The organism is Allobosea sp. RCC_152_1, assembly GCF_041360765.1.
Taxonomy (GTDB): Bacteria; Pseudomonadota; Alphaproteobacteria; order Rhizobiales; family Beijerinckiaceae; genus Allobosea; species Allobosea spartocytisi.
This window is the reverse complement of sequence record NZ_JBFUPU010000001.1, coordinates 790,464-902,890: the sequence shown is the minus strand read 5'-3', so window position 1 is coordinate 902,890 and position 112,427 is coordinate 790,464. Positions and strand designations below refer to the sequence as shown.

General features: G+C 67.0%; 107 protein-coding genes, 2 tRNA genes and 1 pseudogene (2 of these 110 cut by a window edge). 41 read left to right on the top strand and 69 right to left on the bottom strand.

All coding sequences use genetic code 11. From position 1 onward, the window contains the following. A protein-coding gene (ade, locus tag AB6806_RS04170) for an adenine deaminase (protein WP_370954156.1) crosses the window boundary here: on the top strand, positions 1-1,186 show its 3' portion. Its footprint begins 515 nt before the window's first position; 1,186 of the gene's 1,701 nt are visible here — the last part of the coding sequence; its start codon lies off the left edge, out of view; the stop codon is at positions 1,184-1,186. A gap of 115 nt (positions 1,187-1,301) precedes the next feature. Here ade and AB6806_RS04165 read toward each other — a convergent pair whose 3' ends face one another. Further along, on the bottom strand, positions 1,302-1,886 hold the full coding sequence (locus AB6806_RS04165) for a GNAT family N-acetyltransferase (protein WP_051988490.1): 585 nt from the start codon (positions 1,884-1,886) through the stop codon (positions 1,302-1,304). Between the two features lie 181 nt (positions 1,887-2,067). On the opposite strand from AB6806_RS04165, the gene ruvX reads away from it, so the two are divergent. Further along, positions 2,068-2,565: a Holliday junction resolvase RuvX gene (gene ruvX / locus AB6806_RS04160; RefSeq protein ID WP_038368799.1), complete on the top strand. Its 498-nt coding sequence runs from the start codon at positions 2,068-2,070 to the stop codon at positions 2,563-2,565. Positions 2,566-2,694: 129 nt separating this feature from the next. Here the strand turns inward: ruvX and AB6806_RS04155 are convergent, their stop codons facing one another. Both AB6806_RS04155 and AB6806_RS04150 read right to left on the bottom strand, forming a co-directional pair. Further along, on the bottom strand, positions 2,695-3,075 hold the full coding sequence (locus AB6806_RS04155; protein ID WP_142020755.1) for a hypothetical protein: 381 nt from the start codon (positions 3,073-3,075) through the stop codon (positions 2,695-2,697). Between the two features lie 159 nt (positions 3,076-3,234). Further along, a complete protein-coding gene (locus tag AB6806_RS04150) occupies positions 3,235-3,630 on the bottom strand; it encodes a hypothetical protein (RefSeq protein ID WP_133565593.1) in 396 nt (131 codons plus the stop codon). A 192-nt stretch (positions 3,631-3,822) separates the two neighbouring features. Between AB6806_RS04150 and AB6806_RS04145 the strand changes: the two genes are divergently transcribed. Both AB6806_RS04145 and AB6806_RS04140 read left to right on the top strand, forming a co-directional pair. Further along, on the top strand, positions 3,823-4,785 hold the full coding sequence (locus tag AB6806_RS04145) for an AEC family transporter (protein ID WP_211200529.1): 963 nt from the start codon (positions 3,823-3,825) through the stop codon (positions 4,783-4,785). A 203-nt stretch (positions 4,786-4,988) separates the two neighbouring features. Next, on the top strand, positions 4,989-5,225 hold the full coding sequence (locus AB6806_RS04140) for a hypothetical protein (protein ID WP_112761926.1): 237 nt from the start codon (positions 4,989-4,991) through the stop codon (positions 5,223-5,225). 33 nt (positions 5,226-5,258) lie between these two features. On the opposite strand, the gene dprA is transcribed toward AB6806_RS04140, so the two are convergent. The 5 genes from dprA to AB6806_RS04115 all read right to left on the bottom strand — a co-directional run bounded on the left by dprA (position 5,259) and on the right by AB6806_RS04115 (position 9,826). Beyond that, on the bottom strand, positions 5,259-6,479 hold the full coding sequence (gene dprA / locus AB6806_RS04135) for a DNA-processing protein DprA (RefSeq protein WP_370954155.1): 1,221 nt from the start codon (positions 6,477-6,479) through the stop codon (positions 5,259-5,261). A gap of 5 nt (positions 6,480-6,484) precedes the next feature. Continuing rightward, positions 6,485-7,108, bottom strand: a complete 624-nt coding sequence (plsY, locus tag AB6806_RS04130) for a glycerol-3-phosphate 1-O-acyltransferase PlsY (protein ID WP_370954154.1) — start codon at positions 7,106-7,108, stop codon at positions 6,485-6,487. A gap of 216 nt (positions 7,109-7,324) precedes the next feature. Next, positions 7,325-8,641 carry a dihydroorotase gene (pyrC, locus tag AB6806_RS04125; protein WP_038368140.1) on the bottom strand — a complete coding sequence of 439 codons (1,317 nt, stop codon included), beginning with the start codon at positions 8,639-8,641 and terminating at the stop codon, positions 7,325-7,327. Next, positions 8,634-8,876, bottom strand: coding sequence for a hypothetical protein (locus AB6806_RS04120; RefSeq protein WP_038368143.1), 243 nt, complete (start codon positions 8,874-8,876; stop codon positions 8,634-8,636). Before AB6806_RS04120 ends, pyrC begins: the two co-directional genes overlap by 8 nt. A 5-nt stretch (positions 8,877-8,881) precedes the next feature. Then, on the bottom strand, positions 8,882-9,826 hold the full coding sequence (locus tag AB6806_RS04115) for an aspartate carbamoyltransferase catalytic subunit (RefSeq protein ID WP_038368145.1): 945 nt from the start codon (positions 9,824-9,826) through the stop codon (positions 8,882-8,884). A 155-nt stretch (positions 9,827-9,981) separates the two neighbouring features. On the opposite strand from AB6806_RS04115, the gene AB6806_RS04110 reads away from it, so the two are divergent. After that, on the top strand, positions 9,982-11,118 hold the full coding sequence (locus tag AB6806_RS04110; RefSeq protein ID WP_370954153.1) for a serine hydrolase domain-containing protein: 1,137 nt from the start codon (positions 9,982-9,984) through the stop codon (positions 11,116-11,118). Positions 11,119-11,125: 7 nt separating this feature from the next. Here AB6806_RS04110 and panB read toward each other — a convergent pair whose 3' ends face one another. Next, positions 11,126-11,947 carry a 3-methyl-2-oxobutanoate hydroxymethyltransferase gene (panB, locus tag AB6806_RS04105; protein WP_370954152.1) on the bottom strand — a complete coding sequence of 274 codons (822 nt, stop codon included), beginning with the start codon at positions 11,945-11,947 and terminating at the stop codon, positions 11,126-11,128. A gap of 209 nt (positions 11,948-12,156) precedes the next feature. Between panB and topA the strand changes: the two genes are divergently transcribed. Both topA and AB6806_RS04095 read left to right on the top strand, forming a co-directional pair. Then, on the top strand, positions 12,157-14,820 hold the full coding sequence (gene topA, locus AB6806_RS04100; RefSeq protein ID WP_370954151.1) for a type I DNA topoisomerase: 2,664 nt from the start codon (positions 12,157-12,159) through the stop codon (positions 14,818-14,820). Between the two features lie 32 nt (positions 14,821-14,852). Further along, on the top strand, positions 14,853-15,083 hold the full coding sequence (locus AB6806_RS04095; RefSeq protein WP_038368152.1) for a hypothetical protein: 231 nt from the start codon (positions 14,853-14,855) through the stop codon (positions 15,081-15,083). A gap of 78 nt (positions 15,084-15,161) precedes the next feature. On the opposite strand, the gene AB6806_RS04090 is transcribed toward AB6806_RS04095, so the two are convergent. Beyond that, on the bottom strand, positions 15,162-16,352 hold the full coding sequence (locus AB6806_RS04090; RefSeq protein WP_142020750.1) for a tlde1 domain-containing protein: 1,191 nt from the start codon (positions 16,350-16,352) through the stop codon (positions 15,162-15,164). Between the two features lie 443 nt (positions 16,353-16,795). Between AB6806_RS04090 and AB6806_RS04085 the strand changes: the two genes are divergently transcribed. Further along, positions 16,796-18,052: an MFS transporter gene (locus AB6806_RS04085; RefSeq protein WP_185747828.1), complete on the top strand. Its 1,257-nt coding sequence runs from the start codon at positions 16,796-16,798 to the stop codon at positions 18,050-18,052. Between the two features lie 167 nt (positions 18,053-18,219). Here the strand turns inward: AB6806_RS04085 and AB6806_RS04080 are convergent, their stop codons facing one another. Then, positions 18,220-20,544, bottom strand: coding sequence for a bifunctional salicylyl-CoA 5-hydroxylase/oxidoreductase (locus tag AB6806_RS04080; RefSeq protein ID WP_142020748.1), 2,325 nt, complete (start codon positions 20,542-20,544; stop codon positions 18,220-18,222). 382 nt (positions 20,545-20,926) lie between these two features. Here AB6806_RS04080 and AB6806_RS04075 point away from each other — a divergent pair, with 382 nt between their 5' ends. The 7 genes from AB6806_RS04075 to AB6806_RS04045 all read left to right on the top strand — a co-directional run bounded on the left by AB6806_RS04075 (position 20,927) and on the right by AB6806_RS04045 (position 27,147). Next, positions 20,927-21,682: an SDR family NAD(P)-dependent oxidoreductase gene (locus tag AB6806_RS04075; RefSeq protein WP_142020747.1), complete on the top strand. Its 756-nt coding sequence runs from the start codon at positions 20,927-20,929 to the stop codon at positions 21,680-21,682. Between the two features lies 1 nt (position 21,683). Next, entirely contained in the window at positions 21,684-22,220 is a 537-nt protein-coding gene (locus AB6806_RS04070) for a MarR family winged helix-turn-helix transcriptional regulator (RefSeq protein ID WP_370954150.1), read from the top strand. After that, positions 22,220-23,056 (top strand): enoyl-CoA hydratase family protein, encoded by an 837-nt coding sequence (locus tag AB6806_RS04065; RefSeq protein ID WP_370954149.1) that lies wholly within the window; start codon positions 22,220-22,222, stop codon positions 23,054-23,056. Before AB6806_RS04070 ends, AB6806_RS04065 begins: the two co-directional genes overlap by 1 nt. Position 23,057: 1 nt before the next feature. Beyond that, positions 23,058-24,302, top strand: a complete 1,245-nt coding sequence (locus tag AB6806_RS04060; RefSeq protein WP_142020745.1) for an acyl-CoA dehydrogenase family protein — start codon at positions 23,058-23,060, stop codon at positions 24,300-24,302. Continuing rightward, a complete protein-coding gene (locus AB6806_RS04055; protein WP_370954148.1) occupies positions 24,268-25,908 on the top strand; it encodes a benzoate-CoA ligase family protein in 1,641 nt (546 codons plus the stop codon). The genes AB6806_RS04060 and AB6806_RS04055 overlap by 35 nt, the downstream gene beginning before the upstream one ends. Positions 25,909-25,955: 47 nt before the next feature. Next, the gene (locus AB6806_RS04050) at positions 25,956-26,363 is read left to right on the top strand and encodes a RidA family protein (RefSeq protein WP_142020743.1); all 408 of its coding nucleotides are present in this window, start codon (positions 25,956-25,958) and stop codon (positions 26,361-26,363) included. 139 nt (positions 26,364-26,502) lie between these two features. Beyond that, positions 26,503-27,147 (top strand): EF-hand domain-containing protein, encoded by a 645-nt coding sequence (locus AB6806_RS04045; protein ID WP_142020742.1) that lies wholly within the window; start codon positions 26,503-26,505, stop codon positions 27,145-27,147. Between the two features lie 82 nt (positions 27,148-27,229). Here the strand turns inward: AB6806_RS04045 and AB6806_RS04040 are convergent, their stop codons facing one another. From AB6806_RS04040 to AB6806_RS04010, 7 genes are all read right to left on the bottom strand, one after another. Then, positions 27,230-28,879 (bottom strand): GTP-binding protein, encoded by a 1,650-nt coding sequence (locus AB6806_RS04040; protein WP_142020741.1) that lies wholly within the window; start codon positions 28,877-28,879, stop codon positions 27,230-27,232. Beyond that, entirely contained in the window at positions 28,879-29,781 is a 903-nt protein-coding gene (cysD, locus tag AB6806_RS04035; protein ID WP_112761913.1) for a sulfate adenylyltransferase subunit CysD, read from the bottom strand. The genes AB6806_RS04040 and cysD overlap by 1 nt, the downstream gene beginning before the upstream one ends. Beyond that, on the bottom strand, positions 29,778-30,587 hold the full coding sequence (locus AB6806_RS04030; RefSeq protein ID WP_142021052.1) for a phosphoadenylyl-sulfate reductase: 810 nt from the start codon (positions 30,585-30,587) through the stop codon (positions 29,778-29,780). The genes cysD and AB6806_RS04030 overlap by 4 nt, the downstream gene beginning before the upstream one ends. Before the next feature lie 312 nt (positions 30,588-30,899). Continuing rightward, positions 30,900-34,316: an error-prone DNA polymerase gene (locus tag AB6806_RS04025; protein ID WP_142020740.1), complete on the bottom strand. Its 3,417-nt coding sequence runs from the start codon at positions 34,314-34,316 to the stop codon at positions 30,900-30,902. After that, entirely contained in the window at positions 34,313-35,857 is a 1,545-nt protein-coding gene (locus AB6806_RS04020; protein ID WP_370954147.1) for a Y-family DNA polymerase, read from the bottom strand. The genes AB6806_RS04025 and AB6806_RS04020 overlap by 4 nt, the downstream gene beginning before the upstream one ends. Beyond that, positions 35,763-36,644, bottom strand: a complete 882-nt coding sequence (locus AB6806_RS04015; protein WP_210245584.1) for an ImuA family protein — start codon at positions 36,642-36,644, stop codon at positions 35,763-35,765. Before AB6806_RS04015 ends, AB6806_RS04020 begins: the two co-directional genes overlap by 95 nt. A 269-nt stretch (positions 36,645-36,913) precedes the next feature. Further along, positions 36,914-38,656, bottom strand: a complete 1,743-nt coding sequence (locus AB6806_RS04010) for an ABC transporter ATP-binding protein (RefSeq protein ID WP_038368177.1) — start codon at positions 38,654-38,656, stop codon at positions 36,914-36,916. 163 nt (positions 38,657-38,819) lie between these two features. Between AB6806_RS04010 and AB6806_RS04005 the strand changes: the two genes are divergently transcribed. The 4 genes and pseudogenes from AB6806_RS04005 to AB6806_RS03990 all read left to right on the top strand — a co-directional run bounded on the left by AB6806_RS04005 (position 38,820) and on the right by AB6806_RS03990 (position 42,656). Then, a complete protein-coding gene (locus AB6806_RS04005; RefSeq protein ID WP_370954146.1) occupies positions 38,820-40,274 on the top strand; it encodes a phospholipase D-like domain-containing protein in 1,455 nt (484 codons plus the stop codon). 87 nt (positions 40,275-40,361) lie between these two features. Continuing rightward, a pseudogene (locus tag AB6806_RS04000) lies at positions 40,362-41,156 on the top strand (endonuclease/exonuclease/phosphatase family protein); the annotation flags it as partial. A 348-nt stretch (positions 41,157-41,504) separates the two neighbouring features. Beyond that, positions 41,505-42,113, top strand: coding sequence for a chromate transporter (locus AB6806_RS03995; protein ID WP_370954145.1), 609 nt, complete (start codon positions 41,505-41,507; stop codon positions 42,111-42,113). Between the two features lie 6 nt (positions 42,114-42,119). After that, entirely contained in the window at positions 42,120-42,656 is a 537-nt protein-coding gene (locus AB6806_RS03990) for a chromate transporter (RefSeq protein ID WP_191123472.1), read from the top strand. 16 nt (positions 42,657-42,672) lie between these two features. Here the strand turns inward: AB6806_RS03990 and AB6806_RS03985 are convergent. Together AB6806_RS03985 and recJ are read right to left on the bottom strand one after the other, a co-directional pair. Next, positions 42,673-42,747: transfer RNA gene (locus tag AB6806_RS03985), tRNA-Glu, on the bottom strand. Between the two features lie 130 nt (positions 42,748-42,877). After that, positions 42,878-44,674, bottom strand: a complete 1,797-nt coding sequence (gene recJ / locus AB6806_RS03980) for a single-stranded-DNA-specific exonuclease RecJ (RefSeq protein ID WP_370954144.1) — start codon at positions 44,672-44,674, stop codon at positions 42,878-42,880. A gap of 134 nt (positions 44,675-44,808) precedes the next feature. Between recJ and AB6806_RS03975 the strand changes: the two genes are divergently transcribed. Then, the gene (locus AB6806_RS03975; RefSeq protein WP_370954143.1) at positions 44,809-46,464 is read left to right on the top strand and encodes an FAD-binding dehydrogenase; all 1,656 of its coding nucleotides are present in this window, start codon (positions 44,809-44,811) and stop codon (positions 46,462-46,464) included. A gap of 166 nt (positions 46,465-46,630) precedes the next feature. Here the strand turns inward: AB6806_RS03975 and glpX are convergent, their stop codons facing one another. The 6 genes from glpX to AB6806_RS03945 form a co-directional block, all read right to left on the bottom strand. Beyond that, positions 46,631-47,629 carry a class II fructose-bisphosphatase gene (glpX, locus tag AB6806_RS03970; protein WP_038368195.1) on the bottom strand — a complete coding sequence of 333 codons (999 nt, stop codon included), beginning with the start codon at positions 47,627-47,629 and terminating at the stop codon, positions 46,631-46,633. Positions 47,630-47,676: 47 nt separating this feature from the next. After that, the gene (locus AB6806_RS03965) at positions 47,677-49,023 is read right to left on the bottom strand and encodes a homoserine dehydrogenase (RefSeq protein WP_038368198.1); all 1,347 of its coding nucleotides are present in this window, start codon (positions 49,021-49,023) and stop codon (positions 47,677-47,679) included. 78 nt (positions 49,024-49,101) lie between these two features. Then, positions 49,102-49,911, bottom strand: a complete 810-nt coding sequence (locus tag AB6806_RS03960; RefSeq protein ID WP_370954142.1) for a class I SAM-dependent methyltransferase — start codon at positions 49,909-49,911, stop codon at positions 49,102-49,104. Between the two features lie 139 nt (positions 49,912-50,050). Further along, positions 50,051-50,485: a hypothetical protein gene (locus AB6806_RS03955; protein WP_038368203.1), complete on the bottom strand. Its 435-nt coding sequence runs from the start codon at positions 50,483-50,485 to the stop codon at positions 50,051-50,053. Between the two features lie 220 nt (positions 50,486-50,705). Further along, positions 50,706-51,926, bottom strand: coding sequence for an LL-diaminopimelate aminotransferase (locus AB6806_RS03950; RefSeq protein ID WP_112761900.1), 1,221 nt, complete (start codon positions 51,924-51,926; stop codon positions 50,706-50,708). A gap of 286 nt (positions 51,927-52,212) precedes the next feature. Beyond that, entirely contained in the window at positions 52,213-52,668 is a 456-nt protein-coding gene (locus tag AB6806_RS03945) for a hypothetical protein (protein ID WP_112761899.1), read from the bottom strand. Between the two features lie 112 nt (positions 52,669-52,780). Here AB6806_RS03945 and phaC point away from each other — a divergent pair, with 112 nt between their 5' ends. Beyond that, on the top strand, positions 52,781-54,604 hold the full coding sequence (phaC, locus tag AB6806_RS03940; protein ID WP_038368208.1) for a class I poly(R)-hydroxyalkanoic acid synthase: 1,824 nt from the start codon (positions 52,781-52,783) through the stop codon (positions 54,602-54,604). A gap of 596 nt (positions 54,605-55,200) precedes the next feature. On the opposite strand, the gene AB6806_RS03935 is transcribed toward phaC, so the two are convergent. Both AB6806_RS03935 and AB6806_RS03930 read right to left on the bottom strand, forming a co-directional pair. Then, positions 55,201-55,629: a hypothetical protein gene (locus AB6806_RS03935; protein ID WP_370954141.1), complete on the bottom strand. Its 429-nt coding sequence runs from the start codon at positions 55,627-55,629 to the stop codon at positions 55,201-55,203. Positions 55,630-55,787: 158 nt separating this feature from the next. Continuing rightward, a complete protein-coding gene (locus AB6806_RS03930; RefSeq protein WP_370954140.1) occupies positions 55,788-56,060 on the bottom strand; it encodes a hypothetical protein in 273 nt (90 codons plus the stop codon). Positions 56,061-56,232: 172 nt separating this feature from the next. Between AB6806_RS03930 and AB6806_RS03925 the strand changes: the two genes are divergently transcribed. Further along, positions 56,233-56,670, top strand: coding sequence for a hypothetical protein (locus AB6806_RS03925; protein WP_370954139.1), 438 nt, complete (start codon positions 56,233-56,235; stop codon positions 56,668-56,670). A gap of 149 nt (positions 56,671-56,819) precedes the next feature. On the opposite strand, the gene AB6806_RS03920 is transcribed toward AB6806_RS03925, so the two are convergent. After that, the gene (locus tag AB6806_RS03920) at positions 56,820-58,142 is read right to left on the bottom strand and encodes an OmpP1/FadL family transporter (RefSeq protein ID WP_162719956.1); all 1,323 of its coding nucleotides are present in this window, start codon (positions 58,140-58,142) and stop codon (positions 56,820-56,822) included. A 425-nt stretch (positions 58,143-58,567) separates the two neighbouring features. Here AB6806_RS03920 and AB6806_RS03915 point away from each other — a divergent pair, with 425 nt between their 5' ends. Then, positions 58,568-59,416, top strand: a complete 849-nt coding sequence (locus AB6806_RS03915; protein WP_113254678.1) for a fumarylacetoacetate hydrolase family protein — start codon at positions 58,568-58,570, stop codon at positions 59,414-59,416. Positions 59,417-59,507: 91 nt separating this feature from the next. Here the strand turns inward: AB6806_RS03915 and argC are convergent, their stop codons facing one another. From argC to AB6806_RS03900, 3 genes are all read right to left on the bottom strand, one after another. Further along, positions 59,508-60,443 (bottom strand): N-acetyl-gamma-glutamyl-phosphate reductase, encoded by a 936-nt coding sequence (gene argC / locus AB6806_RS03910; RefSeq protein ID WP_370954138.1) that lies wholly within the window; start codon positions 60,441-60,443, stop codon positions 59,508-59,510. A 258-nt stretch (positions 60,444-60,701) separates the two neighbouring features. Next, the gene (locus AB6806_RS03905) at positions 60,702-61,253 is read right to left on the bottom strand and encodes a hypothetical protein (protein WP_370954137.1); all 552 of its coding nucleotides are present in this window, start codon (positions 61,251-61,253) and stop codon (positions 60,702-60,704) included. Further along, complete coding sequence (locus tag AB6806_RS03900) at positions 61,254-61,532, bottom strand: hypothetical protein (protein ID WP_038368222.1); 279 nt, start codon at positions 61,530-61,532, stop codon at positions 61,254-61,256. Positions 61,533-61,866: 334 nt separating this feature from the next. Between AB6806_RS03900 and AB6806_RS03895 the strand changes: the two genes are divergently transcribed. Then, on the top strand, positions 61,867-62,136 hold the full coding sequence (locus tag AB6806_RS03895; RefSeq protein ID WP_142020728.1) for a hypothetical protein: 270 nt from the start codon (positions 61,867-61,869) through the stop codon (positions 62,134-62,136). 166 nt (positions 62,137-62,302) lie between these two features. Here the strand turns inward: AB6806_RS03895 and AB6806_RS03890 are convergent, their stop codons facing one another. The 5 genes from AB6806_RS03890 to AB6806_RS03870 form a co-directional block, all read right to left on the bottom strand. After that, positions 62,303-63,055, bottom strand: coding sequence for an SDR family oxidoreductase (locus tag AB6806_RS03890; protein ID WP_113254687.1), 753 nt, complete (start codon positions 63,053-63,055; stop codon positions 62,303-62,305). 255 nt (positions 63,056-63,310) lie between these two features. Continuing rightward, entirely contained in the window at positions 63,311-64,564 is a 1,254-nt protein-coding gene (locus AB6806_RS03885; protein ID WP_142020727.1) for a hypothetical protein, read from the bottom strand. 492 nt (positions 64,565-65,056) lie between these two features. Continuing rightward, positions 65,057-65,536, bottom strand: a complete 480-nt coding sequence (gene rpsI, locus AB6806_RS03880; RefSeq protein WP_038368228.1) for a 30S ribosomal protein S9 — start codon at positions 65,534-65,536, stop codon at positions 65,057-65,059. A 2-nt stretch (positions 65,537-65,538) separates the two neighbouring features. Then, positions 65,539-66,000: a 50S ribosomal protein L13 gene (gene rplM, locus AB6806_RS03875; RefSeq protein WP_038368231.1), complete on the bottom strand. Its 462-nt coding sequence runs from the start codon at positions 65,998-66,000 to the stop codon at positions 65,539-65,541. Positions 66,001-66,294: 294 nt separating this feature from the next. Next, the gene (locus AB6806_RS03870; protein ID WP_081925676.1) at positions 66,295-66,711 is read right to left on the bottom strand and encodes a PaaI family thioesterase; all 417 of its coding nucleotides are present in this window, start codon (positions 66,709-66,711) and stop codon (positions 66,295-66,297) included. Positions 66,712-66,813: 102 nt separating this feature from the next. On the opposite strand from AB6806_RS03870, the gene AB6806_RS03865 reads away from it, so the two are divergent. Further along, entirely contained in the window at positions 66,814-67,629 is an 816-nt protein-coding gene (locus tag AB6806_RS03865) for an enoyl-CoA hydratase (RefSeq protein WP_370954136.1), read from the top strand. 89 nt (positions 67,630-67,718) lie between these two features. Here the strand turns inward: AB6806_RS03865 and AB6806_RS03860 are convergent, their stop codons facing one another. Beyond that, positions 67,719-68,147, bottom strand: coding sequence for a hypothetical protein (locus tag AB6806_RS03860; RefSeq protein WP_038368238.1), 429 nt, complete (start codon positions 68,145-68,147; stop codon positions 67,719-67,721). Positions 68,148-68,298: 151 nt separating this feature from the next. On the opposite strand from AB6806_RS03860, the gene AB6806_RS03855 reads away from it, so the two are divergent. Then, entirely contained in the window at positions 68,299-68,829 is a 531-nt protein-coding gene (locus AB6806_RS03855; protein ID WP_370954135.1) for a CoA-binding protein, read from the top strand. A gap of 15 nt (positions 68,830-68,844) precedes the next feature. On the opposite strand, the gene AB6806_RS03850 is transcribed toward AB6806_RS03855, so the two are convergent. Then, complete coding sequence (locus tag AB6806_RS03850; protein ID WP_370954134.1) at positions 68,845-69,624, bottom strand: hypothetical protein; 780 nt, start codon at positions 69,622-69,624, stop codon at positions 68,845-68,847. Between the two features lie 70 nt (positions 69,625-69,694). Here AB6806_RS03850 and AB6806_RS03845 point away from each other — a divergent pair, with 70 nt between their 5' ends. Both AB6806_RS03845 and AB6806_RS03840 read left to right on the top strand, forming a co-directional pair. Further along, entirely contained in the window at positions 69,695-70,918 is a 1,224-nt protein-coding gene (locus AB6806_RS03845) for an FAD-dependent oxidoreductase (RefSeq protein WP_370954133.1), read from the top strand. 72 nt (positions 70,919-70,990) lie between these two features. After that, positions 70,991-72,268 (top strand): O-acetylhomoserine aminocarboxypropyltransferase, encoded by a 1,278-nt coding sequence (locus AB6806_RS03840; protein ID WP_142020724.1) that lies wholly within the window; start codon positions 70,991-70,993, stop codon positions 72,266-72,268. Positions 72,269-72,357: 89 nt separating this feature from the next. Here AB6806_RS03840 and AB6806_RS03835 read toward each other — a convergent pair whose 3' ends face one another. Then, positions 72,358-73,395: a COX15/CtaA family protein gene (locus AB6806_RS03835; RefSeq protein WP_142021050.1), complete on the bottom strand. Its 1,038-nt coding sequence runs from the start codon at positions 73,393-73,395 to the stop codon at positions 72,358-72,360. A gap of 235 nt (positions 73,396-73,630) precedes the next feature. On the opposite strand from AB6806_RS03835, the gene AB6806_RS03830 reads away from it, so the two are divergent. Continuing rightward, positions 73,631-73,840, top strand: a complete 210-nt coding sequence (locus AB6806_RS03830) for a DUF2842 domain-containing protein (protein ID WP_038368252.1) — start codon at positions 73,631-73,633, stop codon at positions 73,838-73,840. Positions 73,841-73,854: 14 nt separating this feature from the next. On the opposite strand, the gene AB6806_RS03825 is transcribed toward AB6806_RS03830, so the two are convergent. Then, a complete protein-coding gene (locus AB6806_RS03825) occupies positions 73,855-74,907 on the bottom strand; it encodes a polysaccharide deacetylase family protein (protein ID WP_142020723.1) in 1,053 nt (350 codons plus the stop codon). 129 nt (positions 74,908-75,036) lie between these two features. On the opposite strand from AB6806_RS03825, the gene AB6806_RS03820 reads away from it, so the two are divergent. Beyond that, complete coding sequence (locus AB6806_RS03820; protein ID WP_185747826.1) at positions 75,037-76,233, top strand: GNAT family N-acetyltransferase; 1,197 nt, start codon at positions 75,037-75,039, stop codon at positions 76,231-76,233. Between the two features lie 150 nt (positions 76,234-76,383). Here the strand turns inward: AB6806_RS03820 and AB6806_RS03815 are convergent, their stop codons facing one another. Further along, a complete protein-coding gene (locus tag AB6806_RS03815; RefSeq protein ID WP_370954132.1) occupies positions 76,384-77,361 on the bottom strand; it encodes an alpha/beta fold hydrolase in 978 nt (325 codons plus the stop codon). Positions 77,362-77,535: 174 nt separating this feature from the next. On the opposite strand from AB6806_RS03815, the gene AB6806_RS03810 reads away from it, so the two are divergent. Next, positions 77,536-77,958, top strand: a complete 423-nt coding sequence (locus AB6806_RS03810) for an RrF2 family transcriptional regulator (RefSeq protein WP_142020720.1) — start codon at positions 77,536-77,538, stop codon at positions 77,956-77,958. Positions 77,959-78,005: 47 nt separating this feature from the next. Here the strand turns inward: AB6806_RS03810 and AB6806_RS03805 are convergent, their stop codons facing one another. Both AB6806_RS03805 and AB6806_RS03800 read right to left on the bottom strand, forming a co-directional pair. Then, positions 78,006-80,171 (bottom strand): GumC family protein, encoded by a 2,166-nt coding sequence (locus AB6806_RS03805; RefSeq protein ID WP_142020719.1) that lies wholly within the window; start codon positions 80,169-80,171, stop codon positions 78,006-78,008. A 212-nt stretch (positions 80,172-80,383) separates the two neighbouring features. After that, the gene (locus AB6806_RS03800; RefSeq protein WP_142020718.1) at positions 80,384-80,866 is read right to left on the bottom strand and encodes a DUF3617 domain-containing protein; all 483 of its coding nucleotides are present in this window, start codon (positions 80,864-80,866) and stop codon (positions 80,384-80,386) included. Between the two features lie 203 nt (positions 80,867-81,069). Between AB6806_RS03800 and AB6806_RS03795 the strand changes: the two genes are divergently transcribed. Next, entirely contained in the window at positions 81,070-81,630 is a 561-nt protein-coding gene (locus AB6806_RS03795; RefSeq protein WP_038368262.1) for a polysaccharide biosynthesis/export family protein, read from the top strand. Between the two features lie 20 nt (positions 81,631-81,650). After that, positions 81,651-82,841 carry a glycosyltransferase gene (locus tag AB6806_RS03790; protein ID WP_142020717.1) on the top strand — a complete coding sequence of 397 codons (1,191 nt, stop codon included), beginning with the start codon at positions 81,651-81,653 and terminating at the stop codon, positions 82,839-82,841. Between the two features lie 111 nt (positions 82,842-82,952). On the opposite strand, the gene mdtI is transcribed toward AB6806_RS03790, so the two are convergent. After that, positions 82,953-83,288, bottom strand: coding sequence for a multidrug/spermidine efflux SMR transporter subunit MdtI (mdtI, locus tag AB6806_RS03785; protein WP_370954131.1), 336 nt, complete (start codon positions 83,286-83,288; stop codon positions 82,953-82,955). Next, positions 83,285-83,656, bottom strand: coding sequence for a DMT family transporter (locus tag AB6806_RS03780; RefSeq protein ID WP_142020716.1), 372 nt, complete (start codon positions 83,654-83,656; stop codon positions 83,285-83,287). The genes mdtI and AB6806_RS03780 overlap by 4 nt, the downstream gene beginning before the upstream one ends. Positions 83,657-84,296: 640 nt before the next feature. Here AB6806_RS03780 and AB6806_RS03775 point away from each other — a divergent pair. Both AB6806_RS03775 and AB6806_RS03770 read left to right on the top strand, forming a co-directional pair. Then, positions 84,297-85,850, top strand: a complete 1,554-nt coding sequence (locus AB6806_RS03775; protein ID WP_185747825.1) for an undecaprenyl-phosphate glucose phosphotransferase — start codon at positions 84,297-84,299, stop codon at positions 85,848-85,850. Then, complete coding sequence (locus AB6806_RS03770; RefSeq protein ID WP_370954130.1) at positions 85,847-87,106, top strand: O-antigen ligase family protein; 1,260 nt, start codon at positions 85,847-85,849, stop codon at positions 87,104-87,106. The genes AB6806_RS03775 and AB6806_RS03770 overlap by 4 nt, the downstream gene beginning before the upstream one ends. Here AB6806_RS03770 and AB6806_RS03765 read toward each other — a convergent pair. After that, the gene (locus tag AB6806_RS03765) at positions 87,076-87,900 is read right to left on the bottom strand and encodes a class I SAM-dependent methyltransferase (RefSeq protein WP_051988503.1); all 825 of its coding nucleotides are present in this window, start codon (positions 87,898-87,900) and stop codon (positions 87,076-87,078) included. The genes AB6806_RS03770 and AB6806_RS03765 overlap by 31 nt on opposite strands. Before the next feature lie 180 nt (positions 87,901-88,080). Beyond that, a tRNA-Pro gene (locus AB6806_RS03760) sits at positions 88,081-88,158 on the bottom strand. 171 nt (positions 88,159-88,329) lie between these two features. On the opposite strand from AB6806_RS03760, the gene AB6806_RS03755 reads away from it, so the two are divergent. Then, positions 88,330-88,926 carry a hypothetical protein gene (locus tag AB6806_RS03755; RefSeq protein ID WP_370954129.1) on the top strand — a complete coding sequence of 199 codons (597 nt, stop codon included), beginning with the start codon at positions 88,330-88,332 and terminating at the stop codon, positions 88,924-88,926. A 28-nt stretch (positions 88,927-88,954) separates the two neighbouring features. On the opposite strand, the gene AB6806_RS03750 is transcribed toward AB6806_RS03755, so the two are convergent. Next, on the bottom strand, positions 88,955-89,578 hold the full coding sequence (locus AB6806_RS03750; RefSeq protein WP_370954128.1) for an alpha/beta hydrolase: 624 nt from the start codon (positions 89,576-89,578) through the stop codon (positions 88,955-88,957). A gap of 77 nt (positions 89,579-89,655) precedes the next feature. Further along, complete coding sequence (locus tag AB6806_RS03745) at positions 89,656-90,588, bottom strand: ring-cleaving dioxygenase (protein ID WP_112762335.1); 933 nt, start codon at positions 90,586-90,588, stop codon at positions 89,656-89,658. Positions 90,589-90,821: 233 nt separating this feature from the next. On the opposite strand from AB6806_RS03745, the gene AB6806_RS03740 reads away from it, so the two are divergent. The 3 genes from AB6806_RS03740 to AB6806_RS03730 all read left to right on the top strand — a co-directional run bounded on the left by AB6806_RS03740 (position 90,822) and on the right by AB6806_RS03730 (position 92,557). After that, on the top strand, positions 90,822-91,247 hold the full coding sequence (locus AB6806_RS03740; RefSeq protein WP_038368269.1) for a DoxX family protein: 426 nt from the start codon (positions 90,822-90,824) through the stop codon (positions 91,245-91,247). A 93-nt stretch (positions 91,248-91,340) separates the two neighbouring features. Beyond that, positions 91,341-92,318 (top strand): LysR family transcriptional regulator, encoded by a 978-nt coding sequence (locus AB6806_RS03735; protein WP_370954127.1) that lies wholly within the window; start codon positions 91,341-91,343, stop codon positions 92,316-92,318. 50 nt (positions 92,319-92,368) lie between these two features. Next, positions 92,369-92,557: a hypothetical protein gene (locus tag AB6806_RS03730; RefSeq protein ID WP_248311278.1), complete on the top strand. Its 189-nt coding sequence runs from the start codon at positions 92,369-92,371 to the stop codon at positions 92,555-92,557. 131 nt (positions 92,558-92,688) lie between these two features. Here AB6806_RS03730 and sugE read toward each other — a convergent pair whose 3' ends face one another. The 7 genes from sugE to AB6806_RS03695 all read right to left on the bottom strand — a co-directional run bounded on the left by sugE (position 92,689) and on the right by AB6806_RS03695 (position 97,526). Beyond that, on the bottom strand, positions 92,689-93,006 hold the full coding sequence (gene sugE / locus AB6806_RS03725) for a quaternary ammonium compound efflux SMR transporter SugE (protein WP_112761875.1): 318 nt from the start codon (positions 93,004-93,006) through the stop codon (positions 92,689-92,691). Positions 93,007-93,182: 176 nt separating this feature from the next. Further along, positions 93,183-93,713, bottom strand: a complete 531-nt coding sequence (locus AB6806_RS03720; RefSeq protein WP_370954307.1) for a MerR family transcriptional regulator — start codon at positions 93,711-93,713, stop codon at positions 93,183-93,185. 2 nt (positions 93,714-93,715) lie between these two features. Continuing rightward, the gene (locus AB6806_RS03715) at positions 93,716-94,030 is read right to left on the bottom strand and encodes an integration host factor subunit alpha (RefSeq protein ID WP_038368274.1); all 315 of its coding nucleotides are present in this window, start codon (positions 94,028-94,030) and stop codon (positions 93,716-93,718) included. 190 nt (positions 94,031-94,220) lie between these two features. Further along, entirely contained in the window at positions 94,221-95,198 is a 978-nt protein-coding gene (locus AB6806_RS03710) for a beta-ketoacyl-ACP synthase III (protein WP_038368276.1), read from the bottom strand. Positions 95,199-95,210: 12 nt separating this feature from the next. Beyond that, positions 95,211-96,269 (bottom strand): phosphate acyltransferase PlsX, encoded by a 1,059-nt coding sequence (gene plsX, locus AB6806_RS03705; protein ID WP_038368278.1) that lies wholly within the window; start codon positions 96,267-96,269, stop codon positions 95,211-95,213. Positions 96,270-96,433: 164 nt separating this feature from the next. Further along, entirely contained in the window at positions 96,434-96,994 is a 561-nt protein-coding gene (locus AB6806_RS03700; RefSeq protein WP_133565632.1) for a YceD family protein, read from the bottom strand. Beyond that, positions 96,984-97,526, bottom strand: a complete 543-nt coding sequence (locus tag AB6806_RS03695) for a ubiquinol-cytochrome C chaperone family protein (protein WP_370954126.1) — start codon at positions 97,524-97,526, stop codon at positions 96,984-96,986. The genes AB6806_RS03700 and AB6806_RS03695 overlap by 11 nt, the downstream gene beginning before the upstream one ends. A 149-nt stretch (positions 97,527-97,675) precedes the next feature. Between AB6806_RS03695 and AB6806_RS03690 the strand changes: the two genes are divergently transcribed. Then, on the top strand, positions 97,676-98,170 hold the full coding sequence (locus AB6806_RS03690) for an outer membrane protein assembly factor BamE (RefSeq protein ID WP_081925652.1): 495 nt from the start codon (positions 97,676-97,678) through the stop codon (positions 98,168-98,170). Positions 98,171-98,258: 88 nt separating this feature from the next. Here AB6806_RS03690 and AB6806_RS03685 read toward each other — a convergent pair whose 3' ends face one another. From AB6806_RS03685 to glyA, 11 genes are all read right to left on the bottom strand, one after another. Then, the gene (locus AB6806_RS03685; RefSeq protein WP_370954125.1) at positions 98,259-99,185 is read right to left on the bottom strand and encodes a DMT family transporter; all 927 of its coding nucleotides are present in this window, start codon (positions 99,183-99,185) and stop codon (positions 98,259-98,261) included. A 197-nt stretch (positions 99,186-99,382) separates the two neighbouring features. Continuing rightward, positions 99,383-101,539, bottom strand: coding sequence for a sodium-translocating pyrophosphatase (locus tag AB6806_RS03680; RefSeq protein WP_112761871.1), 2,157 nt, complete (start codon positions 101,537-101,539; stop codon positions 99,383-99,385). A gap of 212 nt (positions 101,540-101,751) precedes the next feature. Next, complete coding sequence (gene allE / locus AB6806_RS03675) at positions 101,752-102,552, bottom strand: (S)-ureidoglycine aminohydrolase (protein ID WP_142020708.1); 801 nt, start codon at positions 102,550-102,552, stop codon at positions 101,752-101,754. A gap of 33 nt (positions 102,553-102,585) precedes the next feature. Beyond that, positions 102,586-103,791: an MFS transporter gene (locus AB6806_RS03670; protein ID WP_038368294.1), complete on the bottom strand. Its 1,206-nt coding sequence runs from the start codon at positions 103,789-103,791 to the stop codon at positions 102,586-102,588. 36 nt (positions 103,792-103,827) lie between these two features. Continuing rightward, positions 103,828-104,823 (bottom strand): thiamine-phosphate kinase, encoded by a 996-nt coding sequence (gene thiL, locus AB6806_RS03665; protein WP_142020707.1) that lies wholly within the window; start codon positions 104,821-104,823, stop codon positions 103,828-103,830. Positions 104,824-104,983: 160 nt separating this feature from the next. Then, positions 104,984-105,451, bottom strand: a complete 468-nt coding sequence (gene nusB / locus AB6806_RS03660; protein ID WP_112761867.1) for a transcription antitermination factor NusB — start codon at positions 105,449-105,451, stop codon at positions 104,984-104,986. Continuing rightward, positions 105,448-105,972: a 6,7-dimethyl-8-ribityllumazine synthase gene (gene ribH, locus AB6806_RS03655; RefSeq protein ID WP_038368300.1), complete on the bottom strand. Its 525-nt coding sequence runs from the start codon at positions 105,970-105,972 to the stop codon at positions 105,448-105,450. Before ribH ends, nusB begins: the two co-directional genes overlap by 4 nt. Before the next feature lie 186 nt (positions 105,973-106,158). After that, on the bottom strand, positions 106,159-106,806 hold the full coding sequence (locus AB6806_RS03650; RefSeq protein WP_112761866.1) for a riboflavin synthase: 648 nt from the start codon (positions 106,804-106,806) through the stop codon (positions 106,159-106,161). Continuing rightward, entirely contained in the window at positions 106,806-107,936 is a 1,131-nt protein-coding gene (gene ribD / locus AB6806_RS03645; RefSeq protein WP_133565640.1) for a bifunctional diaminohydroxyphosphoribosylaminopyrimidine deaminase/5-amino-6-(5-phosphoribosylamino)uracil reductase RibD, read from the bottom strand. The genes AB6806_RS03650 and ribD overlap by 1 nt, the downstream gene beginning before the upstream one ends. After that, the gene (gene nrdR, locus AB6806_RS03640) at positions 107,929-108,423 is read right to left on the bottom strand and encodes a transcriptional regulator NrdR (protein ID WP_038368308.1); all 495 of its coding nucleotides are present in this window, start codon (positions 108,421-108,423) and stop codon (positions 107,929-107,931) included. The genes ribD and nrdR overlap by 8 nt, the downstream gene beginning before the upstream one ends. A gap of 42 nt (positions 108,424-108,465) precedes the next feature. Next, positions 108,466-109,764: a serine hydroxymethyltransferase gene (gene glyA, locus AB6806_RS03635; protein WP_038368309.1), complete on the bottom strand. Its 1,299-nt coding sequence runs from the start codon at positions 109,762-109,764 to the stop codon at positions 108,466-108,468. Between the two features lie 278 nt (positions 109,765-110,042). Here glyA and AB6806_RS03630 point away from each other — a divergent pair, with 278 nt between their 5' ends. Next, a complete protein-coding gene (locus AB6806_RS03630) occupies positions 110,043-111,377 on the top strand; it encodes a hemolysin family protein (protein ID WP_038368843.1) in 1,335 nt (444 codons plus the stop codon). Between the two features lie 148 nt (positions 111,378-111,525). Here the strand turns inward: AB6806_RS03630 and AB6806_RS03625 are convergent, their stop codons facing one another. Further along, on the bottom strand, positions 111,526-112,427 hold the 3' portion of the coding sequence (locus AB6806_RS03625; RefSeq protein ID WP_142020706.1) for a L,D-transpeptidase family protein. 343 nt of this gene lie beyond the right edge of the window; only the last 902 of its 1,245 coding nucleotides appear in the window; its start codon lies beyond the right edge, outside the window — the gene reads right to left on this strand; its stop codon occupies positions 111,526-111,528.

Here is a 112,427-nt window from a genome sequence, read left to right as displayed (position 1 = left end):
CATGAACTTTCCGGGCGTGATCCACCGCGATCCCGGCTGCCTCGCCAAGCTCGAGGCCTTCTCGGACCGCCATATCGACGGCCATGCGCCGCTGGTGCGGGGCATGGACCTCAACGCCTATCTCGCCGCCGGCATCCGCACCGACCACGAGACGACCACCGCCGACGAAGCGCGCGAAAAACTCAGCAAAGGCATGGCGATCCTGATCCGCGAGGGCTCGGTCTCGAAGGATCTGCATGCGCTGATCCCGCTGATCTCGCGCGATGCCTCGCCCTTCCTTGCCTTCTGCACCGATGATCGCAACCCGCTCGATATCGGCGAGGAAGGCCATCTCGACTACATGATCCGCACCGCCATCGCGAACGGCGCGGATATGCTGGCGACCTACCGCATCGCCTCGCTCTCGGCGGCGCGGAATTTCGGCCTGTTCGACCGCGGCTTCATCGGGCCGGGCAAGCGCGCCGACATCGTGCTGGTCGAGGATCTCGCCACCTGTTCGGTGCGCCATGTCTTCACCGGAGGACGATTGGTCGAAGCCGGGCTGTTCGAGGGCCGGACTGAGGTTCCGGCGGTCGGACATGGCAGCGTGAAGAGCCGCAGGCTCACGCCGGCCGATTTCCGAGCACAGGCCCGCGAGGGCGAGACGCCGGTGATCGGCGTCGTGCCCGGCCGGATCATCACCGAGCGGCTGGCGATGTCCCTGCCCGCGCGCGATGGCGAGGCCCTGCCCGATCTCGCGCAGGATGCGGTCAAGGTCACGGTGATCGAGCGCCATGGCAGGAGCGGCGGCATCGCCACGGGCTTCGTCCATGGCTTCGGCATGAAGCGCGGCGCCATCGCCTCCTCGGTCGGCCATGACAGCCACAATCTCTGCGTGGTCGGCGTCGATGACGTCGCGATGGCGGCGGCGGCCAACCGGCTGATCGAGACCGGCGGCGGCTTCGCGGTGGCCGATGGCGACAAGATCGTGGCGGAGCTGGCGCTGCCGGTCGCCGGGCTGATGAGCGAAGCGCCTTTCGAAGCGGTGCGGCACGATCTTGAAACGCTGCGCGCGGCGGCGAAGGCGCTCGGCGTCGTGCTGGCGGAACCCTTCCTGCAGGTCGCCTTCCTGACCCTGCCGGTGATCCCGCATCTCAAGATCACCGACAAGGGACTGGTCGATGTCGACCGGTTCGCGCTCGTCTGAGGGACATCTCGCGCGATCTCGGCGCATTCGAGCGGGCCGATTCTTCAATAAGCGGAATCGTTTCCGATCACGGCTTCATCCAACGATTCACCTGCTGGCCCTCTGGCGAGGCTGATCACCGAGCGGTGCTGAGCTGGAAACGCAGATGCGGGTCGGGGCTATAGAGCGGCGCGGTGAAGGCTTCGACCAGCCGCCCGCCGTTCTTCTCGATGATGCGCCGCGAGGCGTGGTTGGACTCGTCGCAGGTGATGACGACCTCCGGCAAGCCGGCCTGATGCGCCACCTGCAGCATGGCGCCGAGCGCGGCGGTGGCGTAGCCGTGGCCGGCGAAGGCCGGAAGGATGGCGTAGCCGATATGTCCGAGCACATGCTCGGGCAGGGCCAGCATCGGGCGGCCTTCTGCATCCGCCTGCCAGCGCAGATTGATCGAGCCGACGAAGGGACGCCCGGGTCTGTCCTGCGCGAAGATCCAGCGCGTCGGCCCCGGCAGGCGCTCGACCTCGCGGCCATCCGGCAGGCGGATAAGGCCCGGTCCACCGCGGAGTTCGGCGAGGAAGGCGTCGGGATCGGCAGCGATGGCGGCGAGCTGTTCCGGCGCGACGTCGCGTGTCGTATTCGGCGACCAGCCGCCGCGCAGCGCCGCCTCATAGGGCGCGAGCAGGGCTCTGTCGGGAACTTGCAACGAGATCAGAGCCGGCACGCGCAGTGTATCCTTCCATGGCGGCGATCCCGCCTTCGTGCATCGAGGATAGAGCGCTCGGTCGCCATGCGCGACGGCTCCGGCACGATCTGGCGCGACGGTGGCCATTCCCGGGATGCAAGGCGCGCTCTTCGCGCAGCAATCGCTCGTAAGCGCGGGCCCCGCGTGCTACCGCGCTGGGATGACCAGTGCCATCGTTCCGCTCGAAAGCCTTCTCGATCTGCCGGATCACGCGCGGCTGCTCGGGCTCGACCTCGGCACCAAGACGATCGGGCTCGCGCTGTCGGATGTGGAGCGCAGCATCGCGACGCCGCTCGAAACCATCCAGCGCGTCAAGTTCGGGCTCGACGCTGCCGCGCTGCTCAAGATCGCGGGCAAATATCAGGTCGCCGGGCTGGTGATCGGCCTGCCGCTCAACATGGATGGCAGCGAGGGGCCGCGCGTACAGTCGACCCGCGCCTTCGTGCGCAATCTCGCGCCGCTGACCGAATTGCCGATCGTGTTCTGGGACGAGCGCATGTCGACGCTTGCGGTCACGCGCACCCTGCTCGACGCCGACGCCTCACGGGCCAAGCGCGCGGCCGTGGTCGACAAGATGGCGGCCGCCTACATCCTTCAGGGCGCGCTCGACCGGCTCGCGCGACTGGCCGACGACGCATTCGGGCCGGAAACGGCGTGAGCCCGGCGCCACGCCGGCCCCCCGATCAGATCGAAGCCTGTCCGCCGTCCCGACATGGCGAAGACCGGAACGGAAGGGTTTTCCGTCCCGGCCCGGGTCGTGATTGATGTCGGAGTGCCGGCGAGGCTGTCAGAAGCCGCGCTTGATGGCCCGCTTCTGCGCTTCGCGCTGGTTTCGGATCGCGCGCTTCTGCTGCTCGATCGACATGCCGTAATAGGGATTGCCGCGCCGGCCGTAAGCGCGTCCACCGCCATAGGCCGGCCCGCTACGATACCCCGGGCCGCCGCGATAGCTGGGCGCGCCGTTGTCGATCGGACCGCCGGCGGCCGGTGGCCGCTGATAATTGTAGTTATAGTTGCCGCCCCGGGAATACGGGTTGGCCTGATAGCTCCCGCCACGGCCGTAGTCATTGCCGTAGGGCATGTCCTGCGCGAGCGAGGCGGCCGGCGCCAGCCCGAGGGCGAGCACCCCAACCATCAGCGCTCGTTTGACCGACACGTAGCGTTTCAACCCAATCATCCGACATTCCCCCAATTCAGGCCCACCGCGAGCCGGAGCGGCTCACGGTGGCGTTTCTCCGTCCGGCCGAAGCGGCGACCGAATCTCGATCTTGTTATCTTATCGGAGCAAGGAGCGAGTTCCGCCCTTCGCTCCGATCATCATCCGCGATCAGCGATGATCGCGGAAGTCGTAGGGCGCATAGTAGCCGTAGGGCGCGTAGTAGCGCGGCGCCACATAGACCGGCGGCGGCGGCGCGTAGACCGGTGCGGCATAATAGCCGCCATCGTAATACGGGTCATAGGAGCGAGCGCTCGCCGCGGCAGCCGCCGCTCCGAGGATGCCCAGGCCGACGCCGGCCGCAATGGCCGAGCCCCGCGAAGGCCCACGCCAGCCGCCGCGATAGTAACCGCGATAGCGATACTGGCTGTATTCGGCCTGCGCCTTGTCGAGCCTGGCCGGATCGAAGGAACGGCGCTCCTGCGCCATCGCCGGCACCGCAACGCTACCCACCGCGACGCTGGCCGCGGTCAGAGCGACAATCCATTTCTTCCTCAAAGACATCATGACGATATCTCCTTTCCCGGGACAGCGCCCGAACCTTGCGGATATCTTGCGCCGCCACTCTTGAATGAGACCTGAACCAATCACGGCGGCAATGCGGCGGAGACAAAGGCGACCGAATGGCAACGCGCTTGCTCCCGATCCGCCTGCCATGGGAGGGACAGGCCGGTCTTCCATCCGACTCCACAACCGGTGATGGAAGCCTTTGTTCCCTCCGGCCATTTCCACGAGTTCCCGCCCGTCATGCTCGACAGCCTGATCGCCGTCTTCCTCGTCATCGCGACGGGCTGGTTCCTCAAGGTTCGCGAGATCGTCTCGCCGGCACATTGGATCGGCGTCGAGCGGCTGACCTATCAGGTGCTCTTCCCGGCCGTCGTCATCTACACGCTGGCGATGGCCAATCTCGGCGACCTGCCCGTGCTGGCCATGGGCTTTAGCCTCGTCCTCGCCATTCTCAGCGTCGCGGCCCTGTTGCTGCTGGCGCGCCCGCTGCTCGCGCGGGCCGGCATCGACGGGCCGGCCTTCACCTCGATCTTCCAGGGCTCGGTGCGCTGGAACACCTTCGTCGCGCTCGCCCTCGCCTCCGGGTTGCAGGGCCGCACCGGCGCGACGCTGATGGCGATCGCGGTGGCGTCGATGATTCCGCTGCTCAACGTGATCTGCGTGCTGGTGCTGGCGCGCTTCGCCAATGGCAAGCCGATGAGCGCCAGCGCGACCATCCGCTCGATCCTGTACAACCCCTTCATCTGGTCGTCCGCGGTGGGGCTCACCCTCAACCAGGTGCAATGGGCCATGCCCACGGCCTTCATCGGCTATCTCGACGTGCTCGGCCGCGCCTCGCTCGGGATCGGGCTGCTCGTGGTCGGGGCCGGGCTCGACCTGAAGCGGCTGGCCCGACCGAACCTGGCGCATGGCGTCGCGGTTCTGCTCAAGCTCGTCGCGATGCCGCTGGCGGCATGGCTCTTTGCCGGGCTTTTCGGCGTGACGGGCCCCGCCCTGACGATGACGATCATCGCGGGCGCCGTGCCCACGGCGACGGCTGCTTATTTCCTGGCCCGGGACCTCGGCGGAGACGCGCCGCTCATGGCCGAGATCACCACCTTGCAGACTCTGCTCGCGCTCGCCACGATACCGGTGGCAGTCCTTCTTCTGGGATAGAATCCGCCGATTTTGGAGGAAAAGCGCCCAATCACACCGGCTCTCTTCCTCTTGCCTCGAAGGCTGGCGCCTTATGCGAGCACAGGGCGGAACAATATCCTAAAACTTGTATTTAATTACATATACACTCTATGATTGCATCACTGGAGTTGAGCCGGCGACAGTGAACGACTGGCCTCCAACCATGAGGGAGTCTGCCCGCGATGAATCCGGTCGATAAGGTCCGGTCCGCGTATAGCGATGCCGAACAGGAAGCCGAGTTGCCGGAACGGCCGCTTTCGCCGTTCGAGGCCGCGAGTTTCATCGAAGGGATGACGGCGGAGCTGCGCCGGATGGCCCGGAACGCCAAGCTCGACACCCTGTCCTATTTCCTCGAAATGGCGCGGATCGAGGCCTCGGCGCAGATCGAGCAGATCGCAGAGCGGAAGCTCGACGCCTGATCCGAGCTGGTCCTGTAGCGAAGCGGGAAGCCCTCAGGCGCCCGCGCGCGACAGGCCGCCTCCAGGATGCCGCAGCACGGCTCCGGTCAATTCCAGTTCGATCAGCGCGCGCCCGACATCCCGCGCCGGATAGCCGCTCGCACGCACCAGATCGTCCAGAGCGACCGGCGTCGGGCTCAGCAGCCCGAGCAGGTTCGAGCCGATATCGTCCGCCTCACCCGTCCCGGCCGGCGGCGCGGGCGCAAAGCCATCGCGGTCGCTTCCGGCCGCCTCGGTGACCGGCGGCTTCGTCACATCCGGCAGGTCGAGCTCGTCCCAGAGCGGTTCGCCCGCGCTCGCCACAGGCTCCTCCCGCATGGCCTGATGCTGGTGGAACAGGTCGTCCCGCCGCCCCACCATGGGGCGCAGCGCCTCGACGACATGCGCGGCCTCCGCGCAGAGCGTGGCGCCCTCGCGGATGAGATGGTTGCCGCCCTCGGCCCGCGGGTCGAGCGGCGAGCCCGGCACGGCGAAGACCTGCCTGCCCTGCTCGTTGGCGAAGCGCGCGGTGATGAGCGAGCCGGAGCGGCGCGCCGCCTCGACGACGACGGTGCCGAGCGCGAGCCCCGAGACGATGCGGTTGCGGCGCGGAAAATCGCGGCCGCGCGGCTCGTAGCCGAGCGGCATCTCGCTGACGATGGCGCCCTCGGCTGCGATACGCTCGGCAAGCCCCCCATTCTCAGGCGGGTAGATCCGGTCGAGGCCGCCGGCCAGGACAGCGACGGTTCCGGTCGCGAGGCTCGCCTGATGGGCGGCGGTGTCGATGCCGCGTGCGAGGCCGGAGACGATGGCGAAGCCCGCCTCCCCGATCTCGCGCGCCAGCCGGCGGGTGAAGGTCAATCCCGCAGCCGAGGCGTTGCGCGAGCCGACCAGCGCCACCGCCGGCAGTTTCGGGAATTCTCCGCGGATCGCGACGAGCGGCGGCGCGGAATCGATCGCTCGCAGGGGCAGCGGATAGTCGGCCTCGCCCAGTGCGACGAAGCGGCCGCCGAGACGGCGCAACCCATCCATCTCGCGCTCGGCTTCGGCCTCCGGAAAGATGCGGATGTTGCGGCCGGCCTGCCGCGCGAGGTCGGGCAATGCCTCCAGCGCAGGGCCGGCACCGCCGAAGCGGTTCGTGAGAGAACGAAAGCTGCGCGGCCCGATACCGTCGCTGCGGATCAGCCTCAACCAATCGAGGCGCTGGCGATCGGAGAGGACGATGCCAGCAGCCATGCCATTCAGCCCTTCTGGCCGATCTTGCCTTCGCTGCCGGCCAACAGCCGGGCGATGTTGGTCCGGTGCATGACCCAGAGCAGGAGGGTAAGGGCGGCCATCACCGCCGCCGCCTGATGCATCCCGGCGGCGAACCAGAGCAGCAGCGGCGTCAGCACGCTCGCCGTCAGCGCCGCGAGCGAGGAATAGCGCGAGAGCCAGGCCACGCCGAGCCAGATCGCGGCGAAGGCGAGCGCGATCCAGCCATTGAGGCCGATCAGCACGCCGAGATAGGTCGCGACACCCTTGCCGCCCTTGAAACCGATCCAGACCGGGAAGAGATGGCCGAGAAAAGCGCCGACCGCGGCGGCCAGCGCCGCCTGCGGCCCGCCGAGCCAGTGCCAGGCGACGAGGACGGCCACCGTGCCCTTGAGCATGTCACCGACAAGCGTCGCCGCCGCGAGCTTCTTGTTGCCGGTGCGCAGCACATTGGTCGCGCCGATATTCCCCGAACCGATGCTGCGCAGATCCGGCCCGCCGGCGAGCTTCGTCAGGATGATGCCGAAGGGGATGGAGCCGAAGAGATAGCCGATAACGAGGGCAATCAGCGTGGCGGAGCCGGAAAGGCCCCAGGTCAACGTCTCAGCCATGCAGTCCCCTCGCCCCCTTGGCGAGCGTCACAATAGGATTTGTCGGTGGGAATAGAAAGCGCCCGCCCCCCATAAACGCGCTGTCATCCCAGACAAGCCGCTTTGGCGGCGCAGATCCGGGATCCATGCCGGAGCGCTTTCCGCGGAGGTTCAGGCATGGGTCCCGGGTCTGCGCTTCGCTTGCCCGGGATGACCCATACCTTCCATTTAGAAAACTCAGCCCGGCCCGAGCTCGTAAACAGCCCGCCCGCCGACGAAGGTCGTCTGCACGATGCCCTGAAGCCGCGCCTCGTCGAAGGGCGAGTTCTTGGCGCGGGATTTCAGCTTGCGCTTGTCGACGACGAAGGGCGCATCGGGGTCGAGCAGGATGAGATCGGCCGGGGCGCCTGCAGCGAGCCTGCCGCCGCCAAGCCCGAGCAGCCCGGCGGGGCGCGTCGAGAGGGCGGCCAGCAGCGCGGACAGGCCGATCTGCTCCGACTGCACCATGCGCAGCGCGGCCGCCAGCATGGTCTCGATGCCGAGCGCGCCGTCGGCCGCCTCGGCGAAGGGCTGGCGCTTGGTCTCGACATCCTGCGGATCGTGGTCGGAGACGATGACGTCGATCACGCCCTCGGCCAGCGCCGCGACCATGGCGAGACGCTCGTCCTCGGACCGCAGCGGCGGCGAGACCTTGCAGAAGGTGCGGTAGTCGCCGACATCGTTCTCGTTGAGGGTGAGGTTGTTGATCGAGACGCCGCAGGTGACGCGCACGCCGTCCTGCTTCGCCCGGCGCACCAACTCGGCCGATTCCGCGCAGGAGATCATCGCGGCGTGGTAGCGGGCGCCGGTGGCGCGGGCGAGGCGCAGATCGCGTTCCAACATCACCGTCTCGGCCTCGGCCGGAATGCCCGGCAGGCCCTTGCGGCTGGCGAACTCGCCCTCGTTCATCACGCCGGAACCGCGCAGCTCGGGATCCTCGACATGGTTCATGATCAGCGCGTCGAAATTGCCGGCATAGATCATGGCGCGGCGCATGACCTGCGGATTGCGCAGCGCCCGGGCGCCGTCGCAGAAAGCGACCGCGCCGGCTTCGAGCAGCAGGCCGAATTCGGTGATCTCCCGGCCCTCGAGCCCCTTGGTCAGGGCGGCGCAGGGCAGCACGTTGACGATCGCCTTGTCGCGGGCGCGGCGCTTCAGGAAGTCGATGATGGCGGGGTCGTCGATCGGCGGATCGGTGTCCGGCCGGCAGACGACGGTGGTGACGCCGCCGGCAGCCGCCGCATGCGAGCCGGAGCCGAGCGTCTCGCGGAACTCCGCGCCGGGCTCACCGAGGAAGGCGCGCAGATCGACGAGGCCGGGCGTCAGCACCAGTCCCTTCGCATCGATGCGGCGGACGCTCTCGCCCGTCGCCGGCGCCGCGCCCCATTCCACGGCCGCGATGGCGCCATCGCGCAGCAGGACCGAACCCGCTCCTTCGCGACCCGTGGCCGGATCGACCAGCCGGGCGTTGACGATCGCGATGTCCTGCGCTGCGATGTCCTGCGTTTCAGCCATGATCCGTTCCATTGCGGCCGTCAGCATCCGGCCGGCGCGTAAAGACGAAGCTCCAGAAGGCGACGAGCCCCCAGAACAGCAGACAGAGCCCTGCACCGGCCAGGACGATGAACCAGGTCCAGCCGGCGTGCGGATCGGCCCAGAGATAGCCGGCCGCGACCACGAGATAGAGCCCGACGAAGACGAACCGCACCCGGCGCATCGTTCGAAGCAGCCAGGCGAGAGCTCCGTCCATCGGCCTCAGACATTCGGCAGGTGCTGTGCGAGCGCGTCGAGCACCGCCATGCGGACGGCGACGCCCATCTCGACCTGCTCCCGGATCAGCGACTGGGCACCGTCGGCCACCTCCGAGGAGATCTCGACGCCGCGGTTCATCGGGCCGGGATGCATCACCAGCGCATCGGGCGCGGCACGTTCCAGTTTCTCGCGGTCGAGCCCGTAATAGCGGAAATACTCCTTCGGGGACGGCACGAAGGCGCCATGCATGCGTTCGAGCTGGAGGCGCAACATCATCACGATGTCAGCGCCTTCGAGCCCCTTGTTCATGTCGGTGAAGAGTTCGACGCCCATGCGCTCGATACCCGGCGGCAGCAGCGTCGTCGGCGCGATCAGCCGGACTTTTGCGCCCAGCGCATTCAGCAGGATGATGTTGGAGCGGGCGACGCGCGAATGCAGGATGTCGCCGCAGATCGCCACCGTCAGCCCCTGGATGCGGCCCTTGTTGCGGCGGATGGTCAGGGCGTCGAGCAGGGCCTGGGTCGGGTGTTCATGGGCGCCGTCGCCGGCGTTGACCACCGAGCAGCCCACCTTGCGGGCGAGCAGGTTGACCGCGCCGGCGGCATGGTGGCGCACGACGATGATGTCGGGCCGCATGGCGTTGAGCGTCGCGGCGGTGTCGATCAGCGTCTCGCCCTTCTTCACCGAGGAGGAGGCGACCGACATGTTCATGACGTCGGCGCCGAGCCGCTTGCCGGCGAGCTCGAAGGAGGCCTGCGTGCGGGTCGAAGGCTCGAAGAACAGGTTGATCTGGGTGCGGCCGCGCAAGGTCGCCGCCTTCTTCTCGACCTGCCGCGACAGCGCGACATAGTCCTCGGCCCGGTCCAACAGGCCCTCGATGTCGAGATGGGACAACCCCTCGATGCCGAGCAGGTGGCGGTGCGGATAGAGCGGGGCTGGCGATGTCATTTGAAGCAGGCTGTTTAGGCGCGACTCGCCCGAGGTGCAAGCCGCTCCGAACAGGAAAGACCGCTATGCCGCGCGCAGCGGTGGAGCTTGCCTGTGATTGGCGCTAGGTCAGAAGCCGATCTGTCCGCTGCCTGCGTTTGCCGAAGGAATTCGCCTTGTCCGCTTCTACGACCGCTCATGTTCCGGCGCCTCACGGAGCCGATTGGCAGACCATCGCCCCGGCCGAGGCCGGCTTCGATGCCGGACGGCTCGGCGAGGCCGTCACTTTCGCGCAAGGCCATGAGAGCCCCTGGCCGCGCAGCCTCTATTATCCGGACGGCTCCTATGTCGGGAATGTCGAATGGAACGAGACCGGCCCCTGGACCGAGATCGTCGGCCCGGTGCGCGAGCGCGGCGGCCCGGCCGGGCTGATTCTGAAAGGCGGACGCATCGTCGCCGAATGGGGCGACACCGGCCGCACCGACATGACCTTCTCGATTGCGAAAAGCTATCTTTCGGTGCTCGCCGGCGTCGCCTTCGACGACGGGCTGATCCGCGATGTCGAGGAACCTGTCGGCAAGAGCGTGGATGATCCCGCTTTCGCCGGGCCGCATAACGGCCAGATCACCTGGCGGCACCTGCTGCAGCAATCGAGCGAATGGCAAGGCGAGATCTTCGGGAAATCCGATCAGGTCGATCACAACCGTCAGATCGGCCCCGGCGCCGACAAAAGCCGCAAGGGTCAGCGCCGCGAGCTCAGGGATCCCGGCTCCTTCTACGAATATAACGATGTCCGCGTGAACGTCCTTGCCTATGCCCTTCTCCAGCTTTTCCGCCGGCCGCTGCCGGAGGTGCTGCGCGAACGGATCATGGACCCGGTCGGCGCCTCGCCGGACTGGCGATGGGAGGGCTACAGCTCGTCCTTCGTCGAGATCGATGGCCGGCGCATCCAGTCCGTGCCGGGCGGCGGGCATTGGGGCGGCGGGCTCTTCATCGGCGCCCGCGACCATGCCCGCTTCGGCCTGCTGATCGGCCGCAAGGGCGAGTGGAACGGCCGGCAGCTCGTTTCCCGCAGCTGGATCGAACGCTCGCTGACGCCCTCCCCCACGCTCGGCAATTACGGCTATCTGTGGTGGCTGGCGCGCGGCCCGGCGGCGCGGCCGGGCGTTCCCCAGACCGCGTTCTCGGCGCTGGGCGCCGGCAGCAACGTGATCTGGGTCGAGCCGGAGCGCGACATCGTCGCAGTGCTGCGCTGGATCGAGGGCGCCTCGACCGAGGGCTTCATCGACCGGCTGCTGGCGGCGCAGGCCTGAGCGCGCCTCAGCCTTCCTTCACGGCATAAACCTGCTCGGGTCCGGGAAAGCGTCGGGCTCGAACCTCGGCGGCGTAATCCGCCACGGCCTTGTCGACCCCCTCGGCGAGATTGCCGAAGAGCTTGACGAATTTCGGCACGCGCCCGGTCAGGCCGAGCATGTCGTCGAGCACGAGCACCTGCCCGTCGCAGGCGGCGGAGGCGCCGATGCCGATGGTCGGGATCGCGATCCTGGCGGTGATCTCCGCCGCGAGCGGCTCGGCCACCGCCTCCAGCACCACGGCGAAGGCGCCTGCCGCCGTCACCGCCTCGGCATCGGCGATGATCGCCGGCCATTCGGCCCGGTTACGCCCCTGCGCCTTGAAGCCGCCGAGCACATTGACCGCCTGCGGCGTCAAGCCGACATGGGCCATCACCGGAATGCCGCGCTCGACGAGGAAGGCGATGGTCCTGGCCATGCGCTGCCCGCCTTCGAGCTTCACCGCCCCGCAGCCGGTCTCCTGCATGATGCGGGCGGCGTTGCGGAAGGCTTGCTCCGGGCTCTCCTCATAGCTGCCGAAGGGCATGTCGACGACGATCAGCGCGCGACGGGAGCCGCGCATAACCGCCTGCCCGTGCAGGATCATCATCTCCAGCGTCACCGGCACGGTGCTATCGAGGCCGTGCACGACCATGCCCAGCGAGTCACCGACGAGCAGGAAATCGCAATGGCGGTCGGCCAGCGCCGCCATCGGCGCGGTATAGGCCGTCAGCGAGACGATCGGCTCAGCCGCCTTGCGGCTGCGGATGTCCAGCGCCGTCATGCGCTTGATCTGTGCTTGCGACGACACGCTCTTCTCCCCATGTGACGGGTGCTACCCCGTGGAAGGCCCTAAACGCTCTCCCCCATCCCGGAAAGCGCAATCGGCGTTTGACACGGCTCGCCCGCTGAACCACTTTCGCGCGCAATTCCGAACCGCACAGGTCTTGCGGGTCGCGGACCCGTCCGTTACGGCCGGTTCCGCGCTCTGATCAGGGCTGTCATCGAGACACGAAAACCATGAAGCTCCTCGTCGTCGAGTCGCCGGCCAAGGCCAAGACGATCAACAAATATCTCGGCTCCGACTACGAGGTCATCGCCTCGTTCGGGCATATTCGCGACCTGCCGGCCAAGGACGGCTCGGTCGAGCCCGACAATGATTTCGCGATGAAGTGGGAGATCGAGGGGCGCGGCGCCAAGCAGGTCGCCGAGATCGCGCGCGCCGTGAAGGGCGCCGAGAAGCTGATCCTCGCCACCGACCCGGATCGCGAGGGCGAGGCGATCTCCTGGCATGTGCTGGAGGCCCTGAACCAGAAGCGCGTGCTCAAGGGCATCCCCGTCGAGCGCGTCACCTTCAACGCCGTCACCAAGGACGCCGTGCAGAAGGCGCTGGCCAATCCCCGCGCGATCGACCAGGCGCTGGTCGATGCCTATCTGGCCCGGCGCGCACTCGACTATCTCGTCGGCTTCACCCTTTCGCCGGTGCTGTGGCGCAAGCTGCCGGGCGCCCGTTCGGCAGGGCGCGTACAGTCGGTGGCTTTGCGCCTGGTCTGCGACCGCGAGCGCGAGATCGAAGCGTTCCGGGCCCGCGAATACTGGTCGCTCGTCGCGACGCTCGCGACCGAATCCGGTCAGACCTTTGAGGCCCGTCTCGTCGGCGCCGACGGCAAGAAGATCGCAAGGCTCGACATCGGCAATGCCGAGGAGGCAAAGGCCTTCAAGGAGGCCCTGGAAACCGCGCTCTTCACCGTGACCGAGGTCGAGGCCAAGCCGGTCAAGCGCCACCCCTACCCGCCCTTCCAGACCTCGACGCTGCAGCAGGAAGCCTCGCGCAAGCTGGGTCTCGCCCCGGCCCGGACCATGCAGCTCGCCCAGCGCCTCTATGAGGGCGTCGATATCGGCGGCGAGACGGTCGGCCTCATCACCTATATGCGAACCGACGGCGTCGACATGGACGGCTCGGCCATTACCGCCGCGCGCAGCGTCATCGGCAAGGAATTCGGCGACAGATACGTGCCGAACGTGCCGCGCAAATACACGGTCAAGGCCAAGAACGCGCAGGAAGCTCACGAGGCCATCCGCCCGACCGATCTCGGCCGGCTGCCGGCGCAGGTCATGCGTCATCTCGAGCCGGAACAGGCGAAGCTCTACGAGCTGATCTGGAAGCGCACCATCGCGAGCCAGATGGAATCGGCCGAGATGGAACGCACCACGGTCGATATCGCGGCCAAGGTCGGCGCCCGCAATCTGGAGCTGCGCGCCTCCGGCCAGGTCGTGCTCTTCGACGGCTTCCTGACGCTCTACCAGGAAAGCCGCGACGACGAGGAAGACGAGGACTCCAAGAAGCTGCCGGCGATGAAGGCGGCCGACAGGCTGGAGAAGCGCGCCATCGCCGCCGACCAGCATTTCACCGAGCCGCCGCCGCGCTTCTCGGAAGCGAGCCTGGTCAAGCGCATGGAAGAGCTCGGCATCGGCCGGCCCTCGACCTATGCCGCGACGCTCTCGACCCTGCGCGACCGCGAATATGTCCGCATCGAGAAGAAGCGCCTCGTGCCCGAGGACAAGGGCATGCTGGTCACGTCGTTCCTGGAGAGCTTCTTCAAGCGCTATGTCGAGTTCGACTTCACAGCGAACCTGGAAGAGAAGCTCGACCGCGTCTCCAACGCCGAGATCGACTGGAAGGCGCTGCTGCGCGAGTTCTGGGAGGAATTCACCGCCTCCATCGGCGAGACCAAGGATCTGCGCGTCGGCGACGTACTGGAGGCGCTGAACGGCGTCCTCGGCGACTATATCTTCCCGCAGAAGGCCGACGGTTCCGACCCGCGGATCTGCCCGACCTGCGGCAACGGCCAGCTTTCGCTCAAGCTCGGCAAGTTCGGCGCCTTCGTCGGCTGCTCGAACTATCCGGAATGCCGCTATACGCGGCCCCTCTCCGTGCCCGCCGCCGATGGCGAGGCCTCGGCCGAGGGCGGCCAGGGCGCGCCCGGCGTGCGCATCCTCGGCACCGATCCGGTGACGAGCCTCGAGGTCACGATGCGCGACGGCCGCTTCGGCCCCTATATCCAGCTCGGCGAGGGCGAGAAGCCGAAGCGCTCCAGCCTGCCCAAGGGCATGAGCCCGGCCAGCGTAACGCTGGATAAGGCACTCGCCCTGCTCTCCCTGCCGCGCGAAGTGGCGCGGCACCCCGAAAGCGGCGAGCCGATCCTCGTCGGCATCGGTCGCTACGGGCCTTACGTGCAGCACGGCAAGACCTACGCCAATATCGACAAGGGCGACGATGTGCTCGAACTCGGCGCCAACCGCGCCATCGACCTGATCGTCGCCAAGGAGAGCGGCGGTGGGCGCGGCGGTCGGGCATCGACACCGGGACGGGCGCTCGGCGATCATCCCGCCGGCGGCGCGCTGGAAGTGAAGGCCGGCAAATACGGCCCCTATGTCGCCTGGGGCAAGATCTTCGCGACACTGCCCAAGACGATGACCGCGGAGAGCATCACGCTGGAGCAGGCCATCGAGCTGGCGAACGCCAAGGCCGAGGCGAAGGGCGGCGCCAAGGGCAAGGCGAAGGCCGCGGGTGCTGCGGCAAAGGCCAAGGCACCGGCGAAAAAGCCCGCCGCGAAGAAGGCGCCAGCCAAGAAGGCTGCAGCCGCGAAGGCTCCCGCCAAGGCCAAGACGGCAAGCGGCTGAGGCCGCTCGCTTTCGCGAGAGACAGCGCGGTCATGCGTCTGGCGAGCTGGTTATTTGCAGGTCTCGGGGCACTCGTCTGCTCCGTGACCTTCGCGGGCTGGGTCTGGCTCAACGCCTACGCCTGCGGAGGCTGCAAGAACTTCCGCCTGCGCTGGGAGGATACCGAGGCGCTCAGCCTGTTCATCCCGCCCTTCTTCCTGGGCTGCGTTCTGATGGTCACAGGCGCCGTGCTGTGGATCGGGAACCGTTCGCAACGGCGCTAGAGCTTGCTGGCTTTACCCGGACCACGGGTCGTTCCGGGCTCATGCTTGTGACATGCCCCTAATGACGGCGTGCTTCCGTCACAGGCTCGCGACCACCACGATCCGTCTCACCTCGCCGCGCAGGAAGGCCTGCAGGAAGCGCTCATAGTCCTTGAACGAGATGCAGCCGTTCGAGTCACCGCGCGGCCCGAGCAGATAGGTGTGGGCGAGGAGACCGGCGCGGCCGTGGATCGCGCCCGAGCCGCCGACCGGATTGAGCCGGATGGCGCGCACGCCATGGAACAGCGCCTCGCGCTCGGTCAGCGTGTAGGTGTGCGGCGGGGTGACGCCCTTCATGCGGACATGGGCGTAGCTGGGATCGTCCATCATCTCGCCCAGGCCGGAATGGGCCTCGAGCCGCTCGCCATTGGGCATGTAGACCATCTTGGCGCTGATATCGTAGATCGCGGTGCCGGCCTCGGCGGTGCGCGGCGGCGTGCCGGCCGAGGGGCTGAGGCGCGCGACGCGACCGCGGTCGACGACGTCATCCTGCGGCGCGGCATAGGCCAGCGCCGTACCCGCCGGCTGCTGCTTCTGCACGCCGAAGAGCTTCTCGAAGAAATTGCGGTTGTCCTCAGGCGTCGGCGCGGGCGTGGCGGCAGCGACCCGGCTGCGGCGGCCCGATGTCACCGGCTGCTGCGCCAGGCGCCGCGGCTGGGCCTCGGCAGGCGGCGGCACCAGCTCGGCCGGACGCGGCACGGGGAACGGAGCGGCAGCGAGGCCGGCGATCTCCTGCGAGGCCGTCTCGGGCGGAACGGACGCGATCAGCTCCGAGGGACGCGACGCCGGCAGCGGCGCCTTTTCGGCCAGGCTCACGGGCGCCTGCGACGGCAGCGGCAGAACCGAACCCGAATCCGGCAGATCGAGCGCTTCCGGCACCGCGGCCAGGCGCATCGCGGAGCCGACCGGCCGGCTCTGCGCGAGCGAGGTCGGGGTCGTGCCGGCGAAATGCGGATCGAGCAGGCCGCCATAGGCCCGCTCGGTGGTCGTGCCGGCGAGGCGCTCCGGCGCAGGTGGCCTGATCACCTGGGAGATGGCGGCTTTCTTGTCGTTGGCGGCAACATCGACGCTGGGATCGTGCGGCGCGACATGATCGAGCAAGCGGAAGCCCGTCATCGCTCCGAGGCAGAGCGCGGCCGCCCAGAACAGGGTCCGGCCGATGGAGCGACGACGCCGCCGAAGACGCAGATGGGGCGCCCCGCTCCGCCGCGCATGTCTGCCATAGCTCATTGCCCGCACTCTCGATACGCCAACGCCACGCCCGGCCTCGACAGGCGCGCATGCTCGTTCCGCCACACCCCGAGGCAACGGGATGCGCGGCGCGTGACGATGCGCCCGGCCATGCTGGGAGAACCCAAACTACGTTCTTCTCCGATAAAGCGCCGTGTTGGTTAATCGTCGGTGAAGCCGACCGCGCTTTTTTTAGGCGGTGGGTGGTGAAGCGGCGCGACGTGTCGCGGGCCCCGAAGGCCACGCAAAGGCGGCACCATCAAGGCGCGGGTTGCAAGGCGCAGGGCGGTCATTCGCAAAGAGAGGGTTTTTCTGGCTCACCCGCCGCGATTAGTTCATCTTTCCGGGCGAAGGGACCCGGTCCTCTCCCCAGCCTGGCCGAATCGCACATGTCGCAAGGACCGCAGCCCGCAGAGACGGCCACGCAGGAGGCAGCGCCTCCCGTGACGCCGCCAGCCGAGGCGAGAACGAGTTCGGTCGCGGCGCTCGGCGCCATCGTGAGCGGCGCGCTCATCCTGCAGATCGCCGCGACGATCGTGAACACGGTCATCCCGCTCAAGATGGCGCTCGCCCAGAAGGCGCCGCTGCTGATCGGCCTGGTCGGCTCGGCCTATTCGGTCGGCTTCCTCGCCGGCTGCTTCATCATTCCCGCCTTCATCCGGCGCGTAGGGCATATCCGCGCCTTTGCCGTCTTCGCGGCGTTGCAGGCAATGCTGACGCTGAGCTTCGGGCAGACGCCGATCGACATCTGGGGCCTGTCGCGGCTGGGCATGGGCTTCGCCGGCGCGGGCCACGCCATCTGCATCGAGAGCTGGATCAGCGGCCAGGCGAAGGCCGGCCAGCGCGGGCGCATCTTCGGCCTGTATCAGATCATCAACCGGCTTGCCCTGATCGGCTCGCAGATCGGCGTCGGCTATGTCGCGATGCAGTCGAGCGAGATCTTCCTGTTCGCTAGCGCTGCGTTCTCGCTGGCGCTGATCCCGGTCGGCATGACGAAAGCCAGGGGCCCGGAATCGGGCGCCGTGATCTCGGTCAGGCTGAACACGATCTGGCAGTATGCCCCGGCCGCCGTCATCGGCTGCCTCTATGTCGGGCTGATGGGCGGGGCGCTCTCCAATGTCGCGCCGGCCTATGGCATCCTGATCGGCCTCGACCAGAAATGGGCGATCCTGCTGACCGCGGGCATCCAGATCGGCGCGCTGGTGCTGCAATGGCCGCTCGGCCTGCTGGCGGACCGGGTCGAGAGCCGCAAGATCATGCTGAGCGCCACCGCCTCGGTGGTGCTCTGCACGTTGGCGCTGGGCGTCGTGCTCTGGTTCGCCCTGCCCCATAGCCGGTTCTGGCTGTTCGGGCTGTTCGCGCTGATCGGCGCCGGCAGCATGCCGATCTATACCGTCGCCGTCGCCCATGCCTATTTCCGGCTCGGCCGCGAGCGGGCGCTCGGCCTCTCGGCGCAGCTCCTCTTCCTCTGGGCGACGGGCTCGGCCATCGGCCCGCTGGTCTCGACCGCCTTCATGCAGGTCATAGGGCCGCAGGGGATGCTGATCTATCTCGGCCTGCTCTCGGCCGCGACCGGCGTCTATCTCGCCTTCCGCCTGCGGCGTAACCCGCCCTCGGCCAATCCTTTCGGGGAACGCCCGACGACCGCGCCGACCATCCCCGACGTCTCGCCTTCGGGGCGTTCGCAGGGCGGCAAGTAGGACAGCGTTCCAGCTTGCGCCGACACGCGAGTCATCCCGGTCGCAGCGAAGCGAAGAGCCGGGATCCGTGCCTGAACTTCAAACGGAAGCGCTCCGGCATGGATCCCGGGTCAAACCCGGGATGCCGGCGCGTTTTCCGCTCGAGATCAGCAAGCTCTAAACCAGGCCTACGCTTGGGCGGCGTGGCGCGTCGGCTTGGCCTTGAGCTTCATCTCTTCCAGGTCCTGACGCTCGCGCGGGGTGTTGCGCATGAGCTGGTCCTTGCCGGGCGCATATTGCACCGGCTGCTCTGTATCGACGCCGTACCAGGCGGCCGCGCGGAGCACGAAGGACGGATCGGCCAGATGCGGCCGCCCGAGCGCGACCAGATCGGCCCGGCCGGCGGCGACGATCGTGTTGACCTGATCGGCGCTTGTGATGTTGCCGACGCACATGGTCGCGATCTGCGCCTCGTTGCGGATGCGGTCCGAGAAAGGCGTCTGGAACATGCGGCCGTAGATGGGGCGCGATTCCCGCGTGGTCTGGCCGGTCGAGACGTCGACGAGATCGCAGCCCTCGGCGGCGAAAGCCTCGGCGATCGCCACGGAATCCGCCGCCGAGAGCCCGCCTTCGGCCCAGTCCGTCGCGGAGACGCGCACCGACATCGGCTTCTCGCGCGGCCAGGCCTCGCGCAGCACCCGGAAGACCTCCAGCGGATAGCGCAGGCGGTTCTCGACCGAGCCGCCATAGTCGTCGGTGCGCCTGTTGGTCAGCGGCGAGAGGAAGCTCGCCAGCAGATAGCCATGGGCGCAGTGCAGCTCCAGCATGTCGAAACCGGCGCGCATCCCCCGTTCGGCGGCCGCGACGAATTCCGCCTTGACCCGGTCCATGTCGGCGCGGGTCATCTCGCGCGGCACCTGGCTTTCCGGATAATAGGGCAGAGGCGAGGCCGAGATGATCGGCCAGGCGCCTTCCGGCAGAGGCCGGTCCATGCCCTCCCACATCAGCTTGGTCGCCCCCTTCCGCCCGGCATGGCCGAGCTGGAGGCAGATCTTCGCGGCCGAGTGGCCGTGCACGAAATCGACGATCCGCTTCCAGGCGGCTTCCTGCTCGTCGTTCCACAGGCCGGTGCAGCCGGGCGTAATCCGGGCATCGGGCGCGATGCAGGTCATCTCGGTGAAGATGAGGCCAGGGCCGCCGATGGCGCGCGAGCCGTAATGCATCAGGTGCCAATCGCCCGGCAGGCCGTCCTCGGCGGAGTACTGGCACATCGGCGAGAGCGTCATGCGGTTCTCGACCTGCATCTCGCGCAGCTTGAAGGGCTGGAAGGCCGGCGGGACCGGCGAGCCGTCCTTGCGGCGCTTGGCGAGGTCTCCGAGCCCATCCGCGACGAGATTGTCGACGGCTGCGACCATCTCCGGCGCACGCAGGGCGAGGTTGTCGTAGGTGATCGCCTTGGAGCGGGTCATCAGGCCGAAGGCAAAGCGCAGCGGCTCGAAATCCCAGAAGCGCTTCAGTTCCTCGAACCAGACCAGCGAGACATCCGCCGCGTGCTGGGTCTTCTCGACCTCCTCGCGGCGCTGCGTCTCGAACAGTTTGAGGCCGGCGGCGACATCGAGTTTCGCCTGCCCCATCGCCTTGTGCAGGGCAATGGCATCCTCCATCGCGAGCTTGGTGCCGGAGCCGATCGAGAAATGCGCCGTCGCCTTGGCGTCGCCGATCAGCACGACATTCTCGCTCACCCAATTCCGGCAGCGGATCATCGGGAAATTGCGCCAGAGCGAGCGGTTGGTGATGAGCTTGTGGCCTTCGAGCTCCTCGGCGAAGACGCCTTCGAGGAAGGTGGCCGACTGCGCCTCGTCGAGTTTGCCGAGCCCGGCCTTCTCGAAGGTCTCGGGGTCGGTTTCCAGCACCCAGGTCGAGCGCCCGGCCTCGTACTGGTAGCAATGGGCGATGAAGAGCCCGTGCTCCGTCTGCTTGAAGAAGAAGGTGAAGGCGTCGAAGGGACGGGTCGAGCCCATCCAGGTGAAGTGGTTCGGGCGCAGGTCGGTTTCCGGCTGGAAGCGATCGCGCCAGTTCTCGCGGATGCGGCTGTTGATGCCGTCGGCAGCGACGACAAGGTCGTAATCGCGCTTCAGCGCCTCGATATCGGCAATCTCGTCGCCGAAATGCAGCCCGACGCCGAGAGCGCGCGCCCTCGCCTGCACCAGCATCAGCAGCGAGCGACGCGAGCAGCCGCAGAAGCCGTTGCCGGGAACGCGGTGGACCGTGTCCTTGAAGTGGATCTCGATGTCGTCCCAATAGGCGAAATTGTCGCGGATCGCGGCATAGCTCTCGGCATCCGCCGCCTTGAACGTGTCGAGCGTCTGATCGGAGAACACGACGCCGAAGCCGAAGGTGTCGTCCGCCTGGTTGCGCTCGAAGACATCGACCGCAATCTCCGGCCAGTCACGCTTCATCAGCAGCGCGAAATAGAGCCCTGCCGGCCCGCCGCCCACGACCGCAATGCGCATCGACGCCTCCTCCAGAGCACCAGCCGATCCGGCTGATGATATTATTTTAAGCCTAAAATATTTTTGAGCTCAAGAGACTTTTGCCACCTTCAAATCGGACACTCAACAACGGAGCCGAAACCCCATCGAACCCCCGCAGCCCCCATCCTGAGGAGTCGCGCAGCGGCGTCTCGAAAGACGGTCGAGAGACCTGCAGGTGCCTCCGGAAGCACCCTTCGAGACGCCATTACCGACGGGGCAGTTCCTCAGGATGAGGGCTTCAGGCCCTGCAGACCAGCCCCGACGCCCCCAGAACGGCGCCGGCGTGTTCGCCGGCCCCCGACGAGCCGCTTGCAAATTGATTGAGACTTAAAATATGTTCTGCGGAGGAGGTCGAGCGATCATGACTCTGCGGGAACGGCACGCGCTGGTGACGGGAGGCGGACGCGGCATCGGCCGGGCCATCGCCGCGGCACTGACGCAGGCCGGAGCGCGGGTCAGCATCCTCGGGCGCGATGAAACCTCTCTGCGCGACGCCGTGGCTGCGGGAGTCGCCGCCGATTTCGCTCCTTGCGACGTGCGCGACGAGAGTGCCGTCTCATCCGCGCTCGATCATCTCTCCGGCGGACATGGCTTCGACATCGCCATCGCCAATGCCGGCGCGGTCGAGACCGGCCCGTTCATGCGCAGCGACAGCGAACGTTTCCGCCGGATGGTCGAGATCAACCTGATCGGCACCGTCAATCTGTTCCACGCCGTGCTGCCGGCGATGCTGGAACAGCGCCGCGGCCGGCTGATCGCCATCGCCTCGACCGCCGGGCATCGCGGCTATCCTTATGTCAGCGCCTATGTGGCGGCGAAGCATGCCGTGGTCGGGCTGGTGAAGTCGCTGGCGCTGGAGACGGCCCGCTCCGGCGTCACCGTCAACGCCGTCTGCCCCGGTTACGCCGACACCAACATGGTCGCGAGCGGGCTCGACACCATCGCGGCGAAGACCGGCAAGAGCCGCGAGCAGGCATTGGCCGAGATGGTCAGGGACAATCCGCAGGGCCGGCTCATCGCGCCCGAAGAGGTCGCGGCCGCCGTGCTCTATCTCTGCGGGCCCGGCAGCGATGCCGTCACCGGCCAGTCTCTCATGATCAATGGTGGGGAGTTCTGAGATGGAGACACCCTCCTCCGCCCCGATGCTCGACCGGGAGACCAAGGCCAGCGAACGCCCCGGCGACCACAAGGACGAGCTCAGGCTCTGGCTGCGCCTGCTCACCTGCTCGACCCTGATCGAGACCGAGATCCGCAACCGTTTGCGTGAGGAATTCAAGACCACGCTGCCGCGCTTCGATCTGATGGCCCAGCTCGACAAGACCGCCGTCGGTATGACGGTGGGCGAGGTCTCGCAGCGATTGATGGTCTCGAACGGCAATGTCACCGCCGTCGTCGCCGGGCTGGTGACGGATGGGCTCGTCGACAAGCGCTCCGCCCCGCAGGACCGGCGCGTGCAGATCCTCACGCTGACGGCTTCGGGTCGCAAGGCCTTCCGCGCCATGGCCGAACGCCATGAAGGCTGGATCGCCGAGCTCTTCGCCGGGCTCGACCAGCCCGAGCTCGCGCAGCTCTTCCGGTTGCTCGGAGAAACCAAGACCTCGCTGCATCGTGCCATCGCGGGGCGGGCCGAAGACGCCGCCAAGGGAGATGCCTGATGGCAGAGATCGCCAATGCCACCATCTTGCCGCTGGCAGGCTTCAAGCCCGAGCATTTCGCGCTCTCCGTCTCCGGCAAGGTCGCGACGGTGACACTGAACCGGCCTGAGAAAAAGAATCCGCTGACCTTCGCAAGCTACCGCGAACTCACGGATTTCTTCCTCGCCGCGCAGAAGGAGGAAGAGGTCAAGGCGATCGTCGTGACCGGTGCCGGCGGCAATTTCTCCTCGGGCGGGGACGTCTTCGAGATCATCGGGCCGCTGGTCGCGATGGAGACCAAGGACCTGCTGAAATTCACCCGGATGACCGGCGAGCTGGTCAAGGCGATGCGCGCCTGCCCGCAGCCGATCATCGCCGCGATCGACGGCGTCTGCGCGGGAGCCGGCGCGATCGTCGTCATGGCCTCCGACCTGCGGCTCGGCACGGCCGGCAGCAAGATCGCCTTCCTGTTCAACCGCGTCGGCCTGGCCGGCTGCGACATGGGCGCCTGTGCGATGCTGCCGCGCATCATCGGCCAGGGCCGCGCCGCCGAGCTGCTCTATACCGGCCGCGTGCTCAGGGGCGAGGAAGCCGAGCGCTGGGGCTTCCTCAACCGGCTCTGCGCATCCGAGGCCGTGCTGCCGGAAGCGCAAGCCCTCGCGGCCGAGCTGGCGGACGGCCCCACCTTCGCCAACGCCATGACCAAGCGCATGCTCGAAATGGAATGGGCGATGTCGGTCGAGAGCGCCATCGAGGCCGAGGCCGTGGCGCAGGCTTTGTGCATGCAGACCGAGGATTTCGCCCGCGCCTATCATGCCTTCGCCGCGAAGCAGAAGCCGGTCTTCGAGGGCAACTGAGATGAGCGGCTCCCCTCGCCTCGGCCTCGATATCCTCGGCGACACGCTGGACTGGCCGTTCTTCGAGGATCGCCACCGCGCCTTCGCCACGGAGCTCTCCGGCTGGGCCGATTCCTATCTCGCCGATTTGCCGCATGACGATGTCGACGAGGCCTGCCGGGCGCGCGTCGCGGCCTTGGGTGCGGCTGGCTTCCTGAAGGCTGCCGTGCCGGCGGCCTATGGCGGGCTGACCGACAAGCTCGACGTGCGCACGCTCTGCCTCGCCCGCGAGATCCTGGCCGCGCATGACGGCCTCGCCGATTTTTCCTTCGCCATGCAGGGGCTCGGCACCGGCTCGATCAGCATCGCAGGCTCGGAGGCGATGAAGCAGCGCATCCTGCCGGATGTCGCGGCCGGCAAGCGCATCGCCGCCTTTGCGCTTTCAGAGAAGGAAGCGGGCTCGGACGTCGCCGCCATGGCGACGACCGCGACGCCGGACGGCAACAGCCATGTCCGTATCGATGGCGAGAAGAGCTGGATCTCCAATGGCGGCATCGCCGACCATTACATCGTCTTCGCCCGCACCGGCGAGGCGCCCGGCGCGCGCGGGCTCTCCGCCTTCCTGGTCGAAGCCGATACGCCTGGCCTCACCATTGCGGAGCGCATCGAGGTGATCGCGCCGCATCCGCTGGCGACCTTGCGCTTCGAGGGTTGCCGCGTGCCGCTCGAAAACCGCATCGGCGGGCCGGGCGAGGGCTTCAAGGTCGCGATGGCGACGCTCGACATCTTCCGCTCGACGGTCGGCGCCGCCGCGCTCGGCTTCGCCCGACGGGCGCTGCACGAGACGATTTCGCACGCCAATGGTCGCAAGCTCTTCGGTGGCACGCTCGGCGACCTCCAGCTCTCGCAGGCGGCCATCGCCGACAGCGCGGCTGAGGTCGATGCCGCCGCCCTGCTCGTCTACCGCGCCGCCTGGACCAAGGATCGCGGCGCGCCCCGCGTCACCCGGGAGGCGGCGCTGGCCAAACTCGTCGCGACGGAGAACGCCCAGAGCGTGATCGACCGAGCTGTCCAGATCCATGGCGGCCTCGGCGTCACCAAGGGCGTCAAGGTGGAGGAATTGTACCGGGAGATCAGAGCGCTGCGCATCTACGAGGGCGCCAGCGAGGTCCAGAAGGTCGTGATCGCGCGCGACCTGCTGAAATTACATGCCGAAAAGGCAGGGGAACGCAATGACAGCAACCGGATTCGCGAGATCAGGACATAAGGACAGCTTTGCGCGGGACAACCTGCCGCCGCGCGAAAGCTGGCCCGATCTCACACTTGCAGAGGCAGGGTTGGCCTATCCCGAAAGGCTGAACTGCGTCGCCGAACTGCTCGACCGGCACATCACCGAGGGACGCGGCGGACGCACCGCCGTTGTCGCCGCCGGTCTCGAGTGGAGCTATGCCGATCTCGCCGAGAAAGTGAACCGCATCGCCAATGTGCTGAGCCGTGATCTCGGAATGATCAGCGGCAACCGCGTGCTGCTGCGCGCCGGCAACACGCCGATGATGGTCGCCGCCTATCTCGCCGTCATCAAGGCCGGCGGCGTCGCGGTCGCGACCATGCCGATGCTGCGGGTGGGCGAGCTCGTCTATCCCCTGCGCAAGGCGAAGATCGCTCTGGCGCTCTGCGACCATCGGCTCACCGCCGATCTCGAAGCCGCCGGAGCGCAAGTACCGGAGCTTGCCCGCATCGTCGCCTTCGGCGGCGCGGAGAGCGAGCTGGAAGCCTTGATGGCGCAGCCGGGCTATGAGCGTTTCGAGGCCGTAGACACCGCGCGCGACGATGTCTGCCTGATCGCCTTCACCTCCGGCACGACCGGCGAGCCGAAAGGCACGATGCATTTTCATCAGGACATGCTGGCGATCTGCGACTGCTACGGCGCCTGCGTGCTGAAGGCCTCGGCCGATGACCGCTTCACCGGCTCGCCGCCGCTGGCCTTCACCTTCGGGCTCGGCGGGCTCGTGCTGTTCCCGATGCGGATCGGCGCGGCGATGGTGCTGCCCGAGAAGGCGGGCCCCGCCGATCTGATCGACGCGATCGAGCGCTACAAGGTCAGCGTCGTCTTCACCGCGCCGACCGCCTACCGCGCCATTCTCGACAAGCTCGACGGGCGCGACATCGCCTCGCTCAGGGTTTGCGTCTCGGCCGGTGAGGCCCTGCCCAAGGCGACCTTCGATGCCTGGCAGGCGCGCACCGGCATCCCGCTGATGGACGGCATCGGCGCGACCGAGATGCTGCACATCTTCATCGGCGCGCCACGCGACAGGATCAGGCCGGGCTCGACCGGAATTCCGGTGCCGGGCTACGAGGCCAAGATCGTCGACGAGGAAGGGCGCGACGTGCCGGACGGCACGCCGGGGCGGCTCGCCGTGCGCGGCCCGACCGGCTGCCGCTATCTCGCCGACCCGCGGCAGGCGAAATATGTGCTGAACGGCTGGAACATCACCGGCGACACCTATCTGCGCGATGCGGACGGCTATTTCTGGTATCAGGCGCGCTCCGACGACATGATCATCTCGGCCGGCTACAACATCGCCGGGCCAGAGGTGGAAGCCGCCCTGCTGACGCACGAGGCCGTGGCCGAATGCGGCGTCGTCGGCGCGCCCTGCCCCGAGCGCGGGCAGATCGTGAAGGCCTATATCGTGCTGCGCGAGGGCGTCATCGGCGATGCCGCCCTGGTCAAGGCCTTGCAGGAGCATGTGAAGGCCGGTATCGCGCCCTATAAATATCCGCGCGCCATCGCCTTCGTCGAAGCCCTGCCGAAGACGGCGACCGGCAAGCTGCAACGCTTCGCGCTCCGCCAGATCGCGCAAGGCGAGAGCTGACCTTTCTTCCAACAGAGCCTGAACGGCCGAAATCGAGGCGATACGCCATGTCCGACCATTCGCAATCCCGCGCCATCCTGCCCGAGGGCTGGCCGCAGCCGCGCGGCTATGCCAACGGCATGGTGGCGGAAGGCCGCGTGCTGGTCACCGGCGGCCTTGTCGGCTGGGACGCGCAGGGTGTCTTCGCCAAGGGCTTCCTCGGCCAGCTCCGCCAGACCTTCCTCAACATCAGGGCGGTGGTCGAAGCCGGCGGCGGGCGCGTCGAGGATATCGTGCGGCTGACCTGGTACGTCACGGACATTGCGACCTATCGCGCCAGCCTGAAGGAAATGGGGCCGCTCTATCGTGAAGTCTTCGGCCGGCATTTCCCGGCGATGGCCGTGGTCGCGGTCACCGCGCTGGTCGAGCCGGAGGCGTTGCTGGAGATCGAGGCAACGGCGGTGGTGGACGGCTGAGGACAACCTGCGTCAAACCGCCGCGATTCCACGGCCGAGAAGACAGCTCACGCAACGTCATTCATTAGGCATTCACCAAGATTCCGAGCGCAGAATCCGGGACGCGTCGCAAGATCGCGACGCGTCCCGGAGTATCTCCATGTCCAGTATCAGCGGGGTGGGCGGCGGCTTCCGCCCCCACCACAAACCTCCCAGCTTCGACCAGATCGACAGTAACAGCGACGGCGGCATCAGCCTCGACGAGTTCGAGAGCGCCGCCCCCAAGGGTGCCGACAGCGCCAAGAGCGAAGAGCTCTTCAAGAAGATCGACACGGACGGCGACGGCTCGATCACCAAGGCCGAGTCGGATGCGTTCAAGGACAAGGCCAAGAAGGCCGACAGCCTGCTGCAGTCCTTCCTGTTCTCACTCCAGGCGGGCGGAACGCAGAACGCCCAGACTGCCTCCGACAGCGACAGCGATAAAGACAGCAAGTCGGCTTTCGACGCGATCGACAGCGACGCCAATGGCGGGATCAGCAAGGACGAGTTCAGCGCGGCCTTCAAGGACAGCCGGCTGAACAGCGACCAGTTGAACCAGCTCTTCGGCTCGCTGGACAAGAATGGCGACGGCTCGGTCTCGCAGGACGAGGTGAAGGCCTTCCAGTCCTCGCTGCAACAATCCGGCGAGAGGCATCATCACCGGCGGCCGCCGGAAGCCTTCCAGAACGCCTCACAAGCCTATGGCAGCGCGTCGCAACTTTCGGCGCAGGGCACCACCGAAACGACCTACGCCAAGGCGGCCTGACTTCCGCCAACCGGATGCCGCCTCGCACCGTGGCAACCGCAACACTCTCGACGCCGACGGCAGAAGCCGCTGGCGCCGCTCCTCAGATCCCTGCCCCGTCCTGCAAGGTCCCGGTCGGCACCTTCCGCCAGAGCCGCATATGCAGCGCCCGCAGGCCCGGTCGCAGCAGGATGTCGCCGAAGGCGAGCGCCAGAGAGACAGGCACATTCGCCGTCAGCGCAAAGGCCGCGACGAACAACCCCGCCGTACTGAGAACGCGCCAGCTCACCGCCGCGAGCCAGGCCCTGCGGTCGGGCGTGCCCTTCCGGCCGACGATGCGAAGGACGCCGCGCTGCGCCCGTGCCAGCGCCCCGCCCTCGCCCACCGCCTGCCGGGCCTCGCCCTCGCCCGGCTCGACGAAGCCGAAGGCGACCGTCTCGTTGCTGATGCGGTCGATCAGGATGAAGCCGCCGAGCTCATGGCTGCGCGCATAGGGCAGCGAGACCAGCGGCCGGTCGAGCCGGAGCGTGACGAGGCCGATGCCGTTCATGCGCAGGCTCTGCGCCGGCAGGGGCTGGAAGCCCTCGATGTCGATGCTGTGATGCAGCGCCTCGACCGTGGCGTTGGCGCTCTGCGTCGCGAGCTTCACGAGGAACTGCCCGCCTTCGAGCATGGCGCGCTCGCCGGTCCAGAGCAGACGCGCCTTCAGCCCGCGGCTCACCGGCAGCGTCGAACCCGCGGCAGCGATCACGTCGCCGCGCGAAATGTCGATGTCGTCTTCCAGTGTCACCGTCGCGGCCTGGCCGGCGGCGATCTGGCTGGCCTCGCCGGCCGCGCCGATCAATCGCGCGATGCGGCTCGTGCGGCCGGACGGCAGCGCCACGACCGGATCGCCGACGCGGGCTCGGCCGGTGACGGGCGTGCCGGCATAGCCGCGGAAGTCGAGATCCGGGCGGTTGACCCATTGCACCGGCAGCACGAAGCCCTCGTCGCGCGGTGCGGAGGGCGCGATCGCGACGCTTTCGAGATAGGGCAGCAGCGCCGGGCCGTCATACCAGGGCATCAGGGCGGAGGGCCGCATGACGTTCTCGCCGTCACGCGCCGAGACCGGAATGAAGCGGATCGAGGCGAAGCCGAGGTTTTGCACCGCCGCGCGGTAATCGGCGGCGATCTGCTCGAAGACCGCCTCGTCATAGCCGACGAGGTCCATCTTGTTGATCGCGACCACGACATGGCGCACGCCGACCAATGAGACGATGAAGGAATGGCGGCGGGTCTGCGGCAGCAGGCCCTTGCGTGCATCGATCAGGATGATGGCGAGGTCGGCTGTCGAGGCGCCGGTCGCCATGTTGCGGGTGTATTGCTCGTGGCCGGGCGTGTCGGCGACGATGAAGCTGCGCCTGTCGGTCGCGAAATAGCGATAGGCGACATCGATGGTGATGCCCTGCTCGCGCTCGGCCGAAAGCCCATCGACGAGAAGCGCGAAATCGGGCGCCGCGCCTTGCGTGCCGAATTTGCGGGAATCGCTGTCGAGCGCGCTGAGCTGGTCGTCGAAGACCGCGCCGGCCTCGTAGAGCACACGGCCGATCAGCGTCGACTTGCCGTCATCGACCGAGCCGCAGGTGATGAAGCGCAGCAGCGAATGCTGGCCGGTTTCGGAGGCGCTGGGCGTATCATTGGCGGGGAGAAGGTTCTGAGCCGGCCTCAGTGCCTTGTTCTTCTTGGCCAGATTCCTGGCGATGGCGAAGCTCATCAGAAATAGCCTTCCTGCTTCTTCTGCTCCATCGAGCCCGAGCCGTCATGGTCGATGACGCGGCCCTGCCGCTCGGAGGATCGCGACGAGCGCATCTCGGCGATGATGTCGGTGAGGCTGGCCGCCTCGCTCTCGACAGCGCCGGTCAGCGGGTAGCAACCGAGCGTGCGGAAGCGGACCATGCGGGTCTCGACGACCTCGCCGGGGAGAAGCTCCATGCGCTCGTCGTCGCGCATGATCCAGGCGCCGTCGCGCCGGACGACCGGGCGCGGCGCGGCAAAATAGAGCGGCACGACCGGGATGTTCTCGAGCGCGATGTAGTCCCAGACATCGCGCTCGGTCCAGTTCGAGAGCGGAAACACGCGAAAGCTCTCGCCGCGATGCTTGCGGGTATTGAAGAGCTGCCAGGGCTCGGGGCGCTGGTTCTTCGGGTCCCAGCGATGCTCCGGGCTGCGCAGTGAGAAGACGCGTTCCTTGGCCCGGCTCTTCTCCTCGTCGCGGCGCGCGCCGCCGAAGGCCGCATCGAACTTGTGGAGGTCGAGCGCCTGCTTCAGTCCTTGCGTCTTCATCACGTCGGTATGGACGCGCGAGCCCGAGGCGAAGGGGCTGATTCCGGCTCTCACGCCCTCCTGGTTGATGTGGACGATGAGATCGAGCCCCAGCCGCGCCGCCGTCTCGTCGCGGAAGGCGATCATGTCGCGGAACTTCCAGGTCGTATCGACATGGAGCAGCGGGAACGGCGGCTTGGCCGGGTAGAACGCCTTCATCGCCAGATGCAGCAGGACGGCGGAATCCTTGCCGATCGAATAGAGCAGCACCGGCTTGTCCGATGTCGCCACCACCTCGCGGATGATGAAGATGGCTTCCGCCTCGAGCTTCTGGAGATGGCTGAGCTGGATCATGCGTGAGCCTCCGCCGGCGCGATTTTGGCTCGCGCCAGCTTTCCGTCCGATCCGACATGCAGGCCGCATTCCTTGGCGGCGTCGTCCTCCCACCACCAGCGCCCGGCCCGCTCGGGCTCGCCGGGCCGGATGGCGCGGGTGCAGGGCTGGCAGCCGATCGAGACGAAGCCCTGCGCGTGCAGCGGGTTGATCGGCACGTCATTCGCCTCGGCGAAGGCGAGCGTGCGCTCGCGCGACCAGTCGATCAGCGGGCTCGCCTTGACGAGGCCGCGCGCCGCATCGGCCTCCGCCAGCTTGACGCCGCCGCGCGCGGCTGACTGGTCGGCGCGCAGGCCGGTCAGCCAGGTATCGGCCCCGGCCAGAGCCCGGCCGAGCGGCTCCACCTTGCGGATGTCGCAGCAGGATTTGCGGGCGTCGCGCGAGCCGTAGAAGCCGTTGATGCCATTCTGGCGAACATAGAGCTCGACCGCGTCATGGCGCGGATAATAGGGGCGGATCAGGATGCCATAGCGCTCCTCCGTCTCCTGCCAGAGGGCGTAGACCTCCGGAAAGAGCCGGCCGGTATCGAGCGTGGCGAAGATGACGGGGAGCTTCGCGGTCGCGATGAAATGGGTCAGCACCTGATCTTCGAGGCCGAAGGAGGTGGTGAAGACGACGGGGCCGGCGGCTTGCGCGACGATGCCGGAGAGGCGCTCGGGAACGTCCGCCATGCCGAACGCCGCATCGAGCGCGGCCGCGCGGGCCGCCAGCACCGCGGTTGGCTGCGGGCTTGTCGAGGTTTCGTCCGGGCCGGGGCTTGCCGCCATCGTTCTGGCCATCTGTTCGGTAAATCGAACGCTGGATTTATACCCATGAGCCCAAAGGTTCAATTTACGGCAGGTAGCGTGTTTTTTCTTATTTCACTTCCATTGGAGAAGTTTGTTTTAGCGGACGTTGCTAGGCATTATCGGAGGGAGGCTCTGCCGCCGCCGCCTCCTCGCCGTCATCCCGGACGAGCGACGAAGTCGCGCCGATCCGGGATCCATGCCGGAGCGGTTCCGATAGAGGTTCCGGCATGGATCCCGGGTCTCGCTGCGCTCGCCCGGGATGACCGGCGCGGAGGCTGAACCGCCTGCCTCTCAGTGGAAATCCCGCGATTTCGGCAGGATGCGGACATTGCGCGGGTGGCGATGGCGCGGCAGCGGCGGATTCTTCAATTCGTCGATCGGCATCGGAACCTCGGCGCGATGCGTGTCCGAGAGCGACAGGAGATCGGCCGAGCGGTCGGCGATGCGCTGGGCCATGAGATGGGTGACGCCCTCGACGCTCTTCTGCACCCGGCCCTCGACCAGCATCAATCGCGCGCCCATCACCTCGCGGCGGAAGCGCTCGAACAACCGCGCCCAGATCACGACATTGGTGATGCCGGTCTCGTCCTCCAGCGTGACGAAGATGGCCTTGCCGTTGCCGGGGCGCTGGCGCACCAGCACGATGCCGGCCGTGCAGGCGAAGGCGGCGTCCGGCTTCCCCTCGGTCTGCGCGCAGCTCAGGATGCCCTCGCGTTGGAAGCGCGGGCGCAACAACTGCATCGGATGGCCCTTCAGCGAGAGCCGGACGGTCTGGTAGTCGGCGACGATATGCTCGGCAAGCGGCATGCTCGGCAGCGCCATCGCCCGCTCCTGTCCCAGTTCGCGGGCTTGCGCGGCCTGGAAGAGCGGCAGCGCCGCATCATCCGGCAGGCGACGCACGGCCCAGAGCGCCTCGCGCCGGTCGAGGCCGAGCGAGCGAAAGGCATCGGCATCGGCGAGCAGGCGCATGGCGCGGGCGGGAAGGCCGGCCCGGCGCATCAGTTCCTCGACGTCGCGGTAGGGGCCGCCCGCTTCCCGCGCCTCCGCAATGGCCTTGCCCCATTCATCCTTGAAGCCGTCGATCTGACGGAAGCCCAGACGCAGGGCGAAGGGGTCCCTTTTGCTCTCCTGACCCAGCCAGCCATGGTAAGAGCTCGATTCCGAAACGGCTTCCAAGCTGTTGTCCAAAAAGCTGGAATTGACATCGGCCGGCCGTGGTTCGACGCCGCCGTTCTCCTCCGCCTCCCGCACGATCTGGGCCGGCGCATAGAAGCCCATCGGCTGGGAATTCAGCAGCGCGGCAGCGAAAGCCGCCGGGTAGTGCTTCTTCAGGAAGGAGGAGATGTAGACCAGCTTGGCGAAGGAGGCGGCATGGCTCTCCGGAAAACCGTAGCTGCCGAAGCCCTTGATCTGCTCGAAACAGCGCTGGGCGAAATCGCGCTCATAACCACGCGCGACCATGCGCTCGACCATCATCGTCTCGTAATTGCCGATGGTGCCGGCATTGCGGAAGGTGGCCATCGCCTTGCGCAGGCCGTTGGCTTCGATGTCGGAGAATTTCGCGGCAACCATGGCGAGCCGCATCGCCTGTTCCTGAAAGAGCGGAACGCCTTCGGTCTTTTTCAGAACCTCATAGAGTTCATTTTTGTCTCCATGTTCCGGCGAGGGAGCCGGATAGGTCACCTCCTCGATCTTCGCCCGCCGTTTCAGATAGGGATGCACCATATTGCCCTGGATCGGGCCGGGCCGGACGATCGCGACCTGGATGACGAGATCGTAGAATTTCCGCGGCTTGAGCCGCGGCAGCATGTTCATCTGCGCGCGGCTTTCGACCTGGAAGACGCCCAGCGACTTGCCCTCGCAGAGCATGTCGTAGGTTGCTTTGTCGCCGTCGGTGAAATCGGCGAGCTGATAGGATTTTCCGCCATTGGCTGCGATCAGATCGAAGGTCTTGCGGATGCAGGTCAGCATGCCCAGCGCCAGCACATCGACCTTCATCAATTGCAACGCGTCGATGTCGTCGCGGTCCCATTCGATGAAGGTGCGGTCCGCCATCGCGGCATTGCCGATCGGCACGGTCTCGTCGAGGCGCCCGCGCGACAGCACGAAGCCGCCGACATGCTGCGAGAGATGGCGCGGATAGCCCAAGAGCCGGGTGGCGAAGTCTACGGCTCGGCGGATCGTCGGATTGGTCGGATCGAGCCCGGCCTGACGGACGCGGGCATCGCCGATCTCGCTGCCCCAGCTCCCCCAGTTCGTATCGGCGATGCGGGCGGTGACGTCCTCGGTCAGGCCCAGCACCTTGCCGGCCTCGCGAATGGCGCTGCGCGGCCGGTAATGGATCACGGTCGCGGCGATGCCGGCGCGGTGGCGGCCGTATTTCTCATAAATCCACTGGATCACCTCCTCGCGCCGCTCGTGCTCGAAATCGACGTCGATGTCGGGCGGTTCGCGACGCTCGGTGGAGATGAAGCGCTCGAACAGCACGTCGTTCTCGTCCGGGTCGACAGCGGTGATGCCGAGCACATAACAGACGGCGGAATTGGCGGCCGAGCCGCGACCTTGGCAGAGAATGCCTTTGCTGTCGGCGAACTCGACGATCTGGCGAATCGTCAGGAAATAGCGGGCATATTCGAGCTTCTCGATGAGGGCGAGTTCCTTCGCCAGCAGGCCCTGAACCTTGTCCGAAACGCCGTCGGGATAGCGGATCAGGCAGCAGCGGCGGACCAGTTCCACCAGCCAGTCCTGATCCTTCCAGCCGGGCGGGATCGGCTCGTCGGGGTATTCGTATTTGAGCTGGCCGAGATCGAATTCGATGCGGGAGAACAGGGTTTGCGTCTCGGCGATAGCCTCGGGCGCATCCCTGAAAAGACGGGCCATTTCCTGCGGCAGCTTGAGATGGCGCTCGGCATTGGATTCGAGCAACCGCCCGGCCCGCTCGATGGTGACGCCCTCGCGGATGCAGGTGAGCACGTCCTGCAGATCGCGCTGCGCGATGGAATCGTAGAGCGCGTCATTGCTCGCGATCAGCGGGGTGCGGGTCGCGGCAGCGATGGCCTTGAGCCGCGCGAGGCGGCGGCGATCGTCGCCGCGCCGGTGCATGCTGGCAGCAAGCCAGACCGCGCCGGGCGCGGCCTCGTCGAGCCGGGCGAGCACTTCAGGGAGCCCATCGAGCCTGCGGCCCGGCATCAGGATCAGCAGCAGGTCGCGGGCATCATTCAGGAGATCGTCGAGGACGAGGTGGCATTCGCCCTTCTTCACGCCGTCCTTGCGATTGCCGTGGCTGAGCAAACGGCAGAGCCGGCCCCAGCCGTCGCGATTGGCCGGGTAGATGACGATGTCGGGCGTGCCGTCGGCGAAGACGAGACGGGTGCCGGTCGCGAGCTTGAAGCGCTCCGCCAGCGCCTTCATCTCCTCGGGCTTGATGGGCAGGTCTGAGAAATCCGGGTTCTCGATCCAGACATATTCGCCGGGGCTGCCGCCTTCGCGGATTTTCTCGGGCGCCGGCAAGCCATCCTCGCGCAACTGCCTCAACGCCGCCCAGGCGCGCACGACGCCCGCCACCGTGTTGCGGTCGGCGATGCCGATGCCGGCATATCCGAGCAGCAGCGCCGTCAGCACCATGTTCGGCCCCGGCGAGGCACCGCGCAGGAAGGAAAAATTTGTCGCCGCAACAGGTTCGGCGAAAGGGCTGACAGACTGATTCATGCGAAGAGCCCGTGCAGGAACCAGCGCGGCGGCGCGCTCTCGGCCTCGTAGAATCCGGTGCGGTAAAGCCAGAAGCGACGCCCTTGCGCATCCTCGACGCGGTAATAATCGCGCATCGGTTCGTCCGAACCGTCGCGCCACCATTCGGGCGCGATCCGCTCCGGGCCTTCGGCGCGAGCGACGTCGTGGATGAGGCGCCGCCAGCGGAAACGGATCGGCGGTCCATCCGGCACTTCCGCGATCGCCTCGACGGGTTGGGGCGGCTCGAAGAGCTGGAGCGGGCGGGCCGGGGGCTCCTGCGGCTCGGGTGCGGGCCAGGCCGCTTCCGGCATGGGCGCAGCGGCCGAGAGCGCCTTTGCCGCGCGGACGGGGTGATGGGTGTCCTGCGCCGCGAAGCGCAGCACCCGGTCGCGACCGAAGCGGGTGACGAGCCGGTCGACGAGATCGGCCACCGCCTCCTCCTCCACCGCGCGGCCGTCGAGGCTGTGCTGCTGCGTGTTGAGCGGCTCGCAGACCGGCACGGCGAGTTTGATGGCATCGAAACCGAAGCTGGGATCGAGCGGGTCGGCCAGGGTCTCGATGCGCTCGCGATAGAGCCGCAACAAAGCCTTGGCGTCGCGCGAGGGCCGGCCGGTCTCGATGACGAGGCGGCGAACCGTGCCGTCGCTGCGGAAGAAGCCGAGCTCGAAGGCGCGCCCGCCTTCACCGCGCGCCTCCAGCACCCGCGCCGCCTCCCCGATCAGCCGGACGACCACTGCCTCGAGGCTCGCCGTATCGGCGAAGGGTTCGGGGAAATGACGCTCGACCACGCAGTCCGGCGGTGGACGCAAGGGGGTGATGCGGCGATCCTCATGGCCGAGGATGCGCCGGAGCTTCACCGCCAGCGCCTCGCCGAAGCGGGCGGAGAGGGTTTCCGAGGGGCGCGCGGCGACATCGGCCAGGGTCTTCAGCCCGGCTCGGGAAAGAGCGATCACGGTCTCGGGCTCCGCCTCCAGCGCGGCGACCGGCAGCAGGCGCAGCACCGCTTCGTCCCGTCCCGGTGGGATGATGCCGCGCGGTCCGAAGCGGGAACAGGCGCGTGCGGCCTCGGGCGTGCCGGCGATGGCGGCTTGCAGGCTCAAGCCCGATCGATCCATCACCTGCCACACGAGATCGAGCATCCCCGCCTCGCCGCCGAAGAGATGGGCGCAGCCGGTGACGTCGAGCGTGAGGCCGTGCGGCTCGTCGCGCGCAACCAGCGGGGTGAAGCGGTCGCAGAAGGTGGCGACCTCATCGAGGAAGGCCCGATCCGCCTGCGGTTCGGCTTCCAGCGCGACGAGATCGGGAATGCGGGCGCGGGCATCGGCCAGCGTCATGGCCCGCGTCAGGCCGAGGCGGACGGCGCGCCGGTCGCAATCGGCGAGGCGCAAGGCGTTGCCCTGCATCTCGACGAGGACATGGGGCTTCTCAGCCGGCGCGCCGAAGGCCGGAATCCGGCCCAGCCGCCGCAGCCTGTCCGTCGCCAGATAGGGAAACCAGAGGGCGAGATAGCGGCGGGACATCGTTCCTGCGGGGGATGAGCCTGTCGGATCGGTCAAAGACGGTTCGGTTCTCGAAAGCGCATCGGTCACGGTTCCACTCCACACGCCACTCACGCTCTGCCGCATCGCCGCGCACGCCGCCGCGATGGCGCAGCAACCTCAAGGCGAAGGCCGGGGCGCCCGGCGCATTCGCCTCCAGCGCCCGCGAGGCCAGCGGCACGACCTGCCAGCGCGTCCGCGCCGCGCTCGGCGCTTCCGCCGCCGCGACGCGCAGGAGCAGGGTCGCCACGCCGGAACCCTCGGCCGCGAGCGCAAGCCGCCGGCTCGCGGTCAGGTCGAAGGCGCGCGGCTCGCCCCAGGGCTCGATCAGCACGGCGCCGAGCGCCGGACAGCGCGCTCCCTCGGCGCCGGCCCGCAACACGCCCAGGGCGTCGCGTGCCCGCACCAGCAGAAGCCGGGCGGGATCGAGGCCGAGTTCGTTCAGCCCCGGCGCATGCAAACGGCCGGTCTCGGCATCAACGAAATCCTGCCGCACCCAGAGGATCGGCCGCGCAGCGTCGTCTCCCGCCTCCCCTTGCGCCGCCCGCAGAGCCAGCCCGAGCGCAAAGCCCGTGGCGGCAGCGAGATCGGCGGTGCCGGCGGCGTAGACTTCATGCAGCGCTGCCCGTTCGAGCCCGCCGGACAGGGCCGCATCGATCTCCGTGGCGCCGAGGCTCACCTTGCCCGCCGCAGCCGGCCCCGATCGCAAGGCCGCCTCGGCGAGGCTGCGGCGCAGATCGGACAAGGCTGGCGAGATGGCGTTCTGCATGGGCGACAAAGCAATTGTTCACTCTTTGTTCTTTTATAGAACGTCGCGCGGTGGAAGGCGAGTCGAGTCTCCCGTTTCGGTAGTGGACCGCTGACAGCGGGTGGCACAGAAAAGTTTTCGGCTTCGTCCCATATCCGCTGTCATCCCGGACGAGCGAAGCGCAGATCCGGGATCCATGCCAGAACCTCACTCGGAAGCGCTCCGGCATGGATCCCGGATCGGCGCCGCTTCGCGGCTTGTCCGGGATAACCATCCGGTTCTTTGGCCAGCTACTCCGCCGCCGTACCCGCCGCCTGCCAGGTCAGCGTCTGCGCCTCGTGCAGCGCCTGGTAAGGCCCGCCGGCGCGGATGAGATCCTCGTGGCGGCCCTGCTCGGCGATGCCGGCCGGCGTCACCACCACGATGCGGTCGGCATGACGGATGGTGGCGAGGCGGTGGGCGATGACCAGCGTCGTGCGCCCCTGCGCCAGCTCGGTCAGCGATTGCTGGATCGCCTTCTCGGTCTCGGTGTCGAGAGCGGAGGTGGCCTCGTCGAGGATCAGGATCGGCGGGTTCTTCAGGAAGATGCGGGCGATGGCGAGGCGCTGCTTCTGGCCGCCGGAAAGCTTGACGCCGCGCTCGCCGATCACCGTGTCCAGCCCCGCCGGAAGATCGGCGATCATCCGGTCGAGCCGCGCCCGGCGGGCGGCCTCGACGATCTCGGCTTCCGAGGCGCCGAGCCGGCCATAGGCGATGTTCTCGCGGATGGTGCCGGCGAAGAGGAAGACATCCTGCTGGACGATGCCGATCTGGCGGCGCAGCGAGGCGAGCGTCAGCTCGCGGAGATCGATGCCGTCGACGGTGATGCGGCCGGCATCGACCTCGTAGAAGCGCGGCAGCAGCGAGAGCAATGTCGTCTTGCCCGCTCCCGAAGGGCCGACGAAGGCAACCGTCTCGCCGGCCCGGATCGCGAGGTCGATATGGGACAGGATCGGCCTGTCCTTGGCATAGCCGAAGCGCACGCCCTCGAAACGGATGGTCCCCTTAAGCGGCGGCGCCTCGACGGCATCGGGCGCATCGGCGATGTCGGGCTCGGTCGCGAGCAGTTCCTGATAGCGGCGGAAGCCGGCTATGCCCTTCGGATAGGTCTCGATCACCGCGGCGATCTTGTCGAGCGGGCGGTAGAAGACGCCGACCAGCAAGAGGAAGCCGACGAAGCCGCCGATGCTGAGGCTGCCCTGCACGACATACCAGGTGCCGGCCAGCATGACCGCGAGCTGGACCAGGCGCATGCCGAGATAGTTCAGCGCCTGGCTCGCCGCCATGATGCGATAGGCTTCGAGCTTGGTCGAGCGATAGCGCTGGTTGTCGCCGGCGAAGAGCGCGCGCTCATGGGCCTCGTTGGCGAAGGCCTGGACCACGCGCATGCCGCCGATATTCTCCTCCAGCCGGGCGTTGAAGGCGCCGACGCGGCCATATTGCGCCTGCCAGTTGGTGGTCATGCGGCCGCCATAGCGGGCGACGATGAAGCCGGCGAGCGGCACGATCAGCGCCGTGATCAGTGCCAGATGGACATGGACCGAGAGCATCAGCAGGAAAGCGCCGACGAAGGTCATCACCGCGATGAACAGGTCCTCCGGTCCGTGATGGGCGACCTCGCCGATCTCCTCCAGATCCTTGGTAACGCGGGCGACGAGATGGCCGGTCTTCTGATCGTCGTAGAAACGGAAGGAGAGCTTCTGCAGATGGTCGAAGGCGCGCCGGCGCATCTCCGTCTCGATATTGATGCCGAGCCGGTGGCCCCAATAGGTCACGATCGCCATCAGCCCGGTGTTGAGCCCATAGATCGCGAGCAGCAGAACGCCCGCGAGCAGGATCAGCGGCCAGTCGCCGCGCGGCAGCAGGAGATCGACGAAGGCCTTCATCGCCATCGGAAAGCCGAGCTCGAGCAGGCCGGACAGCACGGCGCAGCCGAAATCGACCAGGAACAGCGTCCGGTGCGGGCGATAATAGGCGAAGAACTCTCTCAGCATGGCGCGCTCATAGCAGATCGGCGCCGTTTTGCGTCAGCTTCACGGCAACAGGCCGGATATTCGGAAACCGATATCAGGAGTTTCGATTCAGATCGGAACGGCAGATTGGCCAGTCAAAAAAGCCGCGGTGCCACTTTCCTTCGCCATGCTCTAGCTTCGCGTCATGTGGCAGATTCTCTCGACCTACTGGCCGCACATCCTCGCCGTCATTTCCGTGGTGATGGCGGCCGTGGCCGCCGCGCATGCGGTGATGACCAAGGACGAGGTGCGCGCCGCCATCGGCTGGGCCGGAGTCATCATCCTCTCGCCGATCGTCGGCCCGCTCCTCTATGCCGTCGCCGGCGTCAACCGCATCCGCCGCGCCACCATCCTCTCGCAACGCCCCGGGCCCGGCGCCGCCGCGGATTCCACCCGACGCTTCCATATCAGCCATGACGAGGTCGGCGAGGTCTTCGGCCAGCGCTTCGCGGCGCTGAAGACATTGGGCGACCGCGTCGCGCGCCATCCGCTGACCAAGGGCAACCAGATCGAGACGCTGCGGACCGGGGACGAGGCCTATGCCGCCATGCTCGCCGCCATCGCAGCGGCGCAGCGCAGCGTGATCCTGGAGACCTACATCTTCGACCGCGACCCGCTGGGCTTGAGGATCGCCGATGCGCTGATCGCGGCCTCGAGACGCGGCGTCTCCGTCCGCGTGCTGATCGACTCGGTCGGCGCCCGTTACTCGGTGCCCAGCATCGTCGGCCCCCTGCGCAGCGGCGGCGTCACCGTCGCCGTGTTCAACGGCAACATCATCATGGGCCTCAGGCTGCCCTATGCCAATCTGCGCACCCACCGGAAGATCATCGTCGTGGACGGCGCGACCGCCTTCATGGGCGGAATGAACATCCGGCAGGGCTTCACGACGGAATTCGCGGGCGAGGCCTCGGCCCATGACACGCATTTCCGCATCACCGGGCCGGTCGTGGGCGACCTCTTCGCCGTGGCGGCCGAGGACTGGCGCTTCGCCACCGGCGAGGCGCTGACCGGCCCGGACTGGGCGATGCAGGCGCCGGCCCCCGTCGAGCGGCCGGTGCTGATGCGCGCCGTGCCCTCCGGCCCCGACTCCTTCCTCGAGACCAATCACAAGCTGCTGATCGGTGCGCTCTCGGTGGCGCGCCGCTCGGTCAGGATCATGTCGCCCTATTTCCTGCCCGACCAGGAACTGATCAGCGCCCTGGTGACGGCGGCGCGGCGCGGCGTCGACATCGACATCGTCGTGCCCTCGGTCAACAACCTCGTGCTGGTCGACCGGGCGATGACGGCGCAGTTCGACCAGATCCTCAAGAATTACTGCCGGATCTGGCGCGCAACCGGCCCCTTCGACCATTCCAAGCTCTTCGCCATCGACGGAAGCTGGGCCTATGTCGGCTCCTCCAATCTCGATCCGCGCTCGCTCCGGCTGAATTTCGAGATCGACGTGGAGGTTCTCGATCCCGGCTTCGCACGCGGGATCGAGGCCCGGATCGACGCCGTGATCGCCAAGGCCGGCAAGGTCACGCTTGCCGGCCTGCGCGCGCGGCCCTATCTCGTACGTCTGATGGACCGGGTGATCTGGCTCGGCTCGCCCTATCTCTGACGAAACGGTGACGAGCCCGGCCTCCCCGGCAGTATAGACTGCGGGTCCGCCCGATTCGATTCCGTGCCGACACAGGCTGGCGCAGCGATGCAGAAGAAGAGCCCAAGCCTGCGGGCCAGCATCATCTCCTCGCTCCGCCAGCGCAGGAACCGGACGGGAACCCTTTCCGGCATCGCCGGCGAACGGCTCTCCGGCACGCTGGTCGCGTCCTACAACGTCCATAAATGCGTGGGCGTCGACGGCCGCTTCGATCCGGAGCGGATCGCCCGCGTCATCGCCGAGATCGGCCCCGACGTCATTGCCCTGCAGGAGGCCGACAAACGCTTCGGCGAGCGCGAGGGTCTGCTCGACCTCGCCTGGCTCGAGCAGGAAACCGGGCTGGTGCCGGTCCCGCTCGGCAATGCCAGCCGGGCCCATGGCTGGCGCGGCAATGTCGTGCTGTTCCGGCGTGGCATCGTACAGGACGTCCATCAGGTGAGCCTGCCGGGGCTCGAGCCACGCGGCGCGCTCGTCGTCGATCTCGACCTCGAAAGCGGCGCGGCGCTCAGGCTCGTCGCCGCTCATTTCGGCCTGCTCCGGCGCTCGCGCTCGCAGCAGGCGCGCCGGCTGATCGAGATCATGCAAAGCCGGGACGAGCGCCCCACCCTCCTGCTGGGAGACCTCAACGAATGGCGCCTGGGCGAGCGCTCCTCGCTCAAGGAGCTGGGTCCGGCCTTCGGCAGGCTGCCGGTGCCGGTGCCGAGCTTTCCCTCCGGCCTGCCGCTCCTGGCGCTCGACCGCATCATCGCCAACCGGCCGGAAATCCTGTCCGATGTCGAAGTCCACGACACGCCGCTGGCAAGGACCGCCTCGGACCATCTGCCGATCAAGGCCTATGTCGATCCCGGCCTGCAGGGCCTCGCCCTTCCCGAGAGCGCGGAAACCGATGCCGCGACAGCAAGCGAGGCCACGCACGCCATGCTGTCCGAACGCCCCCTGCCCTTGCCGGAGGCGCTCTCGGGCGACACCGGCGAGCGGCGCAACCGCGAACTCGTCCGGAAAGCCGGCGTCCGCCTGAAACGGGCCGTCAGCCGCACCTTGCGGCGGCGCGAGCCTCCACCGCGCTGATGAAACAGGTGCAACCCGCCCCTCGTCGTGCCGGTCATGACCAGCATGCGCGGGCGTGCTGGCCAGCCGGGACAAAGCCGGCAATGTGGGACGTTCCAGAGTCGCTCGTCTCCCGGAGTTGAGATGCCGGATTTCTCCCCAACGCCTCAGCCCGAAAGCCGGAACGCAGCGCTCCGAAAAGGCCGGGACGACGCCCCCGCCGAACGCCCGAGCGCGGTGCAGCTCTTCCTGATCTTCACGCGCATCGGGTTGACCAGCTTCGGCGGCGGCCTGAGCGGCTGGCTGCTGCGGGAGTTCGTGCAGCGGCGCAAGCTGATGAGCGAGGAGGATTTCCTGAACGGGCTCTCGATCGCGCAGGCACTGCCGGGGGTCAACGTCACCAATATGGCGATCTGGATCGGCTACAAGCTCGGCGGGCGCAACGGCGCCATCGCCTCGTGGCTCGGCATCATCGTGCCGGCCGCCATCGTGATCACGCTGATCAGCACCGTCTTCACCGCGCTCGCCGGCTTCGAATTGACTCATGTCGCGCTTGCGGGCGCCGCCTGCGCCGCGATTGGGCTGTCGCTCTCGATGGGGCTCGTCGCCGCGCGGCGCGTGCCGCGCCGCGTGTTCCCGCTCGCGATCATGGCCACCACCTTCGTCGCGGTCGCCATCCTGCAATTGCCGCTGATCTGGACGGTGCTCGTCGCCGGCTCGCTCAGCGTCGCCGTGACCTACCACCAGGGCTGACGGACAATGCCGGCCATCGCCATCAGCATCCTGCTGGTCTTCCTGCCGCTCTCGCTGGTGACGATCGGCGGCGGGCAAAGCGCCGTTGCAGACATGCACCGCCAGATCGTCGACGTACATGGCTGGATGACCGCCTCCCAATTCGTCGACGCCTTCGCGATCTCGCGGCTGGCGCCGGGCCCGGGCTCCCTGCTCGCGACGCTGATCGGCTGGCGCATCGCCGGCTTCTGGGGGGCGCTGGCGGCGACCATCGGCATCTTCGGCCCGACCGCGCTGCTGATCTACGGTGTCGCCCATATCTGGTCGCGCTTCGAGGGTGCGCGATTGCTCAAGGCGCTGGAAAGAGGCCTGCGGCCCGTCGCGGCCGGGATGATCCTGGCGGCGAGCTACGTGCTGATCAATTCGCTCGACAGCGGCTGGATCGGACGCGGGCTGGCGCTGGCCTCGACCGCGCTGCTGATGACGACGCCAATCAATCCGCTCGTGCTGATCGGCGGCGGAGCGGGCTGCTTCGTCCTGCTGCACATGGCGGCGCTGATCTGAATCGCTTCGCAGAAAATGGCGCGACCTACGGGAGTCGAACCCGTCTCCCCAGCGTGAAAGGCTGGTGTCCTAACCGATAGACGAAGGTCGCGTGCTCTCGCGGCCGGGGCCGCGTTGCGAAGCGGGGCGAGGTATAGTGGCGGGCGTGCCGCTTCGCAAGCACCCGTTCACAAGAATCGTGAGCCGACCTCCCATTTTCAAAGCAAGCCGGGCGGCCGCGCCTAGACGACCCTGACGAGATCGAGGATGCGCAGCTCCGCCGTCTCGTTGCCGCCCCAGCGATTGAGGCTCAAGGTCGCGGCGAGATGGACCATTTCGCCGCGTGCCGCGATCAGCGCCTGCCCCAGCGGTTCCTGCGCCGCGCGGAAGGCGACGCCGCCGATGCTGGCGCCGTCGCCGCTGCGCAGCTTGATACGGATATGGCCGCCACTGCCGATCGGGATGGCATCGGTCAAGCGATGGGCGGGGAAGACGAAGACCGGCTCGGGGCTGCCTGAGCCGAAAGGTCCGGCCTTCTCGATCTCGGCGATGAGGCGCGGGCTTGCACCGCCCGCGCTCAAGGCGGCATCGACCAGCAGCGCCTCGGCCTCGCTGGCGCCTGCGACCTCGCGGGCGAGATGCTCGTTGAGAAAGGCGTGGAAGCCGTTCGCCTGTCCGCGCCCAAGCGTGACACCGGCCGCCATGGCATGGCCGCCGCCTTTCACCGCCATGCCCGCTTCCACCGCCGCGCGCACGGCCCGGCCGAGATCGACGCCCGCGACCGAGCGGCCCGAGCCGGTGGCGCCGCCCTCCCCGTTCAGCGCCAGAGCGAAAGCCGGGCGACGGAAGCGCTCCTTCAATCGTGCCGCCACCAACCCGACGATGCCGGGGTGCCAGTCGGCGCTGCCCGCGAGCAGGACCGGCAGGCTCTCATTCGCGCCGGCGAGCTCATGCTCCGCCTGCGAGACGGCCTCCAGCACGGCGAGGCGCTCGATCTCCTGCCGCTCCTGGTTGAGGCGGTTGAGCTCGGCGGCGATGGCACGCGCCTCGACCTCGTCGGCGGTGAGCAGGAGGCGGGCGCCGAGAGCGGCATCGCCGATGCGCCCGCCGGCATTGATGCGCGGGCCGAGCAGGAAGCCGAGATGCCAGGGCTGGACCGGCCCGTCGAGGCCGGCGACATCCATCAGCGCGGTCAGGCCCGGCCGGATGCGCGCGCGCATCATGGCGATGCCTTGCCGGACGAAGGCACGGTTCAGCCCGCGCAGCGGCACGACATCGGCGACTGTCGCCAGCGCGACGAGGTCGAGCATCGCGAGCAGGTCGGGCTCGCCGCCGCGCTCAGCCCAGACGCCCTGCCGGCGCAGCTCCCGGCTGGTGGCGACAAGGGCGAGGAAGACGACGCCGGCGGCGCAGAGGTGCCCCAGGCCGGAGAGATCGTCCTGACGATTGGGATTGACCAGCGCCTCGACGGCCGGCAGCCGCTCTGGCGCCTGATGGTGGTCGAGCACGACGACATCGAGCCCGAGCCGGCGGGCCTCGGCCAGAGGCTCGTCGCTGGTGGTGCCGCAATCGACGGTGACGAGCAGCGTCGCGCCCTCGCCCGCCAGCATGCGGATGGCCTCGCTGTTGGGGCCGTAACCCTCGATCAGCCGGTCGGGGATATGGATGTGCGGGCGGGCGCCGGCCTGCTCCAGGAAGCCGGCAAGCAGGGCGGAGGAGCAGGCGCCATCGACGTCGTAGTCGCCGAAGATCGCGACCTGCTCGCGGGCGGCACCGGCCCGCGCCAGCCGCGCGGCGGCGGCTTGCATGTCCGTGAGGATGGCGGGATCGGGCAAGAGATCGCGCAGCTTCGGCTCGAGGAAGCGCAGCGCCTCGGCCGGCTCGACATCGCGGGCGGCCAGCAGGCGCGCGAGGATGTCGGGCAAGCCCTGCTGCTGGCTCAACGCCTCGGCGCGGCCGAGGCCGGCCATGTCGAGCCGGTCGCGCCAGGGTCGGCCGAGCGCCGAACGGGTCACGCCGAGAAAAGCACGGGGCTGCATCAGACTCATCGTGCTCCCGGCGTCGCGCAAGCGGAGCACAAGGTCAACCAGCGTCGAACTTGGCCGGCCGGTAACCGGGCGCCATACTGTGCACAAGCAGCCGGCCAAGGCGCAGGATCGGACAGGGAACGTGCATGGAAACAGAAACCGACGTCGTCATCGTCGGCGCCGGCCTGTCCGGCCTCGTCGCCGCCTGCGAGATCGCGGATGCGGGCCGAAAGGTCGTGCTGCTCGACCAGGAGCCGGAAGCCTCGCTCGGCGGACAGGCCTTCTGGTCCTTCGGCGGGCTGTTCTTCATCGACAGCCCGGAGCAGCGGCGGCTGCGCATCCGCGATTCGCGCGAATTGGCGGTGGATGACTGGTTCGGCTCGGCCGGCTTCGACCGGCCGGAGGATGAATGGCCCAAGCGCTGGGCAAAGGCCTATCTCGATTTCGCCGCCGGGGAGAAGCGGGCCTGGCTGCATGCGATGGGCATGCGCTGGTTCCCGGTCGTCGGCTGGGCGGAGCGCGGCGGCTATCTCGCCACCGGCCACGGCAATTCGGTGCCGCGCTTCCATGTGACATGGGGAACGGGGCCGGGCGTGCTGGAACCCTTCCTGCGCCGTGCCAAGGAGGCCGAAGCCAAGGGGCTGCTCTCGTTCCGCTTCCGCCACCGCGTCACCGATCTCACGAAAAGCGGCGATACGATCGACGGCGTCGCGGGCGAGATCCTGGAGCCGAGTGCCGCCGGGCGCGGCGAGAAGAGCGGCCGCGCCGTCGCCGGGCATTTTTCGCTGAAGGCGCAGGCGGTGATCGTCACCTCCGGCGGCATCGGCGGCAATCACGAGCTCGTCCGGGCCAACTGGCCGGCGCGTCTCGGCCAGCCCCCTGCCCGGCTGCTCTCTGGCGTGCCCGATCATGTCGACGGCGCGATGCTTGCGGTCGCGGAAGCCGCCGGCGGCCGGCTGATCAACGGCGACCGGATGTGGCACTATGTCGAAGGCATCGCCAACTGGGCGCCGATCTGGCCGCGGCACGCCATCCGCATCCTGCCCGGTCCCTCCTCGCTCTGGTTCGATGCGCGCGGCAACCGGCTGCCGGTGCCGCTCTTTCCCGGCTTCGACACGCTGGGCACGCTCGAGCACATCATGAAGACCGGCTATAGCCATTCCTGGTTCGTGCTCAGCCGCAGCATCATCGCCAAGGAATTCGCGCTGTCGGGCTCGGAGCAGAACCCGGACCTCACCGGCAAGAGCTGGCGGCAGGTGCTGAAGCGCGCGGGCGGCGGCGTGCCGGGGCCGGTGCAGGCCTTCATGGACAAGGGCGAGGACTTCATCGTCGAAACCGACTTCTCCCGCCTCGTCGCGCGCATGAATGCACTCGCCGGCGAGGCGCTGATCGACGAGGCGCATCTGCGCGGGCAGATCGAAGCGCGCGACCGGGCGCTCGCCAACCCCTTCGGCAAGGACATGCAGGTCGTGGCGCTGCGCGGCGCGCGGGCCTATCTCGGCGACCGATTGATCCGCACGGCAAAGCCGCACCGCATCCTCGACCCCGCCCATGGTCCGCTGATCGCGGTCAGGCTCAACATCCTGACGCGGAAGTCGCTGGGCGGGCTGATGACGGATTTGTCGTCACGCGTGCTCGACGCCGTGGGCGAGCCGGTGCCGGGGCTCTATGCGGCGGGAGAAGCGGCCGGCTTCGGCGGCGGCGGCCTGCATGGCTACCGGGCGCTGGAAGGCACCTTCCTCGGCGGCTGCATCTTCTCGGGGCGGGTGGCCGGGCGCGCCGCGGCGGAAGCTGTGGGATAAGACCGGCGGCGTAGCGCCGTCATTCTCGGGCTTGACCCGAGCATCTCATGACGATGGAGGCTCCAGCGCCTCTCTCGGCCTGAGATGCTCGGGTCAAGCCCGAGAATGACGCCCTATTGCAATTTCCGGCGCAGGCCAAAGGCCGGCGCCGGAAACACGGCTCCGCTCAATCGAGCTGGAACTTCGAGAATTCGCGATGCTCGCCGAAGATGCGGCGGACCGTGCCCGTGATCGAGCGATAGACCAGCGTCTCGGTCTCGATGAAGTCCTTGCCGAACTTCACGCCCGAGAGCAGCCCGCCATCGGTGACGCCGGTGGCGCAGACGATGACGTCGCCCGAAGCCATCTCCGACATGTCGTACTTCTTGTTCGGATCCTTGACGCCCATGCCCGCCGCGCGCACGCGCTTCTCCTCGGTGTCGAGGATCAGCCGGCCCTGCATCTGGCCGCCGACGCAACGCAGCGCAGCCGCCGCCAGCACGCCCTCGGGCGCGCCGCCGATGCCGAGATAGAGGTCGATACCGGTCTTCTCCGGCTGGGTGCAGAAGATCACGCCGGCCACGTCGCCATCGGTGATCAGGCGGATCGAGCAGCCGGTCTTGCGGACCTCCTCGATCAGCTTGGCATGGCGCGGGCGGTCCATGATCAGCGTCGAGATCTCATGCGGCTTCACGCCCTTGGCCTTGGCCAGCGCGTTGATGTTGTCGGCCGGCGAGGCGTCGAGGTCGATCACGCCCTTGGCATAGCCCGGGCCGCAGGCGATCTTGTCCATGTAGACGTCGGGTGCGTAGAGCAGGCTGCCGGCGCCGGCCATGGCCATCACCGCGATCGAGCCCGGCATGTCCTTTGCGCAAAGCGTCGTGCCCTCGAGCGGGTCGACCGCGATGTGCACCTTCGGCCCCTGCTTGTTGCCGACCTTCTCGCCGATGAAGAGCATCGGCGCCTCGTCGCGCTCGCCTTCGCCGATGACGATCTCGCCATCGATGGGCAGGCGGTTCAGTTCGCGGCGCATGGCGTCGACGGCGGCCTGGTCGGCGGCCTTCTCGTTGCCATGGCCGCGCAGGCGCGCGGCGGAAACGGCAGCGCGCTCGGTGACGCGCACCAGCTCCATCGAGAGATAGCGCTCGATGATCTGATCCGGGGAGATACGGAGATCGACGGACATGAAATGGTTTCCCCTTGCAATATGGCGGGCGGAATCGACCCGAAGGCCTATTCCCGCTCTATGCGGATGACTTGCGGCGGTTCCGCGACATGGCCGTCGGCCGTGACCTTTTCCAGCGCCGCCCGGATGGCGGATTCGCTCGTGGCGTAGGTGATGAGCACGACCGGCACCGGCGCGCCCGAGCGGCCGCCCGGATCGCGGTTCACGGCTTCCGGCGAGCGGCGCTGGACGATGCTTTCCAGCGAGATGTCGGCTTCGGCCATGCGGGTTGCGATCGCAGCCGCGGCACCGGGACGGTCCGCCACGGCAAGGCGGACATAGTAGCCGCCCTCGTGACGCTGCATCGGCGCGCGCGTCGGCTCCTCCAGCCGCCCGACCGGCAGGCCGAAGGGCAGGCCCGCCGTGCCGCGCGCGACATCGGCGATGTCGGCCACCACGGCCGAGGCCGTCGGATCGCCGCCGGCGCCGGGGCCGACCAGCGTGATCTCGCGGACCGCGTCGGCATCGATGCTGACGGCGTTGAGCACGCCCATCACCTGCGCGATGGCGGAGGCTTTCGGCACCATGGTCGGGTGCACGCGCTGCTCGATGCCGGTCTTGGTGCGCTCGGCGACGCCGAGCAGCTTGATGCGGTAGCCGAGCTCGTCGGCCATGCGCAGATCGAGCGGCGTGATCGCGGAAATGCCTTCGACATGAATCGCTTCGGCGTCGATCTTCGTTCCGAAGGAGAGGCTGGTCAGGATGGCGAGCTTATGGGCGGTGTCGAAGCCCTCGACGTCGAAGGTCGGGTCCGCTTCGGCATAGCCGAGGCGCTGGGCGTCCGCCAGGCAGGCTTCGAAGGTCAGCCCCTCCTGCTCCATCCGCGAGAGGATGTAGTTGCAGGTGCCGTTGAGGATGCCGGAGATGCGGCTGACATTGTTGCCGGCCAGCGCCTCGCGCAGCGTCTTCACCACCGGGATGCCGCCGGCCGAGGAGGCTTCGAAGGCGAGCGCCACACCGTTGCTCTCGGCGAGTTCCGCCAGCGCGACGCCATGGGCCGCGAGCAGCGCCTTGTTGGCGGTGACGACATGCTTGCCGGCCGAGAGCGCGGCCTCCACCGTCGCCTTGGCCGGGCCGTCGGAGCCACCCATCAATTCGACCACGCAATCGACCTCGGCCGATTTCGCCAGCGCCACCGGATCGTCGAACCAGGTGAAACCGCCGAGATCGATCCCACGGTCGCGCTTGCGGTCGCGGGCCGAGACGGCGACGACGCGGATCGCCCGGCCGCAGCGCGCGGCAAGCGCGTTCTCCTGCCGTTGCAGGATCTTCAGCACCGAGGCGCCGACCGTGCCGAGACCGGCGAGGCCGATGCGCAGAGGCTGGGAGGCGTTGGGGAGGACAGCGCTGGTCATGGGCGCGGGGTCGCATGAGGCGCGATGCGTGTCAACGGAGAGCGACGCTCCCAGCCCTGCGAAATCGCTCCGGCACGACTAGCGCTCGGCCGAAACGACGAAGGCGGAGATGCCTCCTTCGATCGGGCCGGAGCCGAAGCGACGCTCCAGCGCCTTCGCCACGGCCTCGGTCGCGGCCGTCAGCCCCGGCGCGCCGCGCGCCTCGATCTCGCCGCGGATCGGCGTGCCCTGGCAGAAGCCGGTCGCGACATCCAACGCGGAATTGGCGCGGGAACGCTTCTCGACACGCTCGATCGCAGGCCTCCCGAAGCCGCCGGCCATGACATCGAGCTCGATCGTTCCGAGATCATGATAGCCATGCGGCGTGCGCTCGATGAAACGCGGAGGATCGGCCGGAAAAACCTCGGCCAGCGCGTCCAGCAGCACCGCCGTGAAATCATTGCGGGCGACCGCATCCCAGACATTGAAGAGATAGCGCCCGCCCGGCCGCAGGACACGCCGGGCCTCGCTATAGCCCTTCGGCTTGTCGGGGAAAAACATCGCGCCGAACTGGCAGGCGACAACATCGAAGCTCTCATCCGCGAAGGGCAGATCGAGCGCGTCCGCCTGCTGGCAAACGATCCTGGCGTCCCCCGCAAACCGTGCGGCGGCGATGTCGAGCATCGCCTGGTTGAGATCCGTCGCGACGATGCTCGCCCCATCGAGGCGCGCCGCCATCGCATGCGTCAGGGCACCGGTTCCCGCCGCGAGCTCGAGAACATGAGCGGGCCGAGCGGCCACGACCCGAGCCGCCAGATCCTCGGCATAGGGTTGAAAGATCAGGGGTACGAGCAGCCGGTCGTAGATCTGCGGAATGGGACCGGTGAAAACCTTGTCCGTCTCTTCCATGGCAGCACCTGTCGCAGCAGCCCTCGCGCAGGATAGCCCAGCGACTGACGTAACGGAACCGCCTTGTTCGGAGCCGCGAATTGCGGGACTCAGCGCTGATCCAACCGACAAGCCGCTTCAGCGGCCCCCGCAACGCCTCTCAGCCGAAATGGCAGATCACCTCGGCGGCGACGCGCTTCACCTTGCCGTCATCAAAGGAGAGATAGACCCGCAGCAGATTGCTGACGAAGGCCGTCGCCTTGATCGTGCGCAGCGCTTCCAGCGTCTGGCCTTCCGAGACCGTGCTGTTCTCGACGTCGGGCGTCCAGAACCACGGCTTCGGCGGATCGATCGTCGCATCGGCGAGAATGCGCTCGGCCTCCGCCCTCTCCGTGCCGATCGGGATCCGCCGCGAAACCACATCGGTCACGTCGCGCGCGCATTCGCGGGCATTGCCGGATGACGCCAGGACGTCCCGGACCAAATCGGAGCTGGTGTCGGTGATGCGGCCCTTGGAGTAATCATAGGTCGCCACCAGGCAGACCGCCGCGAAAGCGGCGAAGCCGATGCCGATAAGGCGGCCTTTTCGTTGCATGGAAGCGAGCCCCGGACGCGATACGGAATCTCCCTTCCGCACCGTCCCGGTTCCCATGTTTTGGCGGCGGGGTCCAGAGGCAGCGCAAAACCGCCACCGTCATTCTCGGGCGAAGCGAAGCGCAGACCCGAGAATCTCATGCGGGATGAGGCGCCTCTCCTTCAGGAGATGCTCGGGCCAGGCCCGAGCATGACGGCCCTGACGGTCGAAACGCCGCGCCCTACCCCGCCTTCGGCATCTGGATGACGTTGTGCAGCGTCGCGTCGGCGCCCTTCAGGAAGCGGCCGATATTGCGGGCGGCCTGGCGGATGCGTTGCTCGTTCTCGACGATGGCGATGCGGACATAATCGTCGCCGTGCTCGCCGAAGCCGATGCCGGGCGCCACCGCGACCTCGGCCTTCTCGATCAGGAGCTTGGAGAACTCCAGCGAGCCGAGATGGCGGAATTTCTCGGGGATCGGCACCCAGGCGAACATCGAGGCTTCCGGTGCCGGGAAGTCCCAGCCGGCCTTGCCGAAGCTCTCGACCAGCGCGTCGCGGCGCTTGCGGTAGATGTCGCGCATCTCGCGGATGCAGTCGTCCGGCCCGTTGAGCGCGGCGGCGGCGGCGACCTGGATCGGCGTATAGGCGCCGTAGTCGAGATAGGATTTCACCCGCGCCAGAGCCGCCAGAAGCCGCTCATTGCCGACCGCGAAGCCCATGCGCCAGCCGGCCATGGAGAAGGTCTTCGACATCGAGGTGAACTCGACCGCGACATCGATCGCGCCCGGCACCTGCAGCATCGAGGGCGGCGGGTTGTTCTCGTCGAAATAGACCTCGGCATAGGCGAGGTCCGATAGCAGGATGAGCTCGTGCTTCTTCGCGAAGGCGACGAGGTCGCGGTAGAAATCGAGCGTCGCGACATAGGCGGTCGGGTTCGCCGGATAGCAAGTGACGAGCGCGATCGGCTTCGGCACCGAATGCATCACCGCCCGTTCCAGCGCCGGGAACATCGCCGGCGTCGGCTCGGCCGGGACGGACCGAATCACGCCGCCCGCCATCAGGAAGCCGAAGGCATGGATCGGATAGCTCGGGTTCGGCACGAGCACGACATCGCCCGGGCCGGTGATGGCCTGCGCCATGTTGGCGAAGCCCTCCTTCGAGCCGAGCGTCGCGACGACCTGCGTCTCGGGATTCAGTTTCACGCCGAAGCGACGCTCATAGTAGTTCGCCTGGGCCCGGCGCAGGCCGCCGATGCCCTTCGAGGCCGAATAGCGGTCGGTGCGCGGCTTGCCCGCAGTCTCGACCAGCTTCTCGATGACGTGCTTGGGCGCCGGCAGGTCGGGATTGCCCATGCCGAGGTCGATGATGTCCACGCCCTTGGCGCGCTCGGCGGCCTTGATCTTGTTGACCTGTTCGAAAACGTAAGGCGGCAGGCGCTTGATGCGGTGGAAATCGGTCATCTCGAACAGGTCCCTGAAGCACCGATCCGGAAAGCGGCATCCGCTTCCCGGAAAATCCGATGCGATAACAATAGGATAGACCGTCGTGGCCGCGTCCGGTCGGACGCGCGACGATCTATCTTCGGCCGGCGGCATCGCTCATGCGCAAGGTCACTTCCTTGCGCCAAGGCTGCTTAGCACCGCATCTTTGTTCAGGACAGGGCCAAAAACGCAAGAAATTGCGATCTTCGACCAATAGGCGAACAGGCATGGGCGCCTGCCCGCAGGGCTTACGGCCCGGAGAGCGTCAGTTCAGCGGCGGAATCTGGGCCGGCTTCGGCGGCGTGGTCGAGGCTCCGAGGGATTTCGCCGTGTTACCGGCCGCCTCGTTGACCTTCTGCTTTGCCGCGAGCTGCTTCTCGATCGACTCGAAGCCCGCCCGCGGCTTGCAGGGATCCTTGGGATCGCGGATCGGCGGCGGCGTCCTGAAGCGGGCGGCCTGGCCGGAGGGCACATAGGCCGGCGGAGGATTGGGGCCGGGGCAAAGCTGCGCCACCGGGATCGACGAGCCCACCGGGATATACTCCATCTCTGCCGGGCGGGTCGCGCGGACGAAGGCTTTCGATTCCTGCGGCGTCGTCGCCATGCCGATGGCCTCGGCCGAACTCTTGACCGGGCCTTCCCCGACGCAGCCGGCCAGGGAGAGCCCCAGCAGCGCAGCCGACAGGATGAGCGGCTTTTTCACGGAGAGTTCGATCGGCATGAGGACTTCCGGCGGTTCGACGAATTTTCTTGGTAAAGCACACCGGCCGCGTCCTTAATAGGACCAAAATGGGGAGCGATGCGCTAACCTCAGAACAAGGGGGAAACGATTCATGGGCCGGCAGGGCGACGACCGATCGAAGGAAGCGGCTGGCGCGTCCGGGACGCCGACCCCGGATCTCGATCAGTTCGCGCAGAATATGGGCCGTCTCTTCGAGGAGTACGGCAAGGTCACGGCCGCCTATCTGAAACCGCTCGAACGCGGGCAGGCCAAGACCGGGCAGGCCGACGAGGCCAGCGACATGGTCAAGACGCTGGGGCGGGTCGCCGAGCGCTGGGTGAACGACCCGGCGAAGATCATCGAGGCCCAGGCCTCGCTCACCGGCGAATTCTTCAACCTGTGGAGCGCGGCGCTGAAGCGGGCCGCCGGCGAGGAGGTCGCCCCCGTCGCCGAGCCGGACAAGCGCGACACCCGCTTCAAGGACCCGGACTGGTCGAACCACCCGACCTTCGACTTCATCAAGCAGGCCTATCTCATCGGCTCGCGCTGGGCCGAGACCATGGTCGACAAGGCCGATGATCTCGACCCGCATACGCGCAACAAAGCTCGCTTCTACATCAAGCAGATCGCCAGCGCCCTCTCGCCCACCAATTTCGTCGCGACCAACCCCGAACTGCTGCGCGAAACCCTGGAACAGAACGGCGAGAACCTGGTGCGCGGCATGAAGATGCTCGCCGAGGATGTCGAGGCCGGCGGCGGCGAATTGAAGATCCGCCAGTCGGACGCCCAGTCCTTCGCGGTCGGCGTCAACATCGCGACGACGCCGGGCAAGGTGATCTTCCGCAACGAGATCATGGAGCTGATCCAGTACGCGCCGGCGACGCCGCAGGTGCTGAAGCGGCCGCTGCTGATCGTGCCGCCCTGGATCAACAAGTTCTACATCCTCGACCTCAATGCCGAGAAAAGCTTCATCCGCTGGTGCGTCGCGCAGGGGCTCACGGTCTTCTGCATCTCCTGGGTCAACCCGGATGCGCGCCATGCCGGCAAGGATTTCGAGAGCTATATGCGCGAGGGTATCTTCGCGGCGCTCGACGCCGTCGAGGAGGCGACGGGAGAGAAGAAGGTCTCGGCGATCGGCTATTGCGTCGGCGGCACGCTGCTGGGCGTGACGCTGGCCTATATGGCCGCGATCGGCGACAAGCGCATCGAGAGCGCGACCTTCTTCACCACCCAGGTCGATTTCTCGAAGGCCGGAGAGCTTTCCGTCTTCGTCGACGAGGAGCAGATCCGCGCCATCGAGGAGCAGATGGCGAAGACCGGTTTTCTCGACGGCTCGCGCATGTCGGGCGCGTTCAACATGCTCAGGCCCAACGACCTGATCTGGTCCTACGCCGTCAACAACTACCTGAAGGGCAAGGCGCCCGCCCCCTTCGACCTGCTCTACTGGAATGCGGATTCGACGCGGATGCCGGCGGCGAACCACTCCTTCTATCTGCGCAACTGCTATCTCGACAACAAGCTCTCCCGGGGCGAGATGGTGATCGGCGGCAAGATGCTCGACCTGAAGGCCGTGAAGATCCCGGTCTACAATCTCGCGACGCGCGAGGACCACATCGCGCCTGCCCCTTCCGTCTTCATCGGCTCGCAATGCTTCGGCGGCCCGGTGGAGCACGTCGTCGCGGGCTCCGGCCATATCGCCGGCGTGGTCAACCCGCCCGCCAAGGTGAAGTACCAGTACTGGACCGGCGGCCCGGTGAAGGGCTCCTATGAGAGCTGGATGGACAAGGCGCAGGAGCATCCCGGCTCCTGGTGGCCGCATTGGTTCGCCTGGCTGGAAGCGCAGGCGCCGAAGACGATCGCCGCGCGCGAGCCCGGCGGCGGCAAGCTCAAGGCGCTGGCGGACGCGCCGGGGACCTATGTGAAGGTGAAGGTCTAGCCTCCCCTCCTCGGGCCCGCGATGGGAAGAAGGCAGAGGCTCGGCGCAAACGTCTTCGCCCGCCCGCGTCGGCGCGTTCGGTGGTGGTGAGGGGCAGCGGAGCGCCGCGAGGCGCGGTTGGGTGTAAGGCCGCTTCCATTGAGCCAGGATGCGGCGCGGAGGGATTGAGCCACCCTCTGCACGCCCCGTGGCGCTCCGCTTATCGGCGTTCTTAAGTCTCCGGGCCGCGCTTATATGGCTTTGCGGGTCGGGAGAGGCGAACTCGGACGCCAGTTCCCCTCATCGGGTTGTCGCGTCGTTGCTCGCGCCGTCCGTTGCCACCGAGCCTTCCAGCGAGCTCCTCGCACAGGGGCCGTAGTACCCCCAGGGCGGTGCCCCGAAGCCTCCCGAGTCTGGCGTGCAAAGCCAGCCGCAGGCGCCGACCTCATCCCGCCATACGACATGCCTCCGGATGGCTGCCCCTCGGTGATGAGGTGGGTCGAGGATAGAGGCGGACGGAAAGCGCGGGGATAAGTCGGGGCTGGTTCGTCTACTTTCGACCCATTGCGGAACTTCGCAGCGATAGCTACTCACCGAACGCGGCGGGCTAGATCGGTCTATCGGTCAGATGAGCTGCCAACGACCAGCCCAAGCTCGGGCAGGACAAACATTCCGCGTAGACTGCCTGACCATTGATAGAAGCTTCCCGGCCTTTTCAGAACTTCAGGTATCCCGCGCGGCCAAGCCCACGAATGCTCCCGACCGCAATACAGGTTCAGCGGTAATCCATCCGAAAAGAACGACGTGGGGACAGGCGTCTCCTTCCAATCGCCGTCGAAATAAGAACGGGTCGCTTGATTGGCCGAGTCGTCAATGTCGGTGAAGAAGCCGATGCCTTGAGATTTGATCGCCGCGACAGCCTGATCACTCAAACTAAACGCAAATGCTCCTTGGTGGCTGAGAAAGCGCGAGCAGCTTCCGTTAGCGTAGAACCAGCCCGTTTGAATTTTTTGAGGCACGCTTCCTCTTTGAAGGCTGCGGTTCACCAGTGTGTCAACCGCTGACACCCCGGCAACGAGCGCAAGTCCGAGAATCGTCCATTTAGTAAGAGCGCGAGGCAGAACGTCCCCCGACGGATGGAGCTAGTACGTGCAGCTTAGGGGCTTCACCAACGTCGGCAAACGACCCAAATCCGACATAGCGGTCAATGGCGTCGCCATCTCGCCAGCCTTTTGAAGAGCATTGAAAAGGCCGCAATCCAAATAAACTCGGCCGGGATCAACCATAGCAACGACCGACCGATATTAGGCCAACCGCCTTCAACGAAGTTAACGGCTGAAAGAGAAACGAACAATGCCGATATGACGGCAAGGCCGAACAGGACGATGTAGTGGACAGACCAGCCTCGTAGCGTTGCTATCAACGCGGCGGCGAACGCGGTGCCTATGGTGGCGGGCGCGAGAACGATCCAGACCATGTCACGCCTCCATAACAGCGGCGGGTAGCGTAGTTGGTCCACAGAGATCGACAAGGTCCGCTTCCGACCCATAGCTGCCATCAAAGCCGGCACCTTACTTGTCCCTTCGTCGAGTTGACTTGTCGGGAGGGTAACCCAAGGTTGTGCTGGGCAAAGATGCTGGGGGGCTTCCATGCTTAAGGCCGCGATCGCCGCGTTATTCGTCATAACCGCAACGGCTGCTTCCGCGCAGAATTATCCGCGACCCGTCGAGCGCGGCGCGCATTGCAAATGTGCCCGAATGCTTTTTGGGATTCGATCAGTCAACGGATATTGCCACTGGGACAACCGTCTCGCCGACGCCATCAACGACTGCGCCGCGCGGCAAGAGCGGGTGGTGCAAAGCCCGGTGCGAGCGAATGGCGCTGGCAGCATTCCCTATCGTATCGGTCTCGGTCTAGCCGCGCAGCGCGGCATCTACGGCGCCAGCGGCGGCTGCTTCGCTCGGGTCTTCGAGGCCTCCGCTTCCCAGCAGCCTTCCCCCGGCCCTCGAATCCGATACGGCATTCCCGGTCGGGACATGCCGGCATTTTCCCGAGAGCTGCAGCGGCGCTGTGGGATTTTGCAGTAGCGGCCCCTCCCGCGTCCGCTTTTAGGTATAGAGCTAACGACCGCTCCCCTCCCATCGCCGACATGCCCGCCACGCGATGAGCTTGTCGCGGCCTCACAGCAAAAAGCCGGCCCGAAGGCCGGCTTTGCAAAGCTCGCGCGTGCGGCTGCTCAGTACTTGCGGACGACCGGATGGACCGGGAGCGTCTGGGCCGGGTCGTCCCAGCGATAGGTCAGGCCGACCGAGGCGATGTTGATGTAGGGCTTGGCATCGCCCGAGAAGAGCACCGCGCTCTGCTGCGGGTGGAAGCCGGTGTAGTTCACCTTGGCCTTCTTCACGTCGATGAAGGTGTAACCGAGGTCGAGCTTCAGCTTCTCCGTGACCTGATAGCTCAAGCCCGCGGAGAGCCAGAGCCGGTCGTTGTCGGCGATGAAGATCGTGCGGTTGCGGTCGTTGACCGCCGAGAGCTCGTAGCCGACACCGGCCCGCAGCGTCAGCGCGTTGTTGTATTTGTATTCCGCGCCGAGCGAGAAATACCAGGCGTCGTCGTACTGGAAGTTCAGGCTGGTGATCGGAACGCTGCCGGTCTTGCTGACGATCGGGATGTTGCGGAAGCGGCTCCAGTTCGTCCACTCGACGCCGGCATGGACCTGCCACTGATCGTTGATGACCTGCGAGACACCGAACACCACCGAGTCAGGCAGGTTGAGGTTGGCCTTGACCGGGATGACGCCCGCAGTCGGCGCCCGGAAGGTGCCTTCCAGCGTCTGGCGCACTTCCGAGCGGTAGGCCAGACCGATCGTCGTGCCCTGGAGCGGGGTCAGCGTCACACCGAAGCGGTAGCCGAAATCGATCGTGTTGCCTTCGATGATCACCGGTGCGGCGCTCGGGCCGATGCCCCCAGCCTGCTTCAGCGAGGCGTTGAAATACTGGACCTGCAGCGCCGCGCCGATCGCGAGCCAGTCATTGACCTGATAGCCGATCGTCGGCGAGACGTTGATGGTCTGCACCTTGGCGGAGCGGCCATAGATCTGCGCGGCATTGACCTGATGGTCGGGCTTCGAACGCAGGCCGTAGGGCGCGCCGGTGGTCACGCCGATCCACAGCCTGTCGGTGAGCTGCCAGGACGAATAGGAGGCGGGGATGAAGGCGCCGTCGCCGCCGAGATTGCCGGTGCCGTTCTGGATCGGGCTCAGCGGGAAGCCGGGCAGCGCCAGCCGCGTCGAGGTATTGGGGTCGTAGGCGGCGTTGGCGTTGAGATAGGTGAAGTTCCAGTTGCTGTTGCGGCCCGGGAACATGGTGATGGTCGCCGGGTTCCAGGCCATCGCAGCCATGCCGATGCCGCCCGAGGCCGCGCCGGCATAGGCCATGCCGAGGCCTTCGGCGCCCTGGCCGCTGCGGATCGCGAAGGAGCTGGCGGAGGCCGCGCCCGCGGCCAGAAGAGCGGTCAGTGAAACCGAAGTGGCAGCGAGAGTGCGAGCAAGGCCCTTCATCGAATCCATCCCGTTTGTCGTTGTCCGAGGCGCTGCGGCCTCCCCTGATTCTGAGCATGACCCGAGCCGCCGGAGGCCGCAATCCCGCCGCGAACACCCCAAAACGGCCGCCTTGCCACCGCATTCGGCGGCGCAATCCGCAAAAAACGCTCAAAAAGGCCATTTTTGAAGGGGGCGAACCGGCTTCCGCCGAAAAAGGATCGTTCACATGCGAACTATTGCGGATTTTTGACGCCTTCGGTCCCCGGGCCCGCCACTGGGGCTCGCCGTAGCGTCATGTCGCTTTGCCCGCTCACGTTGCATTCGGGCAACATTTTTCCGGCCCTTGCGACGCAGGATCGCCATGCGCGATGATGGACTTGTCAGCAAGCGGCGCATTCGGTCAGATCGCGCGCCATTTATATCGTTTGAATTGGGGAAATGCCTTGAAACTCCTTCGTTACGGTGCGCCCGGCCAGGAAAAGCCGGCCCTTCTCGACGCGAAGGGCGGGTTGCGCGACCTGTCCGGCGTCATTCCCGATCTCGCCGGCAAGGCGTTGACCTCGGCCTCGCTGGCCAAGATCAAGGCGCTCTCGCCGGAGTCGCTGCCGCTCGTTTCGGGCTCGCCGCGGATCGGCGCCTGCGTCGGCGATGTGCACAACTTCATCGCCGTCGGCCTGAACTTCGCCGACCACGCCGCCGAGACCGGCGCCGAGATCCCGAAGGAGCCGATCCTCTTCAACAAGGCGCCGAACTGCATCGTCGGCCCGAATGACGACGTGATCATCCCGAAGGGCTCGACGAAGACCGACTGGGAGGTCGAGCTGGCGATCGTCATCGGCGATGGCGGCTCCTACATCCCGGAAGACAAGGCGATGGCGGCGATCGCGGGCTTCTGCGTCTGCAACGACGTCTCCGAGCGCGCCTTCCAGATCGAGCGCGGCGGCCAGTGGGCCAAGGGCAAGGGCTGCCCGACCTTCGGCCCGCTCGGCCCCTGGCTGGTGACGACGGACGAGGTCAAGGACATCCAGAATCTCGGCATGTGGCTCGAGGTCAATGGCGAGCGCGTCCAGAACGGCTCGACCAAGACGATGATCTTCGGCGCCGCCTATCTGGTCCACTACATCAGCCAGTTCATGCGTCTCGATGCGGGCGACGTCATCACCACCGGCACGCCTCCCGGCGTCGGCCTCGGCTTCAAGCCGCCGCGCTTCCTCAAGGGCGGCGAGGTCGTGACGCTCGGCATCGAGGGCCTCGGCGAGCAGAAGCAGAACTTCGTCGCCTATAAGGGCTGAGCATCCTGCTCCGTGGAAACGGAAAGGGCCGCGCAAGCGGCCCTTTTTTCTTTGGTCTTCTCTGTCGCGGACTTATCGAAGGCGTCCCGCCTCAGCCCTCGGGCAGGCCGAGCATCAGGCGGATGTTCTGCACCGCCGCACCCGAGGCACCCTTGCCGAGATTGTCGAGCCGCGCGACCAGCACCGCCTGGCCGAGATCGTCCTGCCCGAACACCCTCAGCTCCAGCTTGTTGGTGTCGTTCAGCGCCTCGGGCTCGATCTTGCCGCCCATGCCATCCTGCCCGAGTACGCTGACATAGGTCGAGCCGGCATAGCGCTCGGCCAGCACATGGTGGAGGTCGCCCACGCTCGGCCGGCCGGGCAAGGTATCGAGATGCAGCGGCACCGAAACCAGCATGCCCTGCCGGAAATTGCCGACCGAAGGCACGAAGATCGGCCGCCGCGTCAGCTTGGCATAGGCCTGCAATTCGGGCAGGTGCTTGTGGCGGAGCCCAAGGCCGTAGAGCTCGAAGGCCGGGGCGACGCCCGTCTCGAACTCCTCGATCATCGCCTTGCCGCCACCGGAATAGCCGGAGACGGCGTTCACCGCGATCGGATGATCATGCGCGATCAACCCAGCATCGACGAGCGGGCGCAGCAGCGCGATGGCGCCGGTGGGGTAGCAGCCGGGATTGGCGACGCGGTTGGCGTTGGCGATCTTGCCGGCATGGCCCGGCTCGAGCTCGGCGAAACCGTAGACCCAGCCCGGCGCAATGCGATGGGCCGTCGCGGCATCGACGATCTTGGGGGCCGCGGAGCCGAGTTCATCGGCCAGCGCGACCGATTCCTTCGCCGCCTCGTCCGGCAGGCAGAGCACGACGAGATCGACAGCCGCCATCATATCCTTGCGGGCGGCCGGGTCCTTGCGCTTGTCCTGGTCGATGCTTTTGACCGCCACTTCCGGAACCGCCGCGAGGCGTTCGCGGATGCCGAGCCCGGTGGTGCCGGCTTCGCCGTCGATGAAGATGGATTTCAGATTGTGGCTCATCGGGACCCCCGGTGGCTGGGCAGGCAAGCTGGCTAAAGGCATAAAAAAACCGCGCTCGATGGCGCGGTCGCGGGCGTTCGGACTTCAGCCGAGCGTCATCGCGGGCGCGCCGGAGCGGCCTGATACGGGCGACGTCGGGTCACATGCGTGATCATGCTCGCGTATATGAGCCACGGCGCCCGCCCCGTCAATCGCCGAGGGATGCCAGGCAAGCCCATCGCGCTCGGCGCCGACGCATATCGGCGGTCATACAGCCCGTCAGGACGGAGACAGGCAGCGGGCGGTCGTCTTGGCCGCGGATTCGATCAACCCGGCAGCCAGGAACCTCGCGGGGCGTTCCGCGCCGATGCGAATCTCGATCCCGTTGCTGGCCAGCAGCATCGTTCCGAAGACGCGCCTGCCCTCCTCGCCGTCCAGGACGAGGCGCTTGTCTTCACCACGCCAGCTCTGGCTGATCCACGGCCCGCCATCGATGCGATAGGCGACCGCGTCAGCTCCCTCGGCCGGCTTCGGCACGAGCACCAGCTTGAGCTGCTTCTCGGCGTTGCAAAGAATCCCGAGCGTCAGATTGCGACCGGGATCGATCTGGGTGCTCATGTCCAGCTGCTGGCCGGTCTGCGGATTCTGCATCCGTCGGTGCATCCATACGCCGTCAAGCTCGGACTGCGCCGCCGCTCCGAATCCGCAGAAGGCCAGGACGGCGACCAGGCCTGCGGCTCTGCCGCGATGGAACCTCATGAAGCATGCCTCACCGGCCTGACCATGCCGACCGTGCCTGGCGATCGCCGCAGCTGTCCAGCATCCAGCCATTCAGCGACGGGCCGTGAACCAGACATAGAGGCACCAGGGCAGGATCAGCGCGAGGCCGCTGAGAACCAGGCGCAGCATCGTCCAGGCATTCGGATAGCTGAGGGCACGCCCGTCCAGCTCCGGCACGCTCTGGATGGCGCCGAGCGCGATCGCGGGTGCAAGGAAGACGACCAGGGCCCGGCCGATGCGGCGGCCGCGCGGCAGCTCCTCCCGCGCCAGCATCATCAAGGCGGGGATCGCGATCATCCCGAAGGCGATCAGGGTCAATAGAACGCGCATGGCAGGCCGGTCAGAACGAGGACGACCGGCTTTAGCACGGTCCGCCATCCACTTCAGCCTCACCCCCCGCCACGGCTGATCAGGCAGCGTCTCAAAGGACCTCTGCGCCACCCCGATCCGGCCGCTGCCGCTCCCCGGAAAGCGGCTGTCCGATGTCCATAAGCCTCATTATGATAAGCGAGCACATCATTGTGATCGCCGCCCCCGATTTGCCACGCGGTTTCAAATTAAAGCCACAGGATCGTCTTTTTCCGGAGAGCATCCTGCAACTGTCCCGGCGAGCTCCGCGGGGGCAAATCGTGCTTATCTATCAAGAACATAGTCGGAGGGTACTATGAGCAAGACACTCGCTGCCGCAGCGTTCGGCCTGGCCTTGGCCATCGGGAGCATCGCCATTCATTCGCCAGCTTCGGCCGCCGGCACGCCAAGCGAACGGGCGCAGAACAAGCTCGCCCCGCAACAGCAGCAGGAGCCGCAGGAATACCCGAAATACCATGACCAGGCGACGGACGCGTATTACTCGCCCGGCGTGAAGGCCAATCCCTGCCACTTCACGCAGGCCAATATCGACGGCGTGATGAAGCAGGTGGAGGTCTGCGACTGAAGGTTACCGCACGTCCTCCCGCCATCCGACACCTCCCTTCACGAGAGCGACGATCGCAACGGCGAGGAGCAGACGCCTAGACTTCCGACGCCGGCCGCACATTGCCGGCGTTCTTTTTTGCGTCGGAGGCTGGCAGCGGGCTACCTGAACGCCCCGATGCCTCCGTTCAACGCCCGCCGGAAACCTTCAGGATCACGCCCGTCGTGTAGCGCGACGCCTCCGACAGCAGGAAGAGCACCGCTTCGGCGATTTCCTCGGGCGTCGCCGCGCGCTTCAGCGGAATCAGCGGCGCGATCCGGGCGACGCGGCCGGCCTCGCCCGTCGAGAGCGCGTGGATCTCGGTCTCGGTGATGCCGGGCGCGACGGCGTTCACGCGGATGCCCTGGCCCGCCAGCTCCTTGGCGAGTCCGATGGTGAGGGAATCGACCGCTCCCTTCGAGGCCGCGTACCAGACATATTCGCCGGGCGAACCGAGCTCGGCCGCGACCGAGGAGATGTTGACGATCGCCCTCCCCTTCGCGCCGGCATTGGCGATGAGCGCGCGAGCGGCCTCCCGCGCCACCAGGATCGCGCCGGTGACGTTGATGTCGATGCATTCCCGGATCACCTCGGTGCCGGCGTCGACGAGCGCGCTCGAACGGCCTGTGATGCCGGCATTGCTGACGACATGGCTGAGCGGGCCGAGCGCGGCTTCGGCCCCGGCGAAGACGCGCAGGATGTCGGCCTCGCGCGCCATGTCGCCCTGGACCGCAACCGCCTTCGCGCCAGCGGCCTCGCAAGCCTTCACGACGGCGTCGGCGGCTCCGGCATTGCTCTGGTAGTTCACCGCGACATCGTAGCCACGCTGCGCCGCCATGATGCAGGTCGCGGCACCGATGCCGCGGCTGCCGCCGGTGACGAGAAGAACGGGGCGGGTCATGGCGGGCTCCATTCAAATCGGCGTTCGTTCACAGCCCTCATCCTGAGGAGCGAGCCGAAGGCTCGTGTCCCGGAGGATGCTCCAGATGGCTCCGGAGCTCGCTGGAGCCTCTCTCGAGACGCCGCCGCGCAATTCCTCAGGATGAGGGATAGAGCGAGATGGGAGGACACTAGAAACGAAAAGGGCGGCTCTTGCGAGCCGCCCTTCCGCATATCGGGATGACCGGAAACGATCAGCGCTTGGAGAGCCAGAATCCTACATTTCCAAATGGCGCGTGACGCGTTCGAGCCAGATCTCGTGCCAGAAGATCAGTTCGTTCTGGGGGCATAGCCCGAGATATTCTCCCGTCGCGGCCACGCCCGCCAGGACAACGCAAGCGCTGCCCATCGACAGCATTTTCCCGCTGGCCTCGTCGACAATGGTTCGCACCACCGACGCGACGCGAAACTCCCCGCCGCAAAACCGATGCATTTCGCGATCGAACCACAGCCCGCGATTTTTCGACACGTGATTCAAGGTTTCTTCGATCTGCCGTCGCGTCTTCACGCGCACGATCTCTCCCGGCTGGAGGTCGAGCACTTCCTTTGGACTGGTCTTGCGGTCTGTCGGCTCGCGGTAGGGCGCCTCGGCACCGCGGAGTTTGCGCTGCACGGTGTTGAACAGCGCGAGCGCGACGGCCACGATGAAGGGGCCGAGCCGGACATTGCCCGAACGCAGTTCACGCCAGTAGTGCCTCGGGTCGCGCCAGCTCATTCGTGTCGTGGCCGCCGGCAGCTCGGTCATCTGGCAAGCATACCGCTCCTCGCCATCGGCCGATCTGGCCTTCGTGTAGCTGTTCAGCCACAACGCGTCGGCCGCTTCCGGTGCAGGCAAATCCGCCTCGGCGCTGTCGCTCGGGACGAGCCAAGCCTCTTTCCAGATGAGTTGACAACCGGCCTGGCAGCCGCCGTGTCCTGCGCCGTCGCACCGCAATTCATCCAAAAGCACCGCATCCTGCAAACGCCGCAGATGAGGTGCCGTGGCGCCGTAATAATGGTGGATCTTCTCGACCCGTCGAAAGACGCGGAGACGTTTTCCGCAGTGGCCGATCATCTCGGGCATGAACGGCAGACCGTCCAACCGGCCTTCGTCATCGAGTGTCGCCGCGATTTCCGCGAAGGGCCGGACCTTGACCCACTCGCCCGGCCAGAGCCGCAAGCGTGCCGGCGAGCCCGGAAGCAGGCTTAGCAGCTTCCGTCGCAGGTGAACGAAAGCACCGGCGGCGCATTCGCGCGGACGCTTGGAGTAGTAGGGTTGGCCGCGCAGTTCCATCGCGTCACGGGACAGACCGATGATCCCGCCAAGCGCGACGAGACCGGCAATGGCTGCGGCCGCCAAACAAAACGCGAAGAACAGGATCGTGACGAGCCAGGGAACAGCGAAAGCCGCAATTCCCGTCAGTATCGCGAGAACGCAGAAGGTCGATGCGGCGACAGTCGTCCTTTGATAACTGTTCCGATTGTTCGACATCCGGCTGGCGCCCTCGTCACAAACTCATTTGAAATTTCACTTTTGAGATCAATCGTGCATCTATACTTAATTCATCACCGACATAGATGGATCACGACAAATTACTGAAATCTCAACCTATTATATTCCGTAACTGACTGCAAGCTTCCGCCTTATAGAAACCCGATTTCGATTGCCCCTTCCTGCCTGCGAAAGCTGAATCACCTGTAAAATTCGGTCGGACTTGCTGCCCGTCTTTCCCAAGGTTATTCCATCTTTCCTTCCGCAAATCCTCGGTCGTATTGACGCGCCCGACTGAATTCCAGTCAGCGACAAGCCTGCCCCATCGCACAGGAGAGGGACCGTGCGGCGCAGCCGTTTCCGTGCGGGAGATGTCGAAAACCGAGGCCGGAACCCCTGCCCCGTCGGGGCGTCAGCGAGCCCGCGCGAACAAAAAAGAGGGCTGGCATTTCTGCCAGCCCTCTGAATTTGAAACTCTTTTGAAGAGTGTAATCAGCGCTTCGAGAACTGGAAGCTGCGGCGGGCCTTGGCCTTACCGAACTTCTTACGCTCGACGACGCGCGAGTCGCGGGTCAGGAAGCCTTCCTTCTTGAGCGGGCCGCGAAGCTCCGGCTCATAGAAGGTCAGCGCCTTCGAGATGCCGTGACGCACCGCGCCGGCCTGGCCGGAGAGGCCACCGCCCTTGACCGAGACGACGACGTCATACTGCGTCACGCGATCGACGAGCTGCAGCGGCTGCTTGAGCACGAGGCGCAGCACCGGACGGGCGAAATAGATCTCCTGATCGCGGCCATTGACCGTGACCTTGCCGGAGCCGGGCTTGATCCAGACGCGGGCGATGGCGTTCTTGCGCTTGCCGGTGGCATAGGCGCGGCCCTGCGCATCGACCTTCTTGACGTGGACCGGAGCTTCCGGCTGGGCGGGCTTGGCGACGTCGCCAAGCTGGGAGAGGGACTGAAGAACCTCGGCCATGGTCAGACCCTCTTGTTCTTGCTGTTGAGCGCGGCGACGTCCAGCGCCTCCGGCGACTGGGCGGCGTGCGGATGCTCGGCGCCCTTGTAGACGCGCAGATTGCCGAGGATCTGGCGGAAGAGCGGGCCGCGCGGCAGCATGCGCTCGACGGCCTTCTCGACGATCCGCTCAGGGAAGCGACCTTCGAGAATGAACTTGGCAGAGCGCTCCTTGATACCACCCGGGAAACCGGTGTGGTGGTAGTAGTTCTTCTGCTCGCGCTTGCGGCCGGTCAGGGAGACCTTCTCGGCATTGATGATGATGACATTGTCGCCGCAGTCGACATGGGGGGTGTAGGCGGCCTTGTGCTTGCCGCGCAGACGCATCGCCACCACGGAGGCGAGACGGCCGACGACGAGCCCGGAGGCGTCGATCACAACCCACTTCTTTTCGACATCGGCGGGCTTGAGCGAGACGGTCTTCATCGCGGCACCCTTCGGTTGCGTTAAAAAGGACAAGCCGCCGGAGAGCCCGGCGGCGGTGTGGGTGTGGCAATAGGGGCGGGAAAGCCTGCTGTCAAGCGCTCCACGCGGCGCTCGAACGAGGAAAACGTCTATTTTTCAGATACCTGAGAAAATCGGTATTATGATACCGTATCTCTGCCTGCCGTCATGCCCGGGCTTGACCCGAGCATCTCCGGACGAGAAGGCGCCCCACCCATCACGAGATTCTCGGGTCTGCGCTTCGCTTCGCCCGAGAATGACGCTGCCAGCCCCTTCTCAACGCGCCGCCGGAATCGAATAGGTCCCCGTGGCGTGGCAGACCATCTCGGCCTCGCCCTGCGAATAGAGGCCGACCTCGCCCACCGCCAGCCGCTTGCCCAGCTTCAGGAGCTTCGCCTCGCCGATCAGCGCCGCCTGCCCCGGCTTGCGCAGGAAGTTGAAATTGAGGCTCGTCGTCACCGCCAGCGCCACCGGGCCGATCTGGCCGAGGATCGCGGCATAGAGCGCGAGATCGGCGAGCGCCATCATCGTCGGACCGGAGATCGTGCCGCCGGGGCGCAGATGGCGCTCGTGATAATCGCAGCGCATCCGGGCCGTCATCGGCCCGATCTCCTCAACGAAATAAGTGCGCCCGCCATGGTGAAGCTGCGGAAAGACCTCGTCGAGATAGGCTTCGATCTCGGAGGCGGTCATGCGAGGCGTCATGCGGAAAACCACGGGCTGAGGCGGGTCTTATCCCCTTGCAGCATGGCCGATGCGCTCCGACAATAGGCGCAAATGCGGAAAGGGAGCGCCATGAACGCCCACCACAAGCCGGACAGCGCCGCCGTCCTGCTGCGCGAAGACGCCAAGGGCATCGCGACCCTGACCCTGAACCGTCCGCAGGCGCGCAATCCTCTGAGCGAGGCGATGCTGGCCGCCCTGAGCGAGGCCTTCACCACCATCGCCGCCGACCGCTCGGTCAAGGTCGTCGTCCTCGCGGCCGCCGGGCCGGTGTTCAGCGCCGGCCACGACCTCAAGGAAATGACGGCCCATCGCGCCGATACCGACCGTGGCCGGGCCTATTTCGCAGAAATCCTCGGGCGTTGCTCGGCCATGATGCAGCAGATCACCGCCCTGCCCCAGCCGGTCATCGCCGCCGTCGAGGGCACCGCGACGGCCGCCGGCTGCCAGCTCGTCGCGAGCTGCGATCTTGCGGTCGCGGGCAGCGAGGCGCGCTTCTGCACGCCGGGCGTCCATATCGGTCTGTTCTGCTCGACGCCGATGGTGGCGCTCTCGCGCAACCTTTCGGCCAAGCACGCCTTGGAGATGCTGCTGCTCGGCGAGATGGTGCCCGCCAGCGAGGCGGCCCGCATGGGCCTCGTCAACCGCGTCGTACCGGCCGGCGAGGCGCTGGCGGAAGCAGGCCGGCTCGCGGCGGTGATCGCCTCGAAATCGCCCGCGACGGTCAAGATCGGCAAGCGCGCCTTCTACGAGCAGCGCGAGATGGGTCTCAGGGCGGCCTATGACCACTCCTCGGCCGTAATGGTCGAAAACATGCTGGCGCGCGACGCGGAGGAAGGCATCGGCGCCTTCATGGAGAAGCGGGCGCCGCTATGGGAGCAATCCTGAACCTGCCGAGGCACGCCGCCGGACCGGAAAGGGGCATCGCGACGGTTCCTGACCGACCGCGATGCCGAGTGGGTCCGCGCAAGGCGCGCTCAGAAGATCATAAACGGCTGCCGCACCTCTTCCGCCGGCATGGCCCGTTCCTCGCCTTCCAGCTCAGGCGTGGCCGGGAGCTGCAGCACCGTGAGGCGCTGCCCTTCCACGAGATTCGTGACCTTCAGGATCTCGCCGCTCGGCAGCTCGAGCGCATCGTGGTGGAGATGCGGCTTGTCGAGATCGACCTGACGGAAGCGCGCGACCCTGGCCGCGATCTTCCGGCTGGGCAGCAATCCCAGGCCACGATCGCATTCGATATCGGCGTGGAAGGCGAGCTCGGTCCCCGGCATGACGCAGACGGCGACCTCGGGATGCCCGACGGCGCAGAAGCCGCGGGTGCTCGCATTCGGGAAGCTGGTCGAGACCAGTTCGTCGCCGACCTTGGCGGGAGTGGACATCACATGATGCAGGCTGTAGTCGCACATGGCAGGCACTCCTTTCTTCGCAGCAGGCTGGCCGGGCCTATCCCGTGCCGTTGTCAGTAAAGCATGAAAGCATGGCGAGGCTGTGATGACTCCGTCTTCACCCGCAGAACCAACAAACTGATATCGTTATGCTTTCTTGGGGCGCCGCACGTTGAACCACGATTCCTATGACGATGCGCTCATCCGCCGCATCCTGCGCGAAACGAAGCGGATCGCGCTGGTCGGCGCCTCGGCCAACGAGGCGCGGCCGAGCTGGATCGTCACCAAGTACCTGCTCGCACGCGGCTACGACGTCGTGCCCATCAATCCCGGCCTCGCCGGCCAGACCATCCTCGGCAAGACGGTCTATGCCGCGCTCAAGGAGGTTCCCGGCCCGATCGACATGGTCGAGATCTTCCGCAACTCGGAAGCGGCCGGCCCGATCACCGACGAGGCGCTGGCGCTCGACCCGCTGCCGAAGGTGATCTGGATGCAGCTTTCCGTGCGCAATGACGAGGCCGCCGCGCGGGCGGAGGCGAAGGGCGTCACCGTCATCATGAACCGCTGCCCCAAGATCGAATATGGCCGGCTTTCCGGCGAGATCGGCTGGCAGGGCATCAATTCGCGCATCTTGTCATCGAAGAAGCCGGCCCTGGCCGGCAAGGGCTTCCAGAAGCTGACGATCGACCGGCCGGGGACATAAGCGTCCAGCGCGGCTTCAAGGGGCGGACAGGCTCGTGGCAATGCGAAGCGCCAACGCCGTCTGTCCGTTTGGCCGGTAGAAGGTATTGAACGAGGCCTTGTCCATCAGTTCGGCGGCGCGAGGCGTTCCCATCTCGGCATAAAAGGCTCGGGCGCGATCGCTCCCCTTCTCGCTGAATGTGTGGCCTTCGACCCGCCCGCCATCGCGATGAACCGGGTGGAAGCCGAGCCCGTTGCGGGCGCTCATTCCCTCTGCAACATGGTCGCCATTGACGTAGTGGCGTGTGACGCCCGCGACGAAGACGAAGGTGCAGGCGCTCGAGCAGGCTGCGGCATCGGCATCGACGACGGTAGCGATGCCGGCCTTTCGGACCATTCGGGCGATCGCGAAGGCCGGAGCGACCTTCCCGCCGCCACTCGACAAATAGAGCACGCGGATCGGCTGTGGCCGCGGCTTTTCGAGAAACGCCTTGAACGCCGCGTCGTCACCCATGATGAACGGACCGGTCAGCGTCGCCACAGCACCCTTGTCGGAGAGCCAGACGGCCCGAGCCGGGCTGGCAAGCCCGACGAAGCTCGCAGCAAAGCCTGCCAGCACCACCAGCCCATATCGCGCAGCCATCGTCTGCCCCCCATGCCGTGACGGAACACTCCGCTGGGGCGCTGCGGCTGTCAATTCCAGATCATCGGCCTGAATATCCTGTTCGATCCGATGACCTAATCCTTTGATTTCGCGTCGGCTTTTCCGGAACCGCGCTCCACTTGCGGACCGATGCTCTAGAAGGAGCGGCTGCACGGCTGTGCCGCCATCGCTGTCGAGCTAAGCTGGTGCGCTCAAAACACCGGCCGATGCGTGAGGACAGACCATGCGCGAGCTCGCCACGACCTGCTGCATCGCCGGCGGCGGACCGGCGGGGATGATGCTCGGCTTCCTGCTGGCGCGGGCCGGGGTCGATGTGACCGTGCTGGAAAAGCACGCCGACTTCCTGCGCGATTTCCGCGGCGACACCATCCATCCCTCGACGATGCAATTGATGCAGGAGCTCGGCCTGCTCGAGGATTTCCTGAAGCTGCCGCATACCGAGGAACGCAGCATCGTCGCCCGTTTCGGCGACAAGGACGTGCCGATCGCGGATTTCAGCCATCTGCCGGTGGCCGCGCCTTATATCGCCTTCATGCCGCAATGGGACTTCCTCGATTTCCTGGCGGATCGCGGCCGTGCCTTGCCGCATTTCAAGCTGCTGATGCGAGCGAAGGCGACCGGGCTGATCCGCTCGGGCGGCCGCGTCGCCGCCGTCACCGCCGAGACGGCCGAGGGCGAGGCGACGATCTGGGCCGATCTCGTCGTCGCGGCGGATGGGCGCCATTCCGATCTCCGTCAGGCCGGGGGCTTTACGGTGCGCGAGAGCGGCGCGCCGATGGATGTGCTCTGGTTCCGGCTGTCGCGACGCGAGAGCGACGCGGGCCAGACCTTCGGGCAGGTCGGACGCGGACGCTTTGCCGTGATGCTGAACCGCGGCGACTACTGGCAATGCGCCTATGTCATCCCGAAGGGCACGCTGGAAAAGCTGCACGCCGGCGGCCTCGGCGCCTTCAGGGCGGGCCTCGCCGAATTGTTGCCGATCGTCGCCGACCGCGCCGACGAAATCGCAGGCTGGGACGACCTCAAGCTGCTTTCGGTCGCGGTCGACCGGCTCGATCGCTGGTGGCAGCCGGGCCTCATCTGCATCGGCGATGCGGCACATGCGATGTCGCCGATCGGCGGCGTGGGGGTCAATCTCGCCATCCAGGACGCGGTCGCAGCCGCCAACCGGCTCGCCGGGCCGCTGCGCGATCGGAGCGTCCGCAGTGAGGATCTCGCTGCAGTGCAGGAGCGCCGGAACTTCCCGACCAAGGCGACGCAGGCCCTGCAGGTCGCGATCCAGAACCGCGTGATCACGCCGATCCTCGCCGGCAGCGGCCCGGTGAAGCCGCCTCTCCTGCTCGAGCTGCTGCGCTGGTTCCCCCTGCTGCGGCGCATCCCCGCCCATCTGGTCGGCATGGGCTTCCGGCCGGAGCATATCGGGCCGGAGCTCGCGCCGCGCGGCTGAATTGACGCTGTCACAGGCGTTCGTTAAACCGAACGCATTGTCTTGCATTCAGAAGATTTCAGGGAGCACGCCATGACCGACCGGATGCCCGGCTTCAATACGCTCGCAATCCATGCCGGGGCGGCACCCGATGCAGCGACGGGCGCGCGCGCGACCCCGATCTACCAGACGACCTCCTTCGTCTTCGACGATGTCGACCACGCCGCCTCGCTGTTCGGCCTGCAGGCCTTCGGCAACATCTACACCCGCATCGGCAACCCGACGAACGCCGTGCTGGAAGAGCGCGTCGCGGCGCTGGAAGGCGGCACCGCCGCGCTCGCCGTCGCCTCCGGCCACGCGGCCGAGTTCCTGAGCTTCCACGCCCTGTTGCAGCCGGGCGACGAGTTCGTCGCGGCCCGGAAGCTCTATGGCGGCTCGATCAACCAGTTCAACCACTCCTACAAGAGCTTCGGCTGGAACGTGATCTGGGCCGATTCCGACGATATCGAGAGCTTCGCCAAGGCGGTGACGCCGAAGACCAAGGCGATCTTCATCGAATCCGTCGCCAATCCGGGCGGCGTCATCGTCGACATCGCGGCGATCAGCGCCATCGCGAAGAAGCACAACATTCCGCTCATCGTCGACAACACCATGGCGACGCCCTATCTGCTGCGCCCCTTCGAGCACGGCGCCGACATCGTCGTGCATTCGGCGACGAAGTTCCTCGGCGGCCATGGCAACTCGATCGGCGGCCTCATCGTCGATGGCGGCTCGTTCAACTGGGTCGGCGACGACCGCTATCCGATGCTCTCCAAGCCCCGCCCGGAATATAACGGGATGGTGCTGGGCGAGACCTTCGGCAATTTCGCCTTCGCCATCGCGACGCGCGTGCTCGGCCTGCGCGACCTCGGCCCGGCGCTCTCGCCCTTCAACGCCTTCATGCTGCTGACCGGCATCGAGACCTTGCCGCTGCGCATGCAGAGGCACTGCGAGAGCACGCAGAAGGTCGCAGAGCATCTCGCCAAGCACCCGGCCGTCGAATGGGTGAGCTATCCCGGCCTGCCCGGCGACAAGTATCACGAGCTCGCCAAGCGCTATGTGCCGAAGGGCGCGGGCGCGGTCTTCACCTTCGGGCTCAAGGGCGGCTACGACGCCGGCGTGAAGCTGGTCTCGAACCTCAAGCTGTTCTCGCATCTCGCCAATATCGGCGACACGCGCTCGCTGGTGATCCACCCGGCCTCGACCACCCACCGCCAGTTGACGGACGAGCAGAAGGTCGCCTCGGGCGCCGGCCCGCAGGTGGTGCGGCTCTCGATCGGCCTCGAGGATGTCGAGGATCTGATCGCGGATCTGGATCAGGCTCTGATCTGAGCAAAGCTGTCATTCTGACGAAAAGGGCGCTGGAAACGGCGCCCTTTTTGTTTGAGCGATGCTCGGGTCAGGCCCGAGCATAACGTGCCTCATGCCCGCGAGACCTGCCTTGTGCGCGTGACGTGCACCACCGCCATCGCGAGCACGGCGAAGGCGAGCGCCTGATGGGCGAGCCCGGCCCAGAGCGGCACGACCAAAAGCAATGTCGCGACGCCGAGCGCGGCCTGGGCCGTGACCATGCCGGCAATCGCCGTCGCCCGCTTGGCCGCGCTCGATTGCGGCGCCTTCCGCTTCAGCCACCAGAGCTGCCAGAGCGCGAAGGCGAACAGCACATAGGCGCCGAGGCGGTGGTTGAACTGCACCAGCGCGACATTGTCGACGAAGTTTTCCCAGAAGGGCTGCTGCGCGAAGAGCAGCGAGCCGGGCGGCACCACCGCCCCATCCATCAGCGGCCAGGTGTTGAAGGTGAAGCCGGCTTTCGAGCCCGCCACCAGCCCGCCGAGCGCGATCTGGACGAAGGTGAGCAGCAGCAGGAGCCAGGCCATGGCGGCGCTTCCGGCCGTCTCGGGCCGGCGCAGCGGCGTCAGCCAGGTGGCGAAGGCGACGACCGAGGCGAAGAACAGGCCGGCGAAGGTCAGGTGCAACGTCAGCTTCACCGGCGCGACGGCGACCATGCCGGGCTGGAGCCCCGAGGCCACCATGATCCAGCCGATCGCGCCCTGCAGGCCGAGCAGCAGCCCCATGCCGAACAGGATCGCGAGCTGACGCCCCGGCAGGAGGCGGCGCAGCGCCACGACGAGGAAGCCGGCGAGGAAGACGAGCCCGATGAAGCGGCCGAGCTGGCGATGGCCCCATTCCCACCAGTAGATGAACTGGAATTCGCCGAGGCTCATGCCGTTGTTGAGGATCTGGTATTGCGGGCTCGCCTGGTATTTGGCGAACTCCTCGGCCCAGGCCTGCGTGGAAAGCGGCGGCAGCGCACCGGTGATCGGCTTCCATTCGGTGATCGAGAGGCCGGAACCGGTCAGCCGGGTCGCGCCACCGACGACGACCATCAGGAAGACGAGCCCCGCCACCGCCCAGAGCCAGCGGCGGATGCCGGCATGGTTCGCAGCCAGGGCCGACATGGCGGTCTGTTTCACGGCGAGGGTCACGGAACGGCCTTAGGGTGCGGGATCGAGGATGGAGCGCTTCACAAGCACGGTCGGCGGTGACATAGCGCGAGCGAAGCAAATTCTGGTCGCAAAAGGGGTGCCCACTTTTGCGGAACATGCTTTAGACCCGTCGCGAAAAGGCGACAATGCCCGCATTGCCGCAGGAGCGGCCAACCCGAAACGCCGAACCCCGGCGACAGAGAGCCCGATGAGACAACGCACGCGCAAGCTGGTCGGAACCGTGGTGATCCTGGTCTTCGTCTGCGTCTACGCGCTCGTCGCGATGGCGCTGGCGCAGGGGCGGATCACCGAGGCGCCGAAGCTGGTGCAGACATTCGCCTATATCGCGCTCGGCCTCGCCTGGGTGCTGCCGCTGCTGCCGCTGATCAAGTGGATGGAGCGGCGGGACGAGGTTTGAGCGCGACCAGGCTGTTACCCGATAGCGAGCCGCCGCCCCCGGTTCCGCAGCCAGAACGGCAATCCCGAGAGCAGCGCCCGCAGCGCCGCCTCGTTCTGGTGCAGCCCGTTGAGCGAGACGCGCGGCAGGGCGTGGAGATGGTTCACATGTTCCGGGAAGAGATGGCCGGGTCGCGTCGTGACGGCGCTGGCAAAACCGGCCTCTTTCGCCAAGCCGAACTCCCGTAGCCCGGCCGAACCGGGATCACCGACGGGATAGGCGAAATGGCGGATGGGCAGGCCGAACTCCGCTTCGAGCCGTGCCTTGCTCGCGACGATCTCGCGGTGCGCCGTCTCCGCATCGTGCTTCGCCAGCATCGGATGCGTCAGCGTATGGGCGCCGATCGTGATGCCCGGCGCGCCCGAGAGCGCCCGCAGCGTTTCCCAGGGCAGGCATTCGCGCTCGAGTAGCGCGGCGGCATCGATGCCGGCCTGCCCGGCCAGATCGGAAATCGCTGACAGCAGAATCGCTTCCGGCCCCTTGCGCAGACGCCAGTAGAGCTTGGCGAAGGCCCGGTTCTTTTCCGCATCGGTTTGCGTGCGGGCGGTGAAGCGCCCCTCCGGCAGCGCGAGATCGAGGCGCGGCAGGGCGCGGATCGCCTCCTCCAGCTCCAGCCACCAGAGCCGCGCCGTGCGGTCGGCGAAGCCCGGCGTGACGAAGAGCGTCCAGGGCGCGCCATGCTTGGCCAGAACCGGCCAGGCATGCTCGACATTGTCGCGATAGCCGTCGTCGAAGGTCAGCGCCACGAAGAAGCGGCCCTGCTTCGGGCTCTGGAGCCGGGCGACGGCCTCGTCGAGCGAGACGAGCTCGTAGCCCTCGGCGCGAACCAGGCCGAGCGTGGCGTCGAGGAATTCGGGCGTGATCTCCAGCAAGGCGTTGGGCGTAAAGCCGCGCGGCACAGCCGGGCGGACATGGTGGAGCGTCAGGATCACGCCCCTGCCCTGAGCGAAGCCCCTGCCCCAGCGGTCGGCGCCGAGCGCCACCATCATCCTGAATGCGGCCGCGATGGCCCTGTGACGCCCGTTCATCGCCTGTCCATGCAACCGCCCGCTAACGCTATCGCGCGATCGCGCCGCGAAGAGACCGATCTTGACCGATCCGTTCACAATGCCGGGTTAAGGAGGCAATCGTCCTGTCCTGCTCGCGAGGCACGGAGCGTGTCGGTTCCTGTCCATTCCCCGGATGCCCGCCCCTGGGCATCGATCACGATCGCGACCGATCTCGCCGGGATTGCGGCCGAATGGCGCGCCTTCGAGGCGCGGGCGCTGGTCACGCCCTATCAGGCTTATGGCTGGGTCCGGCCCTTCGTCGAAACGGTCGGCGCGGCGCATGGCATGGACTGCCGCTTCGCCCTGCTGCGAGACGCAACGGGGGCGCTCTGCGCGCTGCTGCCCCTCGTCCTGACCCGGCGCAGCGGCATCCGCTTCGCCGAGTTCATCGGCGGCAAGCACGCCAACTACCATATGGGCCTCTATGACCCGGCTTTCGCCGCCGGGCTGGATACCGAAACGGCAAGGCTCATGCTTGTCGAGGTCGCTCGGGCCATCGGCGGGCTCGATGCCCTGATCTTCGTGAACCAGCCGCCACGGTGGCAAGACATCGCCAACCCGGCTGCGCTGCTCGCGGCCGCGCCGAGCCCGAGCCGAGCCTACAAGCTCGCCCTGATCGCCGGCGATGGGGAAGCCACGCTGAGGCGCTCGATGAGCAGCCACGCCCGCAAGAAGCTCAAGAACAAGCGCAGCCGCTTCGCCGATTTCGGGCCCAGCTCAATGACGCTGGCCCGGACGCCGGCCGAGATCGAGCGGGTGATCGACGCCTTCCTGCAGCAGAAGGCCGAGCGTTTCCGCAGCATGGGCGTGCCCGACCCCTTCGCGGAACCGGCGATGCACGCTTTTCTGGCGCGGGCGGCGGCGGGCGACGGCGACGCGACGCCGACCATCGAGCTTTACTCACTCGACCTGAACGGCCGTTCCGTCGCGACCTATGTCGGCGCGGTTCAGGGAGGCCGCTTCTCCGGCATGGCGACCTCCTTCGACATGGCGAGCGAGACCATCAAGACCAGCCCCGGCGAGCTCCTGCTGGCCGATCTGATCCGGCTGAAATGCGACGAAGGATACGCGGTCTTCGACCTCGGCATCGGTGAGGCGCGCTACAAGACGACCTTCTGCGACGACCATGACGATCTCGTCGACAGCTTCCTGCCGCTGACGCTGAAGGGGCGCCTGTTCGTACCGGTCGCGCAGGCGAAGCGGGAGCTGAAGCGGCGCATCAAGAATTCGCCCGCCGCTCTCAAGCTGGCGCAACGCGCCTCCGGCTGGCTGCGCCGACCGAAGACTGGAGCCGTGGCGGATTAGGGCCGATCGACATTCAGGATTCGCTTCAACCGAATGAAGCACCTCCGTCGCTTTGCTGCGCGCTTTGACCGAAGAACTCTTCACTTCAAAGGTTTCAGCTATCTCGTAGCCGCGACGCTCCGGCTCGAATGAATGTGGATTGGTACTGGATCACCCGGCAATCTCCCTCAAAAACCCAAGCACCAGCTCCGTCACCGCTTCCGGCCTTTCCTGCTGCAGCCAGTGGCCGGCGCCGGGGATGGTGTGGGAGCCGCGCAGGCCGGGGACCAGATGCGGCATGGCGGCGATGATCTCGGGCATGCCGGGAATGGCGAGGCCGGTGTCGCGCTCGCCGATGGCAAACAGGGCGGGGACGGTGACGGTCTGGCCGGCATTGGCCTGCTGGAGCTCGTAGTTGCGGTCGAGATTGCGATAGTAGTTCAGGGCCGGGCCGAAGCCGGTCGCGGTGAAGGCCTGGGCGAGACGGTTGAAATCTGCGGGCGGCAGCCAGGCGGGAAGCGCTTCGGGATCGGGCAGGTCGGCCAGCAGGCCGCGGTTGCGGCTCACCATGCCGAAGGGGTTGGGCGTGCCGTCGCCGGGCCGGCGCGGTCCGGCTTCGCCGCTGGCGGCATGGATCAGCTTGCGCAGCGTCTGGCCGACATCGCGGCTGAACTCTTTCTCTGCGCCCTGCGGATCCTGGAAATAAAGCGTGTAGAACAGCGCTTCGCCATTCTGCGGAAAGAGCTTTGACGGCGGTATCGGCGGCAGGCCCATCATCGGCACGCTCAGCGCCACCACTGCGCGGAATCGGTCCGGGCGCATCAGGGCCGCCTGCCAGGCGATCGTAGCGCCCCAGTCGTGACCGATGATGACCGCCTGCTTCTCACCGATCGCATCGAGAAGCGCCACGAGATCGCCGACGGCATGGACGACGGTGTAGTGATCCGCCCCCTCGGGTGCTGCAGTGCCGCCATACCCGCGCATATCCGGAGCGACGGCGCGGTAACCGGCGGCCGCAAGGGCGCCGATCTGGTGGCGCCACGCATGCTTGGTCTCGGGAAAGCCATGACACATCAGCACCAGCGGGCCGCTGCCGGCATCGAGGATGCTCATCTCGAGCGTGCGGGTTGCGATGGTTTTTTCTTGCATGTTGGGCTCCCGGCCGGAGCCGTGAAGAATGGGTGTCGAGACGAGCAAGGCCGTCGAGGCGGTCAGAAACCGGCGTCGCGGCAGGCTTGCTCCTTTCAGTGCGTAACAATTCCTGTTACGCAAAAGCCGCGATGTCAATATCGCGTAACATCAATAGTTGCGGAAAGACTTGCGATGAAGACCGACGGCCGTCTGGCGCGGATGCTGCATGTGCTGGTGCATATGGGTTTGCTCGGCGGCAAGGAGACCTCGGAGCGGATCGCGCAGATGCTGAACACCAATCCCGTCGTTGTCCGCCGCACGCTGGGGGCGCTGCGCGACGCCGGCATCGTTGAGAGCGAAGGCGGGCGCGGCGGCGGCTGGAAACTGATCAGGACGCTCGACGAAATCACCGTGCTTGCCGTGCAGCGAGCGCTCAACGAGGGCCCCGTGCTCGCAGCCCCGGTCTCCCGCGACCATCCGTCCTGCCCGGTCGAGCGCGCCTCGAACTCCGTGCTGGAGGCAGCCCATGCGGCCGCCGAGACAGCGCTTCTGAAGAAATACGCGGCAACGACGCTGGCCGATATTGCCGGCATAGCGCTGGCCACCGGCAATTAGCGGCACCTATCCTTCATCCGGCTCGACCGAGCCTGATGAAGGATAGATTAAGCCTCGACCGGCTCTTCCTCGTCCTGCCGCATGCGCGCCATCGGAACCTCGTGCTCGGCATCGAGCACGAGCGAAACCGGCGCCTTGGTCAATTCGCTGAGGCGATAGGCCACTTCGAGCGCGTGGCCGTTGCTGGCCTTTCCGCTCATCACGAGGCCACCCTGCGCCCGGCGCGCGACCGGCTCCAGCATCGAAGCCTCATCGTTGGAAGCGGCGGCGACCAGGACCCAGTCATAGGTCTCGCAGAGCGCGTCGAGCGCGACATCGACCAGATCGGCGGCGGCGAAGACCGCCTCGCGTCCCGCCCGGCCCGGGCCGATGCTGTGCAGGCGCGAGCCCGTCGCCCGCATGATGATGTCGGAAAACAGCGCCTCCCCGGCCAGCAGCTCCGAGAAACCCGGTTCGCCATGGTCGTGGTCGCTGGTGAGATCGACGAGGATGCAGCGGCAGCGCTGCGCCAGCAATTCGGCGAGATCATGCGGCTTGGCGGCGCCCTCGGCACCAGCGTCCAGCACCAGCATGACCGGCGCCAGGCCGCGCTGCGGCTCCTCGGTGCGTTCCGCCATCGCGGCCAGCGTTTCCTCCGGGCGGTCGAGGTCGAGCCTGATATGGCCGAGGCGGCCGGCATGGGTCAGCAGGCCCGCGACCGAATCGCGACGCGGCGTTTCGGGCGTCGGATTCTCCGACTTCGCCGCGGCCTCCTCATCAGCGACCGAGACCCAGCGCGGGCCGCGCGGCTGCGGCAGCGGGCGGGCCTGCCCGTTCAGGAGCTCCCGCGTCACGATGGTCGCCAGCGCGATCAGGAAGGTCGCAAGCGTCGAGACGAGGACGATCGGCAGCTTCTTCGGGAAGGACGGATCGATCGGCTCGACGGCGCGCGAGATGATGCGCGCATCGGCCGGGGTGGCATTCAGCGTGTCGCGCGCCACGGCCTCCCGATAGCGCTGCATATACTGCTCGAGCTGCTCGCGCAGGGTGCGGGCGTCGAGTTCGAGCGCGCGCAACTGCACCTCGCTGTCGTTGGAGGTGGCGACGTTCTTCTTCTGGCCGTCGAGCGCGGCCTGGAAGCTTTCGACGCGCTGGCCGGTGATCTTGGCCTCGTTCTCCAGCGTGCGGACGGCCCGCTCCGCGGCGCCGCGCAACTGGCCTTCGAGATCGGCGAGCTGGGCGTTCAGCTCCTTGATACGGGGATGGCCGGGCAGGAGGCTGCGCGATTCCGCCGCGATCTGGGCACGGAGATTGACGCGCTGCTCGATCAGCCGGCGGACGAGTTCGTTGTTGGCCACCTCCGGAATCTCGAAGGTGCGGCCCTGCTTGATCGCATCGCGGATCATCCCCGCCTTGGCCTGCGCCTCGGCCTGCTGGCTGCGCGCCGCGGAGAGCTGCGTCGAGAGATCGGCGAGTTGCTGCGCGTTGATGCTGGTGTTGTTGGGGCCGGCGAAGAGGCCGTGCTGGGCGCGGAACGTCTCGACCTTGGCGTCGGCCTCGGCCACGCGCTTGCGCAGCGGCTCGATGGTGGTCGAGAGCCAGGCTGAGGCGCTGCGCGCATTGTCCTGCTTCGCCGCCTCCTGGAACTCCAGATAGGTCTCGGCGATGGTGTTGGCGGCCTTGGCGGCGAGCGCCCGGTCCTGCGAAGTGAACTCGATCGCGACGATGCGCGAGCGCGCCACCGGATAGACCAGGAGCCGGTCGTAGTACTTCTCGAGAACGCGCTCTTCGGGGGAGCGGTCGGCCGGGTGGGCGCCGAGGCCCATCATCACCGCGACCTTGCGCAGGGCTCCAAGCGCGCCCGCACCGGAATCGAATTCGGGATTGCCGACGAGGCCGATGCGCTTGATCGCCTCCCGCGCCAGGTCGCGTGACATCATGATCTGCACCTGGCTCTGCACGGCCTCGGCGTCGAACTGGCCGGCGGTATCCTGAGCCGACTGGCCGGGCAATGCGTAGAAACCGCTGCGGCTTTCCAGCAGCAGGCGCACCTCGCCGGTGTAGCGGGGCGTTACGACATTCACCGCGAAGAAGGACAGGCCGAGCGCCGCCAGCGTAGGCACGACGACCCAGGCTCTCCGGCGCTTGATCGCCGCCCAGAGCGCCGCGAGGTCGAGCATGTCGCCCCGGCCTTCGCCGTTGCCTCGCGCTTCAGTCCCAGCTTCAGCGGTCATGATCCACCCATGTGACGCAGAACTCTCGCATCCCGGGAAGGACGCCGCGTCATTCAAGGCTCAGTAAGGTTAGTGCCAGGTAAATGCCGGAGCCTCCAACCTCCGAAATCGTCGATTTTCATCTCCTCCACGCCTCCAGACACAAAAGCCCGGCCTCTCGGCCGGGCTTCACGTCGACGTCCGGATTGTGCTCCGGGCCCTGTCGGCAACTCTTATGGCTTGGGCGCCTGAGGCATCGAGATGACCTTGCCGTCCGGCATGATGATGTCGCCCGGCTTCTGCCCCGGACCACAATCGCCGAGACGCTTGGCCTCGACCACCAGCTTGCGCTCCACCGGACCGGATTGGCCGGGCATGCCGGAGATCTTCGTCGTCCCCTCGGTTCGCAGCGAAGTTTCGAAATCGCCGGTGATGACGCTGCTGCCAGAGGCCTTGACCGGCCCCATGGAGCACTCCGTCTCCACCGCGTAGCCGGTCGCCGTCTTGGTCACCAGCATCTTGGAACAGGCGCCCGCCGTCATGCCGCCAATGGCGGATTGGTCAGTGCCGGGGCCGACGCACTGCTTGGCCACCGCTTCTCCCTGCTCCCCGGTCGATTTGGTCTCCCAGAGGCCAGGCTTGCGCTGCGGGAGATCCTCGGCAAAAGCCGGGACGGATGACAGGATCGCGATCGCGGCGAGCACCACAGATTTCATTTCCGGTCTCCTCGCGAGAATCGTTCGGGTCGAGCCTCAGACAAGGCCGGCGGGGAGGCCAGAATAAGGCGACCTACCTTGAATGGCTCAGCGGAATACGCCCTCCAGCGCCACCCGGAAGACCAGCGGGAAGACCGGAAGGAAGCCTTTGTTAACCATGTCGGGGCTAATGCTCTGCGCGAATTCCGCACGGATAGCCATCGATGAGTCGACGCCTCGCCTCTCTCGCCCTGGCCGCCGCCATGACGGTGGGCGCCTGCGCGCCCCGGTATCAGGCGACGGACTACGCACTCGCCCAGCCAGAGGGCCCCTATCAGCTCGCCAGCGGCGACAAGCTGCGCATCATCGTCTTCGGCCAGGACAATCTCTCGAACATCTATGCCGTCGACGGCTCGGGCAAGATCTCGATGCCCCTGGTCAACACGATCGTGGCCCAGGGCCGCTCCACCCAGCAACTGGCGCGCGAGATCGAGGCGAAGCTGCGCGGCGGCTATCTGCGCGAGCCCAAGGTCTCGGTCGAGGTCGATACCTACCGCCCGTTCTTCGTGCTGGGCGAGGTGACGAATTCCGGCCAGTTCCCCTTCGTCAGCGGCATGACGGTGCAGACCGCCGTCGCCATCGCGGGCGGCTTCACCCCGCGCGGGCAGCGCAACTCGGCGGAGGTCACCCGGCAGATCGAGGGCCAGCTCGTCACCGCGACGGTGCCGATCACCTACCCGGTCCAGCCCGGCGACACGATCGTCATCAAGGAACGCTGGTTCTGACACCCCCGCCCGGCCCCGCCATGAGCGCCGCCGAAGGTGCGCCGCTCAGAATCCTCCATGTCTTTCGCGCACCGCTCGGCGGGCTCTTCCGGCATGTGCTCGACGTGGCGCGCGGACAGGCCGAGCGCGGCCATGAGGTGGGCATCTTCTGCGACGCCACCACCGGAGGGGCTCGCGCCGACGAGGTGTTCAGCGAGCTCGCTCAGACGCTGTCGCTCGGGATCACGCGCGTGCCGATGTCGCGCTATCCGAGCCGGACGGACGTCAAGGCGCAACTGGCGGAGATGGCCCTGCGCCGGCGCCTCGACCCCGATATCGTGCACTGTCACGGCTCGAAGGGCGGGGTCTATGGCCGTGTCCCGGCGCTGCTCTCGCCGGGCCGCCGCTATGCTACCGCCTATACGCCGCATGGCGGCAGCTTCAACTACAAGCCCGGCAGCACCGAGCATAAGGTCTACATGACGGTGGAGCGCCTGCTCGAGCGCGCGACCGACATGTTCCTGTTCGAGAGCCGCTTCATCGCCGGACGCTTCGAGGCCCATGTCGGGCATCAGCCCAGGACGGAGCACCGCATCGTGCTCAACGGCATCTCCGAAGCCGAGTTCGAGCCGATCAGCCACAGCGCGGCGAGTTTCGACCTGCTCTATCTGGGCGAGTTGCGCTCGGCCAAGGGCGTCGACACGCTGATCGACGCGCTCGCATTGCTGCGCCGGCGCGACGGGCTCGTCCCGCGCATCCTCATCGTCGGCTCGGGGCCGGACGAGGCCGAGCTCAAGGGCATGACGGTTTCGCGCGGCATCGCCGATCAATGCGTCTTCGAGCCGCCAGGGCCGATCCGCAAGGCGCTGGCGCGGGCGCGGGCGATGGTCATCCCGTCGCGCGCGGAATCGCTGCCCTATGTCATCCTCGAGGCGGCCGCGGCAGCGCAGCCGCTGATCTCGACCGATGTCGGCGGCATCAATGAAATCTACGGGCCTCGCCACCGGCACCGCCTGATCAAGGCGAACGACCCCGCGATCCTCGCCGACGCCATAAGCGCCATGCTGGCGCGGTCGGAAAGCGAGCGCCTCGCCGAGGCGGCCGATCTCGCCGCCCATGTCCGCCAGCATTTCCAGCTGGATGACATGGTCGACGGCGTCATCAGCGCCTATCGCGATGCGCTTCGGGCACGCCGCGGTGGCGTCGCCACCTTGGCCGCCAGAGCCGAATGACATCAGATGGAATCGCTTCGCGGTTCCATCTGATGTCTGAATCCGTCTCTTGCCGAAGGGTTAGAGCATGATGTCGCCCGAAAACCGGTTCCCACTTTTCGGCATCATGCTCTAGGTCAGTTTAAGAGCCACGACGCCGCCGACCACAAGCAGGATGCCGAGCCAGCCGGCCCGGTTGATCCGCTGGCCAAAGGCGAGCGCCCCGATGATCGCCGTCGCGACGAGGCCGGCCCCGCCCCAGACCGCATAGGCGACCGAGAGATCCATGCCCTTGATGGCCTGAGCAAGGGCGCCGAAGGCGCCCATGACGAGCAGCACTCCGCCAGCGCCCGGCAGGCGACGGGTCATCCCGTCCGAGAGCTTGAGCAGATAGGTGCCCGACAGCTCCAGGAGAACGGCGAAGAGAAGCCAGAGCAGGGGCGTGAATTGAACGACGGAGACATTCACACATGCCTCCCCTCGCTCGACAGACGCTTATCCTCTGCCCCGCCACCATGGCCGATGCCGGCTTCGATCAGGACGATGCCGACCAGGATCGCCGCCAGCGCGGCGAAGCGGCCAGCCGTCAGGTGCTCGCCGAAGAGGAGATGCCCCATCGCCGCGATGCCGACGATGCCGAGCCCCTCCCAGACCGCATAGGCGACGGCCATGGGAATGACGCGCAAGGCGATGCTGAGCAGCGCGAAGGACAACCCGATCAACAGCAGCGGCAGGACGCCGACGAGCCAGGGGGCGGAGACGACCGACTTCAGCGCGGCCGTCGCGACGATCTCGACGGCGATGGCCGCGAGCAGAATCAACCAATGAAAAGACATGTTGCACACGGGCGAAGCCGCGCCACACGGCACAATTGCGCCGCAAAGACAGCCAAGCAATCGTTAGAGATTTAAATCGAGAGTTCCGACGAAATGGAATTGCTGGAGCACCGCTCCGGCAAACTGCACCGCGGAAGGAGCAACGCCACAGGCGCCAGGCTCGTCACGCGAAATATGTGCTTCTCAGACACTCATCGCCGATAGATATGCCTGCGCAAAGACCTTCTGTCAACCGATAAACACTTCCGATTAAATAAGACACGCCAAATCGAACGAAAAAAGTATTGCGGTAAACTTCAGACAACCCCTTGAGGCGGCAGGGCTATTTCCGTTTCTTCACAAAGGCGGAAAACAGGCGGGGCGGCGTGCCCGCGCGACCCACGAATCGCATGGGAAAACGTTGCAAATCCGCCGAAACAGCGAATAGTCCGGTTAAGCGTTCCGAGAGCAATTTCGGCTAGAGCAGGATGTGAAAAAATCGAAACCGGTTTTTCGCGAAGATCCGGCTCCAGCTCTCTGGCGGGGCCGGCTTCGGATTTCCGACGGGATCATGGGACGATCCCGCCTGAAATCATCCGGCTCTGGACCACAGCCCGGGTCGCGGCGCGAGACGCCGCGATCGGGACGAGGAATGGACGTCATGGGGACTTTCGATGTCCGCGATATGATGAAGGCGGATGCGGCCGGATCGGCCGCTCCGGCATCCATGGGCAAAACCGAGGACGGGCAGACGCGCCGCTTCCACCCGCTCGCGGAGCGTATCGCGGCGCTGCCGGTCAAGCCCACGCTCTCGCCGGTGATGATCGAAGGGCTGGTGCGCCTGCTCGACGTGCTGGTCGTGCTCGCGGCCGGCGGGCTGATCTACTGGCTCTATGCGGCCGGCAAGGTGGACGATCCCCTCGCCTATCAGATCACGATCCCGGTGGTCGCCGTCGGTGCGCTCGCCACCTTCCAGGCCCTGCGGCTCTACCCGGTCGGCGCGCTGCGCCATTTTGCCGGCATGGTGGTCCGGCTCATCGGCGGCTGGACGATGCTGTTCCTGATCGCGCTGGCCGCGTTCTTCTTCCTTAAGGTCGGCAGCCAGGTCTCGCGCGGCTGGCTGATCGGCTTCTACCTCGCCGGCGGCGGCGCGCTCATCGCCGAGCGTTTCGCCGTCACCTCGGCGGTTCGCCGGCTGACGCGCTCCGGGCGCCTCGAACGGCGCACGGCCATCGTCGGCGGCGGCGAGGCCGGCGCGGAGCTGATCAAGGCTCTTGAGGCGCAGAAGGATACGGGGCTGCGCATCTGCGGCGTCTTCGACGACCGCAACGACGCGCGTTCGCCCGATCTCGTCGCCGGCTATCCGAAGCTCGGCACCATCGACGATCTCGTCGAGTTCGCGCGGCGCACCCGGCTCGACCTGGTGATCTTCACCCTGCCGATCTCGGCCGAGGCGCGGCTCCTGACGATGCTGCGCAAGCTCTGGATCCTGCCGATCGACATCCGGCTCTCGGCCCATATGTCGAAGCTGCGCTTCCGGCCCCGCTCCTATTCCTATCTCGGCGCCGTGCCGGTGCTCGACGTATTCGACCGGCCGATCGCGGACTGGGACATCGTCGTCAAATGGCTGTTCGACAAGTTCGTCGGCACGCTGGCGCTGATCGCGCTCTCTCCGGTGATGCTGGCGACCGCCATCGCGATCAAGCTCGACTCGAAGGGACCGGTGTTCTTCCGCCAGAAGCGCTACGGCTTCAACAACGAGATCGTCGAGGTGCTGAAGTTCCGCTCGCTGCGTCACGAGATGACCGACCACGCGGCGGCAAAGCAGGTCACCAAGGACGATCCACGCGTCACGCGCGTCGGCCGCTTCATCCGCAAGACTTCGATCGACGAACTGCCGCAACTGATCAATGTGGTGTTCAAGGGCGACCTTTCGCTCGTCGGCCCTCGGCCGCACGCGATCCATGCCAAGACGCTGAACCGCGCCTATGAGCAGGTGGTCGACGGCTATTTCGCCCGCCACAAGGTCAAGCCCGGCATCACCGGCTGGGCGCAGATCCATGGCTGGCGCGGCGAGACCGACACCGAGGACAAGATCCAGCGGCGCGTCGAGCACGATCTCTACTACATCGAGAACTGGTCGGTGCTGCTCGATCTCTACATCCTGGCGAAGACGCCGTTCTCGCTGCTCACCAAGAACGAGAACGCCTATTGAGCGCCACCGTGCAGCATTCGCAGGCTCAGGGCCGGCGCGCGGCGATCTCCTTCGCCGCGATCCAGCGCGGCGCGCTCTGGCTGCTGGCGGCTTCGGGCGGCCTCGTGCTGATCGAGCCCTCGCCCTATGAGCTGGTGTTCCTGCTCGTGCTCTTCGTGCTCGCGCTCACCGGCATCCGCTTCTCGCAGAAGCTGCTGCCGCTGGCCGTGCTGCTGCTGCTCTACAATATCGGCGGCGCCTTCTCGCTGATCCCCTGGATGGACGACCAGGCCTCAGTGCGCTTCACGGCCGTCTCGGCCTATCTGATGATCACCGCGATCGTGCTCGCCGCCGCGATGGCGCAGGACACGCTGCCGCGGCTCGAGGCGCTGCGGAAGGGCTATCTGCTCGCCGCCTGGTGCGCGGGGCTGGCAGCGATTCTCGGCTATTTCGACGTCGCCGGGCTCGGTGAGATCTTCACCCTCTACGGGCGCGCCTCCGGCACCTTCAAGGACCCGAACGTGCTCGGGCCGTTCCTCACCCTGGCGATCGTCTACGTGCTCCAGCGCATCCTGACCGGACAAACCGGCATCCTGCACGGGCTCTTCGCACTCAGCGTGCCGCTGGCCGGACTGTTCCTGACCTTCTCGCGCGGCGCCTGGGGCGTGCTCGTCGCCTCCGCGCTGATGATGACCGCGCTGAACTTCCTGATCGCGCCCGACGGCAAGGCCCGCGGCCGTATCGTGGCGATGTCGCTGGCGGCGCTCGTCGCCATGATCCTGGCGCTTCTGGTCGCCTTGTCCTTCGAGAATATCCGCGCCGTCTTCGAGGTCCGCGCGAACCTCGACCAGGATTACGACCAGGGCGTCACCGGCCGCTTCGGCAACCAGATCCGCTCGATCCCGATGCTGCTCGAGGCCCCGAACGGCTTCGGGCCGCTGCGCTTCCGCTGGCTCTTCAACCAGGCCGACCCGCACAACGTCTACATCAACGCCTTCGCCTCCTATGGCTGGCTCGGCGGCATCGCCTGGCTCGCACTGATGGCGGCGACGATCTATGTCGGCTGGCGGCTCGTCTTCCGGCGCGCAGCCTGGCAGAACCATGCGATCGTGCTGTGGTCGGTGCTGTTCGTGCTCATCCTGCAAGGGCTGCAGATCGACACCGACCACTGGCGGCATCTCTATCTCATGCTCGGGCTGGTCTGGGGCCTCAGCGCCCTGCCCGACCCGAGCGTGGCGGGAGCGCCTCAGCCGCGCTCCTTGCGAACCACGACATAGGCGTAGGTGGTCACGAGGCTCCAGCCGGTCTTCGCCGCCAGCGCGTTGAAGCCATGGTCGAGCTGCTTCAGCCCCGGCATCCGGTCGAAATAGCCATGCCCCCAGAAGGGCTGGATATGGATGTCGCGAAAGCCGGCCCGATTCAGCATCGGCGTCAATATCCGCGGATTGCCGCGGCACCAGTCGTAGAGCGCCGGGAATTTCGGATCGCTGCCGCCGTCGCGGCGCGCCGGGAACAGCGCATGGACGATGGCGCGCGAGGCTTTCTCCGGCAGCACATGGTTCAGCGCGAAGACCGGCGCCCAGAGCGTCGGGAAGAAGGCAAGCGCCACGCCGCCGGGCGCCAGCAGCGCATGGACGTTGCGCCAGGCCTGCTCCACGCCGTCGATATGCTCGAAGACCATGCGCGAGATCATCATGTCGTAACCGCCGGGCGCGACATCCGGCTCGGAGAGGTCGCCGGCAATGTCGAAACGGGCCGTCTTCAGGCCGGCGGGGGTCAATGCCAGTTCGCCGGCGTCGATGTCGTTGACGATCAGGTCGATCCCACGCTCGGTCGCCTGCCCGGCGGTGAACAGCGGATCGCGCCCGCCGCCGATCTCACAGACGCTGCGCAGCCCATAGGTGCGCGCGAGCGTGAGGATGGTTGATTCGTAGTTGTCCCAGGCCCAGGCGGAGTGCCAGTCCGGGCGGATCTCCCCGAACAGCCGGGCAAGCGACCGGCCCGTCTGCTCATCGGCGGCAGAGGACGCGTTCACGGATGCACGCGGCGCGGCCGCAGGCGCGAGAGACATGGCTTTCCGAACTCCGACACCTGATCCATCTCCCCTGCGCACAGTGACGCCGGGTGGATCTCCTCGCAATCATCGTATCGGGCGAGGGTAAATGTTTCGCAGCTGCGATCGCTGCGACAACCCTGAAGCCGCGGTGAGCCCTTCGGGGCAAGGCTCACATGGTTTCTTCAGGAATTTGAATGGTCGGAGCGAGAGGATTCGAACCTCCGACCCCTTGTCCCCCAGACAAGTGCGCTAACCGGGCTGCGCTACGCTCCGACGGACCGGCTTATAGTGGTGGGCCGAACCGGATGCAATCCGCTTTGGAGCCCTGATGACAACATCCACGTCGATGTTCGCACGGGCCTCGCCACAATGCTGCCATAGTCGATGTTGCCCACAGGCCGATTGCAACCTCTAGCTGCGCTCTCCACAGCTTAGAGACCTCCGATGATTCGCCTCCTTTCGCTTGCACTGATCGTCCTGTCGCTCGGCGGCTGCATCAGCGTTTCCAATACAATTCCAGCGGACGAGATCGCATCCTTCGGGTTGAAGTCGGTGCATGTGGGCTACGACCAGAGCGCCGCCATCTGGTGGGGTGACGCAGAACGCGCCTATGCGGCCTCCAAGGGATTGCCGGCAATCCAGTCGGACGAACTCGGCAAGACCGAGGAAGGCCGTGCCTATGTGCGGGAAGCTGCGGCACGGAAGATCGCAACCGCATTGGAGAGGACGCTGAAGCCCGAGCTCTCCGGGTCACGACCGGTCACGCTCCGGGTAACGATCAAAAACCTGATGATCAGCTCAGCCATTCAGCGGGTGCTGGTTGGCGGCGATCATCGCATTACGGCCCATGTCGATCTGATCGACGGCAAGAGCGGAAAGATCCTCCTTGCAGTGCCGGATCTCACGGTCAACGCGCTCGCCGGTCAGGGAATCGGTGGTGCGTTGCTCGACCAAGCCTTCATGCCTGATCCGATCGACCGCGTTTCCGGTAATTTCGCACAACGTTACGCCGACTGGCTCCTCCACAAGCAGCAATCCTAAAACTCGGGCGAGGAGCGCCGCCTCCAGATCAAACCCGCGCCAGCCAGTCTTTCAGCAGCCCGATATCCGCCTGGGTGAGTCCATGGCTCGCCGGCAAGCTGCGATGCTCCACGGTGGCACCGTCGGCCGCGAGCGTCTGCGCCAGCGCCTCGGCGCCGGCGGCAGGGACGATCGGGTCGAGCAGGCCCGAGAGCAGGAGCACGGGCTTGCCCGCCAGGTCGACACGCAGCGGCTGCCGGAAGGGCGGCATGGCGCGCAGCAGCGCCGCGCCGGCCAACGCCTCCGGCCGCAGCAGCAGGAGGCTCGCCGCGATGTTGGCGCCGTTCGAGAAGCCAAGCGCGATCGGCGCCGGCAAGCCGTGACGGGAGCGGGCCTCCTCGATGAAGTCGGCGAGTTCATGGGTGCGGCGGATCAGATCCGCCTCATCGAACACGCCTTCCGCCAGGCGGCGGAAGAAGCGCGGCGCGGCGCCTTCCAGCACCTTGCCGCGCGGCGAGAGCAGGCTCGCACCCGGCGCGACGGTGCGCCCGAGGGAAAGCAGGTCGCGCTCGTCGCCGCCGGTGCCGTGCAGTAGCAGGAGCGGCTTGCGGGCGGCGTCGCTGCCCGGCTCGAAGACATGGATGAAGCCGGTATCGGCTGCGGTCGCGGTCATGAGGTCTCTCCCTTCAGGAAGCGGAGGAGCCGCCTCGCCCCCGCGAACGGCGAGCGAGGCGGCGGTGTTGGTCGCCGTCAGGCGAGCTCGGGCAGGACGGCTTCGATCTGCGCGCGATGCGCCTCGAGGCCGGCCGGCAGCTTGAGCGAGCGGCCGAGCTCGGCGGCCGGCTCATCCACGGCGAAGCCGGGGATGTCGGTCGCGATCTCGAACAGGACATGGCCGGGCTCGCGGAAATAGACCGAGCGGAAATAGTTCCGATCGCGCTGTTCCGTGGGGCTGATGCCATGGTTCTGGACAAGACGGCGCACCATCTCCTGCTGCGCGGCGTCATCGGCCGCCCGGAAGGCGATATGGTGGACCGAGCCCGTGCCCTGCCGGGCCGGCAGGAAGCCGCCGGCGACGCGCAGGTCGATGACGCCACCGATCTGCGTGCCCTTCACCGCGTAGCGGATCAGCGTGTCCTCGCGGGCGGCCTCGGCGAAGCCGAAGACGTCGGTGAGGATCGCCGCCGTCGGCGCCGCATCGGCCAGGAGCAGGCTGACGCTGTGGAAGCCACGGATCGCGTTCTCCGGGCCGATGCCGCCATCCGTCCAATAGGGCTCGGCCTCGACGCCGGCCAGGCCGACGAGCGCAAGCCGCATCCCGTCCGGATCGCGGAAGCTCAGCACGGTTTCGCCGAAGCGCTTCAGCGGCGCCTCATGCGGCACGCCCTGCTCGACGAAGCGGTGCGCCCAGAAGCCGATGGAGCCTTCCGGCACCCGAAACACGGTTTCCTGCGTTTCGCCGATGCCGAGACGGCCCGGCGCCGCATGCTCCCAGGGGAAGAAGGTCAGGATCGAGCCCGGCGCCGCGTCGGCATCGCCGAAATAGAGGTGATAGGTGCCGGGATCGTCGAAATTGACGGTCTTCTTGACCAGGCGCAGGCCGAGCACGCGGCTGTAGAAATCGAGATTGCGGCGGGCGGGGCCAGAGATGGCGGTGACGTGGTGAAGCCCATTGATCTGCATGATGACGGTCCTCCGTACCAAAGGCGTTTCAGGAGAGCGCCGCCCGCCAAAGGGCCGGTTCGGCGTCGCTGTTGGCCGAGAGATTGGCAGCATCGGCCCGGAATGCCAGAGGTAGATCATTGCTTTGGTGCAATATCATGAGATCGAAATCACAATTTGAATTGCTGCATGTCCCGGACGATTTTGGGTGGCGAACGATACCGCCTACCCCTCACCCAACCGGAGACACGACCATGACCGATACCCGCCTCGCTCCTTACGGCGCCCTCGCCTTGCGCATCGCGCTCGGCGCCATGTTCATCGCCCATGCCTATCTCAAGCTCGTCATCTTCACGCCGGCCGGCTTTGCAGGCTTCCTCGGGCAGGTCGGCCTGCCGGGCTTCCTCGCCTGGCCGATCATGCTGGCGGAGCTTCTCGGCGGCCTCGCCATCCTGCTCGGCTTCTACGGCCGCTATGTCTCGCTGCTGCTGATCCCGATCCTGCTCGGCGCGCTGATGGTCCATGCCCCGAATGGCTGGGTGTTCAATGTCCCGAACGGCGGCTGGGAATATCCGGCTTTCCTGGCGCTGACCGCCTTCGCCCACGCCCTGATCGGCGATGGCGCCTTCGCGGTGAAGCCGGCGCCGTCGCTCCTCGATGCGAAGCCCGCCCTCGCCTGACGCTGCCTGACTTCAGCACCGAGCCTCCGTCCGACGCCGGCCATGGCCGGCGTCGGTCTTGAACGTGACGATGCCTTGGCGGAAACTGACCGGATGACGTCTTCCCCTCGCCCCTCCGCCGCCAAAATGCTCGCCTGGGACGATTTCCGCCTGATCAAGGCCGTCGCCGACAAGCGGGCCCTGCCGGCGGCCGCCGACGCGCTCGGCGTCAACCACTCCACCGTGTTCCGACGGCTCGGCCAGATCGAGGAAGCGCTCGGTGTCAGGCTGTTCGAGCGGCACCGCAGCGGCTATGTCGCGACGCCGGCCGGCGAGGAGATGGTCCAGCTCGCGGGCCGGGTCGACGACGACATCCACGCCTTCACGCGCCGGCTCGCCGGCCAGGAGATCAAGCCCGCTGGCGAATTGCGGATCGCCACCAACGACACGCTGCTGGTCGACCTGCTGACGCCGGTCTTCGCGAAGTTCCTGGCGCAATGCCCGGATATCCGGCTCGACATCCTGATCGGCAACCAGGCCGCCAATCTCTCCAAGCGCGATGCCGACATCGCGATCCGCGCCACCGACAATCCGCCGGAGACGCTGATCGGACGCAAGCCCGCCCGCATCGCCTGGGCGCTCTATGGGCGCGGCGCCGATTTCCCCGGCCCGGAACTGCCCGCGCGCGAGGCCCTGTGGGAGCACAAATGGGTGTCGCTCGGCGAGCAGTTCACCATGCTGAGCGCCGTGCGCTATCTCGCGCGCCACGTCGCGCCCGAGCGGGTCGTCTACAAGCTCAACACGGTGCTCGGCCTCGCGGAAGCGGTCGAGGCCGGCATCGGCATCGGCTTCCTGCCCTGCTTCATCGGCGATACGCGGCCCGGATTGACGCGGCTTGCCGAACCCGATCCCGACCTCTCGGCCGATCTCTGGCTGCTGACCCATCCCGATCTGCGGCATACGCCGCGCGTGCGGCTGTTCCTCGATTTCGCCGCCACCGAGCTGGCGCGCCTGAAGCCGCTGGTCGAGGGCGACAGGATCGTCGGACGGGCAGAGGCCGTCACAGCGAACGGCGCCGCATCCCCAGCTTGATCCCGTCCGCCCGGCGGCGGTCGACCCTGGATTTGGCGGGCGGAGCGAGCTTGCCCTATGCTCGCGCCATGGAGATCATGATCCCCCTCATCGCCGGGCTGGCGCTGTTCTGGCTGATCGGTCGTGGCGTTCCCTGGAATGCCAAGCTGACGACGATCGTGGTGACGCTCGCCATCGTCCTGCTGATCGTGGCGCTCGAACGCGGCGGCTACTGGCCCGAGGCCTTTCGCCGCCGCTAGAGCATTTTCGAGCGAAGTGGAAACCGGCTTTCGCGAGAATCCCGCTCTCACTCTTCGGTCAGAGACGGATTCGGATGTCAGATGGGATCGCCTTGCGACCCATCTGACATCGTCCGGCTCTCGCCGGAGCGTCAGGCCGAGACCAGCTTGAGCCCGACGATGCCCGCCACGATCAGGCCGATGCAGGCGAGACGCAGCGCGCCGGCCGGCTCGCCCAGCAGGACCATACCGAGAATGGCGGTGCCGGTCGTGCCGATGCCGGTCCAGATCGCATAGGCCGTGCCGACCGGCAGGTTCTTCAGGGCGAGCCCGAGCAGGCCGACGCTGATCACCATGCTGGCGAGCGTGAAGACGGTCGGCATGAGGCGGGTGAAGCCCTGCGTGTATTTCAGGCCGATCGCCCAGCCGACCTCGAACAAACCCGCGATGAAAAGATAGAGCCAGGCCATGACGGCGCTCCTCGGAAATCCGGCGAGGTCGTCCACGCCTGTCACATGAAAGGGCTGCTAGCCGGGGTCGTCCCCGATGGGGAACCTAATGCGCAAGCAGCGGCAATCAAGCGCCGGAGCGCAGCCATGGGTCAGACTATGTGCTGACCGGGCAAGCGCTCGACCGCTTGCTCCATTCAGGCCGGCTCGGCGGCGGGCTTCAGCGCGCGTTCGAGGATGCGCCGGCACTCGCCGAGCTCGGCCATCACGGCCGTCAGGACCGTGATGTCGTCGAGCCCTTCCGGGACGGGCGGGTGCCGGGGCGCCCTGTCATCGGCGTGAGGCGCCTCGCCTGCGTGATCGGCGCGCGCCGGCGCGGATGACGGGCCGGCGCCGCTGGCCGGGCCGATGGGGCCCCCGCGTCCGATGGCCTGGACATGGCGCGGCCCCTGCTCCTTCAGGATCCGCTGCAGGCCCTTGATCGTATAGCCCTCGCCGTACAACAGGCGGCGGATGCCCTTGAGCAAGGCGACGTCGTCAGGGCGGTAATAACGGCGGCCGCCGCCGCGCTTCAGCGGCTTGATCTGGTTGAAGCGGGTTTCCCAGAAGCGCAGCACATGCTGGGGGACGTCGAGGTCTTCTGCGACCTCGCTGATGGTTCGGAAGGCATCGGGGCTCTTGGTGTCCAATTCGGCCTCCGCATCTGCTTCGCCGGCGTGGAACTCCAGATTCACTCGGTCTCGTCCTCACCCGTCTGCCCGTTGATGCGGGCCTTCATCACGTTCGAGGGCTTGAACACCATCACGCGACGCGGCTCGATGGGCACCTCAACGCCAGTCTTGGGATTACGCCCGATTCGCTCGCCCTTGTCTCGCACGACGAACGAACCGAACGAGGACAACTTCACGTTCTCGCCGCGTGCGACCGCGTCGCAGATCTCGTCGAGCACGGCCTCGACCAGTTTCGACGCCTCCGTGCGGGACAGCCCGATCTTCTGGTAGACAGCCTCGCACAGATCCGCACGAGTCACCGTTTGCCCCGACATTCATATCCTCCAGAGGCGCATCATCGACGGCGGCCGCAGCCTCCGCCCTTCGCCAAATACGGACGGCGGACGCTAGGCGCCCGCGCTGTCCCGGTCAATCCTCGAACGCGGGATTAGCGGCCACACCGACGAAAATCGACCCGAATCGGCAAGAAAAACGTCACAATTTAAGCAAATGCCGCAAACCGGCTCACCACCGGATCAGCGCCGACCCCCAGGTGAAACCGCCGCCCATCGCCTCGATCAGCACGAGCTGGCCCGGCTTGATCCGGCCGTCCTTATGCGCCTCCGCCAGCGCCAGCGGAATCGAGGCGGCCGAGGTGTTGCCATGGCGATCCACGGTCAGCACGACATGGTCGTGGCTGATCCCGAGCTTGTCGGCGGTGGCGTCGATGATGCGGCGATTGGCCTGGTGCGGCACGAACCAGTCGATGTCGGTACCGGAGAGCCCCGTCTCGGCGAAGGTATGGCGCACCGTCTCGGCGAGGTTGTTGACGGCGTGGCGGAAGACCTCCTTGCCCTCCATGCGCAGGAAGCCGACCGTCTTGGTCGAGCCCGCGCCGCCATCGACATAGAGCTTGTCCTTGTAGCGGCCATCCGAGCGGATATGGGTCGTGAGCACGCCACGGTCGGCGAGCGTCCCCTCGCCGGGAACGGCCTTCAGCACCACCGCGCCGGCGCCGTCGCCGAAGAGGACGCAGGTCGCGCGATCCTCCCAGTCGAGGATGCGCGAGAAGGTCTCCGCGCCGATCACGAGCGCGGTCCTGGCGCCGCCCGTCGTGAGGAACTTGTCGGCCGTCGCCAACGCGAAGACGAAGCCGGAGCAGACCGCCTGCAGGTCGAAGGCGACGCCGCCGGTGATGCCGAGCGCGGCCTGGATCTGCGTCGCGGTGGCGGGAAAGGTATGGTCGGGCGTCGCGGTCGCGACGATGATCAGGTCGATCTCGGCGGCGTCGATGCCGGCGTCGGCGATGGCGTCCTGCGCGGCCTTGAGGCCGACCACGGAGGTGGGCTCGTCATCGGCTGCGACATGGCGCTGGCGGATGCCGGTGCGCTGGACGATCCACTCGTCGCTGGTGTCGACGCGCGTGGCGAGTTCGGCATTGGTGACGATGCGGGCCGGAAGATAGGAGCCGCAGCCGACGACCTGTGAGCGCAAGATGGACAAGGAGACTATTCCCTATTCGGCGTCGGCCGGCTGCGCGGCGACAGGCGCCGGCTGCGTGCTCGCGGCGACCATCTCGCGCAGCTTCGCCATCAGATCCTCGCGCGCCATCTCATAGGCGAGCTCGGCCGCGCTGGCGAAGCCGATGGCATCCGTACCGCCATGACTCTTGATGACGATGCCTTCCAGCCCCAGGAAGACGCCGCCGTTGGATTTGCGCGGATCGAGCTTCTCGCGCAGCGCCGAGAAGGCGCCACGGGCGAAGAGATAGCCGATCTTCGCCATCAGCGAACGGCTGATGGCGGCACGCAGATAGTCGGTGACCTGGCGCGCCGTGCCTTCGGCGGTCTTGAGCGCGATGTTGCCGGTGAAGCCTTCCGTCACCACCACGTCGACCGTGCCCTTGCCGAGATCGTCGCCCTCGACGAAGCCATGATAGGTCAGATGCGGCAGGTTGCCCTCGCGCAGGATGCGCCCGGCCTCCTTCACCGCCTCGACGCCCTTGATCTCCTCGACGCCGACATTCAGCAGGCCGACCGTCGGCCGGTCGAGATCGAAGACGACACGGGCCATGGCCGCGCCCATCACCGCGAGATCGACGAGATGGCGGGCATCGGCGCCGATGGTCGCGCCGACATCGAGCACGATGCTCTCGCCGCGCGCCGTCGGCCACAGGCAGGCAATCGCCGGCCGGTCGACCTGTGCCATCGACTTCAGGCAGAATTTCGACATTGCCATCAGCGCGCCGGTGTTGCCGGCGGAGACGGTGACATCGGCCTCGCCGGTCTTGGTCGCGTCGATGGCGCGCCACATCGAGGATTTGTAGCGGCCGTAGCGCAGCGCCTGGCTCGGCTTGTCGTCCATCTTCACCGAGACTTCGGTATGATGGAACGTCGTGACGGCCTTGAGCTTCGGGTGCTGCTCGACCAGAGGCAGAACCTCCTTCTCGTCGCCGAAAATGACGAAGCGCGCATCCGGGCGTCGTTCCAGCATCAGGGCAGCGCCGGGAATGGCGACGGAAGGGCCGTGGTCCCCGCCCATCGCATCGAGCGCGATTGTAACCGGTCTTGTCATGGAGTTCTGGTGTGTCCCGGGAGCGGCCGACCTTCGATCCCGGGCGGCTCTTTGCCGGCCGGACAATAGCGGTTTAGCGCCAAGCCGCAAGCGGCGGAGGCGGTTTGGCGCCGCTCAATCATTGTTGCGATCCGTCTCCGCGGCCCTGCTGCCCGCTGCCCGCGTCACGTGGCGTCCCGCTTCAGCTTCGCGAGCGCGGCGAAGGGCGAGAGCTCTGCGGAATCCGCCGCCGGCGCCTCGAAGCTCACGCCCGGCTTGCGCGGGTAGGGATCGAGCGAGAGCGCGAGGAATTCGAGCGTGACGCTGCCCAGATCGATGACGCCGTCCACGATCGGCTCCGGCGGGTCCTCCTCGTTGAGCAAGACCTCGATGTCGATGTCCGCATCGCCCGAATCGGTGCGGCGCGCGGCGGCGAGCGCATCGTCCTGCGGTGCGAAATCGAGCTTCACCGGCACGTCGAGCCGGACCGGGAAAGGCTCGAGCGTGACGATGCAGGTCTGATGCAGCCGCGCCTCGATGCGGCCTTCGAGCTTCACCCGTTCGCCATTGCGCGTGAGCATATAGCGCGCCTCGAGCGCCTCCAGGGAGGCGAGGTCGAGCATCGCGGCGATGCCGGCCAGCTGCTGCGGCTCGGCCTTGACCACGGCCTCGGTGCCGCGCAGGCGGATGAGCTCGACGCGGATGGGGTGGCTCAAGGGCAAGACGCGCCCGTGATCAGGCGTCATGCACGGCCTCCTGGCTGACGAAATCGGGAAAAAGCGGCTCGCGATGCAGAAGCGCTTCGAGATCGAGGGCGGCGAGCCCGCCCTGCGCCTCGCGCAGATAGGCCGCGACGGCGGAAGCGCCCTGCTGCGAGGCATTGCGATGCAACGCCTCGGTCAGCGCCTCCGGCTCGGATCCGGCAAAGGCCGGCTCATAGGCCTGGATGCGGCCATAGAACATCTGGCCGATCTTCTTCATCCGCTTCGGCACGGCGATGTCGCTGACGCCGCCATTGCGGAAGCCGAGCTCGAGATAGGAGAAGCAGGCGTCGATCAGCTCCTGCGAGAGATCGCCCGCAGGCGGCGGCAATTCGCGCAACCGCCGCAAGACCAGGAACATGTGCAAGGTCAGCGATTCGAAGCGCCCCTCGAAGCTGTCGGGAATGCCGCCCGCGAGATAGAGCCCGGGCTGACGCGACGCTTCCGCGACGCGCCCGAACAGCGCATCCACAGGTGCGCGCCGTTGCGCGCGCTTGCCGAACCAACCGAAAATCACGCTCTTGCCTCCGCCCGGCCGCGTCGCGGGCGTCCTCGCCTTGCCAAAGCCATCCTCGGGCGTTACGCCAACCCTGCCCCTTTTGACAAGCGGCTTGGAACGGTCACCCGGCCCTCCACGTCCGCCCTCGCCTTTCGGATCGTGCCCGCATGACCCAGATTTCCCGCCGCGCCGTTCTGCTCGGAGCCCTCGCGACCTCGTCCCTGACGCTGGCCGGCTGCGGCCCCGATGCCGGCGGCTTCGTCCTGCCGACATCGACCGGCATGAACGAGGAATTCACCCGTGGCTTCGTGATGGACGACTCGCTCGTCGCGCAGGTCAAGGTCGGCATGGACGTGCAGTCGGTGCTGCAGATCCTCGGCACGCCGTCGACGACCTCGACCGTCGGCAACCGCACCTTCTACTATATCAGCCAGCGGATGCGCCGTCGCTTCCAGTTCCAGGACCCGCAGGTCATCGACCAGAACGTGCTGGTGATCTATTTCAACAAGAGCTTCAAGGTCGAGCGCATCGCCAATTACGGGCTGCAGGACGGCGTGATCTTCGACTTCATCAGCCGCACCACCCCGGCCGGCGGCCAGGAGCAGAGCTTCCTGCGCAACCTGTTCCGCGGCGTCACCAAGTTCAACCCGCTCGGCGCCTGAACGGCTCCCACGCGGTCAGAAGACAAGAGAACCCCGCGACAAGGTCGCGGGGTTTCTTTTTGGGCCATTTCGGGATGTGCACCGGCCCTCAGGCAGGCCGGGCCTGCTTTTTCTCCGGCAAGGTCATCGCCATCACCCCGACGACCACCAGCGCAAGACCGGCCCAGGCCGTCGGCTGCAGGCGCTCGCCCAGGAAGACGAGGCCGATCACCACGCCGATCGGCACGCGCAGATAGGACACCGCCGTCGTCCCGACCGAGCCGAGCGTGCGGATCAGCCGGAAATAGATGGCGAAGGCGAGCGCCGTCGAGAACACCGACAGCGCCAGCAGCGCGAGCAGGGATTCCTGCGAGGGCGCCAGCGTCCAGGGCCGGTCGACGATAAGGGCGGCCGGGATCAGCAGCGCCGTGCCGGTCAGCATCGAACCGGCCGCCGGCAGAAGCGGGTCCATGCCGGTGAAATGCCGGCCGAACAGCGCCGCGCAGGCATAGGCGATCGTCGCCGCGACGATGGCGAGCTGCGGCAGGGCTTGCGAGCCCAATCCGGAAAAGGCGTCGACGCCGACGATCAGGCTGATGCCGGCAACGCCGGCCGCGACACCGAGGCCCTTGCGCCAATCGGGGCGCTTGCCGGACATCAGCACGAGCGAGATCAGGAAGACGAAGACCGGTGTGGTGCCGTTGAGGATCGAGGCGAGGCCCGCATCGACGCTGCGCTCGGCCCAGGCGATCAGCGTGAAGGGCACGACGCTGTTGAGGCAAGCCTGGGTCAGGAAGCGCCGCCAGGCGGTCAGATTCCGCGGCATCCGCAGGCCGCGGCCCCGGATGACGGCGAGCAGGATCAAGCCGGCGATCAGCGTGCGGGCGGCGATCAGGGTCAGCGGCGGGATCGTCTCCACGCCGAGCTTGATGAAGGTGTAGGAGCCGCCCCAAAGCGTCGCCAGCGCCAGCAGCAGGGCGAATTCGGTGGTGCGGTTCGGGGTCGCGGATGTGGCTTCGAGCGCTTGCGTGGACATGGTTCCTCCTCGGTCGCGGGGACCATGCCAGCACTTCTCGCCGACAGCATGCGGCAACACTACGCTCCCGGCCGTAGCTTGCCGGCTTGATTCAAGGCGTTGCCGATTTGATTCAATCGGTCGCTGCAAGCCATTGCCCAAAAAGAAGAACCCGCGACTTTCGTCGCGGGCTCCAGATGTTCAGGCGATGCCTGCACTCAGCTATGCGCCAGGATCGCCAGCAGCAGCAGGGCGATGATGTTGGTGATCTTGATCGCCGGGTTCACGGCGGGGCCCGCCGTGTCCTTGTAGGGATCGCCGACGGTGTCGCCGGTCACCGAGGCCTTGTGCGCGTCCGAGCCCTTCATGTGGCGCACGCCGTCCTTGTCGACGAAGCCGTCCTCGAAGCTCTTCTTGGCGTTGTCCCAGGCGCCGCCGCCCGACGTCATCGAGATCGCGACGAAGATGCCGGTGACGATCACGCCCATCAGCATGGCGCCGACGGCCGCGAAGGCGTTGTTCTTGCCGGCGATCCAGTAGATCACGAAATAGGTCACGATCGGCGCCAGCACCGGCAGGAGCGAGGGCACGATCATCTCCTTGATCGCGGCCTTGGTGAGCAGATCGACGGCGCGGGCGTAATCGGGCCGCTCCGTGCCCTGCATGATGCCGGGCTTCTCGCGGAACTGCCGGCGGACTTCCTCGACCACAGAGCCCGCCGCACGCCCGACCGCCGTCATGCCCATGCCGCCGAAGAGGAAGGGGATGAGGCCGCCGAGCAGCAGGCCGACGACGACATAGGGATTGGACAGCGAGAAATCGAGCGTGACGCCCTTGAAGTACTGGAAGGCCGTGCTGCCCGCCTTGTTGGCCTCGGTGATGAAGAAGTTGAGGTCCGAGGTGTAGGCGGCGAACAGCACCAGCGCCCCGAGGCCGGCCGAGCCGATCGCATAGCCCTTGGTGACCGCCTTGGTGGTGTTGCCAACCGCGTCGAGCGCGTCGGTGGAGTGGCGGACCTCCTTGGGCAGCCCCGCCATCTCGGCGATGCCGCCGGCATTGTCCGTCACCGGACCGAAGGCATCGAGCGCCACCACGACACCGGCCAGCGCCAACATGGCGGTAGTGGCGATCGCGATGCCGAACAGGCCCGCGAGGCTGTAGGCCGCGATGATGCCGGCGATGATGACGATGGTCGGCGCCGCCGTCGCCTCCAGCGAGACCGCGAGGCCCTGGATGACGTTGGTGCCATGGCCGGTCACCGAAGCCTGGGCGATGGAGACGACCGGGCGCTTGCCGGTGCCGGTGTAGTATTCGGTGATGATGACGATGCAGAGCGTCACGGCAAGGCCGACCAGCGCGCAGCCGAAGAGGTTGCCGGAGGTGAAGGTGACGTTCTGGACCGTCGTGAAGCTGGTGGAGAAGCCGCCGAACATGACATAGTTCACCACCGCGATCGCGCCGACCGAGAGCACGCCGGCCGCGATGAAGCCCTTGTAGAGCGCGCCCATGATCGACTGGTTGGCGCCGAGCTTCACGAAGAAGGTGCCGATGATCGAGGTGACGATGCAGGCCGCGCCGATCGCCATCGGATAGAGCATCATCGTGCCCAGCGCGGGCTGGCCGGCGAAGAAGATCGCGGCGAGCACCATGGTCGCGACCAGCGTCACCGCATAGGTCTCGAACAGGTCGGCGGCCATGCCGGCGCAATCGCCGACATTGTCGCCGACATTGTCGGCGATGGTCGCGGGGTTGCGCGGATCGTCCTCGGGGATGCCGGCCTCGACCTTGCCGACGAGGTCGGCGCCCACATCCGCGCCCTTGGTGAAGATGCCGCCGCCGAGACGGGCGAAGATCGAGATCAGCGAGGCGCCGAAGCCGAGCGCCACCAGCGAGTCGATGACGGTGCGGCTCGAAGGCTCGAAGCCGAGGAAGGAGGTCAGGATGCCGTAATAGACGGCAACGCCGAGCAGCGCGAGGCCGGCGACCAGCATGCCGGTGACCGCGCCGGCCTTGAAGGCGACGTCGAGCCCCTCGCCGAGCGACTGCATCGCGGCCTGTGCCGTGCGGACATTGGCGCGCACCGAGACGTTCATGCCGATGAAGCCGGCGCTGCCCGAAAGCACCGCGCCGATCAGGAAACCGATGCCCACCCACTTGCCGAGGAGCCAGGCCAGCACGACGAAGAGGACGACGCCGACCATGGAAATGGTGAGATATTGGCGCTTGAGATAGGCCTGCGCGCCTTCGGCGACCGCGCCGGAGATCTCCTGCATGCGCTGGTTGCCGGCATCGCGCTTCATGACGTCGCCATAGGCCCAGATGCCGTAAGCAATCGACAGCGCACTCAATACGATGATGAGAAGCAGAGCTGACATTCGGTTTCCTACCTTGAGCTTCCGGGCTGTCGGGAGCGCTGTCGCTCCTCTTTGCAGCGTTGGACGTCAGGCAGCGAAAAAACGGGGCCCTGAAGACTAAAAGGCCCGCCTTGCGTCGCCTGTGTCAGGCGAATTTGTGGCAAGTTTCGGCGGTGAGCGCAAACGGCTGCGCTTACAAATTTCGTCGAATGTCAGGTACGGGCGATTCAGGCTCAGAGCGCGACGTCGCGGTTGACGTTCTTGTAGAGCAGGTAGCAGGCGTCGCCATGGCCGGTCGGGTAGAATTGCTGGGGGCAAAAGCCGCCCATCCAGATGAAATCCCGCTCCCAGATCTCGTGCCAGTCCTGATCGAGGAAGTAGAGCCCCTGCCCTTCCAGCATGTAGAGGCCGTGCTCCATCACATGGGTCTCGACCGCCGGGAAGCAGACTCCCGGCTTGAACCACATCAGGTTCATCTCGAAATCGAAGCGCATATCGCCATAGGGCAGCAGGAACTGGAAGCCGCGCCCCTCCATGCCGGTATGATTCGTCATCGGAACGGCATCGCGATGCGACAGGATCGATTCGGGAACGGCGAGGCCGGGCGCCGGCTCGTAGCGTTTGCGCAGCGCCAGCACATCGGCGCGACTGCCCGTGTCGTTGCGCAGCGTGAAGCGCGTGCCGGGCGGCAGATAGGCAAAGCCGCCGGGGCCGAGCGTCCGGCTCTCGCCACCTTCGATGGCGAAGGCGATCTCGCCGGAGAGGACATAGTAGAAATGCTGGATGTCCGGCTCGCCGAAAGGAGCCGGCGTCCCGCCGCCAGGCGCGATTTCAAGCACATATTGCGCAAATCCCGCCCCAAGCACGGGCCCGGCAAGAATGCGGACGACCGTGCTCGCCCAATGCGGCAGGCGGCTGATCAGGACGCCTTCGGGCGGCATGAAGGCATAGTTCCGCTTCACCACGCCGCGGTTATGGCCGATCGCGCCGGGCGGCACGCGGCCGGTGGCAGGCGGAAAGCTGCGGTCGGTCATCCGTTTCCCCGGCATCGTCAGATCAGGAGGGCTTCAGGCCAGCCCCACGCGCTTCTGCGTGCGCTGCCAGATCACCAAGAGCAAGGCAAGCGCGACCGGCGGAAAGACGAGCCAGTTCACGGTTTCCCAGCCGCCATGGCTGAGCAGGCCGCCGGACGAAAACGAGGCGATGGCGACCGAGCCGAAGACGAGGAAGTCGTTGGCCGCCTGCACCTTCACCCGTTCTTCCGGCCGGTAGCAATCCGTCACCAGCGCGGTGGCGCCGATGAAGCCGAAGTTCCAGCCGATGCCGAGCAACACCAGCGCCAGCCAGAAATGGCCGACGCTGAGGCCCGTCAGGCCGATGATCGCCGCCAGCGCCGTCAGGGCGAGCCCCGTGATCGTCACCGCCTCCTTGCCGAAGCGTTCGATCAGCTTGCCGGTGAAGAAGCTCGGCCCGTACATGCCCAGCACATGCCACTGGATGCCGAGCGCGGCATCGCCGACCGAATGGCCGCAGGCGACCATCGCCATGGGCGCCGCCGTCATCACGAAGCTCATCAGCCCGTAGGCCACGAGCGCGGCGATGACCGAGGCTATGAATTTAGGCTGGCGCATGATCTGGCCGAGTGGCCGGCCGAGATCGCTACGGACCGTCTTCACCGGCGGCGCGTGCAGTTGCGAGACGATGCAGATCGCCAGCAGCGCCAGCGCACCCTGGGCGAGGAAGCTCGCGGCGAAGGGCGCGGATGGTGTCAGGTCGCGGGTCCAGTAGACCGATTGCGGGCCGATGATGCCCGCCGCCAATCCGCCGAGCATGACCCAGGAAATCGCGCGGGGCCGGAAGCTCGCGCTGGCGGTGTCGGCGGCGGCGAAGCGGTAGCTCTGGACGAAGGCGCCGTAGAGACCGCAGATGAAGGTGCCGAGGCAAAACAGCCCGAATTGCCGGGAGGCGACGCCGCCGGCCGCCAGGCTCGCTCCCGTGGCCCCCACAAGCGCGCCGATGAGATAGCCGCCGCGCCGGCCGAAACGGCGCATCAGCATCGCCGCCGGAATGACGCCGGCCGCGATGCCGAGCTGCAGCAGGCTGACCGGCACGGTGGCGAAGGTCTTGTCCGCGGCGAGTTGGGCGCCGACGAGGCCGCCGAGCGAGACGATGATCGCCGGATTGGCGCCGCCGAGCGCCTGCGCGCCGGACAGAACGAGCGCATTGCGCTTCGCGAGCCTGTCGCCCTCGGCGACCTGGACATGCTGGTTCATCGCCACGCCATTCCGCGGCGCCGCGGGGCGTCGCTTTCAGAAATGAGAGAAGGAGCCGTGCGCGAAACCCTGCGCTGCGCCCTTCCCGCTGTAACGCACCGCGCCCGCCCCGGAGACGATCCGGCCGATCGGCGTCAGCGGAACCGCATGCTCCGCAGCCGCCGCAATCAGAGAAGAATACTCTCCTTCAGGCGCCATGCAGAGAATTTCGTAGTCGTCTCCTCCGGTCCAGGCCAGTTCCGCCAGCGCGGGATCGGCCATGAGCGCGGCGCGGGCCGGACCGGACAGCGGAACGGCGTCGAGGTCGATCTCGGCCCCGACCTGGGAGGCCTTCAACATCTTGGCGAGGTCGCCGACGAGCCCGTCCGAAATGTCCATGGCGGCGCTGGCATGACGCTGGAGCGCCTCGGCCAGGGTGGTGCGCGGCTGCGGATGCAGATAGCGGTCGGCCAGGAAACCACGCTGGCCGTCATCCAGCGCGGCGACCCAGCCGGGCTTGTCCGGACCATGCACCTTGAGGCCGAGGGCGCCGTCGCCGATGGAGCCGGAAACGAGCACGACATCGCCGGGTTTCGCGCCGGCACGGCGGACCATCCGGCCGGCGGGAACCGCACCGAAAGCGGTGATCGAGAGGGTGAGCGGCCCGGAGGTCGAGACGGTATCGCCGCCGATCAGCGGGCAGCCGGCCTGTTGCGCGAGACGGCCGAGGCCCGCGGCAAAGTCCTTCAGCCAGCCTTCGGTCCAGTCGCGCGGCAGGGCGATGGTGAGAACGAAGCCCTCGGGCTTCGCCCCCTTTGCGGCAAGGTCGGAGAGGTTGACGGCAAGCGCCTTCCAGCCGATCGCGGCCGGTGGATCGTCCGGAAAGAAATGCACGCCGGCGACCAGCGCATCGGCGGTGACGACGACCTCGTAGCCGCGGCCCGGCCGCAGCAGCCCCGCATCGTCGAGGAGGCCGAGGCCGCCCGGCCCGGCCAAAGGCGCGAAATAGCGCTCGATCAGCTCGAATTCGCCGGGGCGCTGGTTATCGGCCATCGTCGACCGGCCTCCAAGGGTTCCGAGCCTGTTCGTCGTCATTCCGGGCAAGCTGCGATAGCAGCGCCGACCCGGAATCCATCATAGAACGCGACGCCCGACGATGGTTTGCGGATCTCCGCTTCGCTGCGTCCGGAATGACGGCGTAGAGCTCAATGAGCTAAGCCGCCGGAGCGTCGAACTCGTCGGCGCGGAAGTCGCGGGCCATGCGGTCGAGCACGGCGTTGATCATGCCGATCTCTTCGCCGTCATAGAAGGCACGGGCGACCGCGACATATTCGGAAATGACGGCGCGGGCCGGCACGTCCTTGCGGAAGGCGAGCTCATAGGCGCCGGCACGCAGCACGGCGCGGACGACCGCCTCGACGCGCTTCAGCGGCCAGTCCTTGGCGAGAAGCTCATCGACCGTGCGATCCACCAGCCGCTGCTCGCGCACGACACCGCCGAGCAGGTCGCGGAAGAAGGCGATCTCCGCCTTCGGCAGCTCGATCTCCTCGACCTCCTGGCCTATCCAGAAAGCCTCGAACTCGGCCATGGCCTCGGTGACGCCGCGGCCGCCGATCTCCATCTCGTAGAGCGCCTGCACGACCGACAGACGCGCGCCGCGCCGCATCTCGGCGCGGCTCATTCCGGTTGCTCCGGATCGGCGGCCTCGGCCAGCGAGCGCTTGTAGCGCAGCACGGCGAGCGCGGCTTCGGCCGCGCCGCCGCCCTTGTCCATCTCGGAGCGGTTGGCGCGGGCCCAGGCCTGCGCCTCGTTCTCGACGGTGAGGATGCCGTTGCCGAGCGGCAGGGCGAAGGCGACGGAGAGGTCCATCAGCGCGCGCGAGCTTTCACCCGCGACGATGTCGTAATGGCCGGTCTCGCCGCGAATGACGGTGCCGAGCGCGACGACGGCCTCGTAAGGGTCGACCGACTCGTCGGCGGCGCGCAGGCCGATGACGATCGCCGAGGGAATTTCGAGCGCGCCGGGCACGGTGACCACGTCGACGCGGCACCCGGCCTTCTCGAGCACGGCAGTGGCGCCCGCCAGCAATTCATCGGCGAGCGTGTCGTAGAAGCGCGCCTCGACCACGAGCACGCGGGCGCCCTCGATGTCGAGCGCGGGAGTTGCGGCCTCGTCGGCCGAGATCTGCCGGGGTCCGGCCATGGTTCTTGTCCTTGTTGCAGTCGACTCCGGTCCAATGACCGGATCACACAGCCCTCATCCTGAGGAGCCATTTCCACAGAAATGGCGTCTCGAAGGATGGTCCAGAGCGCACTGGAACATCCTTCGAGACGCCGCTTCGCGGCTCCTCAGGATGAGGGCTCGAATTCTCGAATTGAGCGCAGGCTCTTACCCCTGCGGGCGCGCCTCCGCAAGCCGCGCGGCATAGCGCGCCATCAGATCGACCTCGACATGGACGGCATCACCCTCCTTGCGTTGCCCCCAGGTGGTGACGGCGAAGGAATGCGGGATCAGCAATACGGTGAAGACGTCGTCCTCGACCGTGTTGATGGTGAGCGAGGTGCCGTCGAGGCAGATCGAGCCCTTGGTCGCGATGAAGCGCGCCAGGCCCTGCGGCGCCCGGATGTGGAAGCGGGCGGTCGCGCCCCAGGGCTCGTCGGGATCGGCTTCGATCGCGTCGATCTTCAGGATGCGGCCGACACCGTCGACATGGCCGACGACGAGATGGCCGCCGAGCTCGTCGCCGACCTTGAGCGAGCGCTCGAGATTGACCAGCGTGCCGGGTTCCCATTCGCCGACCAGCGTCTTGGCCAGCGTCTCGGCCGCCGCCTCGACCTGGAAGATGCAGCCGGGCTCGCCATCCGTGCGCGGCCGGAGCGCCGTGACAGTGAGGCAGACACCGGCGCAGGCGATCGAGGCGCCGATAGCGATACCGTCCGCCTCATAGGGGCAGGCGATGGCGAGGCGCTTGAGGTTCGGCCCCTTGCGCTCGGATTCGACGACCTCGCCGATGGCGGTGACGATGCCGGTGAACATCAGCCTCTCCTCACGAATTGCTCGAAACGATCGCCGCCGATCCATTCGGTTTCGGCGAGGCGGTAAAGATCGGGGTCTGCCAGCAGCCCGGCAAGGCCCGGACGCACGGCAACAATGCCGGGCTGACCCAGCATTTTCGGGGAGGTCGAGACGATGACCTCGTCGGCGAGCCCCGCCAGCGCCAGCTTCTCGCCGATGCGCGGGCCCCCTTCCGAGAACACGCGGGTGATGCCGCGCGTGCCGAGCAGCTTCAGCGCCTCACCAAGGTCGAGATGACCGTCCGGCGCAGCCGAAACGCGCATGACCTCGACGCCGGCCGCGACCAGCGCGGTTTCCGGCTCGACCGGCGCAGTCTCGGCCGCGATCACCCAGACCGGAACCTCGCGGGCGGTGCGAACGAGCCTCGCCGTCAGCGGCAGCCGCAAATGGGTGTCGAGGATGACCCGCACGGGCGAGCGCTCCGCCATGCCAGGCAGGCGCACCGTCAGTTGCGGATCGTCCGAGAGCACCGAGCCGATACCGAGCATGATCGCGTCGTGATGCGCCCGCTGCAGATGCACCCAGGCCCCGGCCGCCGGACTGGAGACGGCGATCGGCTTGCCCCCTGCCCCGCCGGCATAGCCATCGGCCGTGCGGGCGATCTTGAAGGTCACCATCGGCCTGCCTTGCGTCACCCGTAGGACATGGCCGCGATGGGCGCGCTCTGCCTCCTCCCGCAACACCCCGGTTACGACCTCGATGCCAGCCGTGCGCAGCAATGCATGGCCGAGACCGGCGATGAAGGGATTCGGGTCCGTCATGGCCGAGACGACACGCCTCACGCCGGAGAGAATCGTGTGCTCGACGCAAGGAATGCCGCCGCGCAGCGAACGATGCGAGCAGGGTTCGAGCGTGACATAGAGCGTGCCGCCCATCGATGCGGCGCCCGCCCGCGCGAAGGCCAGGGCCTCGCCATGCGGGCGCCCGCCGGCTTGCGTCAGCCCGCGCGCCACCACTATGGGCCCGTCCGGCGTATCGCGCGTGACGATGGCGCCGACCGAAGGGTTCGGCCAGGTCGCACCGAGATTGCGCGCGCCATAAGCCAGCGCCTGCGCCATGAAGACGCGGTCGACCGCGTCTCGGTCAGTCATCAGCGCGGGGCGGCGGGGCGGAAGCGGCCTCCTCCTCGATGGTGCCGAGCTGGCCGAGCAGCTCCTCGAAGTCCTTGGCCTCGCGGAAGTTCTTGTAGACCGAGGCGAAGCGGACATAGGCGACGTCGTCGAGGCCTTTCAGCCCCTCCATGACCAGTTCGCCGATGGTCGAGCTGGGGATCTCCGCCTCGCCCGAGCTTTCGAGCTGGCGCACGATGCCGTTGACCATGCGCTCGATACGCTCGGGCGCGACCGGGCGCTTGCGCAGCGCATGCGCGATCGAGGTCTCCAGCTTGTCGCGATCGAAAGGCGCGCGCCGGCCCGAGCGCTTGACCACGGTGAGCTCGCGCAACTGCACGCGCTCGAAGGTGGTGAAGCGGCCGCCGCAATCGGGACAGACCCGGCGGCGGCGGATCGAGGCATGATCGTCGGTGGGACGGGAGTCCTTCACCTGCGTGTCGAGGGAGCCGCAATAGGGACAGCGCATTCCGGTTCGCCAGCCTTTCTCAGAGCCCCTTCGAGACCATCCTCAATAGATCGGGAAGCGCGCGGTGAGCGCCTTGACCTTGGCGGTCACGGCCTGCTCGACGGCGGCGTTGCCGTCCTCGCCATTGGCGGCGAGACCGTCCAGCACCTCGGCGATCAATTCACCGACCTGCTTGAACTCGGCGATGCCGAAGCCGCGCGAGGTCGCCGCCGGCGTGCCCAGACGGATGCCAGAGGTCGTCATCGGCTTCTCCGGGTCGAAGGGGATGCCGTTCTTGTTGCAGGTGATGTGGGCGCGGCCGAGCGCCGCTTCCGCCGCCTTGCCGGTCAGCTTCTTCGAGCGCAGATCGACCAGCATCAGGTGGTTGTCGGTGCCGCCGGTGACGAGGTCGAAGCCCTTCGCCTTCAGCGTCTCGGCCAGCGCCTTGGCGTTGGCGACGACGGCATGGGCATAGGTCTTGAACTCGGGCTGCAGCGCCTCGAGGAAGGACACCGCCTTGGCCGCGATGACATGCATCAGCGGGCCGCCCTGGATGCCCGGGAAGATCGCCGAGTTGATCTTCTTCGCCAGCGCCTCGTCATTGGTCAGGATCATGCCGCCGCGCGGGCCGCGCAGCGTCTTGTGCGTCGTGGTGGTGACGACATGGGCGTGCGGGAACGGCGAAGGATGCGCGCCACCGGCGACGAGACCGGCGAAATGGGCGATGTCGACCATGAAATAGGCACCGACCTTGTCGGCGATCTCGCGGAAGCGGGCGAAGTCCCAGTGGCGGGCATAGGCCGAGCCGCCGGCGACGATGACCTTCGGCTTGTGCTCGACGGCGAGGCGCTCCAGCGCGTCATAGTCGATCAGCTGGTCGACCACGCAGACGCCGTAGGAGACGACGTTGAACCATTTGCCGGACTGGTTGACCGGCGCGCCATGGGTCAGGTGCCCGCCGGCGGCGAGATCGAGGCCCATGAAGGTGTCGCCGGGCTGCATCAGGGCCATGAAGACGCCCTGGTTGGCCTGCGAGCCCGAGTTCGGCTGGACATTGGCGAAGCTGCAGCCGAACAGCCGGCAGGCGCGCTCGATGGCGAGCTTCTCGGCGATGTCGACGAACTGGCAGCCGCCATAGTAGCGCCGGCCGGGATAGCCCTCGGCATATTTGTTGGTCATCACCGAGCCCTGCGCCTCGAGCACGGCGCGGGAGACGATGTTCTCGGAGGCGATCAGCTCGATCTCGTCGCGCTGGCGACCGAGCTCCAGATCGATCGCGCGGGCGATCTCGGGATCGGCATCATGCAGCGAGGCGCCGAAGAAGGAGTTCGAGAGGTGCTTGTCGCGCGCGGCTTCGCTCATATCCGGCTCCTGAAGTTCGGCGGCCGGCCACGAACCGGCTCCATCGCCGGCTCCCTATCATGCGGCGGGGGGCTGTCCAAGCGTTTCCCCTACCCCGAGGCATTGCGCCGCTCGCCGAGGCGCCGCCGCCGCCCGCGGGCACGGGCTCTAGCCAGCCGCGGCCCCGCCATGTTAGTTGCGAAATATCCGCGTCAGGCGCGGATGCGGCGGCATCCAGCGCGATGCCGCCTTTTTTGTTCTCCGGCGTGGCGACACGCCGCAACCTTCCAGAGGAGATCATGCCTGCGGGCGATGGCAGTAGCAGTTGGGTCGACGTTCTCGGAATCCTGTCGGTCCTCATTCTCGTTGCCGCGAACGGCTTTTTCGTCGCGGCGGAGTTCTCGCTCGTCGCGGTTCGCAAGAGCCGGGTGACGGAGCTGGTCGCGGCAGGCCGCATGAATGCGACCGTCCTTCAGCGCGCGCTCGACAATCTCGACTCCAACCTGGCCGCCACGCAGCTCGGCATCACCATATCCTCGCTCGCCCTGGGCTGGATCGGCGAACCCGCGCTGGCGCATCTCATCGTTCCGCTGCTGGGGTGGCTGCCGGAGGGGCTGATCTCCTTCGGCTCGCACGCCATCGCCGTGGCGATCGCCTTCATCATCATCACGACCCTTCACATCGTGCTGGGCGAGCTCGCGCCGAAAAGCCTCGCACTGCAGCGCAGCGAGGGCACGGCGCTGTGGATCGTGCGCCCGCTCGGGCTGTTCCTGTTCCTGCTGCGGCCGGCCATCGTGACGCTCAACGGGCTCGGCAACCTCGTCCTGCGCGCCTGCGGCCTGCGGCCCGGCGCGGCGGAAGGAGCATTGCACTCGCCCGATGAGCTGAAGCTGCTGGTTCAGGCCAGCCAGGAAGCCGGCATCTTCGAAAGGGCGCAGCAGGAGGTGCTGGTCCGGGCGCTGAACATCGGTGACCTGCGGGTCGCCAACATCATGACGCCTCGCCACGAGATCGAGTGGATCGACGCCGAGGAAACGCGCGAGGACATGATCCGCATCATCCGCGCCTGCCGGCACGAGCAGTTGCTCGTCGGGCGCGGCAGTATCGACGAGCCGCTCGGCATGGTGCTGAAGAAGGATCTTCTCGACCAGTTCCTGGACGGGCAGCCGCTCGACCCCATCGCGGTGATCCGCGAACCGGTGATCGTCCATGAGGCGACATCAGCGGTGAAGATTCTCGAGCTCTTCAAGCGCTCGCCGCTGCGCCTGGCGACGATCGTCGACGAATATGGCAGCCTCCAGGGCATCGTCACGCAAACCGACCTGCTCGAGGCCATCGCCGGCGCCCTGCCCGCCACGGAAGGCGAGGATCCTGACGTCACCGTGCGGGAGGACGGCTCGCTGCTGATCGACGGCATGATGCCGGCGCACGAGGCCCTGAGCCATCTCGGCATCAGGCCGCAATCCGCCGACGGCGATTTTCACACCGTCGCAGGCTTCGCGCTGTTCCAGCTCGGGCATCTGCCCGATGTCGGGGAAAGCTTCGTTTTCGACGGCTGGCGCTTCGAAATCGTCGACCTCGACGGCCGCCGCATCGACAAGCTCCTGGTGCGCCCGGAGTCTGCCCCGCAATAGGCGCGCCTCGTGTTTCGGTCCGGCGTGGCCGCCGGTGCTCCCGCGTCTCCGCGACGCGCGGCCCGGACGATCGAAGCAGGCGAACCAAGCAAAAAGCCCGCCGATGAACATCGGCGGGCTTCGTAGCGATCCGGCGGAGCGCCCGGGATCAGATGTCGTTCTCGCCCTGAAGCGCGGCGACCGGCGCCGGGCCGAGGCCGTCCTTGTTGTAGATGTCGTCGCGGAACTGCACACCGCCATCCGGCGTCGCCCAGGCCGTGACATAGACCCAATAGCAGGAGACCGGATCGGCGATGCGGGCGTTGACGCGCTGGCCGGAATTGATCGTCTCGTCGATCTTGGCGCGGTCCCAGCCGGGGGTGTTCTTGAGCAGCCAGGCGACGTAGTCGCGCACGTTCTGGACGCGCATGCAGCCCGAGGAGACGAAGCGGTAATCGTCGCCGAAGATGCCCTTGGCCGGCGTGTCGTGCATGTAGACGCCGTAGGGGCTGGGAATGTTGATGCGCACGAAGCCGAGCGAGTTGAAGTCGCCGCCCGGATCCTGCCGGAAGGTGTAGCGCGTCGCCTCGTCCGAATTCCAGTTGACCTGCGAAGGCGCGATCTCGCCACCGCTGGACGAGATGATGCGGATCTTGTTCTCGGCGAGGTAGTTCGGCTCCTTCCTCATCTTCGGGATGAGGTCCTTCTTGATGATCGAGGCGGGAACCGTCCAGGTCGGGTTGAAATTGACTTCCGGAATCTTGGTCTGGAGCAGCGGCGACTGGCGGTCGATCTTGCCGACGCCGGCAGCATGGCGCGTCGCGACATGGCCGTTCTCGACCGTCTCGACCATCGCAGCCGGGATGTTGGCGACGACATAGCGCCCGCCGAGATTGCCGGACCAGGTGCGCAGGCGCACGACGTTGGTCTCGAGCTGGCGGATGCGGCGGTCGATCGGAACGTTCAGCGCAACGACCGTCGCGCGGTTGATCGCGCCGGTCGTGGAAAGGCCGACCCGGGCCTGGAACTGGCGCACCGCCGCTTCGACATAGGAGTCGTAGACGTTGCTCT

Coding starts and splice junctions, on each gene's coding strand:
- ruvX (WP_038368799.1), top strand. CDS start 2,068: ATGACCAGTGCCATCGTTCCGCTCGAAAGCCTTCTCGATCTGCCGGAT.
- AB6806_RS04150 (WP_133565593.1), bottom strand. CDS start 3,630: ATGATGTCTTTGAGGAAGAAATGGATTGTCGCTCTGACCGCGGCCAGC.
- AB6806_RS04145 (WP_211200529.1), top strand. CDS start 3,823: ATGGAAGCCTTTGTTCCCTCCGGCCATTTCCACGAGTTCCCGCCCGTC.
- AB6806_RS04140 (WP_112761926.1), top strand. CDS start 4,989: ATGAATCCGGTCGATAAGGTCCGGTCCGCGTATAGCGATGCCGAACAG.
- dprA (WP_370954155.1), bottom strand. CDS start 6,479: ATGGCTGCTGGCATCGTCCTCTCCGATCGCCAGCGCCTCGATTGGTTG.
- plsY (WP_370954154.1), bottom strand. CDS start 7,108: ATGGCTGAGACGTTGACCTGGGGCCTTTCCGGCTCCGCCACGCTGATT.
- pyrC (WP_038368140.1), bottom strand. CDS start 8,641: ATGGCTGAAACGCAGGACATCGCAGCGCAGGACATCGCGATCGTCAAC.
- AB6806_RS04120 (WP_038368143.1), bottom strand. CDS start 8,876: ATGGACGGAGCTCTCGCCTGGCTGCTTCGAACGATGCGCCGGGTGCGG.
- AB6806_RS04115 (WP_038368145.1), bottom strand. CDS start 9,826: ATGACATCGCCAGCCCCGCTCTATCCGCACCGCCACCTGCTCGGCATC.
- topA (WP_370954151.1), top strand. CDS start 12,157: ATGAAGCTCCTCGTCGTCGAGTCGCCGGCCAAGGCCAAGACGATCAAC.
- AB6806_RS04095 (WP_038368152.1), top strand. CDS start 14,853: ATGCGTCTGGCGAGCTGGTTATTTGCAGGTCTCGGGGCACTCGTCTGC.
- AB6806_RS04090 (WP_142020750.1), bottom strand. CDS start 16,352: ATGAGCTATGGCAGACATGCGCGGCGGAGCGGGGCGCCCCATCTGCGT.
- AB6806_RS04080 (WP_142020748.1), bottom strand. CDS start 20,544: ATGCGCATTGCGGTCGTGGGCGGCGGGCCGGCAGGGCTCTATTTCGCG.
- AB6806_RS04075 (WP_142020747.1), top strand. CDS start 20,927: ATGACTCTGCGGGAACGGCACGCGCTGGTGACGGGAGGCGGACGCGGC.
- AB6806_RS04070 (WP_370954150.1), top strand. CDS start 21,684: ATGGAGACACCCTCCTCCGCCCCGATGCTCGACCGGGAGACCAAGGCC.
- AB6806_RS04065 (WP_370954149.1), top strand. CDS start 22,220: ATGGCAGAGATCGCCAATGCCACCATCTTGCCGCTGGCAGGCTTCAAG.
- AB6806_RS04060 (WP_142020745.1), top strand. CDS start 23,058: ATGAGCGGCTCCCCTCGCCTCGGCCTCGATATCCTCGGCGACACGCTG.
- AB6806_RS04055 (WP_370954148.1), top strand. CDS start 24,268: ATGACAGCAACCGGATTCGCGAGATCAGGACATAAGGACAGCTTTGCG.
- AB6806_RS04050 (WP_142020743.1), top strand. CDS start 25,956: ATGTCCGACCATTCGCAATCCCGCGCCATCCTGCCCGAGGGCTGGCCG.
- AB6806_RS04045 (WP_142020742.1), top strand. CDS start 26,503: ATGTCCAGTATCAGCGGGGTGGGCGGCGGCTTCCGCCCCCACCACAAA.
- AB6806_RS04040 (WP_142020741.1), bottom strand. CDS start 28,879: ATGAGCTTCGCCATCGCCAGGAATCTGGCCAAGAAGAACAAGGCACTG.
- cysD (WP_112761913.1), bottom strand. CDS start 29,781: ATGATCCAGCTCAGCCATCTCCAGAAGCTCGAGGCGGAAGCCATCTTC.
- AB6806_RS04030 (WP_142021052.1), bottom strand. CDS start 30,587: ATGGCGGCAAGCCCCGGCCCGGACGAAACCTCGACAAGCCCGCAGCCA.
- AB6806_RS04025 (WP_142020740.1), bottom strand. CDS start 34,316: ATGAATCAGTCTGTCAGCCCTTTCGCCGAACCTGTTGCGGCGACAAAT.
- AB6806_RS04020 (WP_370954147.1), bottom strand. CDS start 35,857: ATGTCCCGCCGCTATCTCGCCCTCTGGTTTCCCTATCTGGCGACGGAC.
- AB6806_RS04015 (WP_210245584.1), bottom strand. CDS start 36,644: ATGCAGAACGCCATCTCGCCAGCCTTGTCCGATCTGCGCCGCAGCCTC.
- AB6806_RS04010 (WP_038368177.1), bottom strand. CDS start 38,656: ATGCTGAGAGAGTTCTTCGCCTATTATCGCCCGCACCGGACGCTGTTC.
- AB6806_RS04005 (WP_370954146.1), top strand. CDS start 38,820: ATGTGGCAGATTCTCTCGACCTACTGGCCGCACATCCTCGCCGTCATT.
- AB6806_RS03995 (WP_370954145.1), top strand. CDS start 41,505: ATGCCGGATTTCTCCCCAACGCCTCAGCCCGAAAGCCGGAACGCAGCG.
- AB6806_RS03990 (WP_191123472.1), top strand. CDS start 42,120: ATGCCGGCCATCGCCATCAGCATCCTGCTGGTCTTCCTGCCGCTCTCG.
- recJ (WP_370954144.1), bottom strand. CDS start 44,674: ATGCAGCCCCGTGCTTTTCTCGGCGTGACCCGTTCGGCGCTCGGCCGA.
- AB6806_RS03975 (WP_370954143.1), top strand. CDS start 44,809: ATGGAAACAGAAACCGACGTCGTCATCGTCGGCGCCGGCCTGTCCGGC.
- glpX (WP_038368195.1), bottom strand. CDS start 47,629: ATGTCCGTCGATCTCCGTATCTCCCCGGATCAGATCATCGAGCGCTAT.
- AB6806_RS03965 (WP_038368198.1), bottom strand. CDS start 49,023: ATGACCAGCGCTGTCCTCCCCAACGCCTCCCAGCCTCTGCGCATCGGC.
- AB6806_RS03960 (WP_370954142.1), bottom strand. CDS start 49,911: ATGGAAGAGACGGACAAGGTTTTCACCGGTCCCATTCCGCAGATCTAC.
- AB6806_RS03955 (WP_038368203.1), bottom strand. CDS start 50,485: ATGCAACGAAAAGGCCGCCTTATCGGCATCGGCTTCGCCGCTTTCGCG.
- AB6806_RS03950 (WP_112761900.1), bottom strand. CDS start 51,926: ATGACCGATTTCCACCGCATCAAGCGCCTGCCGCCTTACGTTTTCGAA.
- AB6806_RS03945 (WP_112761899.1), bottom strand. CDS start 52,668: ATGCCGATCGAACTCTCCGTGAAAAAGCCGCTCATCCTGTCGGCTGCG.
- phaC (WP_038368208.1), top strand. CDS start 52,781: ATGGGCCGGCAGGGCGACGACCGATCGAAGGAAGCGGCTGGCGCGTCC.
- AB6806_RS03930 (WP_370954140.1), bottom strand. CDS start 56,060: ATGGTCTGGATCGTTCTCGCGCCCGCCACCATAGGCACCGCGTTCGCC.
- AB6806_RS03925 (WP_370954139.1), top strand. CDS start 56,233: ATGCTTAAGGCCGCGATCGCCGCGTTATTCGTCATAACCGCAACGGCT.
- AB6806_RS03920 (WP_162719956.1), bottom strand. CDS start 58,142: ATGAAGGGCCTTGCTCGCACTCTCGCTGCCACTTCGGTTTCACTGACC.
- argC (WP_370954138.1), bottom strand. CDS start 60,443: ATGAGCCACAATCTGAAATCCATCTTCATCGACGGCGAAGCCGGCACC.
- AB6806_RS03905 (WP_370954137.1), bottom strand. CDS start 61,253: ATGGCTGGATGCTGGACAGCTGCGGCGATCGCCAGGCACGGTCGGCAT.
- AB6806_RS03900 (WP_038368222.1), bottom strand. CDS start 61,532: ATGCGCGTTCTATTGACCCTGATCGCCTTCGGGATGATCGCGATCCCC.
- AB6806_RS03895 (WP_142020728.1), top strand. CDS start 61,867: ATGAGCAAGACACTCGCTGCCGCAGCGTTCGGCCTGGCCTTGGCCATC.
- AB6806_RS03890 (WP_113254687.1), bottom strand. CDS start 63,055: ATGACCCGCCCCGTTCTTCTCGTCACCGGCGGCAGCCGCGGCATCGGT.
- AB6806_RS03885 (WP_142020727.1), bottom strand. CDS start 64,564: ATGTCGAACAATCGGAACAGTTATCAAAGGACGACTGTCGCCGCATCG.
- rpsI (WP_038368228.1), bottom strand. CDS start 65,536: ATGGCCGAGGTTCTTCAGTCCCTCTCCCAGCTTGGCGACGTCGCCAAG.
- rplM (WP_038368231.1), bottom strand. CDS start 66,000: ATGAAGACCGTCTCGCTCAAGCCCGCCGATGTCGAAAAGAAGTGGGTT.
- AB6806_RS03870 (WP_081925676.1), bottom strand. CDS start 66,711: ATGACCGCCTCCGAGATCGAAGCCTATCTCGACGAGGTCTTTCCGCAG.
- AB6806_RS03865 (WP_370954136.1), top strand. CDS start 66,814: ATGAACGCCCACCACAAGCCGGACAGCGCCGCCGTCCTGCTGCGCGAA.
- AB6806_RS03860 (WP_038368238.1), bottom strand. CDS start 68,147: ATGTGCGACTACAGCCTGCATCATGTGATGTCCACTCCCGCCAAGGTC.
- AB6806_RS03845 (WP_370954133.1), top strand. CDS start 69,695: ATGCGCGAGCTCGCCACGACCTGCTGCATCGCCGGCGGCGGACCGGCG.
- AB6806_RS03840 (WP_142020724.1), top strand. CDS start 70,991: ATGACCGACCGGATGCCCGGCTTCAATACGCTCGCAATCCATGCCGGG.
- AB6806_RS03835 (WP_142021050.1), bottom strand. CDS start 73,395: ATGTCGGCCCTGGCTGCGAACCATGCCGGCATCCGCCGCTGGCTCTGG.
- AB6806_RS03830 (WP_038368252.1), top strand. CDS start 73,631: ATGAGACAACGCACGCGCAAGCTGGTCGGAACCGTGGTGATCCTGGTC.
- AB6806_RS03825 (WP_142020723.1), bottom strand. CDS start 74,907: ATGAACGGGCGTCACAGGGCCATCGCGGCCGCATTCAGGATGATGGTG.
- AB6806_RS03815 (WP_370954132.1), bottom strand. CDS start 77,361: ATGCAAGAAAAAACCATCGCAACCCGCACGCTCGAGATGAGCATCCTC.
- AB6806_RS03810 (WP_142020720.1), top strand. CDS start 77,536: ATGAAGACCGACGGCCGTCTGGCGCGGATGCTGCATGTGCTGGTGCAT.
- AB6806_RS03805 (WP_142020719.1), bottom strand. CDS start 80,171: ATGACCGCTGAAGCTGGGACTGAAGCGCGAGGCAACGGCGAAGGCCGG.
- AB6806_RS03800 (WP_142020718.1), bottom strand. CDS start 80,866: ATGAAATCTGTGGTGCTCGCCGCGATCGCGATCCTGTCATCCGTCCCG.
- AB6806_RS03795 (WP_038368262.1), top strand. CDS start 81,070: ATGAGTCGACGCCTCGCCTCTCTCGCCCTGGCCGCCGCCATGACGGTG.
- AB6806_RS03790 (WP_142020717.1), top strand. CDS start 81,651: ATGAGCGCCGCCGAAGGTGCGCCGCTCAGAATCCTCCATGTCTTTCGC.
- AB6806_RS03780 (WP_142020716.1), bottom strand. CDS start 83,656: ATGTCTTTTCATTGGTTGATTCTGCTCGCGGCCATCGCCGTCGAGATC.
- AB6806_RS03775 (WP_185747825.1), top strand. CDS start 84,297: ATGGGGACTTTCGATGTCCGCGATATGATGAAGGCGGATGCGGCCGGA.
- AB6806_RS03765 (WP_051988503.1), bottom strand. CDS start 87,900: ATGTCTCTCGCGCCTGCGGCCGCGCCGCGTGCATCCGTGAACGCGTCC.
- AB6806_RS03755 (WP_370954129.1), top strand. CDS start 88,330: ATGATTCGCCTCCTTTCGCTTGCACTGATCGTCCTGTCGCTCGGCGGC.
- AB6806_RS03750 (WP_370954128.1), bottom strand. CDS start 89,578: ATGACCGCGACCGCAGCCGATACCGGCTTCATCCATGTCTTCGAGCCG.
- AB6806_RS03745 (WP_112762335.1), bottom strand. CDS start 90,588: ATGCAGATCAATGGGCTTCACCACGTCACCGCCATCTCTGGCCCCGCC.
- AB6806_RS03740 (WP_038368269.1), top strand. CDS start 90,822: ATGACCGATACCCGCCTCGCTCCTTACGGCGCCCTCGCCTTGCGCATC.
- AB6806_RS03735 (WP_370954127.1), top strand. CDS start 91,341: ATGACGTCTTCCCCTCGCCCCTCCGCCGCCAAAATGCTCGCCTGGGAC.
- sugE (WP_112761875.1), bottom strand. CDS start 93,006: ATGGCCTGGCTCTATCTTTTCATCGCGGGTTTGTTCGAGGTCGGCTGG.
- AB6806_RS03715 (WP_038368274.1), bottom strand. CDS start 94,030: ATGTCGGGGCAAACGGTGACTCGTGCGGATCTGTGCGAGGCTGTCTAC.
- plsX (WP_038368278.1), bottom strand. CDS start 96,269: ATGACAAGACCGGTTACAATCGCGCTCGATGCGATGGGCGGGGACCAC.
- AB6806_RS03700 (WP_133565632.1), bottom strand. CDS start 96,994: ATGACGCCTGATCACGGGCGCGTCTTGCCCTTGAGCCACCCCATCCGC.
- AB6806_RS03690 (WP_081925652.1), top strand. CDS start 97,676: ATGACCCAGATTTCCCGCCGCGCCGTTCTGCTCGGAGCCCTCGCGACC.
- AB6806_RS03685 (WP_370954125.1), bottom strand. CDS start 99,185: ATGTCCACGCAAGCGCTCGAAGCCACATCCGCGACCCCGAACCGCACC.
- AB6806_RS03680 (WP_112761871.1), bottom strand. CDS start 101,539: ATGTCAGCTCTGCTTCTCATCATCGTATTGAGTGCGCTGTCGATTGCT.
- allE (WP_142020708.1), bottom strand. CDS start 102,552: ATGACCGACCGCAGCTTTCCGCCTGCCACCGGCCGCGTGCCGCCCGGC.
- AB6806_RS03670 (WP_038368294.1), bottom strand. CDS start 103,791: ATGAACCAGCATGTCCAGGTCGCCGAGGGCGACAGGCTCGCGAAGCGC.
- thiL (WP_142020707.1), bottom strand. CDS start 104,823: ATGGCCGATAACCAGCGCCCCGGCGAATTCGAGCTGATCGAGCGCTAT.
- nusB (WP_112761867.1), bottom strand. CDS start 105,451: ATGAGCCGCGCCGAGATGCGGCGCGGCGCGCGTCTGTCGGTCGTGCAG.
- ribH (WP_038368300.1), bottom strand. CDS start 105,972: ATGGCCGGACCCCGGCAGATCTCGGCCGACGAGGCCGCAACTCCCGCG.
- AB6806_RS03650 (WP_112761866.1), bottom strand. CDS start 106,806: ATGTTCACCGGCATCGTCACCGCCATCGGCGAGGTCGTCGAATCCGAG.
- ribD (WP_133565640.1), bottom strand. CDS start 107,936: ATGACTGACCGAGACGCGGTCGACCGCGTCTTCATGGCGCAGGCGCTG.
- nrdR (WP_038368308.1), bottom strand. CDS start 108,423: ATGCGCTGTCCCTATTGCGGCTCCCTCGACACGCAGGTGAAGGACTCC.
- glyA (WP_038368309.1), bottom strand. CDS start 109,764: ATGAGCGAAGCCGCGCGCGACAAGCACCTCTCGAACTCCTTCTTCGGC.
- AB6806_RS03630 (WP_038368843.1), top strand. CDS start 110,043: ATGCCTGCGGGCGATGGCAGTAGCAGTTGGGTCGACGTTCTCGGAATC.